The 112070-nt window shown below is 62.8% G+C and carries 116 protein-coding genes, 3 tRNA genes and 3 rRNA genes (2 of these 122 cut by a window edge); 72 read left to right on the top strand and 50 right to left on the bottom strand.

All coding sequences use genetic code 11. The features are described 5' to 3' along the window. On the top strand, positions 1–930 hold the 3' portion of the coding sequence (locus tag P0648_RS02335) for a replication factor C small subunit (RefSeq protein WP_276274647.1). Its footprint begins 48 nt before the window's first position; the window shows 930 of its 978 coding nt (coding positions 49–978); its start codon lies beyond the left edge, outside the window; the stop codon is at positions 928–930. Here P0648_RS02335 and P0648_RS02330 read toward each other — a convergent pair. After that, positions 927–1433: a TspO/MBR family protein gene (locus tag P0648_RS02330; protein WP_277505074.1), complete on the bottom strand. Its 507-nt coding sequence runs from the start codon at positions 1431–1433 to the stop codon at positions 927–929. The genes P0648_RS02335 and P0648_RS02330 overlap by 4 nt on opposite strands. 365 nt (positions 1434–1798) lie before the next feature. Between P0648_RS02330 and alaS the strand changes: the two genes are divergently transcribed. The 5 genes from alaS (at position 1799) to P0648_RS02305 (ending at position 7465) form a co-directional block, all read left to right on the top strand. After that, on the top strand, positions 1799–4585 hold the full coding sequence (alaS, locus tag P0648_RS02325; RefSeq protein ID WP_276274649.1) for an alanine--tRNA ligase: 2787 nt from the start codon (positions 1799–1801) through the stop codon (positions 4583–4585). A gap of 54 nt (positions 4586–4639) precedes the next feature. Next, the gene (locus P0648_RS02320; protein WP_276274650.1) at positions 4640–5407 is read left to right on the top strand and encodes an alpha/beta fold hydrolase; all 768 of its coding nucleotides are present in this window, start codon (positions 4640–4642) and stop codon (positions 5405–5407) included. 73 nt (positions 5408–5480) lie between these two features. Next, positions 5481–5909: a hypothetical protein gene (locus P0648_RS02315; RefSeq protein WP_276274651.1), complete on the top strand. Its 429-nt coding sequence runs from the start codon at positions 5481–5483 to the stop codon at positions 5907–5909. 72 nt (positions 5910–5981) lie between these two features. Continuing rightward, positions 5982–6686: a type 1 glutamine amidotransferase gene (locus tag P0648_RS02310; protein ID WP_276274652.1), complete on the top strand. Its 705-nt coding sequence runs from the start codon at positions 5982–5984 to the stop codon at positions 6684–6686. A 62-nt stretch (positions 6687–6748) separates the two neighbouring features. Continuing rightward, positions 6749–7465 (top strand): CPBP family intramembrane glutamic endopeptidase, encoded by a 717-nt coding sequence (locus P0648_RS02305; protein ID WP_277505069.1) that lies wholly within the window; start codon positions 6749–6751, stop codon positions 7463–7465. Between the two features lie 12 nt (positions 7466–7477). Here P0648_RS02305 and P0648_RS02300 read toward each other — a convergent pair whose 3' ends face one another. After that, positions 7478–7945 carry a cupin domain-containing protein gene (locus tag P0648_RS02300; RefSeq protein WP_276274654.1) on the bottom strand — a complete coding sequence of 156 codons (468 nt, stop codon included), beginning with the start codon at positions 7943–7945 and terminating at the stop codon, positions 7478–7480. A gap of 318 nt (positions 7946–8263) precedes the next feature. Here P0648_RS02300 and P0648_RS02295 point away from each other — a divergent pair, with 318 nt between their 5' ends. The 6 genes from P0648_RS02295 (at position 8264) to P0648_RS02270 (ending at position 13900) form a co-directional block, all read left to right on the top strand. After that, a complete protein-coding gene (locus P0648_RS02295; RefSeq protein WP_276274655.1) occupies positions 8264–9115 on the top strand; it encodes an electron transfer flavoprotein subunit beta/FixA family protein in 852 nt (283 codons plus the stop codon). A 3-nt stretch (positions 9116–9118) separates the two neighbouring features. Then, positions 9119–10627, top strand: a complete 1509-nt coding sequence (locus tag P0648_RS02290; protein WP_277505067.1) for an electron transfer flavoprotein subunit alpha/FixB family protein — start codon at positions 9119–9121, stop codon at positions 10625–10627. Continuing rightward, on the top strand, positions 10624–12288 hold the full coding sequence (locus P0648_RS02285) for an FAD-dependent monooxygenase (RefSeq protein WP_276274657.1): 1665 nt from the start codon (positions 10624–10626) through the stop codon (positions 12286–12288). The genes P0648_RS02290 and P0648_RS02285 overlap by 4 nt, the downstream gene beginning before the upstream one ends. Positions 12289–12290: 2 nt before the next feature. Next, the gene (locus P0648_RS02280; RefSeq protein WP_369685666.1) at positions 12291–12683 is read left to right on the top strand and encodes a hypothetical protein; all 393 of its coding nucleotides are present in this window, start codon (positions 12291–12293) and stop codon (positions 12681–12683) included. A gap of 25 nt (positions 12684–12708) precedes the next feature. Then, entirely contained in the window at positions 12709–13440 is a 732-nt protein-coding gene (locus P0648_RS02275) for a helix-turn-helix domain-containing GNAT family N-acetyltransferase (RefSeq protein ID WP_276245864.1), read from the top strand. 124 nt (positions 13441–13564) lie between these two features. Then, entirely contained in the window at positions 13565–13900 is a 336-nt protein-coding gene (locus P0648_RS02270) for a ferredoxin family protein (RefSeq protein ID WP_276245865.1), read from the top strand. Between the two features lie 16 nt (positions 13901–13916). Here the strand turns inward: P0648_RS02270 and P0648_RS02265 are convergent, their stop codons facing one another. Next, entirely contained in the window at positions 13917–14078 is a 162-nt protein-coding gene (locus P0648_RS02265) for a DUF6757 family protein (RefSeq protein ID WP_276245866.1), read from the bottom strand. Between the two features lie 26 nt (positions 14079–14104). Continuing rightward, entirely contained in the window at positions 14105–14896 is a 792-nt protein-coding gene (locus tag P0648_RS02260; RefSeq protein ID WP_277505062.1) for a PHP domain-containing protein, read from the bottom strand. A 131-nt stretch (positions 14897–15027) separates the two neighbouring features. On the opposite strand from P0648_RS02260, the gene P0648_RS02255 reads away from it, so the two are divergent. Continuing rightward, complete coding sequence (locus P0648_RS02255; protein WP_276245868.1) at positions 15028–15318, top strand: DUF2795 domain-containing protein; 291 nt, start codon at positions 15028–15030, stop codon at positions 15316–15318. Here the strand turns inward: P0648_RS02255 and P0648_RS02250 are convergent. Beyond that, positions 15315–16316, bottom strand: coding sequence for a DUF5784 family protein (locus P0648_RS02250; RefSeq protein ID WP_276245869.1), 1002 nt, complete (start codon positions 16314–16316; stop codon positions 15315–15317). The two genes, P0648_RS02255 and P0648_RS02250, sit on opposite strands and share 4 nt — an antisense overlap. 132 nt (positions 16317–16448) lie before the next feature. Here P0648_RS02250 and P0648_RS02245 point away from each other — a divergent pair, with 132 nt between their 5' ends. Beyond that, positions 16449–16625: a DUF5786 family protein gene (locus P0648_RS02245; RefSeq protein ID WP_276245870.1), complete on the top strand. Its 177-nt coding sequence runs from the start codon at positions 16449–16451 to the stop codon at positions 16623–16625. Here P0648_RS02245 and P0648_RS02240 read toward each other — a convergent pair. Genes P0648_RS02240 through P0648_RS02225 form a run of 4 tightly spaced genes read right to left on the bottom strand, consistent with a single transcriptional unit; the run spans position 16603 to position 21137 of the window. Then, on the bottom strand, positions 16603–17325 hold the full coding sequence (locus P0648_RS02240) for a hypothetical protein (RefSeq protein WP_276245871.1): 723 nt from the start codon (positions 17323–17325) through the stop codon (positions 16603–16605). The genes P0648_RS02245 and P0648_RS02240 overlap by 23 nt on opposite strands. Then, positions 17318–18223 (bottom strand): NAD(P)H-binding protein, encoded by a 906-nt coding sequence (locus P0648_RS02235; RefSeq protein ID WP_276245872.1) that lies wholly within the window; start codon positions 18221–18223, stop codon positions 17318–17320. The genes P0648_RS02240 and P0648_RS02235 overlap by 8 nt, the downstream gene beginning before the upstream one ends. A 25-nt stretch (positions 18224–18248) precedes the next feature. Then, positions 18249–19124, bottom strand: coding sequence for a YkgJ family cysteine cluster protein (locus tag P0648_RS02230; protein WP_276245873.1), 876 nt, complete (start codon positions 19122–19124; stop codon positions 18249–18251). A 51-nt stretch (positions 19125–19175) separates the two neighbouring features. Further along, on the bottom strand, positions 19176–21137 hold the full coding sequence (locus P0648_RS02225; protein ID WP_276245874.1) for a beta-propeller domain-containing protein: 1962 nt from the start codon (positions 21135–21137) through the stop codon (positions 19176–19178). Between the two features lie 202 nt (positions 21138–21339). Between P0648_RS02225 and P0648_RS02220 the strand changes: the two genes are divergently transcribed. Both P0648_RS02220 and P0648_RS02215 read left to right on the top strand, forming a co-directional pair. Then, the gene (locus tag P0648_RS02220; protein WP_276245875.1) at positions 21340–21537 is read left to right on the top strand and encodes a hypothetical protein; all 198 of its coding nucleotides are present in this window, start codon (positions 21340–21342) and stop codon (positions 21535–21537) included. Between the two features lie 48 nt (positions 21538–21585). Then, positions 21586–23421, top strand: coding sequence for an ATP-dependent DNA helicase (locus P0648_RS02215; protein WP_276245876.1), 1836 nt, complete (start codon positions 21586–21588; stop codon positions 23419–23421). Here P0648_RS02215 and P0648_RS02210 read toward each other — a convergent pair whose 3' ends face one another. Further along, complete coding sequence (locus P0648_RS02210) at positions 23422–24423, bottom strand: class I SAM-dependent methyltransferase family protein (protein ID WP_276245877.1); 1002 nt, start codon at positions 24421–24423, stop codon at positions 23422–23424. Continuing rightward, positions 24416–25525: a 60S ribosomal export protein NMD3 gene (locus tag P0648_RS02205; RefSeq protein WP_277505051.1), complete on the bottom strand. Its 1110-nt coding sequence runs from the start codon at positions 25523–25525 to the stop codon at positions 24416–24418. Before P0648_RS02205 ends, P0648_RS02210 begins: the two co-directional genes overlap by 8 nt. A gap of 106 nt (positions 25526–25631) precedes the next feature. On the opposite strand from P0648_RS02205, the gene htpX reads away from it, so the two are divergent. The 3 genes from htpX (at position 25632) to radA (ending at position 28273) form a co-directional block, all read left to right on the top strand. Continuing rightward, on the top strand, positions 25632–26510 hold the full coding sequence (gene htpX / locus P0648_RS02200; protein ID WP_276245879.1) for a zinc metalloprotease HtpX: 879 nt from the start codon (positions 25632–25634) through the stop codon (positions 26508–26510). Then, entirely contained in the window at positions 26511–27116 is a 606-nt protein-coding gene (locus P0648_RS02195; protein ID WP_276245880.1) for a hypothetical protein, read from the top strand. It begins immediately after the preceding gene. 122 nt (positions 27117–27238) lie between these two features. After that, positions 27239–28273, top strand: a complete 1035-nt coding sequence (gene radA, locus P0648_RS02190) for a DNA repair and recombination protein RadA (RefSeq protein WP_276245881.1) — start codon at positions 27239–27241, stop codon at positions 28271–28273. An 80-nt stretch (positions 28274–28353) separates the two neighbouring features. Here radA and P0648_RS02185 read toward each other — a convergent pair whose 3' ends face one another. From P0648_RS02185 to P0648_RS02165, 5 genes are all read right to left on the bottom strand, one after another. Beyond that, the gene (locus P0648_RS02185) at positions 28354–28773 is read right to left on the bottom strand and encodes an iron-sulfur cluster assembly scaffold protein (protein ID WP_276245882.1); all 420 of its coding nucleotides are present in this window, start codon (positions 28771–28773) and stop codon (positions 28354–28356) included. A gap of 497 nt (positions 28774–29270) precedes the next feature. Continuing rightward, on the bottom strand, positions 29271–30524 hold the full coding sequence (locus tag P0648_RS02180; RefSeq protein ID WP_276245883.1) for an aminotransferase class V-fold PLP-dependent enzyme: 1254 nt from the start codon (positions 30522–30524) through the stop codon (positions 29271–29273). Between the two features lie 75 nt (positions 30525–30599). Beyond that, positions 30600–31700 (bottom strand): mandelate racemase/muconate lactonizing enzyme family protein, encoded by a 1101-nt coding sequence (locus tag P0648_RS02175; protein WP_277505041.1) that lies wholly within the window; start codon positions 31698–31700, stop codon positions 30600–30602. Positions 31701–31742: 42 nt separating this feature from the next. Continuing rightward, positions 31743–32036: a DUF424 domain-containing protein gene (locus tag P0648_RS02170; RefSeq protein ID WP_276245885.1), complete on the bottom strand. Its 294-nt coding sequence runs from the start codon at positions 32034–32036 to the stop codon at positions 31743–31745. Continuing rightward, the gene (locus P0648_RS02165; protein ID WP_276245886.1) at positions 32033–32767 is read right to left on the bottom strand and encodes a tetratricopeptide repeat protein; all 735 of its coding nucleotides are present in this window, start codon (positions 32765–32767) and stop codon (positions 32033–32035) included. Before P0648_RS02165 ends, P0648_RS02170 begins: the two co-directional genes overlap by 4 nt. Positions 32768–32850: 83 nt before the next feature. Here P0648_RS02165 and thpR point away from each other — a divergent pair, with 83 nt between their 5' ends. From thpR to P0648_RS02090, 15 genes are all read left to right on the top strand, one after another. After that, the gene (gene thpR, locus P0648_RS02160) at positions 32851–33405 is read left to right on the top strand and encodes an RNA 2',3'-cyclic phosphodiesterase (RefSeq protein WP_276245887.1); all 555 of its coding nucleotides are present in this window, start codon (positions 32851–32853) and stop codon (positions 33403–33405) included. 61 nt (positions 33406–33466) lie between these two features. Beyond that, the gene (locus P0648_RS02155; RefSeq protein WP_276245888.1) at positions 33467–34264 is read left to right on the top strand and encodes a ZIP family metal transporter; all 798 of its coding nucleotides are present in this window, start codon (positions 33467–33469) and stop codon (positions 34262–34264) included. A 64-nt stretch (positions 34265–34328) separates the two neighbouring features. Next, complete coding sequence (locus tag P0648_RS02150; RefSeq protein ID WP_276245889.1) at positions 34329–34481, top strand: 50S ribosomal protein L39e; 153 nt, start codon at positions 34329–34331, stop codon at positions 34479–34481. A gap of 3 nt (positions 34482–34484) precedes the next feature. Continuing rightward, entirely contained in the window at positions 34485–34763 is a 279-nt protein-coding gene (locus P0648_RS02145; RefSeq protein ID WP_276245890.1) for a 50S ribosomal protein L31e, read from the top strand. A gap of 4 nt (positions 34764–34767) precedes the next feature. Continuing rightward, the gene (locus P0648_RS02140; protein ID WP_276245891.1) at positions 34768–35430 is read left to right on the top strand and encodes a translation initiation factor IF-6; all 663 of its coding nucleotides are present in this window, start codon (positions 34768–34770) and stop codon (positions 35428–35430) included. 118 nt (positions 35431–35548) lie between these two features. After that, entirely contained in the window at positions 35549–35740 is a 192-nt protein-coding gene (rpl18a, locus tag P0648_RS02135; protein ID WP_276245892.1) for a 50S ribosomal protein L18Ae, read from the top strand. Continuing rightward, positions 35737–36195, top strand: coding sequence for a prefoldin subunit alpha (gene pfdA / locus P0648_RS02130; RefSeq protein ID WP_276245893.1), 459 nt, complete (start codon positions 35737–35739; stop codon positions 36193–36195). Before rpl18a ends, pfdA begins: the two co-directional genes overlap by 4 nt. Positions 36196–36201: 6 nt before the next feature. Continuing rightward, on the top strand, positions 36202–37491 hold the full coding sequence (gene ftsY / locus P0648_RS02125; RefSeq protein WP_276245894.1) for a signal recognition particle-docking protein FtsY: 1290 nt from the start codon (positions 36202–36204) through the stop codon (positions 37489–37491). Positions 37492–37769: 278 nt separating this feature from the next. After that, positions 37770–39473: a nitrite/sulfite reductase gene (locus P0648_RS02120; RefSeq protein ID WP_276245895.1), complete on the top strand. Its 1704-nt coding sequence runs from the start codon at positions 37770–37772 to the stop codon at positions 39471–39473. Continuing rightward, positions 39463–40872 carry a Coenzyme F420 hydrogenase/dehydrogenase, beta subunit C-terminal domain gene (locus tag P0648_RS02115; protein ID WP_276245896.1) on the top strand — a complete coding sequence of 470 codons (1410 nt, stop codon included), beginning with the start codon at positions 39463–39465 and terminating at the stop codon, positions 40870–40872. Before P0648_RS02120 ends, P0648_RS02115 begins: the two co-directional genes overlap by 11 nt. A gap of 66 nt (positions 40873–40938) precedes the next feature. Beyond that, positions 40939–42327 carry a signal recognition particle protein Srp54 gene (locus P0648_RS02110; RefSeq protein ID WP_276245897.1) on the top strand — a complete coding sequence of 463 codons (1389 nt, stop codon included), beginning with the start codon at positions 40939–40941 and terminating at the stop codon, positions 42325–42327. A gap of 46 nt (positions 42328–42373) precedes the next feature. Beyond that, positions 42374–42952 carry a magnesium transporter gene (locus P0648_RS02105; protein WP_277505037.1) on the top strand — a complete coding sequence of 193 codons (579 nt, stop codon included), beginning with the start codon at positions 42374–42376 and terminating at the stop codon, positions 42950–42952. Beyond that, positions 42953–43510 carry a magnesium transporter gene (locus P0648_RS02100; RefSeq protein WP_276245899.1) on the top strand — a complete coding sequence of 186 codons (558 nt, stop codon included), beginning with the start codon at positions 42953–42955 and terminating at the stop codon, positions 43508–43510. Positions 43511–43549: 39 nt separating this feature from the next. Then, positions 43550–44521 (top strand): nucleoside recognition protein, encoded by a 972-nt coding sequence (locus tag P0648_RS02095; protein ID WP_276245900.1) that lies wholly within the window; start codon positions 43550–43552, stop codon positions 44519–44521. Positions 44522–44591: 70 nt separating this feature from the next. Continuing rightward, on the top strand, positions 44592–45416 hold the full coding sequence (locus P0648_RS02090; protein WP_277505036.1) for a DUF4399 domain-containing protein: 825 nt from the start codon (positions 44592–44594) through the stop codon (positions 45414–45416). A gap of 281 nt (positions 45417–45697) precedes the next feature. Here P0648_RS02090 and P0648_RS02085 read toward each other — a convergent pair. The 6 genes from P0648_RS02085 to P0648_RS02060 form a co-directional block, all read right to left on the bottom strand. Then, a tRNA-Cys gene (locus P0648_RS02085) sits at positions 45698–45773 on the bottom strand. 249 nt (positions 45774–46022) lie between these two features. Further along, positions 46023–46141: ribosomal RNA gene (gene rrf, locus P0648_RS02080) — 5S ribosomal RNA — on the bottom strand. Positions 46142–46273: 132 nt separating this feature from the next. Continuing rightward, positions 46274–49189, bottom strand: a 23S ribosomal RNA gene (locus P0648_RS02075). Positions 49190–49394: 205 nt separating this feature from the next. Then, positions 49395–49466, bottom strand: a tRNA-Ala gene (locus P0648_RS02070). A gap of 119 nt (positions 49467–49585) precedes the next feature. Continuing rightward, positions 49586–51058 (bottom strand): 16S ribosomal RNA (locus P0648_RS02065). The 16S, 23S and 5S rRNA genes sit together here with 2 tRNA genes alongside, the layout of an rRNA operon. 969 nt (positions 51059–52027) lie before the next feature. Next, on the bottom strand, positions 52028–52342 hold the full coding sequence (locus P0648_RS02060) for a non-histone chromosomal MC1 family protein (protein WP_276245902.1): 315 nt from the start codon (positions 52340–52342) through the stop codon (positions 52028–52030). Between the two features lie 266 nt (positions 52343–52608). Between P0648_RS02060 and P0648_RS02055 the strand changes: the two genes are divergently transcribed. Together P0648_RS02055 and P0648_RS02050 are read left to right on the top strand one after the other, a co-directional pair. Further along, positions 52609–52806, top strand: coding sequence for a hypothetical protein (locus tag P0648_RS02055; RefSeq protein WP_276245903.1), 198 nt, complete (start codon positions 52609–52611; stop codon positions 52804–52806). 109 nt (positions 52807–52915) lie between these two features. Beyond that, complete coding sequence (locus P0648_RS02050; RefSeq protein WP_277505035.1) at positions 52916–53992, top strand: molybdopterin-dependent oxidoreductase; 1077 nt, start codon at positions 52916–52918, stop codon at positions 53990–53992. Here P0648_RS02050 and P0648_RS02045 read toward each other — a convergent pair. Both P0648_RS02045 and P0648_RS02040 read right to left on the bottom strand, forming a co-directional pair. Beyond that, positions 53970–54389: an RNA-binding domain-containing protein gene (locus P0648_RS02045; RefSeq protein ID WP_277505034.1), complete on the bottom strand. Its 420-nt coding sequence runs from the start codon at positions 54387–54389 to the stop codon at positions 53970–53972. The two genes, P0648_RS02050 and P0648_RS02045, sit on opposite strands and share 23 nt — an antisense overlap. Then, positions 54386–54976, bottom strand: coding sequence for an AAA family ATPase (locus P0648_RS02040; protein ID WP_276245906.1), 591 nt, complete (start codon positions 54974–54976; stop codon positions 54386–54388). Before P0648_RS02040 ends, P0648_RS02045 begins: the two co-directional genes overlap by 4 nt. Before the next feature lie 84 nt (positions 54977–55060). Here P0648_RS02040 and P0648_RS02035 point away from each other — a divergent pair, with 84 nt between their 5' ends. From P0648_RS02035 to P0648_RS02015, 5 genes are all read left to right on the top strand, one after another. Next, the gene (locus P0648_RS02035; RefSeq protein WP_276245907.1) at positions 55061–55438 is read left to right on the top strand and encodes a YccF domain-containing protein; all 378 of its coding nucleotides are present in this window, start codon (positions 55061–55063) and stop codon (positions 55436–55438) included. Positions 55439–55485: 47 nt separating this feature from the next. Beyond that, positions 55486–55592: transfer RNA gene (locus P0648_RS02030), tRNA-Arg, on the top strand. Between the two features lie 243 nt (positions 55593–55835). After that, the gene (locus tag P0648_RS02025) at positions 55836–56267 is read left to right on the top strand and encodes a hypothetical protein (RefSeq protein WP_276245908.1); all 432 of its coding nucleotides are present in this window, start codon (positions 55836–55838) and stop codon (positions 56265–56267) included. Next, entirely contained in the window at positions 56260–56769 is a 510-nt protein-coding gene (locus P0648_RS02020; protein ID WP_276245909.1) for a hypothetical protein, read from the top strand. The genes P0648_RS02025 and P0648_RS02020 overlap by 8 nt, the downstream gene beginning before the upstream one ends. 66 nt (positions 56770–56835) lie before the next feature. Continuing rightward, positions 56836–57297, top strand: coding sequence for a DUF6069 family protein (locus P0648_RS02015; RefSeq protein ID WP_276245910.1), 462 nt, complete (start codon positions 56836–56838; stop codon positions 57295–57297). Between the two features lie 42 nt (positions 57298–57339). Here the strand turns inward: P0648_RS02015 and P0648_RS02010 are convergent, their stop codons facing one another. Continuing rightward, positions 57340–58431, bottom strand: coding sequence for an aminopeptidase (locus P0648_RS02010; RefSeq protein WP_277505031.1), 1092 nt, complete (start codon positions 58429–58431; stop codon positions 57340–57342). A 124-nt stretch (positions 58432–58555) separates the two neighbouring features. Between P0648_RS02010 and P0648_RS02005 the strand changes: the two genes are divergently transcribed. Further along, positions 58556–59425, top strand: a complete 870-nt coding sequence (locus tag P0648_RS02005) for a DUF3267 domain-containing protein (protein ID WP_276245912.1) — start codon at positions 58556–58558, stop codon at positions 59423–59425. Between the two features lie 21 nt (positions 59426–59446). After that, positions 59447–60478, top strand: coding sequence for a low specificity L-threonine aldolase (locus P0648_RS02000; RefSeq protein ID WP_369685688.1), 1032 nt, complete (start codon positions 59447–59449; stop codon positions 60476–60478). Here the strand turns inward: P0648_RS02000 and P0648_RS01995 are convergent. Then, on the bottom strand, positions 60475–60615 hold the full coding sequence (locus tag P0648_RS01995) for a hypothetical protein (RefSeq protein WP_276245914.1): 141 nt from the start codon (positions 60613–60615) through the stop codon (positions 60475–60477). The two genes, P0648_RS02000 and P0648_RS01995, sit on opposite strands and share 4 nt — an antisense overlap. Positions 60616–60704: 89 nt before the next feature. Here P0648_RS01995 and P0648_RS01990 point away from each other — a divergent pair, with 89 nt between their 5' ends. Beyond that, a complete protein-coding gene (locus P0648_RS01990) occupies positions 60705–61436 on the top strand; it encodes a winged helix-turn-helix domain-containing protein (RefSeq protein WP_276245915.1) in 732 nt (243 codons plus the stop codon). A gap of 199 nt (positions 61437–61635) precedes the next feature. Here the strand turns inward: P0648_RS01990 and P0648_RS01985 are convergent, their stop codons facing one another. After that, on the bottom strand, positions 61636–62145 hold the full coding sequence (locus tag P0648_RS01985; protein WP_276245916.1) for a metallophosphoesterase: 510 nt from the start codon (positions 62143–62145) through the stop codon (positions 61636–61638). Between the two features lie 72 nt (positions 62146–62217). Here P0648_RS01985 and P0648_RS01980 point away from each other — a divergent pair, with 72 nt between their 5' ends. Together P0648_RS01980 and P0648_RS01975 are read left to right on the top strand one after the other, a co-directional pair. Further along, positions 62218–63165 carry a cation diffusion facilitator family transporter gene (locus P0648_RS01980; RefSeq protein ID WP_276245917.1) on the top strand — a complete coding sequence of 316 codons (948 nt, stop codon included), beginning with the start codon at positions 62218–62220 and terminating at the stop codon, positions 63163–63165. A gap of 69 nt (positions 63166–63234) precedes the next feature. After that, on the top strand, positions 63235–65409 hold the full coding sequence (locus P0648_RS01975) for an ATP-dependent DNA helicase (RefSeq protein ID WP_277505026.1): 2175 nt from the start codon (positions 63235–63237) through the stop codon (positions 65407–65409). Here P0648_RS01975 and P0648_RS01970 read toward each other — a convergent pair. Both P0648_RS01970 and P0648_RS01965 read right to left on the bottom strand, forming a co-directional pair. After that, a complete protein-coding gene (locus P0648_RS01970; protein ID WP_276245918.1) occupies positions 65406–65882 on the bottom strand; it encodes a 2'-5' RNA ligase family protein in 477 nt (158 codons plus the stop codon). The genes P0648_RS01975 and P0648_RS01970 overlap by 4 nt on opposite strands. Further along, positions 65883–66068 carry a hypothetical protein gene (locus P0648_RS01965; protein WP_276245919.1) on the bottom strand — a complete coding sequence of 62 codons (186 nt, stop codon included), beginning with the start codon at positions 66066–66068 and terminating at the stop codon, positions 65883–65885. It lies immediately after the preceding gene. A 161-nt stretch (positions 66069–66229) separates the two neighbouring features. Here P0648_RS01965 and P0648_RS01960 point away from each other — a divergent pair, with 161 nt between their 5' ends. Continuing rightward, entirely contained in the window at positions 66230–66664 is a 435-nt protein-coding gene (locus P0648_RS01960) for a hypothetical protein (RefSeq protein ID WP_277505024.1), read from the top strand. Position 66665: 1 nt separating this feature from the next. On the opposite strand, the gene P0648_RS01955 is transcribed toward P0648_RS01960, so the two are convergent. Genes P0648_RS01955 through coxB form a run of 4 tightly spaced genes read right to left on the bottom strand, consistent with a single transcriptional unit; the run spans position 66666 to position 70846 of the window. Then, positions 66666–67334, bottom strand: a complete 669-nt coding sequence (locus P0648_RS01955) for a hypothetical protein (RefSeq protein ID WP_277505023.1) — start codon at positions 67332–67334, stop codon at positions 66666–66668. After that, entirely contained in the window at positions 67331–67591 is a 261-nt protein-coding gene (locus tag P0648_RS01950; RefSeq protein WP_276245922.1) for a cytochrome C oxidase subunit IV family protein, read from the bottom strand. Before P0648_RS01950 ends, P0648_RS01955 begins: the two co-directional genes overlap by 4 nt. A 10-nt stretch (positions 67592–67601) precedes the next feature. Continuing rightward, positions 67602–70091: a cbb3-type cytochrome c oxidase subunit I gene (locus P0648_RS01945; RefSeq protein ID WP_277505021.1), complete on the bottom strand. Its 2490-nt coding sequence runs from the start codon at positions 70089–70091 to the stop codon at positions 67602–67604. Further along, entirely contained in the window at positions 70088–70846 is a 759-nt protein-coding gene (gene coxB, locus P0648_RS01940) for a cytochrome c oxidase subunit II (RefSeq protein WP_276245924.1), read from the bottom strand. The genes P0648_RS01945 and coxB overlap by 4 nt, the downstream gene beginning before the upstream one ends. Positions 70847–71013: 167 nt before the next feature. On the opposite strand from coxB, the gene P0648_RS01935 reads away from it, so the two are divergent. The 12 genes from P0648_RS01935 to P0648_RS01880 all read left to right on the top strand — a co-directional run bounded on the left by P0648_RS01935 (position 71014) and on the right by P0648_RS01880 (position 81362). Continuing rightward, the gene (locus tag P0648_RS01935) at positions 71014–71535 is read left to right on the top strand and encodes a DUF6789 family protein (protein WP_277505019.1); all 522 of its coding nucleotides are present in this window, start codon (positions 71014–71016) and stop codon (positions 71533–71535) included. A 228-nt stretch (positions 71536–71763) separates the two neighbouring features. After that, positions 71764–73002: an argininosuccinate synthase gene (locus P0648_RS01930; RefSeq protein WP_276245926.1), complete on the top strand. Its 1239-nt coding sequence runs from the start codon at positions 71764–71766 to the stop codon at positions 73000–73002. 2 nt (positions 73003–73004) lie between these two features. Beyond that, the gene (argH, locus tag P0648_RS01925) at positions 73005–74459 is read left to right on the top strand and encodes an argininosuccinate lyase (RefSeq protein WP_277505018.1); all 1455 of its coding nucleotides are present in this window, start codon (positions 73005–73007) and stop codon (positions 74457–74459) included. 168 nt (positions 74460–74627) lie between these two features. Continuing rightward, positions 74628–74792, top strand: a complete 165-nt coding sequence (gene lysW / locus P0648_RS01920; protein WP_276245928.1) for a lysine biosynthesis protein LysW — start codon at positions 74628–74630, stop codon at positions 74790–74792. A gap of 48 nt (positions 74793–74840) precedes the next feature. After that, positions 74841–75701: a lysine biosynthesis protein LysX gene (gene lysX / locus P0648_RS01915; protein WP_277505015.1), complete on the top strand. Its 861-nt coding sequence runs from the start codon at positions 74841–74843 to the stop codon at positions 75699–75701. Then, the gene (gene argC, locus P0648_RS01910) at positions 75701–76744 is read left to right on the top strand and encodes an N-acetyl-gamma-glutamyl-phosphate reductase (RefSeq protein WP_277505014.1); all 1044 of its coding nucleotides are present in this window, start codon (positions 75701–75703) and stop codon (positions 76742–76744) included. Before lysX ends, argC begins: the two co-directional genes overlap by 1 nt. After that, positions 76745–77569: an acetylglutamate/acetylaminoadipate kinase gene (locus P0648_RS01905; protein WP_276245931.1), complete on the top strand. Its 825-nt coding sequence runs from the start codon at positions 76745–76747 to the stop codon at positions 77567–77569. It abuts the gene before it with no gap. After that, positions 77566–78693: an aspartate aminotransferase family protein gene (locus P0648_RS01900; protein WP_277505012.1), complete on the top strand. Its 1128-nt coding sequence runs from the start codon at positions 77566–77568 to the stop codon at positions 78691–78693. The genes P0648_RS01905 and P0648_RS01900 overlap by 4 nt, the downstream gene beginning before the upstream one ends. Next, the gene (locus tag P0648_RS01895) at positions 78690–79727 is read left to right on the top strand and encodes a [LysW]-lysine hydrolase (RefSeq protein ID WP_277505011.1); all 1038 of its coding nucleotides are present in this window, start codon (positions 78690–78692) and stop codon (positions 79725–79727) included. Before P0648_RS01900 ends, P0648_RS01895 begins: the two co-directional genes overlap by 4 nt. Then, entirely contained in the window at positions 79724–80629 is a 906-nt protein-coding gene (argF, locus tag P0648_RS01890; protein WP_276245934.1) for an ornithine carbamoyltransferase, read from the top strand. Before P0648_RS01895 ends, argF begins: the two co-directional genes overlap by 4 nt. Positions 80630–80660: 31 nt before the next feature. Continuing rightward, positions 80661–80921, top strand: a complete 261-nt coding sequence (locus tag P0648_RS01885; RefSeq protein ID WP_276245935.1) for a hypothetical protein — start codon at positions 80661–80663, stop codon at positions 80919–80921. A 48-nt stretch (positions 80922–80969) separates the two neighbouring features. Then, positions 80970–81362, top strand: a complete 393-nt coding sequence (locus P0648_RS01880; protein ID WP_277505008.1) for a helix-turn-helix domain-containing protein — start codon at positions 80970–80972, stop codon at positions 81360–81362. A gap of 20 nt (positions 81363–81382) precedes the next feature. Here the strand turns inward: P0648_RS01880 and P0648_RS01875 are convergent, their stop codons facing one another. Next, positions 81383–81832 carry a hypothetical protein gene (locus P0648_RS01875; protein WP_277505007.1) on the bottom strand — a complete coding sequence of 150 codons (450 nt, stop codon included), beginning with the start codon at positions 81830–81832 and terminating at the stop codon, positions 81383–81385. Positions 81833–82029: 197 nt separating this feature from the next. Here P0648_RS01875 and thrC point away from each other — a divergent pair, with 197 nt between their 5' ends. Further along, on the top strand, positions 82030–83289 hold the full coding sequence (gene thrC, locus P0648_RS01870; protein ID WP_277505005.1) for a threonine synthase: 1260 nt from the start codon (positions 82030–82032) through the stop codon (positions 83287–83289). A 105-nt stretch (positions 83290–83394) separates the two neighbouring features. Continuing rightward, entirely contained in the window at positions 83395–83685 is a 291-nt protein-coding gene (locus P0648_RS01865; RefSeq protein ID WP_276245938.1) for a hypothetical protein, read from the top strand. An 81-nt stretch (positions 83686–83766) separates the two neighbouring features. Here P0648_RS01865 and serA read toward each other — a convergent pair whose 3' ends face one another. Continuing rightward, positions 83767–85350, bottom strand: a complete 1584-nt coding sequence (gene serA, locus P0648_RS01860) for a phosphoglycerate dehydrogenase (RefSeq protein ID WP_277505004.1) — start codon at positions 85348–85350, stop codon at positions 83767–83769. Positions 85351–85479: 129 nt separating this feature from the next. Here serA and P0648_RS01855 point away from each other — a divergent pair, with 129 nt between their 5' ends. Next, a complete protein-coding gene (locus P0648_RS01855; RefSeq protein ID WP_277505003.1) occupies positions 85480–86154 on the top strand; it encodes a recombinase RecA in 675 nt (224 codons plus the stop codon). Between the two features lie 96 nt (positions 86155–86250). Beyond that, positions 86251–86886, top strand: a complete 636-nt coding sequence (gene serB, locus P0648_RS01850; RefSeq protein ID WP_276245941.1) for a phosphoserine phosphatase SerB — start codon at positions 86251–86253, stop codon at positions 86884–86886. Here serB and P0648_RS01845 read toward each other — a convergent pair. Next, entirely contained in the window at positions 86883–88172 is a 1290-nt protein-coding gene (locus P0648_RS01845) for an O-acetylhomoserine aminocarboxypropyltransferase/cysteine synthase family protein (protein ID WP_276245942.1), read from the bottom strand. The genes serB and P0648_RS01845 overlap by 4 nt on opposite strands. A gap of 128 nt (positions 88173–88300) precedes the next feature. Here P0648_RS01845 and P0648_RS01840 point away from each other — a divergent pair, with 128 nt between their 5' ends. Next, positions 88301–88546, top strand: a complete 246-nt coding sequence (locus tag P0648_RS01840; protein WP_276245943.1) for a hypothetical protein — start codon at positions 88301–88303, stop codon at positions 88544–88546. Here the strand turns inward: P0648_RS01840 and metX are convergent, their stop codons facing one another. Together metX and P0648_RS01830 are read right to left on the bottom strand one after the other, a co-directional pair. After that, entirely contained in the window at positions 88547–89743 is a 1197-nt protein-coding gene (gene metX, locus P0648_RS01835; protein ID WP_276245944.1) for a homoserine O-acetyltransferase, read from the bottom strand. Further along, on the bottom strand, positions 89740–91011 hold the full coding sequence (locus P0648_RS01830; protein ID WP_276245945.1) for an O-acetylhomoserine aminocarboxypropyltransferase/cysteine synthase family protein: 1272 nt from the start codon (positions 91009–91011) through the stop codon (positions 89740–89742). Before P0648_RS01830 ends, metX begins: the two co-directional genes overlap by 4 nt. A gap of 331 nt (positions 91012–91342) precedes the next feature. On the opposite strand from P0648_RS01830, the gene P0648_RS01825 reads away from it, so the two are divergent. Continuing rightward, the gene (locus P0648_RS01825; RefSeq protein WP_276245946.1) at positions 91343–92542 is read left to right on the top strand and encodes an MFS transporter; all 1200 of its coding nucleotides are present in this window, start codon (positions 91343–91345) and stop codon (positions 92540–92542) included. Here P0648_RS01825 and P0648_RS01820 read toward each other — a convergent pair. Next, positions 92539–92907 carry a hypothetical protein gene (locus P0648_RS01820; RefSeq protein WP_276245947.1) on the bottom strand — a complete coding sequence of 123 codons (369 nt, stop codon included), beginning with the start codon at positions 92905–92907 and terminating at the stop codon, positions 92539–92541. The genes P0648_RS01825 and P0648_RS01820 overlap by 4 nt on opposite strands. A 91-nt stretch (positions 92908–92998) precedes the next feature. Beyond that, positions 92999–94171, bottom strand: coding sequence for an alanine--glyoxylate aminotransferase family protein (locus P0648_RS01815; protein WP_276245948.1), 1173 nt, complete (start codon positions 94169–94171; stop codon positions 92999–93001). A 133-nt stretch (positions 94172–94304) separates the two neighbouring features. Here P0648_RS01815 and ligA point away from each other — a divergent pair, with 133 nt between their 5' ends. Further along, complete coding sequence (gene ligA / locus P0648_RS01810) at positions 94305–96368, top strand: NAD-dependent DNA ligase LigA (RefSeq protein ID WP_277504998.1); 2064 nt, start codon at positions 94305–94307, stop codon at positions 96366–96368. On the opposite strand, the gene P0648_RS01805 is transcribed toward ligA, so the two are convergent. The 4 genes from P0648_RS01805 to P0648_RS01790 are packed head-to-tail and all read right to left on the bottom strand — an operon-like array spanning position 96352 to position 98829. Further along, a complete protein-coding gene (locus P0648_RS01805) occupies positions 96352–96732 on the bottom strand; it encodes a MaoC/PaaZ C-terminal domain-containing protein (protein WP_276245950.1) in 381 nt (126 codons plus the stop codon). The two genes, ligA and P0648_RS01805, sit on opposite strands and share 17 nt — an antisense overlap. 45 nt (positions 96733–96777) lie before the next feature. Further along, positions 96778–97611 carry an ABC transporter permease subunit gene (locus P0648_RS01800; protein ID WP_276245951.1) on the bottom strand — a complete coding sequence of 278 codons (834 nt, stop codon included), beginning with the start codon at positions 97609–97611 and terminating at the stop codon, positions 96778–96780. Further along, a complete protein-coding gene (locus tag P0648_RS01795; RefSeq protein ID WP_276245952.1) occupies positions 97608–98516 on the bottom strand; it encodes an ABC transporter ATP-binding protein in 909 nt (302 codons plus the stop codon). Before P0648_RS01795 ends, P0648_RS01800 begins: the two co-directional genes overlap by 4 nt. 37 nt (positions 98517–98553) lie before the next feature. Beyond that, positions 98554–98829: a hypothetical protein gene (locus tag P0648_RS01790; protein WP_276245953.1), complete on the bottom strand. Its 276-nt coding sequence runs from the start codon at positions 98827–98829 to the stop codon at positions 98554–98556. Positions 98830–99150: 321 nt separating this feature from the next. Here P0648_RS01790 and P0648_RS01785 point away from each other — a divergent pair, with 321 nt between their 5' ends. The 5 genes from P0648_RS01785 to P0648_RS01765 all read left to right on the top strand — a co-directional run bounded on the left by P0648_RS01785 (position 99151) and on the right by P0648_RS01765 (position 103554). Then, positions 99151–99429: a hypothetical protein gene (locus tag P0648_RS01785; protein ID WP_276245954.1), complete on the top strand. Its 279-nt coding sequence runs from the start codon at positions 99151–99153 to the stop codon at positions 99427–99429. A gap of 90 nt (positions 99430–99519) precedes the next feature. Further along, positions 99520–101256: an excinuclease ABC subunit C gene (locus P0648_RS01780; RefSeq protein WP_277504994.1), complete on the top strand. Its 1737-nt coding sequence runs from the start codon at positions 99520–99522 to the stop codon at positions 101254–101256. A gap of 44 nt (positions 101257–101300) precedes the next feature. Then, positions 101301–102422, top strand: coding sequence for an SPFH domain-containing protein (locus tag P0648_RS01775; RefSeq protein WP_276245956.1), 1122 nt, complete (start codon positions 101301–101303; stop codon positions 102420–102422). Between the two features lie 62 nt (positions 102423–102484). Continuing rightward, entirely contained in the window at positions 102485–102991 is a 507-nt protein-coding gene (locus P0648_RS01770) for an acyl-CoA thioesterase (RefSeq protein WP_276245957.1), read from the top strand. An 80-nt stretch (positions 102992–103071) separates the two neighbouring features. Further along, positions 103072–103554: a GNAT family N-acetyltransferase gene (locus tag P0648_RS01765; protein WP_276245958.1), complete on the top strand. Its 483-nt coding sequence runs from the start codon at positions 103072–103074 to the stop codon at positions 103552–103554. On the opposite strand, the gene P0648_RS01760 is transcribed toward P0648_RS01765, so the two are convergent. The 6 genes from P0648_RS01760 to P0648_RS01735 form a co-directional block, all read right to left on the bottom strand. Then, positions 103555–104547, bottom strand: coding sequence for a ribonucleotide-diphosphate reductase subunit beta (locus tag P0648_RS01760; protein WP_276245959.1), 993 nt, complete (start codon positions 104545–104547; stop codon positions 103555–103557). Continuing rightward, positions 104544–106955, bottom strand: a complete 2412-nt coding sequence (locus P0648_RS01755; RefSeq protein ID WP_276245960.1) for a ribonucleoside-diphosphate reductase subunit alpha — start codon at positions 106953–106955, stop codon at positions 104544–104546. Before P0648_RS01755 ends, P0648_RS01760 begins: the two co-directional genes overlap by 4 nt. 216 nt (positions 106956–107171) lie before the next feature. Beyond that, positions 107172–109217, bottom strand: a complete 2046-nt coding sequence (gene uvrB, locus P0648_RS01750; protein ID WP_277504993.1) for an excinuclease ABC subunit UvrB — start codon at positions 109215–109217, stop codon at positions 107172–107174. Between the two features lie 46 nt (positions 109218–109263). Then, positions 109264–110574 carry an MFS transporter gene (locus P0648_RS01745; RefSeq protein ID WP_276245962.1) on the bottom strand — a complete coding sequence of 437 codons (1311 nt, stop codon included), beginning with the start codon at positions 110572–110574 and terminating at the stop codon, positions 109264–109266. A 55-nt stretch (positions 110575–110629) separates the two neighbouring features. Beyond that, the gene (locus P0648_RS01740) at positions 110630–110785 is read right to left on the bottom strand and encodes a hypothetical protein (RefSeq protein ID WP_276245963.1); all 156 of its coding nucleotides are present in this window, start codon (positions 110783–110785) and stop codon (positions 110630–110632) included. 106 nt (positions 110786–110891) lie between these two features. Next, entirely contained in the window at positions 110892–111521 is a 630-nt protein-coding gene (locus P0648_RS01735) for a rubrerythrin family protein (RefSeq protein WP_276245964.1), read from the bottom strand. A gap of 137 nt (positions 111522–111658) precedes the next feature. Here P0648_RS01735 and P0648_RS01730 point away from each other — a divergent pair, with 137 nt between their 5' ends. Further along, positions 111659–112070, top strand: the beginning of a protein-coding gene (locus tag P0648_RS01730) for an SLC13 family permease (protein WP_369685665.1). It continues 1427 nt past the right edge of the window; 412 of the gene's 1839 nt are visible here — the first part of the coding sequence; it begins with the start codon at positions 111659–111661; its stop codon lies beyond the right edge, outside the window.

Raw genomic sequence — 112070 nt, 5'->3', positions numbered from 1 at the left:
ATCGAAAAGTATCGCCCACAGCGACTGGACGAGGTCGTGGGTCACGAGAACATCGTGGGCCGCCTCAAAAGCTACGTCGCCAAAAACGACCTGCCACACCTCCTGTTCTCGGGACCAGCAGGCGTCGGCAAGACCACCTCGGCGGTGGCCATCGCCCGGGAACTCTACGGCGACGACTGGCGAGAGAACTTCCTCGAACTGAACGCCTCAGACGAGCGCGGTATCGACGTGGTGCGCGACCGCATCAAGAACTTCGCGCGGGCGAGTTTCGGCGGCTACGACTACCGCATCATCTTCTTAGACGAGGCCGACTCGCTGACCTCAGACGCCCAGTCCGCGCTGCGCCGGACGATGGAGCAGTTCTCGAACAACACCCGCTTCATCCTCTCGTGTAACTACTCCTCGCGCATCATCGACCCCATCCAGTCGCGGTGTGCGGTGTTCCGCTTCGCCCCCCTCGACGACGCGGCGGTCGCAGACCAGATTCGCCGTATCGCAGAAAACGAGGGCATTCCCGTCACCGACGAGGGGATAGAGGCACTCGTCTACGCCGCAGACGGCGACATGCGAAAGGCCATCAACGCGCTCCAGGCCGCCGCCGTCATGGGCGAGGAAGTGAACGAAGAGGCCGTCTTCACCATCACCTCGACAGCCCGCCCGGAGGAAATCAAGGAGATGGTGACGAAGGCGCTCGACGGCGATTTCACCGCCGCGCGCTCGACGCTCGACGAGTTGCTCACGGAGAAGGGCCTCGCCGGCGGCGACATTATCAACCAACTCCACCGCTCGGTGTGGGAGTTCGGACTTTCGGACAAGGAAGCCGTGCGCGTCATGGACCGCATCGGCGAAGCGGACTACCGGATTACCGCCGGCGCGAACGAGCGCGTCCAGTTAGAGGCGCTGCTCGCCTCCCTCGCACTGCCCGACTAGTTGAGCCGCCAGATGTGGTAGTTGAGCACGGCGGCGAACGTCACCCAGGCCAGATACGGCACGAGCAACAGCGCCGCGCGCCGGTCCACCCGGTCGAACAGCGCGATGGTGGCGACGATGGCCACCCAGAGGGCGATGATGACGACGAGGCCGAGCTGTGGCGATTCGAGGCCGAAGAAGGCCGCAGACCAGCCGACGTTGAGCGCGAACTGGAGGGCGAACGCCGAGAGGGCGACTCGGACGGCCGTCTGGTCGAATCCGCGCCGCCAGACGAGCCACGCGGCGGCCCCCATCAGGGCGAACAGCGTGGTCCAGACGGGGCCGAACACCCAGTTCGGCGGGTTGAACGCGGGTTTCGCGAGGGTGGTGTACCACGTGTTGATTTGCGGGCCGGTGAATACCGTCCCGAGCGCGCCGACGAGTTCCGAGAGGAGAATCGCCGCCGCGAGCGTGGCGATTGGCCGGCGGTCGGGGAGCGAGGAGCGGGCGAGGTCGGTTGCCATAGGATACTGTACGCACTCGTTGGTAGTGAAAATGAAGGGTGGCGTGCGAGGGGGGAGTCGCACGCCGCAGAAAACGGGTGAGGGGGGGATAACCCGCTGACACGGTTGCCACCCTGGAGGGGTGGAGGGAACTCCCGCGGCGACCAACACGGCACAAATGAGGCATAACGGTGGACGGCTGCGGGTAACTCCCGGTTATACGGTAACCATTAGTTACGTAAATACCCGAGGTAAGTAAAAGGTAAGCTGGTTACCCACGGGTAACTGTGGTTGTGCCGTCTGAAGCACGCTGCGGGCCGATTTATCCGATAGCGAGCGTGTATGCGGAACTGTTTTACGCGCACACAGGCCAATTGGGGACACGAATGAGCGACCTCGAAGCGGAGTATCGTCTCGAGTATTTCGAGACGGAAGACTTCCACCGACTGGAGTGCTCTGAGTGCGGGGCGCACTTCTGGACGCGAGACGGGACTCGCGAGACCTGTGGTGAGCCGCCGTGTGCGGAGTACAGCTTTATCGACAATCCGGGATTCGACGCAGAATACACGCTCGAAGAGATGCGTGAGGCGTTCCTCTCTTTCTTCGAGGAAAACGACCACACGCGCATCGACCCCTACCCCGTGGCCGCGAACCGCTGGCGCGACGACGTGCTATTGACGCAGGCGTCCATCTACGACTTCCAGCCACTCGTGACGAGCGGACAGGCACCACCGCCGGCGAACCCGCTCACGATTAGTCAGCCGTGCATCCGAATGCAGGACATCGACAACGTGGGCAAGACCGGCCGCCACACGATGGCCTTCGAGATGATGGCCCACCACGCCTTCAACGCCAAGGAGGAGGTCGGCGACAAGTACGCCTACGAGGGCGAAGTCTACTGGAAATCCGAGACCGTTGAATACTGTGATGCGTTCTTCGAGTCGATGGGCGTCGACCCCGTCGAAGTGACCTACATCGAGGACCCATGGGTCGGTGGCGGCAACGCAGGCCCCGCCTTCGAAGTCATCTTCATGGGCGTCGAACTCGCGACGCTCGTCTTCATGTCCTTAGAGCAGGACCCAGAGGGCGACTACGAGATGAAAGACGGTAACCGGTACTCCGAGATGGACACCTACATCGTGGACACCGGTTACGGCTTGGAGCGCTGGACGTGGGTCAGTCAGGGCACGCCGACGGTGTACGAAGCCGTCTACCCCGACATGATTGCCTTCCTCAAAGAGAACGCAAACATCGAACTCACCGAGGAGGAAGAGGACATCGTCCACCGGGCGGCGAAGCTCGCTGGCCACATGGATATCGACGAGGCGGAGGACATGGAGTCCGCCCGCGACAACATCGCAGAGCACATCGGCGTCTCCACGACGGAACTGACGGACCTGATGGAGCCACTGGAGGACATCTACGCCATCGCAGACCACTGCCGGACGCTCGCGTACATGCTCGGCGACGGCATCGTGCCGTCTAACGTCTCGACTGGCTACCTCACGCGCATGGTGCTTCGGCGCACCAAACGCCTCGTGGACAACGTCGGCATCGACGCCCCACTCGACGAACTCGTGGACATGCAGGCAGAGCGCCTCGGCTACGACAACCGCGACACCATCCGCGACATCGTACGGACGGAAGTCGAGAAGTACCGCGAGACGCTCGACCGCGGTGGTCGCCGCGTCCGCCAGCTCGCAGAGGACTACGCAGCGAGCGGCGAGTCGATTCCGACCCGCGAACTCATCGAGCTGTACGACTCTCACGGCATTCAACCAGACATGGTCGAGGAAATCGCCCTCGAAGTCGGCGCGGACGTGCAGGTTCCCGACGACTTCTACAGCCTCGTCGCGTCCCGCCACGGCGGCGAGCAGGCCTTCGAGGACGAAGAACAAGTGAAAACGTCTGCGGACGACCGCATCGCGGAACTCCCGAAGACCGACCGCCTGTACTACGAAGACCAGGAGCGCACCGAGTTCGAAGCCGTCGTCATCGACGTGTTCGAGCGCGAGGAGGGCTACGACGTCGTGCTCGACCAGACGATGTTCTACCCCGAAGGCGGCGGTCAACCGGCCGACCGCGGGTCGCTCTCGACCGACGACGTGAGCGTCGAAGTCACCGACGTCCAAATCGTCGACGGCGTCATCCTCCACCGCACCGACGACGACCCCGGCAAGGGCGAGTTCGTCCGCGGGCAGGTCGACACGACGCGCCGTCGCCGGCTGATGCGCCACCACACCGCGACACACGTCGTGATTCACGCCGCCCGGAGAGTGCTCGGCGACCACATCCGGCAGGCGGGTGCCCAGAAGGGACTCGCCTCCTCGCGCATCGACGTCACCCACTACAACCGCATCACCCGCGAGCAGGTGAAGGAGATAGAGCGCCTCGCCAACGAAATCGTGATGAACAACACGCCGGTCAAACAGGAGTGGCCGGACCGCCACGAGGCGGAGAGTCGCCACGGCTTCGACCTCTATCAGGGCGGCATCCCGCCGGGCGAGAACATCCGCCTCATCTACGTCGCAGACGACGTGCAGGCCTGCGGTGGCACGCACGTCTCGCGAACCGGTGACATCGGCGCAATCAAGATTCTCACCACCGAGCGAGTCCAGGACGGCGTCGAACGCCTCGTCTTCGCGGCCGGTGACGCCGCCATTGAGGCCACCCAGGAGAACGAGGATTCGCTGTACGCGGCCGCGGACATCCTCGACGTGAGTCCAGAAGAGGTTCCGACGACCGCAGAACGCTTCTTCGAGGAGTGGAAGGCCCGTGGCAAGCAGATAGAGGACTTAAAAGAACAACTCGCCGAAATTCGCGCGAGCGGTGGCGCGGGCGGCGAAGAAGTCGAACTCGAAAATGGTGCAATTGCGGTCGTCCAGCGCATCGACGCGGACATGGACGAACTTCGGGCGACCGCCAACGCGCTCGCCGAAGACGGGAAAATCGCCGTGCTCGGCAGTGGCGCGTCGGGTGCGCAGTTCGTCGTCGCCGTCCCCGACGACGTGGACGTGAACGCCGGCGAAGTCGTGGGCGAACTCGCCCGCCGCGTCGGCGGTGGCGGTGGCGGCCCGGCTGACTTCGCACAGGGCGGCGGCCCGGATGCGGAGAAACTGGACGACGCGCTCGAGGCGGCCCCCGAAGTCCTGAAGAAGGTCCTGAACGCCTGAATCGGGCCGGCCGCGGTCGTTATTCTCTTTTGAGTCGCCCACCGAGTGACGACCATGGACGTCACTACGACAGACGGAACGACGCTGTTCGCGCAGGCGGCGGGCGACGGCGAGACGGTCACGTTCGTCGGCGACGCCGGCTACGGCGCGTGGCAGTGGGGCTGGCAACACGCCGCGCTCACCGGCCCGTTCGAGACGCTCGTCTACGACCACCGGGGCGTCGGGCGCTCCGAGAAGCCACCTGGCCCGTACTCAGTCGAACAGCTGGCCGACGACCTCGAAGCCGTCCTGTCGGCCCACGGGGCGCGAAAGACACACCTCGTCGGCGCGGGCCTCGGTGGAATGGTCGCACTCGACTATGCTCGGCGCTACGCACGGGCGCGAACCCTGACGCTGCTCGGAACCGCCGCACGGGGGGCGGGCATCGACACGTCGCCGCTCGCGGCAGACCCGACAGACGAGGCGGCGATTCGCGCCTCGCTCGACCACGCGCTGTCCGCCGACTTCGTCGGAGCGTACGATGAAGTGGTAGACCAAATCGTCCAGTGGCGAGCGAGCGACGACGCGTCACTCGCTGGCTGGGCAGCCCATCAGGCCGCAGTCGAGGGGTTCGACGCTGACCCACTGTACGAGATTTCGCTGCCGACGCTCGTGGCCCACGGGACGGCCGACGAGGTGTGGCCGGCGGCGGGGGGTGAACACCTCGCCGACGGACTGCCGAACGCGACCCACTGCAACCTCGATGGGGCCGGACACCTCTGTCACGTTGAACAATCACGTATCCTGAACGACGAACTGATTGGTTTCCTCGAAGTCGCCTGAAGGAGCATTATTTCACTGAAAGACTGACACAAATATTTATTGGTTACTTCTGTGTTCAGTACTGTAGAGTGAAATGTTACGACGGGAGCTTTTGGGCGCGATGGGGGTGGTTGGGCTTGCCGGCTGTCTGTCGTCGCTGCGGTCGTCGAAGGGAGAATTGGCGGGCATCGAGGTGGTGAATCACGACGACGTCAGGCACACGGTTCACCTGCTCGTGAAACTGGGCGGCAAACTCGTCCACTGGTCCTCCCACGAGGTGGGCGGGAACGACGGGACGGCAGCCGAGGCGAACTCGACGCAACTCGACCGGGAGTGGCCGGAGAGTTCGGGGCTGTTCACCATCTACACCCGGGTGGACGACGCCGTCGAGTGGGAGAAACTCACCCTCGACACCACACGGGTGGGGTGTCACGCCGTCAAAATTCTGGTGGACGCGACGGAAGTCAAACTCTGGCGAACCGGCTGCACTGACTATCCGACAGCACAACCCACATCACCCTGAGCCGACTCAGAGAGCGGCAGAACTATCAGGAGAGCGTAACGCACTAAACGTTCGCTGTCGTCCTAGACAGCAATGACACGGCTCCGACTCGCGCTCTTGAACGCTTCACACGACGCAACCGATACGAAGCGGAACTTTCGTCGCGAAGTGGACGCGGACCTCGTCGAGTTCCACGCCACCGAGGGCCGGCTTCCGGGAACGTTCGACTTCGACGGCTTTCTCGTAACCGGGTCACGGTCGTCCGTGTACTGGGACGAGAAGTGGATTCAACCGCTCAAAGACTGGGCGAAGGAAGCGATCGACGAAGGCCTACCAGCCCTCGGCGTCTGTTACGGCCACCAGCTGCTGGCGGATGTCCTCGGCGGCACCGTCGAGGGGATGGGCGAGTACGAAATCGGCTACCGCGAAATCACCCACCACGACAACACGCCCCTGTTCTCCGGCGTCAACGAGCGATTCCTCGCGTTCACGACCCACCAAGACGCCGTCACGGAACTCCCGCCGGGCGCGACGCTCACCGCCGAGAACGACTACGGCGTCCACGGCTTCCAGAAAGACGACGTGTTCGGCGTCCAGTTCCACCCCGAATACGACATGCAGACCGCCCGCGAACTGACGATGGGCAAGGACCTGACCGACGAACACCGGCAGCAGGTGTTAGACGGCATCACCCCCGAGAACTACGCCCGCGCCCAGCAGGCGAAACTCGTCTTCGAGAACTTCTGTGACTACGTCCGCGAAGTGAAGGACATTCCGCGCGCCCCGGCCCGACAGTAATTCCGTCACCGGTCCGGATTTTCGAGCGACTAACTATAGCCGGCTCCTGCTTCTCTCCCTGTATGGCAGTCCGCTCGTTCAGCCGCCTCAGACACCTCGTCGGTGCGGTGGTCATCACCGTCGGTGCGTTCGTCCTGAGCGCGCTCCTCTCGCTTCCCGCCATCGGGATTCCCTTCGACACGCTGGTGGGCTTTACCGTCATCGTCGTCCTCTCTGAACTCGGGTTCGCGCTCGCCGCGGGCATCTTTCTGTGGCTCGCCCACCACCGCATCGACTACTTCAACATCCGCTGGCCGACCCGAATGGGGTATATCGCCATCGTGGCCGGAACCGTCGGCCTGCCCGTCTTCCGGTTCGTCTCGCTGTTCGCCGTCACCGAACTCGGCCTGCCGGTCGCCGGAAATTCCATCCTCGACCCGGCACTGGCGGGGTTCACCGAGATTCTGCTCGTGTTGATTCCCATCTCGATTCTGGTCATCGGCCCCACAGAGGAACTGCTGTTTCGCGGCGTCCTCCAGCGCTACCTCGGGGAATCCTTCCGAACGGGCACCGCCATCGCGATTTCGAGTTTCTTGTTCGCCCTCGCCCACGTCCCCACGTCGTTCGTCGCCACGCCGGACCTCGGGGCAGTCGCCGTGACGGGCGTCATCCTCTTTGGCATCTCCGTCATCCTCGGGGTCATCTACGACCGGACGCAGAACCTGGTCGTCCCGATGCTGGTCCACGGTCTCTACGACGCGGTGCTGTTCGGCGCGGCGTACGTGGTGTTGACGGGATAAGAAGACCGGAGATTAGGTGTAGCGACCGGTCTGGTCGCCACACTCCTGGCAGACCGTGACCAGTGCGTCTCTCGACTCGACCATCTCGATTTTCTGCGGGGTACGTCCGTCGCAGGACTCACAGTCTCCGTAGAGGTCGATTTCGTTCGACTCTTTGGGCGACCCGATGGCGAGGGCGACGACGCGGTCGTCGGTGTAGTTGAACCCCTGCTGGTGGTCGCCAGGGGCAAAGCGGATGGCCTCACCTTCCTCGACGACGATTTCGCCGTCCTCAGTGTCGAAGGTGGCGGCCCCCTCCTGGATGTAGAACACTTCTTCCTGGTCGTGGTGGCAGTGGTAGCCGAAGGCGAAACTCTCGCCGGGGGCGAGTTCGAAGTAGTTGAGCGCGAGACCCTCGGTTTCGAGCGCCTTCGCCACGGGGATGCGGCGGCTTGCGGGACTCATCCGTCGGTCGAGTTCGTCGATGCGAACCTTCTGCATGGTGCAAACGCGGGAGTGGAGTCACAAAAGTCCTCCCCGACGTGTCTTTTGCTTGTCCAGTCGGTGGTGGGTTTCGGTGTCTGGTCACGCGAGCACGCCATCGATTCTCGTCGGAATCGCACGGCCAGCTGAAAACTCTCGACCCTCGTACGGTCGCGTCCCGTGACCGGATTTTCGTCGGAAACCGACAGACTGCGACCGTTTCGTCCTCGAAACGACACGAAAAGTGGCACCCGCCAGTCCAATTGGCGGCCCGACATAATAATAAACCATGAGGTAGGAGTAACATGCGACCAAGAGTCACGAGGTTCGATACCAATGCACTCAATTGTTCTTACGAAAGGCGTCCCCGACTTCCGCGAGGGTCAGGTGTCCTTCAACGAGGAAGGACACCTGGAGCGGGGGAAAACGCCGACGGTGATGAATCCGAACGACAAGTTCGCCCTGGAGGCCGCGTTACAGACGAAAGTCCGACACGGCGGCCGAGTCAGCCTGATGAGCATGGGGCCGCCAGGCTACCAGAGCATTCTCGTAGAGGGGATGCGCGACGTGTACGCAGACGACCTCTACTTGCTCTCTGACCGCGAGATGGCCGCCTCAGACACCTGGGCGACGGCCATCACCCTCAGCGCCGGCATCGAAAAACTCGGCGAACCGGACCTCATCTTCGCCGGGTTCAAAACCGCAGACGGGGAGACGGGCCACACCGGCCCCCAGACGGCGTGGTGTCTCGACTGGCCGATGATTACCCACGTCATCGCCCTCGACGTAGACGAGGAAGAACGCACGGTTCGCGCAAAGCGCCTCGTCGAAGGCGACATCAAGGAGATCGAGACGGTGGAGGTGGACATGCCCGCGTTCATCGTGATGGACCCCGAGTTCGAAGCGAGTTACCGGAAGGCCGACCACCGCCTCGTGTTCAAGGACCTGCGCGCGGAGACCCAGGAGCGCGCCGAGGACGCAGAGGACCACATCACGGTGTGGGACCACGTCGCGCTCAACCTCGACCCGAACTTCATCGGCCTCGACGGGTCGCCGACCATCGTGTCCTCGGTGGACCCGATTCCGAAAGCGCCCGCAGAGCGCGAGGCCACCATGGTCGACGCGGCCGACGCGGAGGGAATGCGAGAAGTACTGGACGTGATGGACGCGTTCGCAGCGGGGGACTAACTCATGGCGCTCGACCCAGCAGACTACACGGTAAAAGAACTCGAATCGGAACTCGAAGACGTCGCAGACGAAGGCGAACTACAGGAGATTCTCGACGCAGAGAAAGACGGCAAGGGACGGACGACGGCCGTCGCGGCCATCGAGGCGCGTCTCGACGCCGTCACCGGCGCAGACGAGGGCGAAGCGGCGGACGAAGACGTCCAGGAAGAACCCGAGGGAAGCGTCGAAAAACCCGCGGCGGCCAAGCAGGCGGTGGACGTCATGGGACTCGCAGACGACCTCCCCGAGGGCTTAGAGCACCCGACGGCGGACAAGAAACACGTCCGCGCACTCGTCGGCGGCACCTACCGCGACATGTGGGTGTACTGTGAGACGCAGGCCGGCGAACTCATCGACGTCTCGAAGGAGATGCTCGGGAAGGCCCGCGAGCTAATGGACCAGTACAACGAGGACTACGACGCAGACGAGCGCGTCGTGGGCGTCGTCATCGGCGACAACACGAGCGACCTCGCAGACGACGTCATCGCCTACGGTGCGGACGTGGCGGTGTACCACGAGGACGACCGCCTCGAACGCTTCCAGCACAAACCGTACACCGAAATCGTCTCCGACATGAGCCGGGCGGACGCAGACTGGCGCGACTACGACAAGCCCCGGTACTTCCTGTTCCCGGCGACGAACAACGGTCGTGACCTCTCGGCGCAGGTGCAGGCCGAACTCGACAGCGGCCTCGCGAGCGACTGTTCTGACCTCTACATCACGGACGAACTCATCTCGAATCCCGTGAAGACGGGTGAACCCGGTGTGAAAGTCGAGTTCGAGCGCGTGTTGCACATGAAACGCCCCGACTTCAGCGGGTTCGAGTACTCGACGATTCTCTGTCTCGACAATCCGAGCCGGGAGTTCCACCCGCAAGGAGCCTCGGTCATTCCCAGGAGTTTCCCGGTCCCCGAAGCAGACGACGACCGCGTGGGCCTCATCGTGGACCACGACCTCGACCTGCCCGACGACTGGTTCAAAGTGCACGTGACTGGTCACGAAGAACTCGACGAAGGCGTAGACCTGACTGGGCGCGAGGTCATCGTCGCGGTGGGGCGGGGAATTGGCAAGGACCCGACCAAGGGGCTCGAACTCGCGCTCGACCTCGTCAAACAGTTCGACGACGCGGACCTCGGCCTCTCGCGTGGCGTGGTGACGGCCTCATACAAGGTGGGCGGCCACGTCGAACAGTACGTCGCGGAGGAACGCCAGATTGGCGAGACGGGACAGGTGGTCGCGCCGCCACTCTACATCGCGGCGGGTATCTCCGGGGCGGTCCAGCACAAGGTCGGGATGGACGAGTCGGGTACGATTATCTCCATCAACACGGACCCAGACGCCCGAATTCGGGACTTCTCGGATTACTTCATCGAGGGAGACCTGTTCGAGGTGCTCCCGCAGTTGACACAGGCGCTCGAAAGCGGCGAATTGAATCTGAAAGCACTCGCTGACGGACGCGGTGACTCACAATGACGGAGTACGAACACTATGAAGCAGTCGTGGTCGGTGCCGGCCCCGGAGGTGCGGCGGCGGCCGCGGTACTCGCACGAAACGGTATCGAAACGCTCGTCCTCGAACGCGGCGTCGAGGCGGGGTCGAAGAACGTCTCGGGTGGCCTCCTCTACGCAGAGGAATCGGCCCCCTACACCATCGACGACCTCTTCCCCGACTTCCGCGAGGAGGCCTCAGAACGCCCGATTACGCAGTATCACCTGCACAATATCGCCGGCAAGAAGGTGAAATCCTTCGACATCACGGACCTCCACGAACACGACACCGCGTGGTCTGACGCCGTGCTGCGCCGGAAGATGGACTCGTGGCTCGCCGGACAGGTTCACGAGATTACTCGTGCGACCGGCGGTGGCCTCCTGACCGGCGTCCACGTCGATGGCTTGCTGCGGGAGAAAGGCGAAATCGTCGGCGTCACCTGTGACGAACTCGACCCCATCACGGCAGACATCGTCGTCGCCGCAGACGGGGTGAACTCAGAACTCGCCCGGCAGGCGGGTCTCATGGACTGGGAGGAACCAGATGAATGGTTCCAGGGAGTCAAAGCCGTCGCGGAGATGCCCGAAGACGTCATCGCAGAACGCTTCGACGTCGAAGAAGACGAGGGCGTCGCCCACCTGTTCTCCGGCAACCTGTTCGAGAACGTCCGGGGTGGTGGCTTCCTCTACACGAACCAGGAGTCGCTGTCCATCGGGACGGTGTTCCACTTAGACTCGCTCGTCGAAGAGCGCGCAGAGCCACACCAGTTGCTCGACAACCTGCTCACCCACCCGCTGCTCGCCAACTGGCTGGGCGACGACTACACGGAACTCGAGTACTCGGCGAAACTCGTCCCCGACTCGAAGAAAGTGGCCCACACGTCGCCGCACAAGGACAACCTCGTGCTCGTGGGCGACGCGGCAGGCCAGATGCAAGCACAGGGCCCCATCATCAAGGGGATGAACCACGCCGTCACCGCCGGGGCACTCGCCGCAGAGGCGTTCGCGGAAGCGAAAGCCCGCGGCGACACGGCCTCCGCCGGGGAACGCTACACCGAGAAACTCTACGACGAAGGCGTGATGAAGAAGCTCCGGCCGCGGGGCTACCAGGTGGTCCGTCGGGTTGGCGAGAACGACGCGGCAGAGGGCATCGTCGACGGCCTGCTCAAATCCACGATTGGCCGACTCGGCGTCCGTGCCCTGGGCGGGCGGTTAGAGCGCCTCTACTCCGAGCCACGGCTGTCGATGATGGTGCCGGATACCCAGACGCCGTACGTGACGCTGCCGACGGTCATCGCAGAGGAACTGGGAACGAGAATCAGCACCGAGAGCCACGTCGAACCACCGTCGCTGGCAGACCGCATCGGGAAACTCACCTACGACACGGACGTGGGCAACCCACATATCACGCTGCTCGACAACTCGCTCGAAGCGAGCGGCGCGGCGGTCACGGCGTGTCCGGTGAGCGCCCGGAACTTCGGTGGCGGGTGCTACCGCGAGGAGACCATCGCGTCGAACGGCTCGACGGAGCGGGTGGTGAGTCTCGACACCCAGCCGTGCGTCGAGTGTGGGACCTGTGCCATCGTCGCGGACACGAAGTGGGAACACCCACGGGGTGAGAAGGGCGTCGAGTTCGAGTGGGGCTAAGCGTGACCCACTCGCCGTACTGGGAGCGGATTTCGGCGCTGGCAGAGCGAGCGCGCGCAGACCGAGAGGCATCAACGCTTGTCCGGGGCGACCCGGACACAGAGCGGGCGATGGCGTACCTGCGTGAGGGGGCGGGACAGGCCGTCCTCGTGTACATCGAAGCACGCACTGGTGACGAGCAGGTGCGCTTTTCGGAGGTGGAGTTCTCGCTGCTCGAACGGGCGTTGAACGACTGGCTCGACTGCTACGCCCACTGTTACGGCGTCGAGTTGAACGCGGATTTCACGGTTCGCGAGATGGCGGAACTACTCATCAAGACCGACAACATCCACGACACGGCCCAGTTGTTGACTGGGGTGCCGAAACGACGACCAACCGTCACGAAAAACTATTAGGGTAGAGGGCGTGGTATCGCATGCCATGAAACTCTCTGACAAGCTAGAGTTCGGCCACGAGGACCGACGACTCATCTACGAGTACATCGAGAGCCACGGGGCCGTGACGCCGAAGGAGATAGAGCGGACGCTGCGGGTGGACCCCGGTGGACTCAAACACCACATCGCGATTCTGAAGCGCGACGGGCTCATCGAAGCGGCGGACGACAAACTGCTCGTCTCCATCGACGCTGGCACGGAGGAGGAGTTCACCGACGAGGGCGTCGAGTACTCGATTCGGCCCGCTCGCCAGGATGACCTCACCGGGCTTGTCGGAGCGATTCGCCAGGTGTCCCAGGAGAAGACGTACATCGTCGGCGAATCGGTGGCCGACGTCATCGACCACGAGGAGGTGCTCCTGCGACACAACGAACTGGAGTCACGCATGTTCTTCGTCGCCTGCGTCAACGGGGACGTGGTCGGCTGGGTCCACCTGAGCGCCCCCGAACTGGAGAAACTGAGTCACACCGCCGAGTTGACCGTGGGCGTCATCGACGAATATCGCGGCCACGGCATCGGGAGCCACCTGCTCCACCGTGGGCTCGAATGGGCCAAAGAAAACGGCTTCGAGAAGATCTACAACTCGGTTCCATCGACGAACACGGACGCCATCAAGTTCTTAGAGACCCACGACTGGGAAATCGAGGCGACGCGCGCGAAACACTACAAACTCGGCGCGGAGTACATCGACGAAGTGATGATGGCGGTCAGACTCTGACCACGACGTCGGGGAGTTTTTCGCGGCGACCAGCGACCGCAAACGTGCAGAAAACCGCCGGAGAGCGGAGTTCCCCGGCAAGTATTAACATGGTTTTAAGTGGCTTGCCGACATTCGGTCTGCCATGGCAATCGACCCACAGTTCCACGAAAACCGCGAGGTAGTGGACGAACACAACGGTCACGACGTGTGGGGACCGGTCGACGAACCGGAAACGCTCGGCATCCACGGCACCCACGTCGCCGTCGATTTCGACATCTGTATCGAGGACGGCGCGTGTCTCGAAGACTGTCCCGTAGACGTGTTCGAATGGGTAGACACCCCCGGCCACCCCGAAAGCGAGCGGAAAGCAGACCCGGCAAAAGAAGCTCAGTGTATCGACTGCATGCTCTGTGTAGACGTCTGCCCCGTCGATGCAATCGACGTGGACGCCGGCCGGCAGGCCGGTGGCGGCTGGTAAGGGCGAAAAACAGCGGCTATTTCGTATCGAGGTCGAGTCCGTCCGGCAGCGCGCCGAACGCGTGTGCGTCTGCGAGTTCGCGCATCCGCTCTCGCAGATGCTGTTCACAGAGGCCGACCTTCATGTGGTCTTTCTCCACAGCGAAGGCAGCCTCACGGTCGCAGTAGTGACAGCGCATACAGTGAACTACGTTCCTTGGGGAGTTTAAGCCTCCGACGCCGTCAATCGTTGACTGAATCGCTCGTACTCCGCGCCAGAAAGCGTCACCTCGCCGAGCACGTCGATGTGGGCGTCGCTCCCGCCGGTGACGAGCAGGTCGTAGGCGGACACCGCCTCCCAGAGACTGGCGTCGTCCACTGGTCGGGCGTAGGGGTAGTACGCCTCGATAGCGTCTAACTCGGCGGCCAGTTCGATGGCCTTCTCGGGATGTGGATACCGATACGGGTGTGCGAGGCTGACCACGGGACAGGCTTCGGAGAGCAGGCGGGCACCCTCTTCGAACGAGGGGATGGCCGCCCTGCGGACGAAACACGGCCCGTCGTCGCCGATGAGCTCGTCGAACGCGTCCTGATAGGCGTAGGGCGCGTCGCTTGCTTCGATGGCGCGGGCGATGTGCGGGCGTCCGATGCCCGGTTTGTACTCGATGTCGAGGGAGACAGAGAGCGTCGATTCGACGGCCGCGACCATCTCTCGTGCCCGTTCGAGCCGGTTCTGCTGGATGCGGTCGAGGGTGGTGGCGAGGGCGTCCGTCTCCCGAACGCCGTAGCCGAGCAGGTCGATGTCGAAGCCGCCGGTATCGACGCGCAACTCGATTCCTCTGATGAGGGTGAGACCGTCGTGAGTGGTCACGGGGGCGGGCAATCCCGGGTGGATGGTGTCGTGGTCGGTGATTGCCACCGCGTCGAGATCGGCACGGGCAGCCACTTGGGGGACGTCCGCGAGCGTCATCGTCCCATCAGACGCAGTCGTGTGTGCATGGAGGTCCGCGACCGACATGGTCTAGCCCACGTACTCGGGGTGGAAACGCCTTCGGGTGGTCCATGGCAATAATATGCCCTAAAAGACCATTAACAATCCATAGTCATACATGGAAAACAGTTATAATTATTCTTCATGCACAAGCGAGTATGAGATTGAACAACGGTGCAAGCGAACTAATCGAAGCCCACAATTACCCGGCCACGTCCGGCGAATTCGTCGAGCAGTACGGAGAGGAGGAGATTAAGCTGGCAAACGGTTCTGAGACCTTTGGCGAGGTCTTTGGGCTGTACGAGTCTGACGAAACCTTCACCGATGCAGAAGATGCAAAGCTTGCAGCGTTCCAAGCAGTGAGCCACAAGGGCGTTGGCCGGCGTTTCTACTCGGACCGCGAATCGTTCGATATCGCCGAAAAGAGCCCAGAGGCCGTCTCGTTTTAGGCCCACTCGATTGCACTATCCAGGTCGAGCGGCAATCCACCCTTCTTGTAGCCACGAAACGTGCCGTCGGGTCGTGCTCTGAACACGACGGCCGGTTCGTGGTGGACGTCCGGTTTTTCACCAGCGACTGCGTTCCACTCGTCGTCACGAAACGAGGTGCAATCGACGAACAGCACCGCGCCGTGGTGTTCGCTGAGTTGGCCCTCCGTCTTGGTCGCGGCGGTGTCGCGGACGGCCGCAGTCGGCGTGTTCGCCACGCGTTTGGTCGGCGGGCGGGGGCGCGTCACCTCGACAATGACGTCCGTCTCACCTTTTATCGCCCGGAAGTCGAGCGTGTGTCCGGTGTGAACGTCGATTTCGGGGACGAGTTCGTAGCCGGCGTCGATGAGGAGTCTCGCCGCGTTGAACTCGCCCATGGTCGCGTCCATGCGCGTCTTATCGAGGCGGGCGCTCGTGCCGAGTTTCGACGCCATCGTGTAGCGATACTGGTCGAGGAGGCCAGTGTCGAGGAGGTCCTCGTAGAACTGGATGGCCTCGTCTGGGTCGGCGTCGGGGAACCCTGAAGCGTGTTCGCGGAAGAACTTTCGAGTCGTCTCGCGGCCGTCTTTCGAGAAGAACACCGGGAGGAAAAACCAGGCGACGTGGTCGTAACTCGCGAGCCAGGGGTCTGTCTCTTTCAGGTCGGCGAGGAGTTCGCGCTGTGCCCACCGGGCGACAGGATACGGAACCTCGTCGAACGAGTACTTGTCCGTCCGCCAGAGCGCGCTCGGCGTCTGCGTGTTGCCGAGCCAGTAGGCCTCGTTGTCGTTCCAGCAAAAGAGCGCGAAATCACCGTTTTCCATCGTAAATCGGCGCGCTTCGAAGCCGGTAGGCGGTTTGAACCACGACCCGGACATGGTCGCGCCCATCGCCTCGTCGAGGTCCGAAAGCAGCTCCCGGCGCACCCGCTTTTCTGACCACGACTGGGGCGAGCGTCGGAAGCGAAGCGGCCCTGCCACGGTTGAGTAAAAGGGGCGGAGGTCTATACGGGTTACGAACGACTGACTGGTCAGAAAACGTGGCTATTTCAGCGAAAAGACAGGTACCGATACATTGATAATGAAAAACACGCAAGTATGGGTGTATTTCGCATGTCAATGGGTGCCTATGACGAACAGGAACACATGCGCCGCGAAGAGAAAACGAGTCGTGTCAACGCCGACAACGATGACGACACACGCCTTCAGTACGAAGGGAAGGTAGAGTACGACTCGGGAGACTCTGCAGAGGCGCTCTTAGAACAGTTCAAGAAGATGAAACAGCAGTAACAGTTCCTTTTCTTCGCAGCAGTAGCAGCGACGACCCAGTGACGACGACCATCGCCACGACGTGCGCGGCGAGCGTCGCGAGGAGCACCGGGTGGTCGAGGACGAACGGGACGAGCAGTGACTGGAGTAAGCCGAACCCGAGGGTGTCGCGATCGGCCAGCGAGAGCGCCCGTGCCTGTTCCGGCGGGAAGTCGTAGGTCCACGACCGCCAGAGCGCCGTGACGCTCGCCCACCACCCCGTCCCGATGCGGTAACAGAGGTCCCAGCAGACGAGTAGCATGAGGTAGACGGCGAGGATGGGCGGGTCGGGGCCGACCAACCGCGTGAGCAGTGGCTCCGGCCCGGTGTCGAAGGCGAACAGGTAGGTTACGAGCGCGACGAACGCGAGGACGGTGAGGACCACCTCGACGTTCGGCCCGAACAGGAGTCTGCGGTAGGTCCGCGGCGCGTTCGCCTCGCGAATTCGGGTGGCGATGGCGCTCATGCAGAGACTGCCGATGGTCGCCACGACGATGGCCGCAGTTCCGGCGGGGACGGCCGCCCAGAGGTCGTAGATAGCGGCCACCACGAGCAGGCCACCCTCGAAGAGCACGAACTGGACGAGCGCCGAGGCCCGTTGCGAGAGGTCGACGCCAGGTAGCGCCCCGACGATGCTTTCGTACACCCAGGCGTCACCATAGCGAGAAGCGGGCTTATCCATCGGCGACCTCGACGGCATCGACGCCGAGGGCTTTTTCGACGGCTTCGTCGAACGGAGTGAGTTCAACCGAGACGAGTTCTTCGATGCGATTGTCGGTGACGACGACGGTGTTTTTCATGCCGTGAATCAGGGGGTGGGCGACGCTCGCTGGCACGTCCGTCACGAAATCGAGCCAGTAGGCCGACAGGCGTGGGGTGAGAACGGGCACGCGAATGATGGTCAGGTCGTGACCCTGGAGCGCGGCCGTGTGTTCGAGCACTTCGCGGTAGGTGAGGACGTCTGGGCCACCGATTTCGTAGGTTTCACCCGCCGTTTCGGGGACTGAGAGGGCACCGACGAGGTACGCAATCACGTCCTCGATGGCGATGGGCTGGCACTTGGTGTCCACCCATTTTGGCGTGACCATCACCGGCAGACGGTCCGCGAGTTGGCGGACCATCTCGAAACTTGTACTCCCATCGCCAATGATGATAGCGGCGCGCAACGTCGTCAGGTCGTAGTCGCCCTCGCGAAGGATGCGCTCGACCTCCCGGCGCGACTTGAGGTGTTCTGAGAGGTTGTCTCGATCCTCTCCGAGTCCCCCGAGGTAGAACACCCGAGACACGCCTGCTCTGCTCGCGGCGCGTTCGAAATTGTGGGCTGCCCGTCGGTCACGTTCTCTGAAGTCCCCACTGGACCCCATCGAGTGGACCAGATAGTACGCAGCATCGATACCGTCGAGTGCCTCGTCTGCGCCCCACGGTTCGAGCAGGTCTCCTTCGAAGACAGAAACGCCTTCGAGGGCGTCGTAACGGGCTGCATCTCGGACGAGCACGCGAACCTCGTGGCCCGCCTCGAGAAGTGCCGGAACTAAAAGCCGACCGACGAACCCAGTCGCGCCCGTGACCAGAACTCTCATACAATAGTACAGTCGCGCAGTCAGCTTAATTATCTGCTGCCCAACCAGGGGTGTCGGGTGCGCCTCTGGCCAGTTCGACCGTCCTTGCGAGTCGTGACGCCGGCGCGGAGTCGCCCGGGTCGCCCGCCCGCTCGGTCCAGTCGTCGATGGCCCGTCCGGTCCATGAATCGGCCGCGAGAACCTGTTCACGGGCTGTTTCGTACTTCCCGTCGTTCACGACGGTCGTCCCCGCACTGGACGCGGCGGCCACCGCGAGCAGTTCGGCGCGGTCTTCGTCGGTCGGTTCGCGGGCGGCCAGCCGCGAGACGACCCCTTCGAGACGGGCCGGTTCGGGGTGGACGAACACCTTCTCGCCGATGGCGTGGCGGCCGAACAGCGGTTTCGCCTCGGTTGGCGTCCGGTCTATCAGGCGCTCACCGCCGAACGTCGATTCGACGCGCTCACATTCGGTTTCTACATCGAGGGCGAGGTTGTAGCCGGGGTACACCGAACACTCCTCGGGATAGAGGTCGCTGTCGTGGATGCGACACTGCAGCGTCTCGGGGTCTAAGAATACGCACGTCGAGAGCCACGTCGCCTCGGTGTCGAACGGACCGACCGGTTTCGGCGGCTTGCGAAGGCCGACGAAAAATGCGGGGCCGCCATCGATTGCGGCGAGGTCGATGCCGTCTATCGTCACCCTAGAGTCGGCGGCGTTCGCGTCCTGAAACAGGCGCGGGACGAGCGCGTCGCCGTAGCCAGCGTCGATGAAGCGGCGGACTTCGTCGCGGCGGAGCGGGACCAGATTGTACACGTCGTCGAGCGGTTGGCGCGGGCCGCGGCGCTCGTGGTCGAGGGCGACCGGAGAGATGGCACGCCAGTCGATACAACAGCCGGCGCAGCCTTCGCAGTTCACGCGCATGGAGTGGCCCACGCTACCGTGGGGCAAAAAGGGTTGGGCGAAGCGAGGGTGTCAGCGGAGGTCGATGCGGTTCACTTCGTCCCACGTGGTCTCGTCGAGGACGACGATTTCCGACTGGCCAATGACGTAGAGGTGGTCACCGATGTAGACGGCGCGCTGTGGGGTGTCGATTTTCACCGACGTCACGATTTCGAGGCCGTCGTCGTAGGCGACGATGTGGCCCTTCTCCGCTCCGGGGAGGAAGAACACGCCGTGTTTCTCGTCGAGGAGGAAGGCGTGGTGACTCTGCTGGATGGCCGACCAGCGGTCGTCGAGTTTCAGGTCGTCTTCGATGGTCGGGTCGGTCGGGTCGGACACGTCGAACATGACCGCCTTCACCGAGCCGTTGTCCTGCCCGATGCCGAGGACGCGGTCTTCACCGATGGGGTGGAGGTACGACGAGAAGCCCGGGAGCTTCAGTTCGCCTTCGAGCGTCGGGTTCTGTGGGTCGGAGAGGTCTAACACGTGGAACGGGTCGATTTGGCGGAACGTGACGACGTAGCCGCGGTCACCGTCGAAGCGGACGCCGAAGATGCGCTCGTTCTTGCCCATGTCCTCGACCGAACCCGTGACCGAGAGCGACTCGTCTAAGACGTACACGTCGTTCACCGGTTCGGTGGAGGCTCCGAGGAACCACGGCGACCAGATGGTCGTCGCGATGCGGAGGTGGCCCTCGTGTTCGTCCATCGAGAACTGGTTGAACGGCGTGCCGGGCACTGCGCCCGTCGCCGTCACGTCGAAGCCGTCTTCGATACCGACTTTCACGATGCTCGTGGTGACGAAGTCGCGCTTGTGTTTCTCGACGTAGTTCTCGGCGCGGTCTTGAAGCCGCTCAGAGACGCGTTCGCGCTCTGCGGGCGACAGGGTGGCGTACCACTGCTGGAGGATAGCCTGCACCTCGACGGTGCGCGCCTGCTCTGAGAGATCGTACGTCTGGAGGCGCTCTAATCGCTCGACCGTGCGCTGATCGAGCAGGTCACGAGCGTCCGTGAGCAGGAAGTCGAGCATGAGGTCGCCCTGGCTCGGGTACTCGGAGTACGTGAGGTAGATGCCGGTTTCTGACATCGTGACGACGGAGGCGTACCCACCGACGAACGAGAGGCTGTCAGAGACCTCGCCGGAGTCGGGTTCGAGCGCCAGCGCGGTGTAGGTCAGCGAAGAGGGCATCGGTTCGGAGGGGTGGAGGATGTCTGTACACCGCACCGAGACGCCCGCGAGCGGTTCGATTGGGCATGGTTCACCGTAGTTGATGTTCTGCTGGACGACGAGGTACACCGTGCCGTTCATCAGGCGAGCGGTGTGAATGTAGCCGTCTACGGCTTTCTCCCAGGATTTCTCGGGGTTGTCCGGGTCGGACACGTCGTAGGCGGTGACGCGGTCGCCACCGAGGACGAGCAGCGTGTCGTTCGCGAGGAGGAGTTCGCCGGAGGCGTCAATCTTCGAGACGACGTCAGCCTTCTCGGGTGGCAGGGCGCTCACGACGCTCGTCTGTGGCTTGTAGCGAGCGTCGTCTTCGGCGCGTTCGTAATAGTAGTAGTAGTACTGGCCCTGACTGACGAAGAGGTGGGTGCCATCGGTCTTCACGAGGTCCGGTTCGTCGATGCCCTGAATCTGGACGTTGGTGCCGGAGACGCGGTCAGGTTCGCCGGATTGCCCGCCGTCGTTTCCGCCCTCACTGGTCCGGGTAGGTGCGCCGTCGGGACTCGCACCTTCCTGGACTGCGACATCCACACCGCCGTCCGCGCCGCCGAAGCCGAATCCACCGTAGCTACTCTTGGCTCTCCCGGCTTCGAGGTACTGCTGGAAGGCTTCCGCAGAGTCGAAGCGTTCGAGTGCGGTGGGTTCTGGTGTTGAGTTCGGGTCCGTGCCCGGGCGATCGTCGAGTGCTGGAAGCATCGCGCCGACGAGGACGCCCGTCGTGGTCAGTACGACGAGGGTCAACGTCACGATGCGAAATGGCGTCAGTCGAACCATGGCGGTCTCACGAGCGAAGTGCTCGATTAACAGAAGGATACAGACTCAAATAGCGATTCCCTAACATCAAATACCTGTTTGAGTTATCGGGCCGTCGGCTCGTTTTGGGGTGTAACTGTCGTCTCGTACGATGGTTCGGTCGACAGCGAGACCCAATCAGTAAGGGAGTCATTGCTATACCCCTGCGGGGAGTCATACCGGTATGGCACGACGGGCGTGTGACGCGTGTGGTCGCAAGGTAAAGATAGCCGGCGGCATCGGCGACCTTTGGTCGTTCGACTACGGTCCCTCGGACGGGATGACGCTGGAGTACGAAGACGGCCGCGAGTATTTCCTCTGTTTCGAATGTATCGAGCAACTGCCGGCGGCCGCCACTGCCGAGGACGTAGAGGCACTCTGAGGTGGTGAATCCGGTGGTATTTTGGCCGCGCGGACAGGGTTCTCTAACGTGAATACGGAGCGCATTCTCGACGAATTTCCGGCCCCCTCGTTTCGCGGTGCCCAGAAGCAGGCGCTCCTCGACATCAAGAACGCCTACGACGCCGGCAACGACGTGGTGCTCGTCCGCGCGCCGACCGGGAGTGGGAAATCGTTACTCGCCCGCGCCATCGCCGGGTGTGCGAAAAAGCCCGGGGAGGGCGACCCGACGCGGCCGATGGGCGCGTACTACACCACGCCGCAGGTGTCACAGTTAGACGACGTGGCGGACGACGAACTCCTCGAAGACCTCCAGATTATTCGCGGAAAGCGCAACTACTCCTGTATCCTGCCGGGCGAATCGACCACGCCCGTCAATCAGGCCCCCTGCGCCCGTGAGAAGGGCTTCGACTGCAACGTCAAACACAGGTGTCCGTACTTCTCCGACCGGGCCATCGCAGCCAACCGCTCGATTGCGGCGATGACTCTCGCGTACTTCATGCAGACCGCCGGAACCGAAGCGTTCGGCCAACGCGACGTGGTGGTCATCGACGAGGCGCACGGCCTCGCCGAGTGGGCAGAGATGTACGCGACCATAGACATCCAGCCACACACCGTGCCCGTCTGGGAGCAGCTGAACGTCCCCGAAATCGACGGCCTCGACCGCGCCGTCTCGTTCGCCGACGGCGTCAAGGACATCTGCACCCGGCGCAAGGACGAGCTCCTGCGGAAGGTCGAACTCTCGCCCGCGGAAGTCGCAGAGCGCGACCGCCTCCAGAAACTAATCGCTGACCTGAAGTGGTTCGTCGAGGACTACCGGAACCCGGAGAGTCCGACAACGTGGGTCGTCGACCAGCCAGACGGCGAGGGAACCGGCGTCACGGTCAAACCGATGAATCCAGAACGCTACCTGCGTCACACCGTCTGGGACCGGGGAACGAAGTTCGCGCTTCTCTCGGCGACGATTCTCAACCGCGAGGCGTTCTGTCGGCAGGTCGGTCTCGACCCGAAGAAAGTCGCCCTCGTGGACGTTCCTCACACCTTCCCCCTCGAAAATCGCCCGCTCTACGACGTGACCCAGGGAAAGATGACCTACGAGCACCGCAAGCAGACGCTTCCGAAAATCGCTCGCCTCATCGTCCAGTTGATGCAAAAGCATCCCGACGAGAAGGGAATTATCCACGCCCACTCCTACGCGATTCAGGCGGAATTAGAGCGGATGCTCGGCGAATTCGGCGTCGCCGGACGCGTGCAGGCCCACTCACGGGAGAACCGGGATGCGGACTTAGAAAGCTGGAAGGCGACCGACGACCCCGACGTGTTCCTCTCGGTCAAGATGGAGGAAGCCCTCGACCTGAAAGGCGATCTCGCCCGCTGGCAGGTCATCTGCAAAGCGCCCTACCTGAACACGTCGGACTCGCGGGTGGCCCGCCGCCTCGAAGACGGACAGTGGGCGTGGTACCACCGCGCCGCGCTGCGCACCGTGATTCAGGGCTGTGGCCGCGTCGTTCGAGCACCGGACGACTACGGCGCGACCTATCTGGCGGATTCGAGCCTCCTCGACCTGTTCGAACGGGCAGAACCCGACATGCCCCCGTGGTTCAAAGAGCAGGTGGACGCGATGACCGTCCCGGACCTGCCCGACTTCGACGGAAAGGCCGCGGCGGGCGAGAAGTTCGGCAGTCCTTCGAAAACGTCCCGGCGAGCCCCAACGCGCAACTCGACGCGCTCGTCAGGGGGTCGTTCGTCGTCAGGTTCGTCCTCGTCCTCGTCCACCGCCGCGAGCAGTGACGGCTCCCGACGCAAGGGGAATCCCAAGAATAAGTCGTTCGAGGACCATCCACTTTCCGACATCTGGAGCGAGTAGTCAGTCGATTTTCGCGTCCACGACGACGTGCCAGACGCCCTCGCTGTGGCTCTTTACCTTGCGTCTGTCGAGTATCTCGACCGCCCGGTCAGCCCGGGCTGCGGCCGCGGTAAGACGGTCGATTGGTCGGTCCCAGAGCAGGGTTTCGGGCGTCGTCTCGTGTATGTGGAGGACGCCGCCGGGTTCAAGCGCGGCGAGTGCGGCGTCAAGATACTCGTGTGCCTCGTAATAGCCCATCACGACGCGGTCTGCAGAAATCTCGACGTCCCGGCAGTCGGCGAGGATGGCGTCTACCCGGTCGGTCACGTCGTTCAATTGGGCGTTCTCCGCGAGGAATTTGAAGGACGTGGGGTTGATTTCGGTCGCCGTGACGTGTGCGCCAGCACGGGCCATCGGGAGCGTGAAGTAACCGATGCCCGCGAACATGTCGAAGACGCGCTCGTCGGGTTCGACGACCTCGCCCATGCGGACGCGCTCCGCCTGATTTCCGGGCGAGAACATCACCTGTGAGAGGTCGACGGCGTACTTCGTTCCGTGTTCGGTGTGGACGGTTTCGGTGTCGCCGCTGCCCGCGATGACGGTGCCGGTGGGTTCTCTGCGTGCGCCAGAAATCCCGCCGCGGGAGACGACGGTCTCCGCCTCGCCGTGCAGCGAGAGTAGCGCCTCGCCAACTTCTTTGGGGCGAGGGCAGTCGTCTGGGAGTTTGACGAGCACGACAGACCCGACGACGGCCCACGAGGTGGGCGCGGAGTCGAGTTCCGCTTCGGTCCAGCCCTCGGCGGCGAGCACGTCTTCGAGTGTGCGAGTGCGCCGTTGTGGGTCGGTCTGGCGAATCACGTCGAAGACGGCGGTTTCGCTGGGCGGGGCGAGAATCGGGAGTTCGACGTGTCCCTCGTCGTGGGTGACGACTTTGCGCGAATCGTCGTAGACGCCTTCTGCGGTGAGTGAGGCGATGGCAGCCTCGGCATCGGCTTTCGCGACGACGGCAGCGAGGTCACGCATCGTCGGGGAGGATGTGGAGGCCGGCGCGACTCTTCAGGACAGAAACCATCGTCGCATCGGGGTCGAGGTACGAGGGCCGCGAGATGGTCTTCGACTCGAAGGTCTCTGGGTCTAACACCTGCACCGCGTGTTCGTCTTCGACGGTGACGAGGGTGGTCTCCTCAGCGTCGTCCACCGAGCCGATTTTCTTCGCGCTCGCGGCCTCCTCGTCGCCGAACGGGGCTTCGAACGGGTCGCCCGTGGTGAGACGGATGCCCTTCAGGTTGCCCTGGACGCTCTTTACGAGGACGGGGCCGCCGTCGTCCTGGGGGTCGATGATGTCGCCGGGGGTGAACGGCGGCAGGCGGACCGCGAAGGTGACGCGGTAGACGCCGTTGCCGTCCTCGTCTTCGGTGACGAGCGTCTCCGAGTCGGAGTAACTGCCGCCGAACTCGTTTACGACGCGGCGGGCGATTTTCATCCCGATTTTGTTGGTCGAGACCTTGACGTTGAGGCCGTCCGGGCCGCGTTTGGTCTCGGTGATGAAGGCGTCGCGGTCGCCGGTATCCTGCATACTGGCGACGACTTCGTTCGCGATTTCTTCGGCGCGATTCATCTCCTCTGCGGTCGGCGTGCGGTCGCGGGCGCGAATCTGGACGGTACTCGCGTAGTAACTGCCCGCGATTTTCCCGCAGCGAGAGCACGTCTGGCGCGAGATTTTCACGGGCACCATCACTTCTTCCTCGATTGGCGTGTCGCGGATGACACCTGTGAAGTAACAGTGCATGTGGATGGTGTTCTGGTCTACCTGTTCGGGTTCGACCGCCCAGTCTACGTCCGCCACGTCCACGTGGACCTGGAGGTTGCGAGAGACTTCTTCGATGGCGATGTCGGTGTAGTCCTCTGCGCCCACGTCGACCCACCTGCTCTTGCGGTAGAGCGCGCCACAGTGGGCGCAAACGAGCACCTCGATGCGGTCGGGGGCAGAGACGAACTCGAAGTTCTCGAAGTAACAGTCGTCACAGAGCTTCGCGTCCGGGTCCACTGGCTCACCCGGGCGTGGCTCTTCGGGGAGGTCCATCGGGTCCCCACAGCGTGGACAGAAGGCGCGCGAATCGGTCATTGTACTCTGTAGGCAGTTCACGCGGTAAAAACGCCGCGTCCCGCGGCCCGAACCGTGCGAGAACGTAACAGGGAAGCTTTAGTTCGCGAATCACTTACGAGAGAGCATGAATTGGAAGCCAGACTGGGGCCTGCGCGGGCGCATGGCTCTGACCATGTTCCTGCTCTTTGCCCTCTACATCGTCTTTATCGGGGTCCTCACGCTCTACTTCGAGAGCCTCGTGATTACCGTCGCGTTCATGGGGATCTTCATGTTCGCCCAGTTCTTCTTCAGCGACAAACTCGCCCTCTATTCGATGGGCGCGAAAGTCGTAGACGAAGACGAATACCCCGAGTTGCACGCCACGATTGGCCGCCTCGCCCAGCAGGCGGACCTGCCGAAGCCGAAGGTCGCCGTCGCGAACTCCCGCGTTCCGAACGCTTTCGCGACCGGGCGCTCCCAGAAGAACTCCGCCGTGGCAGTCACCACGGGCATCATGCAGACGCTGGACCAGGACGAATTAGAGGGCGTTCTCGCACACGAACTCGCGCACATCAAGAACCGCGACGTGATGGTCATGACCATCGCCTCGTTCCTCTCGACGATTGCCTTCCTCATCGTTCGCTGGGGCTGGCTGTTCGGCGGCGGCGGGCGCAACCGCGAGGGCGGCGCACCTGTCATCGTGGCCATCTTCGTCTCGCTCATCGTCTGGGTGGTGTCGTTCCTGCTCATTCGCGCCCTCTCGCGCTATCGCGAATACTCCGCAGACCGCGGCGGGGCCATCATCACGGGCAAGCCCTCCGCGCTCGCCTCGGCGCTGATGAAGATTTCGAGCGGGATGGAGCGCGTTCCGAAAGAGGACCTGCGCGAGCAGGCCGAGATGAACGCGTTCTTCATCATCCCCATCAAGAGCGGCTTCATCGGGCGCATCGCGAGCACGCACCCACCGATGGAAAAGCGCATCCAGAAGCTCCGCGAGATGGAGCGGGAGATGGAACTCGCATAGATGGGCTTACTCGATAGTCTCAGAGAAGCCCTCGGCATGCGCGCCGAGGCGGACTCCATGCGCGATGCGGACCCAGACGACCTGTTCGGGATGAGCACCGCCTACCTGACGATGGAGGCGGACCTCGGCTTCGAACCCTCGGCTGAAGCCGCCCTCTGTTTCGCGGGCGTGGACAACACCGATTTCGCCGACACAGTGCGCGAGGTAGACGACATCCTCCACGCCGGCAAAGAAGAGACGGGCACCGAAATGTCGTTCCAGAAAGACGGTCACGGCTACGAGTGGGTCGTGCTCGAAGACGACGACCCCGAGGACCTCGTGACGAGCATCCACTTCGCCGCGGACACGTTCGTCGAACGCGGCTACGGGTCGCGCCTGCTCGCCGCGCTGTTCGGCTTTGAGAAGGACGGCCAGATGGCCTACTGGGTGTACTCGTTCCGCCGGGGGGCGTACTACCCCTTCGCCCCGAAAGGGAACAAAGAGCACAACACGAGCGTCGAGTTCAAACTCGAGAGCGTCCTAGACGGCGAACTCGAACTCGAAGCGGACAAGGCCTACTGGTACCCCCTCTGGCCGAGCAGTGCGGGCCGCCACCCCTGGGACTAGGCGCTCGTTTTCACACAAATAGGTTCGTGCCCACGTCACAAACGGCCGTTCGGCATCCCGCATTTTCACTTTCACCCTCCTGTTAACGAGGCTTTATACCCGAGGCGGAAAAAGAACGGAGTATGGCAAAAGACGTCGACCTCGAGAGTCTCCCTGGTGTCGGTCCGGCAACCGCAGACAAGCTTATCGAAGCCGGCTTCGACACGTTCCAGTCGATTGCAGTCGCCAGCCCTGGCGAACTGTCGAACACCGCAGACATCGGTGAATCCACCGCCGCAGACATCATCAACGCCGCCCGCAAAACGGCTGACATCGGCGGCTTCGAGACAGGCTCCGCAGTGCTCGAACGACGACAGAAAATCGGCAAGCTCAGCTGGCTCGTCCCGGACGTAGACGACCTGCTCGGCGGCGGCGTCGAAACCCAGTCCATCACCGAAGTGTACGGTGAGTTCGGGGCCGGGAAGTCTCAGATTACCCATCAGCTTTCGGTGAACGTCCAGCTCCCCCGCGAGTTCGGCGGGCTCGAAGGCAGCGCCATCTTCATCGACTCCGAGGACACCTTCCGGCCAGAGCGTATCGACGACATGGTCCGTGGCTTAGACGACGAGATTATTCAGGCCGCGATGGAGCGCCGCGAAATCGAGGGCAGCCCTGGCGACGACGAAGCCATGGAACTGCTCGTCCAGGACTTCTTAGACCACATCCACGTCGCGAAGGCGTTCAACTCGAACCACCAGATTCTGCTCGCCCAGAAGGCAAAGGAAATCGCAGGCGACACACAGGACACCGAGTGGCCCGTCCGCCTGCTCTGTGTGGACTCGCTGACCGCCCACTTCCGCGCCGAGTACGTGGGCCGTGGCCAACTCGCCCAGCGCCAGCAGAAACTCAACAAACATCTCCACGACCTGATGCGCGTCGGCGACCTCAACAACACCGCCGTCGTCGTCACGAACCAGGTGTCCTCGAATCCCGACTCGTTCTTCGGCGACCCGACCCAGCCAATCGGTGGGAACATCCTCGGACACACCTCGACGTTCCGGATGTACCTGCGCAAATCGAAGGGCAGCAAGCGTATCGTCCGCCTCGTGGACGCGCCGAACCTGCCGGACGGTGAGGCAGTCATGCGTGTCGAGGGCGAAGGCCTGAAGCCGGAATAAGCGGTTTCGATTCTCTCTTCATTTTCTCGTTCGCGTCGCTACACCGTGAGCGATTGGTAAAAAGCGAGAGTGACCGGGTACTATTCTTCGGTGACGGTCTTATCGAGGTCTTTCTCGCCGAAGTAGATTTCCGCGCCGTCCTGGGCGACTTTCTCTGCGAGGACGGCACACTTGATGCGCATCGGGCTGATGTCGACGCCGAGCATGTCGACCATGTCGTCGCGGTCCATCGCTTGGAGTTCCTCGATCGTCATCCCAGGAAGTTTCTGCGAGAGCAGACTGGCGCTCGCCTGGCTGATGGCACAGCCGTCGCCGGTGAAGGCGACGCGGACGATTGTCTCCTCGTCCTCGTCCAGGACGACGTCCATACTAATCTCGTCACCGCACAGCGGATTCTCGCCGACGTGTGAGAACGTCGCATTCTCCAGATGCCCGTAATTTCGCGGGTTCTTGTAGTGGTCGAGAATCTGCTGTCGGTACATATCCGAACCCAGTCCCATACTGTCCACGATATGAGAGTGCGACCTAAAAGGATTCCGCAGCCGGGATTTTCGCGAAATAGAATAGTCAGAAAAAATGAATGGAAATTTCTCAATAACCGGTAGTGTGGGAAATAAAGTCCGAAAGGCTGAATATCCATATATCAAGAATGAGTAATTAGCAGTACATTTATTATGGATGGCGTAGATTATTAAATTGATACCAGGGATTCCGAGTTCTTGGAATGAGGTATCAACTGAGGGGAAGGGTAGGGGAGAACCGCAGCAAACTGCTGAGTCGTCAGTACCGGTCGCAAAGCCGGCGCGTGGGGGCGCGACGACGACTCGGCGCAACGAGCCACGTGGCTCGTAAGGGGGTCCACAGGGGAGGGACGAACCGAGACTTCGTCGGGGGGCGAAATCTCAGCATAAACGAGTCCTTGGGGGAGGACTGAGGGGTTTATTGGGGGGAGTACCGGTGACGGATTTTTCGAATGCGTTTCACTGTCGAGCGGACGTCAGACGCTCGCGAAGATTTCGCGGGCAGCGTCGACGGCGTCGACGAGCGCATCGACCTCTTCTCGTGTGTTGTAGAGATAGAACGACGCCCGAGCGGACGCGGAGATGCCGAGGCGGTCGTGGAGCGGTTGCGTACAGTGGTCGCCCGCACGGATGGCCACGCCGTAGTCGTTGACGATGCTCGAAAGGTCGTGGGCGTGGAGGTCGTCGAGGGTGAACGAGACGAGCCCAGAGCGGTCTTCGCCCAGGCCCGGCCCGTAGGTCGTCACGTCGTCGAACTCGTTGAGGCGTTCGAGCGCGTACTGGGCGAGCTGGTGCTCGTGGGCCTGAATCTTCTCCAGACCAATCTCGTCTAGGTAGTCACACGCCTCGGCGAAGGCGATGCCTTCTGCGATGAGCGGCGTGCCGGCCTCGTACTTCCACGGCAGGTCGTTCCACGAGGAGTCCTCGTAGGTGACCTTCCGAATCATCTCGCCGCCGTAGAGGAACGGCTCCATGTTCTCGAGAATCTCCTTCCGCCCGTAGAGGCCGCCAATGCCGGTTGGTCCGCACATCTTGTGACCGGAAAAGGCGTAGAAATCCACGTCCAGAGCTTTGACGTCCACCGGTCGGTTCGGCACTGCCTGGGCCCCGTCACCGAAGATGTAGGCGTCGTGGTCGTGGGCGAGAGCAGCGAGGTCGCGAATCGGGTTGACCGTGCCGAGCGTGTTCGAGATGTGGACCGCGCTGACCATCTGCGTGTCGTCGTCGATGAGTTCCGCCGCGTGGTCCATGTCGAGTTTCCCGTCGTCCGTGATACGGATGTAGCGCACCTCCGCACCCGTCCGCTTGGCGATTTGCTGCCAGGTAACCAGCGAGGCGTGGTGTTCCATCTCCGTGAGGACGACGTTGTCGCCTTCACCGAGTTCGTTCAGGCCCCACGCGTAGGCGACGAGGTTGATGCTCTCGGTCGTGTTCTTCGTGAAAATCATCTCCTCGCGGCCGGCTGCGCCGACGAACTCGGCGACTCTGTCGTGTGCCTCTTCGTAAGCGATAGACGCCTCCTGGCTCAGATGGTGGATGCCCCGGTGGACGTTCGCGTTGTAGCCCCGATAGTAGTCCCCGAAGATGTCGATGACGCGATTTGGCGTCTGACTTGTGGCCGCATTGTCGAGGTACACCAGTGGCGTGTCGTCGCCGACGGTCCGCGAAAGGATTGGGAAATCCTCCCGGAGACGGGCGACGTCGAGTGGTGCTGACTCTTGGGTTCCCATTACTCGACGTAAGGAGATGGAGACAGAACTTTCCTTCGGTCGCCGACCGATTTGGCCGAAAACCGGAGCCTGCGCTTACGTGTCGGGCAGTACGTCGCGGTTCAGCGTGACACCGAGTCCAGGGCCCTCCGGCGGGGTGACGGTTCCCTCGTCCGCGGTGAACGTCTCCTCCAGCATGAAACTCCACGATTCGGGCGTCCACGGCGGTTCGAGCGGGAATTCGCACCACGGACTGCCCACGGCGGCCATCACGTGGAGGTTCGCGGCGAACCCGATGGCGTTCGTCCACGTGTGCGGAACGACCGAAACGCCCTGCTGGGCGGCCGATTGGGCAAGAGAAACCGTCTCCCCCATACCGAGGGCGAGCATGGAATCGGGCTGGAGGACGTCGAGCGCCTCCGCACGCAGGAACTCGCGAACGTGGTGAGGGCCGTTGTTGAACTCTCCGCCCGCGATGGGCACGTCCGTCTGCTCGCGCAGGCGAGCGTAGCCCCGGTAGTCGTGGCGCGGAAGTGGCTCTTCGAGCCACGCGATATTGCCGATATCCTCGAGTTCGCGACACACCTCACGGGCGTCGGCGAGTGACCACTGCTTTTCTTCGTCCATCACCCGGACGCTCCAACCCTTGTTCGCGTCCACCATCAGCGTCAGGTCGGGGAACGCTTCTCTGACTTCGCGGACGATTTCGAGGTCGGCTGTCGACTGGACGCGGAGTTTCACCGCCTCGAACCCCTCGGCGACGCGCTGTTCCACGTACTCGATGCGGTCTGGGGCGGACTGGACCTCGCCCGTGGAGGCGTACGCTGGAATCGCCCGGGACTCGGCCCCGAACAGTTCGTACACCGGCTTTCCCGCGTCCTTGCCGATGATGTCCCAGAGGGCAGTCTCGATGTGCCACGGGCGCGGGCCGACGAGGTCGATGCTCGCGAGTTTCCGCCGGATGCCTGCGACGTTGTGTGGGTCCTCGCCGAGCAAGAACAGCGAGAGGGCGTTCTCGTAGTCGATGCCGCCGGCGAAACTCGGACTCGCGGTGATGCCGGAGATGCCCGCGTCGGTTTCGATTTCGAAAATCTCGGCCTCGTGTGTTCCCTGCGGGTAGCCGGGAATCCACGTCGGGTAGAACGCCCCGTCCAGATGGTGTTCGACGTGATACTGGGAGACACCAGTTATCTGCATGACAGGTGGCGCGAACTGCGGCGCAAAAAGTGTTCTGCCGACTTAGCCGAGGCGCAAGACCTGTGCGTGCCGCGTCTCGCCGATGGTGAGCACCGTGCTCTCGTCGACGAATCCGTTTTCGACGGCGACCTGAATCGCCTGCGTGCCGACGATGTTCGCGACGGTCGCCCGCTGAAGGCTCGCGACGACGCCCTGTTCGTCGGTCTCGTCGCCGCCGTAGAAGCTCTCGCTCACGGAGATGGAGACGTCGCCATCGGTGAACGTCTCGCCGAGGATGTCCGAATCACAGACGGAGACGAGCAGGCCTTCGGGGGTCTGCCGTTCGTTTACGATCATTCTTCGACGAGTTTGCGCTCTGCTTCCTGGCGCAGCTCTTCTGCCTCCTCTGCGAACTGCTCTGCGAGGTCGTCCTCGCCGACTTCCTCGTGGGCGCGAGCCTTCTCCTCAAGCAGGTCGATGGTGCGGAAACCGAGGCGAAGCGCGTTGTCGAAGCAGTTGAGCGCCTCCTGTGCGAGACCGCGTTCGAGCAGGAAGAAGCCGCGATTGTACCACGCCTGCGGGAAGCGCGGGTCGATTTCGACGGCGCGCTCTGCGTGTTCGAGCGCTTGCTCCGGGCGACCGAACTGCCAGAGCGCGTAGGCGAGGTTCGTCTCCGCGCTCGCGGCGTGCTCGGAGCGGTCGTCGAGCGAGATGGCTTCCTGATACGCGCCAATCGCTTCGTCGAACTCCTCTAACTCGGCGTGGGCCGCACCTTTGTTCACCCAGGACTCCTGGGCGACGAGGTCGTCTTCTGCGAACTGCGCGGCGCGCCCGAACGCCTCCGTCGCCTGTTCGAAGCGGTTGATTTGCATGTAGCCGAGGCCGACTTCGAGGAGTTGTGGGGCGTCTACGTCGTCTTTCGCGAGCTGGCGCTCGTCGAGCAGGTCGGTGAGGACGCGAGAGTCAACCGGGTCCACCTTCGAGGGGTCGACTTTCAATTCGGGTGGGTCGAGGTCGAACTCGTCGTACGAGTCTGAGAAACCCTGTCCCTCCGAGAACCGGTGTGGGTCGCGGTCGGGGTCGGTCATTGCCGGGCGTAGGCAATCACGCACATTAAGGGCTACGCCATCGCCACCCGCAGAATAATCGTCTCGAACCGCGAAGTGTCTGTATGCGACTGTTCGTGAGCATCGACCTGGACGGGCTCGCAGCGGCGGTCGCCGCCGTCCAGGAACCCCTCGCGTCGGTAAGTGGACTCGACCTCGTGGACCCGAACCAGACCCACGTCACGCTCAAATTCCTCGGCGAAGTCGGTGAGAAGAGCGTGCCGGAAATCGAAACCGCCGTCAGCGAAGCCGTCAGAACGACGGCGATTCGCCCCTTCACGGCGACGTTCGAGGGGCTCGGCGCGTTTCCGAACAGCGACTACATTCGCGTCGTGTGGCTCGGCGTCTCGGACGGAGCATCGGAATTGACCCGGCTCTACGAGGCCATCGAACGCCGACTCATCGAGGAGGGATTCGAGCCCGAAAGCCACGAGTTCACGCCGCACGTCACCCTCGGGCGGATGCGCCACGGCGGGGGCAAGGAAAAACTCCAGCGGGCACTCGAAACGGAGGGGGTGACCGCCGGGTCGATGGAGGTACGCGAGGTGCGCCTCAAAGAGAGTCTGCTCTCCGGTGACGCCCCCGAATACGTCACCGTGTCGCGGTTCGAACTGATTTAGGTCGGCCAAAATCTTTCAGTTCAGTGATAATTCTTAAGCCCATCGCGGCGCAAGCACGGATATGGGACTGGTCGAGAATCTCATCCTGGTGTTCATCGCGGGGTTTATCACGGCGCTCGCGACCGGCCTCGGCGCGCTGCCGTTCTTTCTCGTCGAGCGCGTGAGCGACCGGTGGAACGTCGTCCTCTGGGGGCTCGCCTCCGGCATCATGGTCTCTGCGTCCCTGTTCGGCCTCATCGGCGAAGGGCTGGCGAACGGGACGCCGACGGAGCTCGCCATTGGCCTGCTCGCCGGCGTCGTCCTCGTCGTCGTCAGCCACCGCATCATCTCCGGGACCGAAGTCTCGCCGAAACGCTACGAACAGGCAGACTTTCGCAAACTCGTCTTGATTCTCGGCATCCTCACCGTCCACTCGTTTCCGGAGGGCGTGGCCATCGGCGTCTCCTTTGCGGACCTGAATCTGGACACGGGCATCGCCCTGCTCGGCTTTAGCGTCCCGCTGCTCGCCGTGTTCATGACCGTCGCCATCTCGATTCACAACATCCCGGAGGGCGTGGCCATCTCCATTCCACTCCAGTCGATGGGCGTCTCGAAGTGGCGGATGGTCTGGTGGGCCGTCTTTTCGAGTCTTCCCCAGCCGCTCGGTGCAGTCATCGCCTTCTACTTCGTCCGCATCGCGCGGGAGTTTCTGCCCTTTGGCTTTGGCTTCGCGGCGGGGGCGATGATTTACCTCGTGCTCTCTGAGTTCATCCCCGAAGCCCTCGAACTCGGCGAGGAACTGCCCGGCGGCGGGCACACGGAACTCGCCTCCGGCCTCCTGGTCGGCGTGCTCGTCATGGTTCCCCTCGCGTTCGTCTGAATCGGCCGCTAACCTGAGTCAAAGGAACAAGATTTTATGCCGTCGAAGGGTACGCCCGTGTACTATGGGCAAGAAATCGAAGGCCAAGAAAAAGCGCCTGGCCAAACTCACGCGCCAGAACACGCGCGTTCCCGCCTGGGTTATGATGAAGACGGACATGGAAGTCCGACAGAACTACAAGCGCCGCAGCTGGCGGCGAAGCGACACCGACGAGTAAGCAATGAGCGCAAGCGATTTCGAGGAGCGCATCATCACCGTGCCGCTCCGTGACGTTACGGCAGTTGCAAAGCACCAGCGAGCCAACCGCGCGATGAAGATCATCCGCGAACACCTCGCGAAGAACTTCAAAGTCGACCCAGAAGACGTGCGTCTCGACCCGTCTATCAACGAGGCCATCTGGTCTCGCGGTCAGAAGAAGCCACCGCGCAGACTCCGCGTCCGCGCAGCGCGCTTCGAAGAGGACGGCGCACGCATCGTCGAAGCCGAACCGGCAGAGTAACGCTGTGTTACGTGCGGCATTCTCCGGTTCCGCGTACGTCGGCATCTTCGCGCGGACCACTGACGACTGCGTCGTCGTTCGCCCCGATGTCGACGACTCACTCCTCGCCGACTTAGAGGAGGAACTCGATGTCCCAGCAGTGGCAACCACGGTCGGCGGGTCGGGTGCGGTCGGCGCACTCGTCACCGGCAACGAGAACGGCCTGCTCGTTTCGAGCCGCATCAGCGACTACGAACGCGAGCGCATCGCGGACGTCGTCTCCGTTCCTGTGTACGAGTTGCCCGGTCGCATCAACGCCGCCGGGAACGTCATCCTCGCGAACGATACCGGCGCGTACGTCCACCCAGACCTCTCAGATGCGGCAGTAGAGGCGGTACGTGACGGCCTCGACGTGCCCGTCGAGCGCGGCGACTTGGCCGGCGTCAGAACCGTCGGCGCTGCGGCCGTCGCCACCAACAGAGGCGTCCTCTGTCACCCGAAAGCTACGGACCAGGAACTCGACGCGCTCGAAGCCGCGCTCGGCGTTCCGGCCGACATCGGGACGGTGAACTACGGGGCTCCCCTCGTCGGCTCCGGCCTGCTCGCCAACGACGCCGGCTACGTGGCCGGCAAGGACACGACCGGGCCGGAACTCGGTCGCATCGAAGACGCCCTCGGTTTCATCTAAGCCGTCGATTCGCCACCGATTCTGCGGATTTTCCGCCGAATCGACGCCCAACTCCGACGAGCGACAGCGCAGCACAGGAAGGGAAGATACTTCCCGCTCGCTCCCGGTATTCTCTTCCATGAGTCAATTCACCGTGACTGGTCAGTTCAAGACGAGCCGTGGCTGGGAATCGTACACCAAACAAATCGACGCGCCAAACGAGAACGTCGCACAGGAGCGCATCTTCACGCAGTTCGGCTCCAAACACGGTCTCGACCGCACGAAAATCACCATCGACTCCGTTGAAGAGGCAGAGGAGGTCGCAGCATGAGCGCCCAACAGCAGATGCAGCAGCTCTCCCAGCAGCTGCAGGCACTCGACGAAGAAATCGAAGCGCTCGAAGCCGAAATCGAGCAGAAGCGCGAAGAAAAACAGTCGATGGACGAGGCAGTCGAAGCCCTCGAACTCTTAGAGAGTGGCTCGACGGTACAGGTGCCACTCGGCGGCGGCGCACACGTCCGCGCAGAAGTGCTCGACATCGACGAAGTCGTCGTCACCCTCGGCGGTGGCTACGCAGCAGAGCGCGACCAAGAAGACGCAGTCGAGACGCTCAAGAACAAGAAAGAGCTCGTCGACGAGGAAATCAGCGACCTGCAGGACGAAGTCGCCGAACTCGAAGAGCAGTCTCAGCAGATCGAACAGCAGGCCCAGCAGATGCAACAGCAGCAGATGCAACAGCAGATGCAGCAGATGCAACAGCAGCAGGGCGAAGGCGACGAGCAGTAAGGTGAGATGTTCGACGGACTAAAAGAGAAGCTTTCGAGCTTCCGAAAGGATGTCGAGGAGTCGGCGGAAGTCGAGGAAGATGTCGACGACTCGCCAGCAGCCGACACGGAATCGGCGGCCGACCCGGCCACAGCCGAGGCCGACGCCGTCGAAGCCGAACCGGAAGCCCCTGCGGAGGCGGCTCCGGACGCAGCGCCGACCGAGACCCCGGAGCCAGCACCCGAACCGGTCGCAGACGAACCCGACTCCGCAGACCCCACCGAAACCGTCCCTGCGGAGGTTCCTGAGACGACTGACGAAGTCGAACCGGAAGCCAGTGCCGAAGCGGAACCCGAGACGGACGAAGGAGACGTCCAAGAGGCAGAGGCAGCCGGGGACGAAACAGACCCCGAGAAGGCGGACAACGGCCGCAGTTTCACCGAACGAGCGAAACTGTTCGCTACCGGACGGGTCGTCATCGAGGAAGAAGACTTAGAAGACCCACTCTGGAACCTGGAGATGGCGCTCATCCAGAGCGACGTCGAGATGAACGTCGCAGAGGAGATTTTAGACCGCATCAAGGAGAAACTCGTCGGCGAAACCCGTGTCCGCGGGCAGTCCACGGGCGACATCGTCGAAGAAGCACTCCACGATGCCCTCTACGACGTCATCAGCGTCGGGCAGTTCGACTTCGACCAGCGGGTTCGCGACGCCGACAAACCCGTCGTCATCATCTTCACGGGGGTAAACGGCGTCGGGAAGACCACGTCCATCGCGAAACTCTCGAAATACTTCGAGAAGCAGGGCCTCTCGACGGTGCTTGCCAACGGTGACACCTACCGCGCCGGGGCGAACGAGCAACTCGCAGAGCATGCCCGCCGGCTCGACAAGAAAATCATCACCCACGACCAGGGCAGCGACCCGACCGCCGTCATCTACGACGCAGTCGAGTTCGCGAAAGCCAACGACGTAGACGTCGTGCTCGGCGATACGGCCGGTCGGCTCCACACCAATAACGACCTGATGGCGCAACTCGAGAAGATAGACCGCGTCGTCGGGCCGGACATGACCATCTTCGTGGACGAAGCCGTGGCCGGACAGGACGCCGTCGAACGCGCCCGCACCTTCAACAACGCAGCGGCCATCGACGGTGCCATCCTGACGAAGGCAGATGCCGATTCGAACGGTGGCGCGGCAATCTCCATCGCTCACGTCACCGGAAAGCCGATTCTCTTCCTCGGCGTCGGGCAGGGGTACGACGACTTAGAGCGCTTCGACCCCGAACAGATGCTCGAACGCCTCCTCGGTGAGGAGTGAGCGGCGGATACCAGTCTTTTTTACCGGTATCGCGGACAAAACGCAGTGGTAACCAGGGGACGGCCACGGGAAACTGTGGGAAGCAACCAATCGCACAACCAGCAGCGGTCGCGTGTGCCGGTAAAATCTACCGCATCATGGGTTGTGGGGATGTTTTCGCCGTGAGACGCGTGTTCAAGATGCTTCCATGATGAACGTCCCGTGAGGGATGTGCACATGGACCAACCAACTACTGTCGATAATGCAGTAGGCGTAGCAGAAAGAAGAGGTGGAGTGGCATGAACACCGTAGAGCAGTGGAAACAGGAACAACATCCACTCGACATAATCGACGACGTCGAGCGATTCGCCGCGGAGGGAGTTCCATTCGAGAACCTCGAAGACCGGGCTGGTCCCGGCGTCTGGGAGCGGTTGAAGTGGGCGGGGATGTACGCCCACGGCAAGCACACGGGCTACTTCATGCTCCGGACGAAGGTTCCCGGCGGGTACCTCACCCCGGAACAGGCCGCCGTCATCGGTGAGGTTGCAGACGAGTTCGCAACTGCGCCCGACGAGTTTGGCGGCGCAGAACAGAACGAATTCTGGGGGGATGCGTACCTCGACATCACGACCCGACAGGACGTCCAAATGCACTGGATTCGACTCGAAGATGTTCCCGAGATCTGGCGACGGTACGACGCAGTCGGCCTGACGACGATTCAGGGATGTGGCGACGGGGCGCGAAACGTTCTCGGCTGTCCCGCGGCCGGCCTCGACGACCACGAGTGTTTCAACGCCCAGCCCGTTGTGGATGCCGTCTCTGACTTCTTCACAGGGAATCGTGAGTACGCGAACCTCCCCCGGAAGTTCAAGCTGACAATCACCGGATGTAGCCGCGATTGTGCACAGTCACAGATAAACGATATCGGACTCACGCCCGCCCGAAAGGAGTTCGATGGTGAGTCCTACTACGGCTTCCACGCCCGCGTCGGCGGGGGACTTTCCGACGGCCCTCGAATGGCCTCAGACCTGGATGTGTTCATCCGACCCGAAGACGCAGTCGAGTTCTGCCGTGCCGTCGCCCAGGTGTTCAAGGAACTTGGTGACCGGCACAACCGTGGCGTCTGTCGGATGCGCTACCTCGTCGAACAGCTCGGCCCGGAGCGATTCGAGGAGGCGATTCGCGCCCGGTGTGAGTCCCCACTTTACTCACGAGGAACGGACCTGACAACCGGGTACACCGGCGACCACGTTGGCGTCCACGACCAGAAGCAGGACGGCCTCAGATTCGTCGGCTTCAACGTCATCGCGGGTCGGATGGGCGGCGACGAGTTCGCCGCCGCCGCCCGCGCCGCCGCGGAGTACGGCACCGACGAGGCGTCGGTTCGCCTCGCCACCGACCAGAACTTCCTCATCTCTCACATCCCCGAGGCGAACGTCGAGGCGCTCGTCGCAGAACCGTTCGCCGCCGACTATCAGCCCGACCCCGGACCCTTCTCGCGAGGAGCGGTCGGCTGTACCGGCAGCGAGTTCTGTAACTACGGCATCATCGAGACGAAAAATCGGGTGCGTCGCTGGGCGCGGGAACTCGACGAGCGGGTGGCGGTCCCCGACGGCGTCGACGTGATTCGGATGCACATGAGCGGATGTTCGGCCTCCTGTGCGCAACCCCAAATCGCCGGCATCGGCTTTCGTGGAGAGACCGTGAAAGTCGAGGACGGTACGAGTACCAACGCTGAAGGTGACGCCATCGTCGAGGGCATGGACGTGGGCCTCGGGGGAAGTCTCGGAGCGGACAACGACTTCATCGACTGGGTGGAGACCGCCGTCCCCGCCAGTTCGGTGGTACCTGCGCTCGAACAGCTCTTTTCGGCTTACTCGACGGAGCGAACCGAGGGCGAGCGCTTCTACGAGTGGTGTCGACGCGTGGATAACGACCAACTGCGAACCATCATGCAGCACGCGGACGTGAACGTCTCGGGGGGTGTCGCCCATGAGGGATGAACCGTTTCCGGGCGTTCCCGGCAGAGAGACCTCGGCGGAAGCACGGACCGATGGGGGCGCGGTGAACGTAAGCGAGGACGGCAGCCTCGGCGACCTCACATTCACCCGGCCGGCGGAGGGAAAGAGCCAGGACGTAGAGGAGTCCGACCCGACCGTGCGGTGGGGCGTCCCTGATGGCGTCGATCTGGACACGCCGGGCTACTCGATTCGGGCGTCGATGAACGACATTGAGACACCAGACGAAAAGACGTGGTTCATGGAACTCGACGAAGCGGTCATCAGAGAAGACCGGTGTATCCAGTGTGGAACCTGCGTTGCCGCCTGCCCCTCGGACTCGATTGGCATCGGTGACGACGGTCTGCCAGAACTGGTCAAAATGTGTACCGGTTGTTCGCTGTGCTGGGATTTCTGCCCCCGCGGCGGCCTCCGCTACGAACGTCAGTGGAAGATTACCGGTGGCGACGACAACGTGAAAGGCGCGGGAGATCCTCTCACCGAATTCTCGGCGAAAGTGACCGACGACTGGCGCGAGAACGCCCAAGACGGCGGTGTCGTGACGGGCATCCTCAGTCACTTGCTAGAAGCCGGTGAAATAGATGGAGCGCTCATCGCCACCGAATCCGCAGACGAACCGTGGAAAGCCGAGAGTTTCCTCGCGACCACTCACGACGAGCTGGTCGCAAACGCCGGAAGCTTCTACAATCAGACGATGGCGCTCGGTAACCTCGACCTCGAACAGTGGGCGCACAAACTCCCCAACAAGCCGGTTTCCGAGTTGAGCCTCGCCGTGGTCGGGACACCATGCGAAATCGAGGGCATCCGCGCCCTACAGGACTTTGACTGGGATTACCAGAGTCAAGAGGAGGGGGTGCGCGCCATTTCCTACACCATCGCGCTGATGTGCACGAAGAACTTCAATTACCAGCGACTCATCGGCGAGCAATTGGAAGAAAAACGCGGCGTCTCACCGGACGAAATCGGTAAACTCGATGTGCTGCACGGGAAGATGATGGCCTACGACCACGACGGCGACCTCCTGGTCGAAGAGGACGTGGCGAACTTCCACGACGCCGCCCTCAAAGGCTGTGACGAGTGTGCCGACTTCACCGGCTACTGCGCGGACCTCACCGTTGGCTCCGTTGGGAGCAGCGACGAGTTTTCGAGCGTTATCATCCGCACGGAACAGGGGATGCGAGCGTGGGAACTCACCGAACCCGACCTCGAGTACCACGACTTAGAAGACCGGAGCGCGATTGGCAAACTACAGGGCTGGGACAAGAAGAAGGCCTTCGAGTCGCTAAAGCGACCGTTCGACCCGGACGCCCCACGATTCATCGACTACACCGACCACGCCGAGTGGTACGACACGAATCTGAACCCCCACGAATCGGACCACTGAGCGGAGAATCAGGCCCACTGTCCGAGAAAAAGCCTTTATCACCTGGACCGCCTAGCCTCGCGTAACATGGTACTTGACAATCTCGGGAGCTCCCTGCGGGGCACCCTCGACAAACTCCGCGGCAAGTCTCGTCTCAGCAAGGAGGACGTCGAGGAGATCGTCAAGGAGATTCAACGCTCTCTCCTGCAGGCCGACGTCGACGTCGGCCTCGTGATGGAACTCTCCGACAACATCAAAACGCGCGCCCTGGAGGAAGAACCGCCGGGCGGCACCTCGGCGCGTGACCACGTCCTTCGCATCGTCTACGAGGAACTCGTGGACCTCGTCGGCGAGAGCACCGAACTCCCGCTCGAAAAACAGACCATCATGCTCGCGGGCCTCCAGGGGTCGGGGAAGACCACCTCCGCCGCGAAGATGGCGTGGTGGTTCTCGAAGAAGGGGCTTCGCCCCGCGGTCATCCAGACCGACACCTTCCGGCCGGGCGCCTACGACCAGGCCAAGGAGATGTGTCGCCGGGCGGAAGTCGATTTCTACGGCGACCCAGACGAGGAAGACCCGGTCAAAATCGCCCGCGAGGGCCTCGAAGCGACCAAAGACGCGGACGTGCAGATCGTGGACACCGCCGGTCGCCACGCGCTCGAAGCCAACCTCATCGACGAAATCGAGGAGATTCGCGCGGAAGTGAAACCCGACCGTTCGCTGCTCGTCTTAGACGCCGCAATCGGGCAGGGTGCAAAGGAACAGGCCCAGCAGTTCGACGAGTCGGTGGGTATCGACGGCGTCATCATCTCCAAACTCGACGGGACCGCGAAGGGTGGTGGGGCGCTCACCGCCGTCAAGGAGACGAACTCCTCTATCGCCTTCCTCGGGACGGGCGAGACCGTCCAGGACATCGAACGCTTCGAACCGAGCGGCTTCATCTCTCGCCTGCTCGGGATGGGTGACTTAAAACAGCTCACCGAGCGCGTCGAGCGCGCCATGGCGGAAACCCAGGAGGAGGACGAAGACTGGGACCCAGAGGACATGCTGAAAGGCACGTTCACCCTCCGGGACATGCGCCGGCAGATGCAGGCGATGAACAAGATGGGGCCGCTCGACCAGGTTCTCGACATGATTCCGGGCCTCGGCGGTGGGCTGAAAGACCAGCTGCCCGACGACGCGATGGACGTGACGAAAGACCGGATGCGCGTCTTCGAGTTCATCATGGACTCGATGACCGAAAACGAACTGGAGAACCCCCGGTCTATCAGTGCGAGTCAGGTGAAGCGAATCGCCCGCGGTTCTGGCACCTCCGAAGAGCAAGTGCGCGAACTGCTCCAGCAACACAAGATGATGGAGCGGACGCTCAAGCAGTTCAGCGGGATGGGCGATGGCGACATGCAACGGATGATGAAGCGCATGCAAAAACAGGGCGGTGGCGGCATGGGCGGTATGGGCGGCATGGGGCCGTTCTGAGTCGTTGTAAACTGGTTTTTTATTCCTGCGGCGGCACTGTCCTCACATGAGTGCCCGCGACATCGCAACCGAGGCGTACCGGGAAGCACTCCCGGCCCTCGGTCTGAGTGTCGTGGGCGGCCTGTTCGCCGGCGTCGTCCTCGGTGGAATGCGTGCTGAACTCCAAGACGTGCCCGGCCTCCTCGTGTTGATTCCCGCACTGCTCGCCACCCGCGGGAACGTTTACGGGTCGCTCGGTGCGCGAATTGCGACCGGACTCCACCAGGGGCTCGTCGAACCCCACGTGTTCAACGGCGACCGGAGGCTCCAGTCGGCGGTTGCAGCATCGATGGCGAATGGCATTCTCGCGAGTCTGTTCGCCGCCGCAGTCACGTTCTTCGTCCTCGGTGGTCTCTCCCGACCAGCCGCCCCCTTGCAAACGCTCCTCGCGATTGCGCTCATCGCGGGTTTGCTGTCGGGAACCGCCCTCTCCGTCGTCGTGGTGACAGTCGTGTTCGCTGGGTATCGGCGCGGCTACAACCCCGACACGCTCGTCGGTCCCGTCGTCACGACCACGGGCGACGTGTTCGGCCTCGCGTTCCTCCTGCTCGCCGTTCGAACCGTCCTCACCCTGGGGGTGGGCTGAGTGCCCACCGACTGGACGGTCCGCGCAATTACCCGCGCGCTGCTCCCCGTCTTGCTCCCGCTCACGCTGGTCGAAATCGGGAGCGGTCTCGTCCTCGGGACCTTCGAGAACACGCTGCTTCGCTATCCCTCGCTGCTCGTCCTCGTGCCCGTGACGATTGGCACCGCCGGCAACCTCGGAAGCATCCTCGCGGCTAGACTCTCGACCGCCTTCCACCTCGGACTCCTCTCCTTTGGCCGGGCCGACGAGACGCTGCTCGGGAACGCCCTCGCGACGATTGGCCTCGCCCTCACCGTCTTCCCCGTCGTCGGCGTCGGTGCGTGGCTCCTCTCGTGGCTCACCGTCGGGACCGACCTGCCGCTCAGAACCGTCTTTCTCGTCTCGCTTTCCAGCGGCGCGACACTAGCCGTCGTCGCCGTCCTCATCACCTTCGTCGCGACGTACGCGGCCTACCGGTTCGAACTCGACCCCGACGACGTGGTGATTCCCGTCGTGACCAACGCTTCTGACGTGCTCGGGGTCATCATCCTGTTTCTCGCCGTGCGCGTGTTCGTCTGAACCGACGAGCATTTGCGGGGTTCGCCCCGAGAGAGAAGTGTGCAGTCGCTCGTGGACCTCCTCTGGGTGGTCGGCCCCCGCGTCGCGAAGATTACGCTGTTCATCGCCATCGGCGTCTTCCTCGCGAATCTGGCGGTGGCGTTCGGCGCGGTGCGGAAGATTGCGGCCCTCTCACGGCCCCTCACCCACCCGGCGAACCTGCCAGAGGAGGTTGGCACCGCCATTCTGACGACAACGGCCTCGACCACCGCCGGGTACGGGATGCTCGCCGAGTTTCGCGAGTCGGGGATGCTCGACGACCGCGCCACCCTCGTCGCCGTCACCATAAACACGTTCTTCGGGTTCGCCCAGCACATCTTCACCTTCTACGCACCCGTCCTCATCCCGATTCTCGGGCTCGAAGTCGGGCTCATGTACGTCGGGACGCGGGCGCTCATCGCGCTCGCCATCACCCTCGTCGGCATCGCCGCCGGGGCGTTCTTGCTCTCTTCGCACAACGTGAACCACGAGGCCACGCCAGAAGACGTCGAAGCCCCCGGCCACGAAGCCACCTCGACGCGCGAAAAGCTGGAAGACGCAGGCCAGAACACGGCGTCGAAGATTCGCGACATCGTCCCCCGTCTGGCCATCATCTACACGCTCGTCGTGTTCCTCACCACACGCTACGATATCGCCGCAGCCACCGCGTTCGCAGACCCCCTCGTCGCCGTCGTCGGCCTCCCAATCGAAGCCGTCCCCGTCATCGCCGTCCTCACCCTCGACACGACGAACGGCGCACTCGTCCTCGCTCCACTCATCGAGAACGGGACGTTCACCCCCCGGGCCGCCGTGGCCACCATGCTCGTCGGAAGCATCGTCTCCTTCGCCGTCACCACGTTCAAACGCTCTATCCCCTTCCAGTACGGTATCTGGGGCGCGGAGTTCGGCTCGAAGGTCATCGCCGTGAACACCGGCCTGAAACTCGTGTTCATCTCTCTCGCTGTCGGTATCCTGCTCGCGCCCATCTGGTGACACCACAATACATTCACATCATATTTCTTCGAAAACAATTACCACCCCGCCGTCTGTAGCCACACGTGCTATGGACAACGAACTGTCTCGTCGCAGGTTCGTGACGCTCACTGCTGCGGCCGGCGCTGTGTCGGTCGCTGGCTGTACCTCTGGAAACGATGGTGGGGACACGACGACAACCGACGGCCAAACGACGACTGGTGACGGCAACGGAAACGGCGACCACTCGGTTCCCGACGACGCGAGCGTCGCCTTCGAGAGCCCAACGGACGGCGCGGCGCTGAAGAGCGCCGCCCAGGTCGTGATGAGCGCGGAGAACTTCGACATCGAACCTGCAGGCGAAGTCAAACAGGGCGCAGGCCACTTCCACGTCCTCATCGACACAGACCCCGTCGAGACCGGCGAAGTGATTCCAAACGACGACCAGCACCGCCACTTCGGCGACGGGTCGAAACAGACTGTCATCGACTTAGCATCCGGCGACCACACCCTGACCCTTCAAGTGGGCAACGGCGCACACGAAGCCCTCCCGCTCACCGACTCCATCGACGTCGCCGTGACTGACAACGCGACCATCAGCATCGACTCTCCCGACGACGGCGCAGAGAAAGAAAGCCCCGTCTCCGTCATCATGGGCGCAGAGAACTTCGCCATCCAGGAGGCTGGAGAAGTCAAACAGGACACCGGCCACTTCCACATCATCGTCGACGGCGAACCAGTAGAGACTGGCAAGCCAATCCCGAACGACGACACCCACCTCCACTACGGCGACGGCTCGAACGAAGTCGAAGTTGAACTCGAACCCGGCGAGCACAGGCTCACCGCACAGGCCGGCACCGGCGCTCACCTCGCCCTCCCGCTCACGGACGAGATCTCCGTGACCGTACCCGAGTAACCCCGAGGGTTCGAAGGGGGAGAAAGGGGTTGCAGGCGGTCGGTTTACGCTCTTTTTCGAGACGAAGTGATGCCTCTCTTCGAGCGCTGGCGACTCGACGAAAATGAACGTGCAATAGATTGTAAACGAGAATACGGGCCGGATGTGAACGCCGGTCGCGATCGTTTGAAAATCACGTCGTGATTTTCATAGCCCATCAGACTGCGAAGCAGTCTGCGGACGCTCCCTGGTTCACATCCTTGTCTGGTTGCTGTCGCTCACCAGATTGTTCGCGACACGAAAGCCAAGGGCCGGATTTGAACCGGCGATGGGCGGCTCTGCAGGCCGCTGCGTTTGGCCGGACTCTGCCACCTTGGCGCATCAATTGGTAGTGGGGTGAGTCGCTTAAGCGTAGCGGTCCACGACGAACCGCCAGACGCGAGCGTTGCCACTCGTCGTCTGTAAATACAAAAAGCCCAGCGCTCTCGCTACTGGGCTTGATGAATGAAGTATGAATGGAGGCGGCGAACCACTGGTTGCAGACCGTTATAACGGACTGTTCTCCAATTCCACCGGGACGAACCCTGCGTGTACTATGGATGGCAGTCCTGGGACTGTACCTTGTCACCCTTGCGGGTCAGCTCTCCCAGAGACTCTCGTACTCCAGTACTCACTGGAACGCAGGCGGGCTTATCTTCCGTGTTCGGGATGGGTACGGGAGTTGCCCCGCCGCTGTGGCCGCCTTAACGCCGATCTGTGGAATCGAACCACGGGCACCGTGTGTGGTGAACACCAGTTATCGGTGGTTATCGCTGTAATGTACGTGCAATCCAGTTTACGCCTGGACTCGTTCCGAAGTCCATCCGTAATGCGGTATGATTAAGTGGCGACCTGTTAGTGCTCGCGGGCTAAACGCCTCGTTGCCTCAGCGCGTACACCCCGAGTCTATCGAACTCGTCTTCTACGAGTGGTCTTAATAGTGCTTCTTTTTCAGGTGGGTTTCGAGCTTAGATGCATTCAGCTCTTACCCCTTGTTGCGTAGCTGCCCGGCACGTGCCCTTTCGGACAACCGGTACACCAGTGGCAACCATTCGTAGTTCCTCTCGTACTATACGAACGTTCCCGTCAAGCACCTTGCACCCCCAATAGATAGCAGCCGACCTGTCTCACGACGGTCTAAACCCAGCTCACGACCTCCTTTAATAGGCGAACAACCTCACCCTTGCCCGCTGCTGCACGGGCAGGATGGAGGGAACCGACATCGAGGTAGCAAGCCACCGGGTCGATATGTGCTCTTGCCGGTGACGACTCTGTTATCCCTAGGGTAGCTTTTCTGTCATCAATGGCCCGCATCGAGCGGGCTCATTGGTTCGCTAGACCACGCTTTCGCGTCAGCGTTCCTCGTTAGGAAGAACACTGTCAGACGACCTTATGCTCTTGCACTCTTCCTCGGGTCTCCGACCCGAGTGAGGTCATCTTAGGGCGCGCTCGATATCTTTTCAAGCGCGTACCGCCCCAGTCAAACTGCCCGGCTACCGGTGTCCTCCTCCCGGAGTGAGGGTCACAGTCACTAACGGGTAGTATTTCAGTGATGTCTCGGTGGCCCGCTAGCGCGGGTACCTGTGTAACGACTCCTACCTATCCTGCACATTAGCGACCATGTCCCAGCGACAGCCTGCAGTAAAGCTCCATAGGGTCTTCGCTTCCCCTTGGGGGTCTCCAGACTCCGCACTGGAATGTACAGTTCACCGGGCCCAACGTTGGGACAGTGGCGCTCTGGTTGATCCATTCATGCAAGCCGCTACTTAAGCGGCAAGGTACTACGCTACCTTAAGAGGGTCATAGTTACCCCCGCCGTTGACGGGTCCTTCGTCCTATTGTACTAGGTGTTCAGATACCCGCACTGGGCAGGATTCAGTGACCGTACGAGTCTTTTCAGATTTGCGGTCACCTATGTTGTTATTAGACAGTCCGAGCGCCCGAGTCACTGCGACCTGCCCCATTCCGGGGCAGGCATCCCTTATCGCGAACTTACGGGACTAATTTGCCGAATTCCCTAACGTCGGTTATTCCCGACAGGCCTTAGCTTTCTCCGCTATGGACACCTGTGTCGGTTCTCGGTACGATCATCATGATTGCCTTTTCACGGGCTCCAGGTTGGGTCGAGTTTCCCTATCCTGCCGTTCATCCGCTTCGTGCCATTACGGCTTCCACGGATTTGGACAGTTCGACCGGGCGAATGCCCGGCTCGACCGACCCCGAAGCGTCGGCTTTTAGTTCATGATGGCGCTGGAATATTAACCAGCTTCCCTTTTGTCTTACTCGAATTGCGGTAAGACTTAGGATCGGCTAACCCTCAGCTGACGAACATTGCTGAGGAACCCTTATCCATTCGGCCGTCGAGATTCTCACCCGACTATCGCTGCTACTATGGCCAGGATTTTCGTTACTATTCGGTCCACACGAGTTCTCACCCGTGCTTCCACCCAAACAGAATGCCAACCTACTGAATCACGATGTTACTCGTGCCGTCAGGTCTCGGTGGTAGACTTGAGCCCCGATCATTTTCGGCGCCTCGAACCTCGGCCGGTAAGCTGTTACGCTATTCTTAGAGGGTAGCTGCTTCTAAGCTCACCTCCCGGCTGTTTAGGGCTCGAGACCACCTTTAAATCGCACTTAGTCTACACTTGGGGACCTTAACCCGACTCTGGGTTGTCTCCCTCACGGTACACAGGCTTACCCCGCGCACCGGACTCCCAGCTTCGACAGCGTCTGTAGGTTCGGAGTTTGACAGGGGAGTCGACTCCTCTCGGAGGCGAGCTCCCCAATCGGTCGCTCTACCCCACAGACTACCTCAGCTGAGGTCATGCTTCGACATGTTTCGGTTGGAACCAGCTGTTTCCGAGTTCGATGGGCCTTTCACCCCTACACACAGATCACGGGAGGGTATTGTAGGACACCACCCCTAGCAGGCTTCCACATGGCTTTCGCCATGCTTCACCTTGCCCATGTGTAGATCACTCGGTTTCGGGTCGTGCCCGTTTGGCTCCCCGCACTTGAATACGGCGGCCCTCACGCAAAGCGCTGCGGCCATGTTGGTTTCCCTATGCCTTCCTCGATGCTCGAGTTAGACTCGCCAAACAAGCACACTCCCTGGCTCGTTTTTCAAAACGCACGACGGAACACCGGCTCTCTGAGATTCCTACTTAAGGTTCGCACCTTGTTCGTTTTTCTCAGAGCCTTTTATGCCCCGTCGCTCCATCACTGACTGATTTCAAGACCTATTGCACCTTCCTTCTCGGAGTGCTTTTCAGCGTTCGCTCACGCTACTTGTTCACTGTCGGTCTCAAGTTGTATTTAGTCTTGGCAGTAGATGCCTGCCTTATTGGCGAGGGATTTCCAACCCCCGCTACTCAGGTACTGGTGCACAGCATACTCATTTGTGTTACGGGGTTTTCACCCTGTATCACGCTCTGTTCCAAGAGACTTCACACAAAATTTCTGCTGATGAGTACCAGCCCATACACCACATTGCCCGAAGGCTTCGGTTTGGACTGTGTCGTCTTCACTCGCCGTTACTAACGACATCCCGATTTGGTTTCTTTTCCTGCTCCTACTAAGATGTTTCAATCCGGAGCGTTCCCCATTGCGCGAAGCAATTGTAAAGGGATTCCCATTAGGAAATCTGTAGTTCTTAGCCTCCGTGCGGCTCCCTACAGCTTTTCGCAGCTTGGCACGTCCTTCGTCGGCACTTGAGCCGAGCTATCCACCAGCCAGTATAGTTTCCACGATTGTTTGTTCCGGTTGTGACTCGGAACGCGTCCAGTGGACGTCTGGATTGCACGTACACACAGCGTCATCACGCACACATCGGGTAAGATGATGCGTTCAACCCTTCCCACTCGCGCTTACACGGAGTGGTGCATCGGTTCTTGCAGGGATTCAATCGTAGTGCCGTCTCCCACTTAAGGGACACGGTTCGGATTGAACCCATTTGCATGGACCCACAGGGATTCGAACCCTGGGCATCCTCCTTGCAAAGGAGGCACTCTACCACTGAGCTATGGGCCCGCCTTCCAACTGGAAGGCAGTTGTTAGCCTTGATAGTTCAAAGGTGCCCGACCGGTGAAACGCGGTCGAACGGTGAAACCAATTAAGGTGGGTCGGGCCGAAGCCCGATCCCGGTCTTTAGGAGGTGATCCAGCCGCAGATTCCCCTACGGCTACCTTGTTACGACTTAAGCCCCCTTGCGAAGCCCAGATTCGACCACCGTTTCGGTGGCCTCATCCGGACCTCACTCGGGTGCTTTGACGGGCGGTGTGTGCAAGGAGCAGGGACGTATTCACCGCACTCTTGTGAAATGCGATTACTACCGAATCCAGCTTCATGAGGGCGAGTTTCAGCCCTCAATCCGAACTACGATTGAGTTTAGGAGATTAGCGTCCTCTTTCGAGGTAGCAACCCATTGTCTCAACCATTGTAGCCCGCGTGTAGCCCAGCACATTCGGGGCATGCTGACCTACCGTTGCCCGTTCCTTCCTCCGCTTTGGCAGCGGCAGTCCACCTAATGTACCCAACCACCACAGGGGTGTTGCTGGCAATTAGGCGTGCGGGTCTCGCTCGTTGCCTGACTTAACAGGACGCCTCACGGTACGAGCTGACGGCGGCCATGCACCTCCTCTCAGTAGGTCAAGTAAGCTCATCACACTGACTTTCACTCCTACTGTCGATGCTGGTGAGATGTCCGGCGTTGAGTCCAATTAAACCGCAGGCTCCTCCGGTTGTAGTGCTCCCCCGCCAATTCCTTTAAGTTTCATCCTTGCGGACGTACTTCCCAGGCGGCTCGCTTCACGGCTTCCCTACGGCACAACACTGGCTCGTAGCCAGTGTCACACCTAGCGAGCATCGTTTACAGCTAGGACTACCCGGGTATCTAATCCGGTTCGAGACCCTAGCTTTCGTCCCTCACTGTCGGATCCGTTCTTCTGGAGTGCTTTCGCCATCGGTGGTCCGTCTAGGATTACAGGATTTCACTCCTACCCCGGACGTACCCTCCAGACCTCCCGGTCCCAAGCCGCACGGTTTCCGTTGGACGCCTGCTCGTTAAGCGAGCAGATTTCCCAACGGACCTGTGCGGCCAGCTACGGACGCTTTAGGCCCAATAATAGCGGTCATCACTTGAGCTGCCGGTATTACCGCGGCGGCTGGCACCGGTCTTGCCCAGCCCTTATTCGTGTACCACCTTACGGTACACAAAAGCGAGGACTGTATGCCCTCGCACTTGGGGTTCCCTTATCGCACTGTCGTGCAGTGTAAAGTTTTCGCGCCTGCTGCGCCCCGTAGGGCCCGGAATCTTGTCTCAGATTCCGTCTCCGAGCTCTTGCTCTCACAACTCGTACCGATTATCGGCACGGTGGGCCGTTACCCCACCGTCTACCTAATCGGCCGCAGTCACATCCTATGGCGCCGGAGCATTTCAAGGTCTAAGCATTCCAGCATAAGACCCCTATTTGACATTATCCTCAGTTTCCCGAGGTTATTTCAATCCATAGGGTAGTTTGACCACGTGTTACGGAGCTTTTCGCCACGAATCTAAATTCGTGCAACTAGCATGGCTAAATCGAACCCCAATAGCAATGACCTCCGGCAGGATCAACCGGAATGTTCCCCTGGTTAGACCAGGGGGGCGTGGCGGGAGCTGTGTAGAACACAGCTACCATATCGCTAAATCGCTATTGGTATCACAGTTCGACGACACACGATTACCGATCGGGTGTCACCGAACTATCAAGGCTAACATCAGATCCCATCTTTACGGCGGACCGCAGGGGTGGAATCCTCATTTCCTTCGGACCTGAACATACTCCGGGAAGGGTCATAAACCCTTCGAAGGGAGTTCGTCGGCCCATGAGTGGGGACGGGATTCAACCGTCGCCCAGTCACGCTTGCTTTCTGTCTGCATTCATTCGGAATGTCCTTACCCACTTAAGGGCGTCGGATTCCGATTCGAAGTTGGGTGTCGGAGGGTGGCTCCGACCTCCCGCGCTTCACATTACATCCGAATGCCCTTACACACTTAAGGACATCGGAATCAGGCGGCCGCCGGGTGTCGATTTCCCAGCGCACCGCGCTTATTAATCCCGAATGCCCTTACACACTTAAGGGCTACGGATGCAATCCGGTGCAACGAGGCCAGGTCGGGGCGTCCGACCCTCCTGCGCTGCTTCACATTATTCCGGATGGGGGGGTTACACTTAAGGCCGTCGAACGAAGGCCGCTTCGTCATGCGGTTTCATGGGTACTGCAGGCACGACCCGAGAGAGGTTACTCACATAGAGGGTCGTCGAGACTGACCCGTCAGCGGGAACGACTGCGCCGGTGCTACTCGAGCTGTGCAATGTCCCGATGAATGGTGTCGCGCGGATGGAGGCCGACCGGTCATCCCTCGCTTGTCGCGTCAGGTCTGGTCGGGTGTTGCCCGCGCATTTATCGATACGAGCAGGCACGGTAAAGGAGACTCGGTCGGGATCGACAGCAGTTGGTCACTGGTACATCCCACGTGTACGAGCCCGCACGGTACGCGAGCGTGTGGAAACAACTACTAGCGCCGAAAAAATCGGATGACTGCGAGCTTAGATTTCTTCTAAGTGCTCGATGCCCTTCTTCGAGACGTTCGCCTCGGTGATGACTTTGGGCATCCAGTTTGGCTTGTCGTCGGGTGCTTCCTCCTTCCACGCCCACCCATCGTAGATGTGGACCTTGGTTGTCCCCTTCTCACGCAGCCGGAGTTCGGTCTTCTTCGCCGCACTCTCACTTTTGGCTGGTTTCAGGCGGCGTGCCGCTTTGAGTGCTGCCTGGCGTGGGGTTCGTCCCGAGAAGACGCTCGATTCTTTACCGTTCTTTTCGCGCAGGGCGAAGTTGCGCTTGGAATCCTCACTACGTGCCATGGTTTTGGCTCCATGTCAACCGAGCACATACCGCCTAATAAAGATATCCCCAAAATCGGGGGACTCCGACACCATCTTTATATAGTGGGTTGGCGCGGAACGGACCTACGAGGGCGAAATCCACCCGAAAACAGATGGCTGCAACCCTTGCACGCACCCCCTGTTTTAAATATGAGGAGCGATTCAGCGCGCTGAGAGTTCTCAGAAGACTGCTTCACGGTAGACTTAAGTATCCACTACAGCGAACCTGCCCATAAGATACCGCGATGGTACGGAAAAAGAAGCTCAGTCCGAGCGGGGCAAAAGACGAGAATGGGGAGTACCACAACGTACACCTGAACCTCCACGAAGACGAGTTGAAGGTTGCGGGGATGGACATCGGCGACGAAGTGTTCGTTCGCGTCCGCGAGGGAAAGATCATTATCCAGAAAGCAGACCAGGACAAGGTCGAACACGAGTTCTAGGGGTTCACAACCTTCCCACAAACCGCACCGACTGAGCCACGGCGTTCCGCACGCGGGCCGCGTTAGGGACAGGAGGGCTAAATTCGTCCGCCCCCTACAGGGAGGAGAGATGGTGCGCTCCCGGTTCGAACCCTCCGCCCGAACCCTCGACTGGACGCTGTTTCTCGTCGTGGCGCTCGAAGCCGCAACCGGCCTCGTGAGCCTCGTCTCCGGACGACCATCGGACGCTATCGTCTTCACCGTTCACGGCGTCGGTGGGTTCGTCCTGACCGTCCTCGTCCTCTGGAAATTACGGCGCGTCGCCCCACGCGTGAAGTCCCAAGTCGCAGGAACGAGGACGACTGCATTCTCACTCCTTCTCACCGTCGTGACCCTCGCCGCACTCGCGACAGGCATCTTCTGGGTGTTCGGTGGAGACTTCAGATTCCTACTCTGGAACGCGCTCAACGTCCACGTCGCCCTCGGATTACTCCTCGTTCCCATCCTCCTCCTACACCTACGGAGTCACTTCCATCGTCCCCGGCAGACCGACTTTACCAGCCGACGAACCGCCCTCCAGTACGGCGCACTCCTCGTGTTCGGCGCACTCGTCTGGCGCGTCCAGCAGGCGACAAACCGGTTGCTCTCGCTTCCCGGGGCGTCCCGACGGTTCACCGGGTCACGAGAACGGGGAAGTCTCGCCGGGAACGCCTTCCCCCTGACCAGCTGGGTCGCAGACGACCCCGACCCAATCGATATCGACGCGTGGACGCTCTCGGTTACGGGCCTCGTCGGGACACCACGGACATTGGCCTACGACGAGCTCACGCTCGACGCAGAGACACGAGCTGTCCTCGATTGCACGAGCGGCTGGTACTCCGACCACGACTGGCAAGGCGTACGCGTCGGGTCGCTGCTCGACCTCGCAGAATCAGGTCAGAACGCCCGCTGGGTGTCATTTCACTCCGTGACGGGCTATCGCTGGAGCCTTCCCATCGCCGAGGCACGAGACGCGCTTCTCGCGACCCACGTAGACGGCGAACCGCTCGCCCACGGCCACGGCGCGCCGCTCAGGCTGGTCGCTCCGGGTCGGCGTGGCTTCCAGTGGGTCAAGTGGGTCACCGCAGTAGAAGTACGAGAAACGAGAGACGTGAGCGAGTGGCTCGCGATTTTCGTGAGCGGATTTACCGACGCTCCTCGGGAGTGACCGGCTTGCCGTCCTCCGTCGGAGGCGCGATGTGGTCGATGAAGGTCTCAGCATCCGGTTCACGCACGCGCACGCGAACCGACAAATCGCCCAATTCGCCGGGCTTTCCCACGGAGAAGTTGACGATGCCCTTGAACGCCGCCTGCTTCTTCAGGTCGAACGAGAACGTGTCGCCCTCGAGCGTGGCGAAGAACTCCCCACGGGCCGTGTCCAGAATCTGCTGTTTGTGCAGGCACTCCGAAAAGTGGTCCATGCTGTGGGCCTCGGCGACGAGTTCGCCAGGGTGGGTCGTCACCTCCGCCTCTGGAAAGAGCTTCGTGATGGCGTCCGCGACGCGGTCCGTTACCTCCGTCTGCTTTACTGGGGCCGTGATTTCGACGTCGACTGCGTAGATCATTCGTTGGTCTCCTTCGTGTTCGGATGGTCGTCGACTGCGTCGAGTCCGCCTTCGAGAAGGCGCCGAATCGTCTCGTGGAAGGCGTCGAGCGTCGCCGTGTTCTCGATGACCACGTCCGCACGCTCCATCGCCTCACCCATGCCGTAGCCAAGTTCTCGCTCGTCGCGTTCGCGGAGGTCTGCGCTGGCCTCCGCCGTCGGGTCGCGCCCCCGGTCTCGAATTCGAGCGAGGCGAGTCTCGAACGGCACCTCGATGCTCGCGAGGACGAACTGGTCGCCAAAAGCTTCCTCGAATCGTTCGACCTCCGCTCCACCGCGAATCCCATCGACTAGCACCACGTCACTGTCCGCCAAGTGCGCCTCGATGAGCGGGAGCGACCGGTCAGCGATGGCCGCGAGGCCGCCCTTCTCGCGAAGGTCCGTCGCCACCATCCCCATGTTGTCCTCCGTGATGTCGAGGCCGCGCTCGCGACACTCAGCCCGAATGACGTCCCCCATGGTCAACACGGGGATGTCGAGTTCGGCGGCGACGGTGGCCGCCTCGCTCTTCCCGCTTCCCGGCAATCCGACGATACCGATAACACGCATTACGTCGGCGTACTCGTGAGATGCGCATAAGCCCTCTGCTCCGGTCCAGCACACCTTTTCTCTCCGTCCCCCCTACAGGGTACGATGACTCAACGCTCCCTCCTCGTCCGCGCCCTCTGGTTCGTCGCCATCGGCTGGTGGCTCACCCCCGCCCTCATCAACATCGCCTGGGCACTCAACGCGACCATCATCCTCCTCCCACTGGGTATCAAGCTCATCAACCTCGTTCCAACCGCCCTCACGCTTAAAGAACCGCGCTCGCTCACGGTGCCGGAATCGGGCCGCGGGCAGTACTCGCTGCTATTGCGCCTCGTCTACTTCGTCCTCGTTGGCTGGTGGCTCAGTCTCGCGTGGGCCAACATTGCAGCCTTCTTCGCCATCACCATCATCGGCCTCCCGATTGCCTACTGGATGTTCAACCTGCTCCCGTTCGTCACCTCGCTGTATCGTTTCGACGGCTGAAATCACGGACCGCTACAATTTTTGGTCGTCACCGAGAACGACCGGTAGGGCACGTAGCTCAGTCCGGATAGAGCGTCGGACTTCTATCCCTGTCAGCGTCACGCTGGAAGGGGAAGACATCCGACGGTCGTGGGTTCAAATCCCATCGTGCTCGTTCGAAAATCGCTCCGCGATTTCTCACTCGCACGATGTACCTCGCAAACGCTTCGCGTTTGCTCAGTCCCATCGTGCTCGTCATCTCCGACGAACGACAGTGAGTCGTGAGTGACGACTCTCGTGGGGTTCGAATCCGGGAACAAGAGGTGAGCGAAGCGACGAAGTCACACTCGCGTCGCTCGCGTGACTCCCATCGTGCCCGCATGAACTTTTTGTTAGTCGGTTGATTAGTTACGGATGAATGGCCCTCCCTCACCTGCTGGTGCGGTCGGTTCACGTCCTCGCGATGGCGGTGGCCGTGGGCGGTGCGGTGGTCGTCTGGTGGCTGCTCAGAGCGAACGGCGGCCGAACGGAAGCCGTCCGCATCGCGACCGGCTACGAGTGGCTCTTCTGGGCGGCGATGGGCGTGTTGGTGGCGACGGGCGTGGGCAACCTCGGGGCGCTCGCTCCCGGCGTCCCCGGACCCGGAACCCAGTGGGGTGTCGTCTTCAATACGAAACTCCTCGCGGTGCTCGGCTTGCTCCTGCTCTCACTCGGTCGGACGGTCATCGTCGTCGAAATTCGGAAGCGAGTGGACACCGGAGCGAACCGCTTCCTCTCGCAGGCCTACGCCGTCACGACACTCTACTTACTCTCCCTGCTCGCGCTCGCGGAGGTGCTCGCCCATGGCTGAAGCCGACGCCGGAACCGTGACAGCTGAACGACCCCCGGACACACTACTCACCTTCGCGCTCGCCACATTCCACGTCTCGCTGCTCGGCGCTGTCGCCCTCGTCATTCTCCACTCGTCGGGCTCGGTAGGACGGTTGCTGGTCGGCCTCGATACGGCCGCCGGCCTCCTGCTGTTTCTCGCTCTCTGGGGCATCACATGGTGGACGACGCGATGGGTGCTCACCCACGCTCCGCTTGCTCCCGACGACCCGGACGGCGGAGTTGGACGAGCGCTGCTCTGGGGCTTCCTCGGCGGGGCCGTGACCGGCATCGGCTTCCTCCCGGTAGCGTTCGTCCTCTTCTTCCTCACCGCATTCGGCCTCGCCGTGTTTGCCAACCTCGCATCGTTCATCTTCCTCCTCTTTGGCATCCCCGTCGCCGCCATCGCAGGCGGACTCCTCGGCGCAACATTCGGCCTGCTCGACGCACTCGTCTACCGGGCGGCCACCGCGTTCGTCGCCTGACCGCCCGAGGGCAAGTTACCGGCCGGTAACTCCCACGTTATCCAAATTGGGGTGGTACGTATGGCCATGGCATCTACCACCGTCAGCCCGATAGCCCGTACGAATCTCACGATGGGCGACCTCGCGAGGCGGGGAGTGCTCGCCCTCGTGATTTCACTCGTCGCCGTCCTGATTGCCCGCGGAATCATCGGAGCACTGCTCACCGTCCCGACGGGGTTCGACCCCCTCAACTGGGGCGCAATCGTGTTCGTCACGACAATCTCAGCGGTGGGTGCGACAATCGTCTACGGGCTCTTAGACCGGTTCACGAAGCGGGTAACGCGGAACTTCCTCGTCGCCGCCGCAATCGCGTTCGTCGTCGAGACCATCCCGTTGTTCACGGTTGCCCCGCTGTTCCCGGGTGCTACCTCGACACTCATCGCGGTGACGTTGGGGCTGCACATCATCGTAGCCGTCGGCATCGTCGCATCGCTGCTTCGCGGCCCGGAACTGGTGAGGCGGCGACGGACAGCGACCTCTGTCGAGTGAGGGAAAAAGACAGCTCGCCCGAAAAAACGCGGTGAGAGCAGGTTACCCTTCGAACCCGTCCTCGAAAATAAACGTCCCGTTGCGCTGGACGACTTCTCCATCGACCTCGATGAAGGAGTTCTCGCTCATGTCTACGATCATGTCGACGTGGGTCGCGCTCTGGTTCGCCTCTTGGCCTTCGCCCACGCATTCGTCGTAGGCGCGGCCGACGGCCATGTGGACGGTGTCGCCCATCTTCTCGTCGAACAGCATGTTGTACGTGAATCGGTCGATATCACGGTTCATCCCGATGCCCAGTTCGCCGAGCCGCCGGGCTCCGTCGTCCGTGTTGAGGATGTTGGTGAGGACCTCCTCGTTCTTGTCCGCGGCGTGGTCTACCACTTTGCCGCCCTCGAATTTGAGCCACGCGCCGTTGACCTCGCGGCCCTGATGATAGAGCGGAAGGTCGAACAGAACCTCACCCTCGACCGAATCGGGGACGGGCGCGGTGAACACCTCGCCGCCGGGCATGTTGTGCTCGCCCCAGTCGTTAATGGTCTTCATCCCGTCCAGACGCATCGTCAAGTCGGTCGTGTCGCCGCTCACGATGCGAATCTCCGAGGCCGGGTCGAGAATCTCGACCATCTGCTCTTGGTGGGCGCGCTGGGCGTCCCAGTCTTTGTTGATGGCGTCCCAGACGAAGTTCTCGTAGCCTTCGAGGCTCATCTCCGCGAGTTGCGCGCTCCCGGTGCCCGGATACTGCGTCGCGACCCACCGCTTCGACAGGCGCTCTTCTAAGGTCGGCGACATGGCACGCGAGAACGCAGCCATGATTTCGGGACGCACGTCGCTCGTCTCAGTGGCGTTCACTTCGGTTCGAATCGAGATGTAGACGTCCATCTCTTCGTAGAGGGCCATGAGGTGGCTCGGCGTCTCGAAGTCCTCGGAATCGGAGGCGCGGAGGTACGCCCGAGAGGCGCGCGAGTCGCTCGCCATGTACACCGGGTTCGCTCCCTTGTCACCGACCAGTTCGTGGACAGCGACGGCGAGGTCCTGTGCGACGGCGGGTGCGACGATGACGACGTTGTCACCTTTTTCGACGCGCGTCGAGTGTTCGACGATGACCTGTGCGTGTTCGCGGATTCGCGGGTCCATACCGGATATTCATGCAGGTTCCGGATACCCCTTTCGGGTTTTGCCCTCTACCGGGGAGGAAGGCTGTACGCACGGGTCACGGTACGATTATCACGACAACCAGCGAACAGTATGGCAGTACAACATGGACTCCAATGCTGACTCGCCGCTCGCCACGTTCGCCGTCTCGCGGAGCGTTGCAGTCGAGTGGGCGGCACTCGGCACGGCGGGGTTCGTCGTCGCGCTGTTCGCCCTCGGCGGTCTCTACGCCACCGTCACAGGGCAGTCGGAAGCGGGCTTCTCGTTTTCCCTCTCCGACACGCACGGAGCGCTCGTGAACCTCGCGCTCGCCCTCCTGCTCAGTGGCGGGGTCATCGTCGTCCACGAACTCGTCCACGGCGTCGTGATGTCCCACTACGGCGGCCGCCCGAGCTACGGAGCGGGGGTGGCCCACTTCGTCCTGCCGTACGCCTACGCCACCAGTGACACCGCATTTTCCCGCAACCAGTTCATCGTCATCGCGCTCGCCCCCGTGGTCGTCATCACCGCCGTCGGCGTCCCGGTCATGTTCGCCCTCTCGTGGCCCGCGTTGCTGTTGCCCCTCGCGTTGAACATCGGCGGTGCGGTGGGTGATCTCTGGATGGTCACCACCCTCCGACGCTTCCCCACCAGCGTGACCGTGGTAGACGACGCGACCGGCCTCTCGGTCTACGGAGATGCGGCGGACACACCACCGGCACAGCCACGCGGTGTGGTTCGTGCCGCAGCGATGGGCTTTGGCGTGTCTGTCGGAATCCTCATCCTGCTTGCGCTCCTCGCGCCGATTCTCCTCGACGTAGCGGGCGTCACCGCGCTCAGCCTCGGCCCGCCGGAGACGCCCTGGAGCATCTTCCAATTCGAGAGCGGTCCCGACGGGTTTTCCTCCTCGCTCGGCCTCGGTGGCATTCTCGGGGTAAGCGGCGCGGTGGGCCTCGCCTACGGCCTGTTCGCCGCCGGTCGCACGCCGACCGCCTGACTGGACCACGACCTATTTCCACTGGCGCTCGAATCGTCTGATATGCTCGATTTACGAAGTGACACCGTGACGCGCCCCGACGACGCGATGCGGGAGGCGGCCGCGAACGCAGCGGTCGGCGACGACGTGTACGGCGAGGACCCGACGGTCAACGAACTCGAAGCCCGCGCCGCCGACGTCATCGGGAAGGAAGCGGCCCTGTTCGTCCCCTCCGGGACGATGGGCAACCAGATTGCAGCGAAGGTTCACACAGAGCCGGGCGACGAAGTGCTCGTCGAACGCGAGAGCCACATCTACAAGTGGGAACTCGGTGGCCTCGCCCAGCACTCCCAATTGCAGGTTCGCACCGTAGACGGCGGCGAGCGCGGCGTGCTCACGCCCGCAGCGATTCGGGAGAATTACGTCGAGGCGGACGATCACATGGCCGGCACCGGCCTCGTCTGCGTCGAAAACACCCACAACGCGAAGGGCGGTGTCGTCGTCTCACCCGACCAGATGGACGCGGCCGGGAAGGCGGCCCACAACCACGGCGTCCCGCTCCACGTGGACGGCGCACGCATCTTCAACGCCGCCGCGGCCGCCGACGTGCCCGCCAGTCGGTTAGTCGCGGAAGCCGACTCGGTCATGTTCTGCCTCTCGAAGGGCCTCGGAGCGCCCGTCGGGTCGATGCTCGCCGGCGACGAGGCGTTCATCGAAGCGGCCCGTCGCGTGCGAAAACTCATGGGCGGCGGCATGCGACAGGCGGGGATGATTGCCGCACCGGGCCTGCTGGCGCTCGAAAACCGCACGCGCCTCGCCGAGGACCACGAGAACGCGACGCGACTGGCCGCAGGGTTGCGAGGGCAGGGTTTCACCGTCCAGGAACCGGAGACGAACATCGTCCTCGTCGAGACGGGCGACCGGACGACCGACGAGTTCCTCGCAGCCTGTGAGGAAGCGGGCGTCCTCGGCGTCCCATTCGCGGCGGGCGTCGTGCGATTCTGTACGCACTGGGACGTCTCTCGTGAGGACGTAGACACAGCAATCGACGCCGTCGGGCGGGCGCTCGCCTAACGCCGGCCGCCGTCCATCCCCTCGCGGAAGGCGAGGAGCGTTCGTCGCATGAACAGATAGACAGCGAGGATGAACGAGAGGAACACCACGACGAGTCCGACGAGGACGAGCGTATTGGCGTCCATGCCAAATATCATGCAATTTCGTTCCCGCTACGCGGGGAAAGTCGTTTCGGGGGTCGATCATGTGCAAACATTGATAGCTCCTGGCTCGAAACCGAGAGACGATGCCTTTGCTGCCCTCCTCCCCCTCGTCCGAGGCCGGCGACGATGCCGTCCCTCGCGTCATCGGCGTCGACAGCGAGGACGCAGACGCACTCCTCGGGGCGCTCTCCTCGGAGACCGCCCGCCGAATCCTGACGGAACTGCACGACGAACCGGCCCACCCCTCTGCGCTCGCAGCCCGTATCGACTCGTCGCTCCAGAACGTCCAGTACCACCTGGAACGCCTCGAATCTGCGGGGGCGATTTCGGTCGTAGACACCATTTACTCGGAGAAGGGCCGTGAGATGAAGGTGTACGCTCCCGCGGACAAACCGCTGGTCATTTTCGCCGGGCGCGAACAGGAGACCGGCGGCCTGCGAAACGCCGTCGCCCGCCTGTTCTCCGGCGTCGCGATTCTCGCGGGTGCGAGTCTCGCCGTCCAGGCGTGGGCCGGTCGAAACGGCCTGGGACTGGGCGGCGGGAGCGACGAAAGCGCGACCCAGACGGCGACGACGGCCGCCCAGACGGCAACTGCCTCGGCAGACGGGGGTGGTGCCGGCGGCTTCAGCGTTGCCGAGGCAACGACGGAGGCCACGACGGAAACGGCCACACAGACCGCAGAAGCCGCGACGTACGCGACGGACGCCGCGACCACGGCGACACAGGGAGTTGGCCTTCCCCCCGGAGCCCTCTTCTTTGCCGGTGGGGCCATCGTGCTGCTCGCGTGGGCAGTAGTGACCTACAGGGATAGGTAAAATCCCTCTTTGACCTTACCGAGATTACATTTGCACAGGTTGCATACAGAGAACTGCGGCTGAAAAATGCCGGCCCGTACCCGCTGACGTCCGACCGTGTGGGGTCACGTCAGCCCTCCAAACGGACCTGCTGGCCGGTCACCCAGACGCCCTCGACATCACGGTGTCGAACGGCTCGTGGCGACCACCCAGCAGCACATCATCTCTCTATCGAAAACGTGTCGAAGGCCGCCCCGGTTGGTTCGATGAGGCGGCCTTCCACGTGGTCATCGAAAACCTCGAGCTCCGCGTGCGCCGGCCGATACCAGCGCGGGTCCGCGTGGCTGCCCGGATTCAGAAACCCGATGTCACCCCGTACTTCGTAGCCCGGCTGATGGGAGTGGCCGAATACGACGAGGTCCGCGTTCGACTGTCGTCCGAACATCGTGAGCGACGTGTCCGTGTGGCGATGGCCGTGCGTGAGGGCGATTCTGAGGCCGTCGAACTCAACGACGCGCTCTGCGGGGAGTCGCTCGCGGACGGCGCTCACGTCCGAGTTTCCGTACACCCCTTCGAGCCGCGTTGCTTCTTCCTCGAAGGCGTCGAGTGCGGCGGCGGTGTAGAAGTCGCCCGCGTGGAGTACGAGGTCGGCCTCGGCGACGGCGTCGAGCGTGCGCCCGCTGAGGCAGTGGCCCGCGTCGCCGTGGGTGTCTGAGACGACCGTAATCATGCCGGTTACTACGCATCGGTGACACATGACTCCCCCGGAACGATTTTTGCCCCGGGATGACAGGTATCGATAATGGCCGGAAGCAAATCCGTCGTCTACGCCGCTCTGTTCGCGAACGGAGCGATTTCTGTGCTCAAGTTCTTCGGCTTCCTGCTCACGGGAAGCCCCGCGATGCTCTCCGAGACGTACCACTCGATTTCCGACACCGGGAATCAAGTGTTCCTCCTCATCGGCATTCGCTACGGCGAGAAAGAAGCCAGTCGCGACCACCCCTTCGGTTACGGGAAAGCGCAGTTCTTCTACTCGTTTCTCGTGAGCGTTCTTCTGTTCGGCATCGCCGGATGGGAGAGCGCGCGCCACGGTTACGACGCCATCATGCACCCGCATGTCCCGAGCACCGGGTCTGTCACCTTGCTCGGCGCGACCGTCCCCTCCGTCTGGGTGAACTACGCAGTCCTCATCGGCGCGATTCTGTTCGAGAGTTACGCGTTCAAGAAAGCCTACGACGCGATGAAAAAGCAAATCGACCAGCACGAGTGGTCTGGCTTCCGTGAAGCGTTCAAAAAGACGAGCGACGTGACGACGCTGACGGCGCTCACCGAGGACACCATCGCGCTCGGCGGGGCCGGTATCGCCCTCGGGGGTATCTATCTCACTCGCGTGACCGGAAACCCGATTTACGACGCCACCGCCGCGCTCCTCATCGGCCTCATGCTCATGTCCTTCGCCGTCGCCCTCGCGTGGGAGAACAAGCGTCTGCTGCTCGGCGAGAGCCTCCCGATGACCGAAGAACAGGACCTGCGGGACATCGTCCGCAACTGGAAGGGCGTCGAGAAAATCGAAGACTTTCGGACGGTCTACTTCGGCCCCGAGCAGCTCATCGTGGTCGCAGACGTGGCCTTTAGAAACGGCTTCGACACCGAAGAAATCGACGATATCATCACCGAGATGGAGGACGCCCTCAAGGCCGAAGAACCGGGCGTGAAGAAGGTGTACATCGAGCCCGAAGTGCTCGAGTGAACCGGTGGCGGCCACTTCCGTTCCGGTCGGCGAAGTGTTTTAACCGATTGCGGCGAAGTTTTTGCCAACGTGGCAGACGAAGGGTACCTGCGGTTCTTCCCGTACGACGCGCCCTACGAGAACCAGCACGAGGCGATGGACCGCATCTACAACTCGCTCGCCCGCGAGCAGGACGTCCTCTTCGAGGGGGCCTGCGGGACTGGCAAGACCCTCTCTGCGCTCGTCCCTGCTCTCGAATACGCCCGCGAAACGGGCAAAACCGTCGTCATCACGACCAACGTCCACCAGCAGATGCGTCAGTTCATCGCCGAGGCGCGGGCGATTACGCGCAAAGAACCGATTCGCGCCGTCGTGTTCAAGGGCAAACGCTCGATGTGCCACATCGACGTGGGCTACGAGGAGTGTCAGGTGCTTCGGGACACCACCCGCGAGTACGTCGAAACCGAGCAGGACAGAGAGCAGTTAGAGGACCGCCAGCAGGAACTGCTCGAAGCCAGCCAGTCGGGCGAGGAAGGGGCCGCAGAAGCGAGAAGCGCCGTCATGGACGAACTCGAAACCCTCGGCGACGACCTCGCAGACCTCGAATCGAACGTCTGTGAACACTACTACAACAACCTCACCGCGGACACGAGCGAGTTCTTCTCGTGGCTGTTCGCGGACGTGCGCACCCCGGACGACGTGTACGACTACGCAGAGCAGCGAAAGCTGTGTGGCTACGAACTTCTGAAGGAGGGAATGGAGGGCGTCGACCTCGTCGTCTGTAACTACCACCACCTGCTTGACCCGATGATTCGCGAGCAGTTTTTCCGGTGGTTAGACCGCGACCCCGAGGACATCATCGTCGCCTTCGACGAGGCGCACAACATCGAGGACGCCGCCCGCAAACACGCCTCGAAGACGCTCACCCAGAACACGCTCGACCAGGCGCTCGACGAACTCGAAGACGCAGACGACCCGCGCAAGCAACCGGCGAAGAACGTCATCGGAGCGTTCCGCCGGGCGCTCGAAAACGTCCTCGACGACAACCTCAGCTACGGTGAGAAAAAGCGCATCAAAGAGAACTGGAAAGACGTCACCATCGCCAACGACGACAGGCGCGACGATCTGACGCTCGCGTTCCTCCAGCAGTATTCCGGACAGGGCATCTCACAGGACCTAGAGCAGGCACAGGCGCTCGGGGCCGCGCTGGACCAGACGTACGAGGACAACTACAAAAACGGCGACACCACCACGCGACAGGAGTGTCAGACCCTGCAGGCCGCCCGCTTCATCGCCCTCTGGATGGAAGAGGGAGCGAAGGGCGGCCAGCATCCGGTCCTCTCGGTGCGGCGCAACGAACAGACAAACGAGGTGTACGCCCGCGCCGAACTCTACACCTGCATCCCCCAGCAGGTCACCCGGACGCTGTTCGAAGAGGTTTACGCGAGCATCCTGATGAGCGCGACCCTGCGCCCGTTCGACGTGTTCGAGGACGTGGTCGGCCTCGAAGACCCGGCGACGATGGCCTACGGGCTCCAGTTCCCTGAAGCGAACCGCCGCACGTTCGCCGTGGAGACGCCCGCACTGTTTTCGAGCGAGCGCGACAACCCCGAAACGCAGGCCGAGATTGCAGACGTGCTCAGAGACGCGATTCGGATGACGCCCGGCAACACGCTCGTCTTCTTCCCGAGTTATTCGGAGGCCGAACGCTACTTCGGGATGGTGAACGGAACGGTGGACGCGAAACTGTTCCGCGACGAGCCTGGCCAGTCGGTCGAAGAGATGCGAAAGGCGTTCTCGAGTCACGACCACGCCGCCCTCTTTACCTCGCTCTGGGGAACCTTGACCGAGGGGGTGAGCTTCGACGGCAATGACGCCCGCTCTGTCGTCGTCGTCGGCGTCCCGTACCCGCACCTGAACGACCGGATGGAGGCGGTGCAGGCGGCCTACGACGCCGCCTTCTCCGACCGTGGCCGCGACGCTGGCTGGGAGTACGCCGTCGAGATTCCAACAGTCAGAAAGACCCGGCAGGCGCTCGGGCGCGTGATTCGGTCGCCCGAAGACTTCGGAGTGCGGGCGCTCGTGGATAAACGCTACACGGAGGCCGCCCGCCGCGACATGGGCAAGTACAGCGTGCGGGGGACGTTCCCGCCAGAAGAGCGCAGCGAGATGCTCGACATCGCGCCGGACAAACTCAAGTTCGCGATGCTCAACTTCTACGGAGACATGGACGCCTGGGGGCCGGACGGCCCGCCCGCACCCTAGGCCGGAAGCCGAATCCTGCTCGCGACCTCGCGGTGTTTCGCGTCGAACAGTTCCAACTGCGAGACGGTCCACGTTATCGGGTCGATGTCGACGTCGAGCGACCCGCCTCGCCCGAGCGTGATGTGGGGAGTGTAGTCGTCGCCTTCGAGGCCGGCGACCGGTTCGAAGGTCGCGGCGAGGCGCTTGTGGAGTTCGACGAGGCCGGGGCTCTCGATGGCGAGGTAGACGACCGGCCCTGGGCCGCGAGGCGGTTGCTCGAAGGAATCGATGCCCGTCACCCGCGCCTCGAAGGCGGGTGCGCCGGCGAGCGCCTGCCGAAGACGCGATTCGAGCGTGTAGAAGTCTTCGTCACCCAGCCGTTTGACGAGCAGTGTGTGGCGCTCGCGGACCCGGTCGAAGCCCACGAGCTGTGGAAAGAGGTCCGCGGCGAGGCGCGAAACCTCACCGGGAACTGGAACGTTCAGGCTGTACACTCAGATAGTGTCGAGGAACCAGAGAACGATAAGCGCGATGATGATGAGACCCATGATAGAGCTCATGAATTCGAAGGCGAAATCGAGGACACTGAGGACGATTTCGAGGACGACCCAGACCACGACGAGGCCCAGAATGAGCTTTAGCAGGTCCTCTACGTTTATCGAACGGAGTGCATCTGACATAGTCAACGTTTCTCACGATTAGATAAAAATTCTCCGGGAAATGAATGTCAGCGTGAGTGTTCACGGTGATGAGATGGCAAACGACAGTCGGGTTCCCGGGAGAAGTCAACGAAAGATTATAATGAACGATGACGTACGACTACGCGAACGGACGAGTTACCATGGTACAAGTCGAATCCCTACTCCTGCCGTTGTTGATGGGGGTGTTTCTGGCTGGCGTCGTCGCCTACCTCCTTCGCAACGGACCAGTGCGGTCCCTCTCGACGCCGGACCGCGACGTGACGACCCGTCTGACCAACTTCGCACACCATCCCGCGACGTGGGTGCTCGGCTTCCTCGTCCTCGCCGTGGGCTTTGGCGGCGGCATCATCCTCTACATCAGCGACGATATGGTGTCGTCGGAGGTCAACCAGGCCGTCGGCATCGTGCTGGCCGTCGCCGCGGTCGGCACGTTCGCAGGATTCCTCTTTTCTGGCGTGTACGGCTCTGCCCGCGCTCGCGGGTTGACCAGTGCACAGGCGACGATGGTCGGTGGCTGGGGCATCGCGCTCCTGTTTCTCGGCGCAATCGTCCTGAAACTCGTCACCGTCGGGTGATTCACGCCCGGCCGGGCCGCCAGTATAGTAGCGTCGCAGCGACGAGGAACGCCGCCGTCGAGATGTCGAGTGAGTAAATCGACGCGGAGGCGAGCAGCCCGGCCGACCCACCGACGCCCGCGACGAGCGTGGCGAGCAGGGGGAAGCTACAGGCGAGACAAGAGACGAGGCCAAACACGGCCGAGACGGCAGCGCGGGTCGCATCGAGCAACGTGACGTAGAACAGGTAGGCGAGTGCGAGGTAGCCGATGACGCGATACGGGATGAACGAGACGTGCCCCCACGGAGCGGTGTAGAAGACTCGCGGGCCGAAGCCCGGCGCCGACATCGTCAGTTGAAGGCCGCTCGGCAGGTGACTGTGACCCACCTGGAGCGCGGCGATTTCGACCAGCCCCGTGAGGAACGCGAGGACGAAGAAATAGACGCCCGCGATGCAGAGTGCGAGTATCCTGACGGGGCGAGTCGGCCGAATCGGCTTCGCGTGGACGACGGCCCAGAGACCCACGTTGATCCAGAGAAACGGGTAGACGAGGTAGCGATAGCTGCTCACGGTGGTCGTCGGCAGGGTGAGGTAGGCGAGCACCGCGAGGAGTTCGATGGCAAACAGCGCCGCCCAGAACGTCACGCCCATTGGCAAGGCGCGGCGGGCCTGTGCGACCGTCGGCGTCATGTAATCGAGTACGACGCCGCGAGCGTCAGCGCGAGCGCGGCAAGCAACCCGATGAGCACGACCACGGTCACGGCCCGCGGTTCGGTCAACAGGTGCTGGTAGTAGCCCGCGACGAACAGCGCCTTCACGAACGAGAGGACGATGATGACCGCGAACGCCGTCCAGTAGGCGAGGCCGGCGAATTCGATTAACACCTGTGCCGTCGCCATCACGAAGAGGACGACGTAAATCGCTGCGTAGAGTTTTGTTGAGGTCATGTTTGTTCACCTACAGGATGTAGAACAGCGGGAAGAGGAACAGCCAGACGATGTCCACGAAGTGCCAGTACAGCCCGAAGTACTCGATGGACCGGCCTTCACCCATGTACGCCCCCCGCCAGGTGCGTGCGAGCAGGTAGAGGATGATGACGAGGCCGACGATGACGTGGGCCGCGTGCAGTCCCGTCGTCAGGAAGAACGTCGAGGTTCGGACGTTCGTCGAGAGCCAGAGTCCCTCGTGGAACAGTTCGACCCACTCGATACCCTTGTTGATGAGGAAGCCAATACCGAGCAGGAACGTCGCTGTAAGGGCGGCGAGCAGGCCGCGGCGACTCTTCTTGTGGGCGGCCACGAGCGCGAGCACGATGCTGAAACTGCTCGTGAGCAAGAGGTAGGTGTTCACCAGCCCCGGGATAGGGTCGTGGGGAACTGGTTCCCACTCTACCCAGCCGAAGGCGACGCGGATGAACACGTACGACCCGATGAACGCGCCGAACAGGACGACGTCGGAGGCGAGGAAGATCCAGACCCCGAGTTTCGTGTTCTCGATGTTGGCGAAGGGCCAGCGCTCGCCCATCGGTTCCGCTGGGCCGTGGAACTCCTCTAAACCCATGTACACGAGCGCGGCGAGGCCGAGGACAAACCCGGTGACGCCGACGACAACGTAGAAGCCCCCGGCGAAGCCCGGTTCGAGTTCGCCCTGATGGAACCCGGAGAGACCGAGGAACGTAAAGAACGCCGCGACGCCGATAACGAACGGCCAGATGCTCGCGTGGCTCGCGTGGTGGTCGTGGGCATCGACGACGCCGCCGTCGGTCGCCTCGGGCGTCTTATCGAAGGTGAGGATGCCGGAGCCGTAACTCGGCGTGCCGGGGAAGTTGTCGAGCGGTGGCGGCGAAGAAACGGCCCATTCGGCCGTCGTCGCGTACGTCCACGGGTTGTCGTCTGCCTTCTCACCCGCCCAGAGGCTCGTCGTGAGGTTGTAGAACATCACGAGGAACGACGCTCCGAGGATGAAGCCGCCGACCGTCGCGAGCTGGTGCCAGGTGATGAGCGCGACGTTGTACTCGAAGACGCGCCGGGGGGTCTCCCACGCGATGAACATCGGGAAGTAGAGCAGGTTGAACCCGACGAAGTAGAGCACGAAGTGGACCTTTCCGAGGAACTCGTTGTACATCCGCCCACTCATCTTGGGGAACCAGTAGTAGAGGCCGCCGAACAGTGCCGTCACCCCACCGACCATCACGTAGTGGAAGTGAGCGACGACCCAGTAGGTGCCGCGGAACTCGTAGTCGAGGACGACTGCGCCGAGGAACACCCCGGTGATGCCGCCGATGATGAACAGCAACAGCGCCCCGAACGAGAACAGGAAAGGCGTCGTAAAGTGTATTCTCCCCTTTATCATCGTATAGATGAGCGCGAACACCATCAGGTCGAACGGCAGCGAGATGCCGATGGTGGTCGCCATGAACAGCGTCTTAATCTGGAGGTTAATCGAGGTGAGGAACATGTGGTGCATCCACACCATGAAGCTCTGAATCGCGACGAGCACCATCGCGGCGATGAACCAGCGTCGACCCACCAGCCGTCGGCCGGTGAACGTCTGGAACGTCTCTGCCATCACGCCGAGGGCGGGGAAGAAGACGATGTACACCTCGGGGTGACCGAAGAACCAGAACAGGTGCGCCCAGAGGACGGACCCCGCCGGGTTGTCGAAGAAGTACGTCGTCCCGAGCAGGCGGTCAGAGAGCAGGATGATGAGCGCCGCGAGCAGTGCCGCGAACGCGAACAGCATCATCCAGACGGTGAGCAGGATGGTCCAGGAGAAAAGCGGCATCCGCCGGAGGGTAAGCCCTTTCGCGCGCATCCGGTGCATCGTCGTGAGGAAGTTCACCGAGGAGACGGTGACGGAGGCGACGAACAGCATGAGCGCGAGAATCGCGGTGCTGGCCCCGACTTCGGGGGTGAACACCGGCGCGTTGAGCGGGGCGTACATCGTCCAGCCGCCCGAGAACGTCCCCTCCTGGAAGAACGAGACGCCGAGCAGGAGGCCCGAGGCGAGGTAGAGCCAGTAAGAGAGGGAGTTGAGTCGCGGGAAGGCGAGGTCTTTCGCCCCGAGTTGCAGCGGTACGACGTAGTTCGCAAAGCCGAACGCGAGCGGCGAGAGGAACCAGAACACCATGATGAGGCCGTGCAGCGAGACCGTCTGGTTGTACGCCGACGCAGAGAGGATGCTCGGGCCGGGCGTCCACAACTGCACGCGGATGAGCAGTGCGAGGATGCCCCCGAACACGAGGAAGAACAGCGCCGTGACGGTGTAGAGGATCCCGATGTCCTTGTGGTTCGTCGTGACGAGCCAGCGTTTGACCGAGGAGGTGGGCGGGAGCCCCGTCTCTGTCTCTGCGGGTTCGAGGTCGCGCTCTGTGTCCGTCGTCGGCAGGCCGCCGTCGGTTTCCACCCCGTTCGCCTCGTCAGTCGTCGGTCGGTCGTCGAATGTCATGCAATCACCTTCGCAGTCGTCGTCTGATTTGCGGGCGTCGTCTCGTTGGTCGCCGTCGTGTTCGCGTACCAGGCGTCGAACGCGGCGCGCTCCATGACGATGATGTCAGCGCTCATGGCCGAGTGACCGGTGCCACAGAGCTCGAAACACTCAGCGCGGTAGGTTCCCGGTTCCTCTGCGAGCCCCCAGGTCGTCGTCTCCTGACCGGGGATGGCGTCAGTTTTCACTCGCAAACCGGGAATGCCAAAGGCGTGGAACACGTCCTCAGATGTCACGACGAACCGGACGCGCTGGTCTTCTGGAATCCGGAGTTCGCCCGACGTCGTGTGGCCGTTTGGATACTCGAACTTCCAGCCGAACTGGAAGCCGGTGACCTTCACGACCATCTCGTCGTTCGGTTGGGCGGCTGCTGGCTGTTCGACGAACAGGAGCGTGCCGTAGGTCCAGGCGATGAGGGAGAGAACGATGACCGAACTGAGGAAGAACGAGAGGAAGAGTTTCCGACCGCCTCCACCGCCGGTGGGGAGTTCGCCGAGCATCGGCCGGTCTACGGCCTCGTCCGTGCGCCCCGGCGTGTCGCGGTACTTGTACGCGTTGTAGAGCATGTATGAGATGACGACCACGCCAACGAGCGTCCCGAGAACGAGAAACACGAGGAAGATTTGCTGGAAAACGTTGGCTCTCGTACCACCTGGAATTAGCCCACCGGGACCCCCGTTGAGGAAGATGCCGAGGACCGCTGTCACCCCATTCATTGTCACAATCGATTATTACATTGATTTTACCACACTTATTGATTTCGGGGGACAGCACCAATCTGCGGTCGTTTCCGACAGTGTTCGCCCTGTAAACTGGACGCACGTGTAGTTCAGTCGAGGCAGGCAGGCGAACACTTTTGCCAGTTGTCGTGCAATGGAACCCCATGGCTGACAATGACACTCAATATGTTCCGGAGCTATCGGACGACCTCTCGGAGACTGACTTCGACCGGTTGACCGGTGTTATTACGGACGGGTTCATCGGTGCCATCGGCGGACTGGTCGGGACTGCCGTGATGTCGGTGGTGCTGGTCGTGGCCGCGAGCCTCGGCGCGTTCGAAATCAACCAGTTCGCCTCGTTCGCTTCGCTGTTCGGCGCGGACTTCCTGCTCCCGAACAATCCGACCGCAATCGGGTACGGGGCGTTCCTCATCGGCGGGATGGTGTTCTGGCCGCTGATGCTCGCCTCGCTCGGCGCGTATCTGCCCGGCGAGAAGTACGCGACGAAGGGCCTCTCCTTTGGTTTCGTCCTCTGGACGGGCTTCGCGCCAGCGTTCTACACTGGCTTTGGCGGCCTCGCGCTCGCGCTCTACCTCCTGTTGACGCTCATTGGCCACTTCGCCTACGGATTCACGCTCGGGTCGGTGTTCGACTACTTCTCGACCCGGCCAAGCACGCTCGTCTGAACCCGCAACCTTTTTGTACGACACCCCCAAGGAATTCAACACATGCAACGGACTGCCGTCGTTGGCTCACGCGTCTCTGTGAGCACGGCGTCCGTCTCCTTCTCCGTGCGACCGCGACCGGGCCTCTAGGCCCTTAATCACATTTCTCCATCGTCCGGTTCGCATCACGTCCTCAGAACTCACAACCGCTGGTTCTGAGCGTCATCACCCATCGTACACACCACACCAATGACAACAGAATCCACCAAAGTCGCCCTCGCCTTCTCCGGCGGGCTCGACACGACCGTTTGCGTCCCACTGCTCGAAGAAGAATACGGCTACGACGAAGTCGTCGGCATCACCGTCGACGTCGGCCAGCCAGCAGAAGAGTTCGCGGAAGCCGAAGAGACCGCAGAAGCCCTCGACTTAGAACACTACGTCATCGACGCGAAAGCCGAGTTCGCGAACCTCTGTCTCGACTCCGTGAAGGCCAACGCCGACTACCAGGGCTACCCGCTCGGCACGGCGCTCGCCCGCCCGATCATCGCCGAAGCCATCCTCGAAAAGGCCCTCGACGTCGGCTGTACCGGCATCGCCCACGGCTGTACGGGCAAGGGCAACGACCAACTGCGCTTCGAGGCCGTCTGGCGCGAATCAGACCTCGAAGTCATCGCCCCCGTCCGCGAACTCGGCCTCACCCGCGAGTGGGAAATCGAGTACGCAGCGGAGAAGAACCTCCCCGTAGAGGGCGGCAACGAGGGCGCGTGGAGTATCGACACGAACCTCTGGAGTCGCTCCGTCGAGGGCGACGACTTAGAGGACCCCGCCTACATCCCACCCGAGGACATCTACGAGTGGACCACTGCGCCCACTGGCGAGACAGAACTCGTCGAAATCGAATTCGAGAACGGCTATCCCGTCGCCATCGACGACGAGGAGATGGACGCCGTCTCCGTCATCGAGTACCTGAACGAGTTCGCCGGGAAGTTCGGCATCGGCCGCACCGACATGATGGAAGACCGCATGCTCGGCCTGAAAGTGCGCGAGAATTACGAGCACCCCGCCGCGACGGTGCTGCTCAACGCCCACGAGGGCTTAGAGCAACTCGTCCTCACCAAAGAGGAACGCTCGTTCAAGCAGCAAATCGACGCCCAGTGGTCCGAGAAGGCCTACGAGGGCCTCGTGAACGCTCCGCTCGTGAAGGCGCTCGAAGGCTTCATCGACACGACCCAGGAGCGCGTCACCGGCACGGTGACGGTGAAGTTCCAGGGCGGACAGGCCCGCGTCGTCGCGCGCGAGAGCGAGTACGCGGTGTACTCTGAGTCGGCCGCCTCGTTCAACACCGAGACGGTCGACGGCATCACGCAGGCCGATGCGACGGGCGTCGCGAAGTACCACGGCTTCCAGTCGCGCCTCGCGAACTCGATTCTCGCTGAGGCTAAGCAGGAAGCGCCCACCCCGATGGCGGACGGCGGCGAGGACCAGTGAAGATGGTAGAGGAGTTCGCAGACGGTGACGTCGTTCGGCGGGAACGCTTCAGCGGCGGCCCCGCCCGCGGATTCCTCTCCTCGATGGACGCAGACGCTCGCATCTTCACCGCCGACCTCGAAGTCGACCGCGCCCACGTCCTGATGCTCGCAGAGCAGGGCATCATCGACGAGACGGAGGCGGGCCAGATTCTGCAGGCGTTGAACGTCGTCGAAGTGGAGGGCTTCGCGGCCCTGCCCGACGGCGAGGACATCCACGCCGCCATCGAGACGGCAGTCATCAACCAAATCGGTCCCGTCGGCGGGAAGATGCACACCGCACGCAGTCGCAACGACGAGGTAGCGGCGTGCATCCGCCACCGCTTCCGCGCGGACCTGCTCGATGCCGCCGAGGCGACGCTCGCGTTCCGCGAGGTGCTCGTGGAGGTGGCCGAGAAACACGCAACGACGCTCATGCCCGGATTCACGCACCTCCAGCCCGCCCAGCCGACGACGGTTGGTCACTACCTGCTCAGCTACGAGCAGGCGCTGTCACGGGATACAGCGCGTCTCATGGACGCCTACTCGCGTGTAAACCAGTCGCCCCTCGGCGGGGCGGCCTTTGCGGGCACGCCGTTCGACATCGACCGCGAGCGCACCGCGGAACTGCTCGGGTTCGACGGCGTCCTCGAAAACTCGATGGACGCCAGTTCCACGCGGGATTTCCTCGTGGAGGGCGTGAGCGCCCTCGCGAACCTCGCGACGACGCTCTCGGGACTCGCTGAAGACATCGTCGTCTTCGCGAACAAGGGGTACGTCGAACTGTCTGACGACTACTCTTCGACGTCCTCCATCATGCCCCAGAAGAAGAACCCCGACACGCTCGAACTCGTCCGCTCGACGGCGGGCAACGCGAGCGCGGGCCTGAACGGGCTGCTCACGACACTCAAGGGACTGCCCCGGGCGTACAACCGCGACTTACAGAACGCGACGCCCCACGCCTGGGCCGCCGCGGACGCCGTGCTCGAAGCGACGAACGTCGCCGCGGGCGCGGTGGCGACGGCGACGTGGCAAGAGGAAACACTTGCTGCTGAGGCGGGGGCCGGGTTCTCCACGGCGACCGGCATCGCGGACCTGCTCGCGATGTCCGGCGTCCCCTTCCGCACGGCCCACGAGGTCGTGGCGACCGCCGCGGAGGAGGGCCAGGACTACGAGACGATCGCGGCGGCCGCCGAGGACCTGCTCGGCGTGCCCCTCACGGACTACGTCTCCAAAGAAGCCGTTGAGGGGGCACTCGACCCCGCACAGAGCGTCGATAGCCGTGATTCGCAGGGTGGGCCTGCCGTGAAGGCGGTCACTTCCCAACTCGCGACGGCGACCGAGGAACTCGGCTCAGACCAGGAGTGCGTGGCGTTCCACCGCGAGAAACTCCAAGAGAGCCACGACGTACTCCACGACGAGGTGAGCCAGTATGCTTGAACGACCGCCGTCCCCTCGAGGGACGAATAACACATCTGGAATTTGATAATGCGAATTCAGAAAACGCGAATATTGCCAGTTCGTTGCGGTTAGACGGCAGTCTGTTCATTATTTTTCTTTGACAGGTTCGATGGATTTATAGGGGTTCAGGGAGGAGGAGCAACCACCATGGCAGAATGTGTCGAATGTGGAGCCGACGTGGCGCTTCACGACGACTTGGAAGTGGGAGAGATCGTCGATTGTACAACCTGCGGAGCCGAACTCGAAGTAGTGGACGTAAACCCGCCAGTCCTCGAGAAGGCCCCCGAGCTGGAAGAGGACTGGGGGGAGTAAATTGCAGGCCACGAACTCCCAGCTGACGATGGCTCAGAGGTGGCTCGCATGAACGTCGGCATCCTCTACTCGCGCATCCGCAAGGACGAGAAACTCCTGCTCACGGAACTGCGCGACCGCGGCCACGACGTGACGAAAATCGACGTCCGCAAGGTGCAGTTTGGCCTCGACGAGGCCCCCGCCATCTTCGACGACGTGGACATCGTGCTCGACCGCTGTCTCGCGACCAGCCGAAGCAAGTACGCGACCCAGTACGTCGCCGCCTACGGCATTCCGGTCGTGAACAGCCCGGAGACCGCCGAGGTCTGTGCGGACAAGGCCAAAAACAGCCTCGCACTCGCACAGGCTGGCGTGCCGACGCCCGCGACGGACGTGGCGTTCACCAAGGAGGCCGCGATGGCGTCCATCGAGCAGTTCGGTTACCCATGCGTCCTCAAACCCGTCGTCGGGTCGTGGGGCCGTCTGATGGCCAAAATCGACTCGCGGGACGCCGCCGAAGCTATCTTAGAACACAAGGCGACGCTCGGGCACTACGAGCACAAGGTGTTCTACATCCAGGAGTTCGTGGACAAACCGGGTCGCGACATCCGCGTGCTCGCGACCGATGGCGAACCCGTCGCCGCGATGGTCCGCAGTTCAGAGCACTGGCTGACCAACGCCGCGAAAGGGGCGAAGACGGAATCGTTCGAACTTGACGACGAGGCCAAAGAACTCGTGAAGAAGGCCAGCGACGCCGTCGGCGGCGGACTACTCGGTATCGACCTCATGGAAACGGGAGCCGGATACACGGTCCACGAGGTCAACCACACCGTCGAGTTCAAGGCGCTCACCGACGCCACCGACGTGGACGTGCCCGCGGCCGTCGTCGATTGGCTCGAATCCAAAGTGAAGGTCGAGGTTCCCGCCTGATGAGCGAGCACCTCTCTGCCGCCGTCGTCGGGGGCTCCGGCTTCACCGGCGGCGAACTCCTGCGCCTGCTCACCGGCCACCCCGACTTCGAAGTGGCCCAGGCCACGAGTCGCGAGTACGCGAACAAGTCCGTCGGCTCCGTCCACCCGAACCTCCGGGGGACGGACCTCCGCTTTACGCAACCTGACGACCTGGAGAGCGTGGACATCCTGTTCGCCGCGACGCCCCACGGCGTCTCGATGCAGCACATCGACGGCTTCCAGGAGGCCGCGGACACCGTCGTGGACCTGAGCGCGGACTTCCGCCTCCAGACCACGGAACAGTACGACCAGTGGTACGACGGCCACGAACGTCCCGAGTTGCTCGAAAAGTCGGTGTACGCGCTGCCGGAACTCCACCGCGCGGACCTCCCCGGCGCGGACCTGATTGCCGCTGGTGGCTGCAACGCTACGGCGACGATTATGGGGCTCTACCCGCTGTTCGAGGCGGGCATCCTCGGCGGCGACGAGCAGGTCGTCGTCGACGTGAAAGTCGGGTCCTCTGAGGGTGGTGCGAGCGGTGGGAAAGCCTCCTCGCACGCAGAACGCTCGGGCATCGTCCGCCCCTACGCGCCCATCACGCACCGCCACGAAGCCGAAATCGAGCAGGAACTCGGCCTTCGCGTCTCCTTTACCGTCCACGCCGTGGACATGATTCGCGGCGCGGCGGCCACCTGCCACGTCTTCCCGAACGAACCCGTCTCGAAGGGCGACCTCTGGAAGGCCTATCGTGGAAGCTACGAGGACGAACCGTTCGTCCGCATGGCTTCCGGCGGCGGTGGCGTCTATCGCTACCCCGAACCCAAGGCGGTGGCCGGGACGAACTTCGCCGAAGTCGGCTTCGAACTCGACGCCCGCAACAAGCGCCTCGTCGTGTTCTCGGCCATCGACAACATGATGAAAGGCTCCGCCGGGCAGGCGATTCACGCGGCCAACATCGCCCTCGGCTTAGAAGAGACCGCAGGCTTAGACTTCCTCGGCCTGCACCCCGTGGGGGCCCCGTAGATGACGACGGTCGTTAAGATAGGCGGCGCACGTGCCGTCAACCCCGAGGGCGCAGTTGCAGACATCGCGTCTCTCGTCGAGGGAGGCGAACAGGTCGTCGTCGTCCACGGCGGCTCTACGGCCGTCGACGACACCTTAGAACGCCTCGGCGAGCAACCCGAGTACGTCGAGACCCCCGGTGGCGTCGTCGGGCGCTTTACCGACGAGACCACCATCGAGGTGTTCAAGATGGTCATGCCCGGCCTGCTAAACACCGACCTCACGACGCTCTTGCAGAACGCAGGCGTCAACGCAGTCGGCCTCTCCGGCGTGGACGGGAAACTGCTTTCCGGCCCCCGGAAGTCGGCCGTCCGCGTGCTCGAAGACGGCAAGAAGAAGATTCGCCGCGGCGACCACTCGGGGAAGATTACCGACGTGAACGCCGACCTGCTCGAAACGCTGCTCGCGGGCGGCTACACGCCCGTCGCGACGGTTCCCATGCTCGCAGACGACGGGGTTCCCGTCAACGCAGACGCAGACCGGGCGGCGGCCGCCATCGCGGGCGCACTCGGTGCGACGCTCGTCGTCCTCACGGACGTGCCGGGCGTTCTCGCCGACCCGGACGACGCATCGACACTCATCTCGCGGGCGACGACGCCCGAGGAGTTCGCCACCATCGAAGACGCCGCGGAAGGGTTCATGACGAAGAAGGTCATGGCCGCGACCGAGGCGCTCTCCGGCGGGGCGGCCGAAGTCGTCGTCGCAGACGCGAACGCAGAGGCACCCCTCACCGCCGCGGTCAACGGCGGTGGGACCCACATCACTCCCGGCGCACTCCAGTCATGAGCGGCTTCGTCTTTTCAGAAAAACCGATTCGTATCGACTCCGGCAGCGGCGTCACTCTCACCGACGAGGGCGGCACCGAGTACCTCGATTTCGGTGCAAGCTACGCCTGTACCCCGCTCGGACACAGCCACCCGGCGGTCACGGAAGCCGTCTCCGCCCAGGCCGAGCAACTGACCTACGTGCAGGCGTCCTACCCGGTTTCCGCCCGCGACGACCTGTACGACCGGCTCGCGGACCTCGCTCCCGGCGACATCTCGAACGTCTGGCTCTGTAACTCCGGAACAGAGGCGAACGAGGCGGCCATCAAGTTCGCTCGCAGCGCCACCGACAGCACGAAAATCGTCGCGACGACGCGCAGTTTCCACGGCCGCACCGCCGGCGCACTGTCCGCGACGTGGAAGAAGAAGTACAAAGCGCCCTTCGAACCGCTCATGGACGGCGTGGAGTTCGTCCCCTACGGCGACGAAGCAGCGCTCGCCGAGGCGGTGGACGACGAGACGGCGGCCGTACTCCTCGAACCGATTCAGGGGGAGGGTGGCATCAATCCCGCACCCGAAGGCTACCTCCAGGCGGCCCGTGAAGTTACCGAGGAGACGGGTGCGGCGCTCGTCTTTGACGAGATTCAGACCGGCCTCGGCCGGACGGGGTCGCTCTGGGCCTGCGAGCAGGCGGGCGTCGTCCCGGACATCCTGACCAGCGCGAAGGGGCTCGCAAACGGTCTCCCCATTGGCGCGACGCTCGTCGCCGACTGGATTGCCGAGGACGCCGGACCACACGGTTCGACGTTCAGCGGCGGCCCGGTCATCTGCGCGGCGGCGAACGCCACGCTCTCGACGCTCGTCGACGAGGAGATACCAGCCCACGCCGCCGAAATGGGCGACTACCTCACGAGCCAACTGGAGGAGAAAGTCGGCGACGAGGTCCGCGACATCCGCGGCGAAGGCCTGATGGTCGGCGTCGAGGTCAAACGCGGGGCGAACCGGATGCTCCGCGACTTCGCCCTCGACCACCAGATTCTCGCGCTGCCCGCCGGACGGACCGTCGTCCGGTTCCTGCCGCCGCTCGTCATCGACGAGTCGCACGCAGACACGGTTGTAGACGCCCTCGCCGAGATACTGAAATGACCGACCCACAGACCCTCCTCGCGGACCTCGTCTCGATTCCCTCGGTGAGTGGCGACGAGGCCGCGGCCGCAGAGCGCCTGGCCGCCTACTTCGAAGAACACGACCGCGAGGTCTGGATTGACGAGGTTGGCAACGTCCGCGCGCCGGGCGACGACAGCGTCCTGCTCACCTCGCACATCGACACCGTGCCCGGCGAGATACCCGTGGAAATTGCGCCCGCAGAAGACGGCTCCGGAGACGCCCTCTGGGGCCGCGGCAGCGTGGACGCGACCGGTCCGCTCGCCGCGATGGCGGCTGCCGCCGTTTCGACCGGCGCGAGTTTCGTCGGCGTGGTGCGCGAAGAGACCGACTCCCTCGGCGCGCGCCACCTCGTCGAGACCCGCGAGTCGGTTCCCGACGCGGTGGTGAACGGCGAACCGAGCGGCTCGAACGGCATCACGCTCGGCTACCGCGGGTTCCTGCCCGGGACGTACATCGCGACGAGCGAGTCCGGGCACACCTCCCGGCCCGAGAACAACGCACTCCAGGACGCCATCGCGTGGTGGAGCGCGGTGGCCGAGGAGTTCGCCGTCCCCGAAGACACGCCCGTCTTCGAGCAAGTGACGGCGAAACCAACTGACTTCCACGGCGGGACGACCGAAGACGGCCTCGCGGTGGAAGCGACCGCCACCATCCAGTTTCGCATCCCGCCGAGTCTCACCGCGGACGACATCCGCGAGATTGCGGAGTCGCACCTCCACACGGGAACCATCACCTGGCGTCGCCACATCCCGCCCGTGATGATGAGTCCCCGGACGCCAATCGCCCGGGCGTTTCGCGTGGCGATTCGCAAAGAAAGCATGAAACCGCGCTTGCTCCGGAAGACCGGCACGAGCGACATGAACATCTTCGCCGGCGAGTGGGACTGCCCGATGGTGACCTACGGACCCGGGAACTCTGACCTGGACCACGCGCCGAACGAACACCTCCCCCTCGCGAAGTTCGACCGCGCCGTGTCGGTGCTCGAATCCGTCTGTGAGAACTTGCAATCATGACCCGTCACTTCCTCGATATCGACGACCTCTCGACCGACGAACTGTCCGACGTGCTCGACACGGCGACCGAACTGAAAGCCGCCGTCGAAGCCGGCGAGCAACACGAGTGGCTCTCGAACCAGACGCTCGGGATGCTGTTCGAGAAGCCGAGCACGCGAACGCGAATCTCTTTCGAGACGGGGATGACCCAGTTGGGCGGGCACGCCATCTTCCTCGGTCCCGACGACATCCAGTTGAGCCGCGGCGAACCGCTCAAAGACACCTCACGAGCGGTCTCGCGGTACGTCGATTTCCTCATGGCGCGCGTGTTCGACCACGCCGACCTCGTGGAACTCGCGACGTATTCGGACGTGCCCGTGGTGAACGGCCTCACCGACGACGCCCACCCCTGCCAGACGCTCGCCGACCTGCTCACCATCAAAGAGCAGTTCGGTGGCTTCGACGACGTGTCGGTCGCGTGGGTCGGCGACGGGAACAACGTCGCCCAGTCGTTCGTCCTCGGCGCGGCGATGGTCGGCCTCGACGTGACGGTGGCGACGCCCGAAGATTACGAACTCGACGAGGCCGTCGTCGGCACGGCGGCCGGCCTCGGGCAAGCCCCCGACATCACGACCGATCCGCAGGAGGCAGTTGCGGGCGCGGACGTGGTCTACACCGACGTCTGGGTCAGCATGGGCCAGGAGAACCAGCGGGCGATGAAGTTGGAGGCGTTCGACGGCTTCCAGTTGAACGAGACGCTGCTCGACGACGAGACACTCGTCATGCACTGCCTGCCCGCCCACCGCGGCGAGGAGATTACCGACGCCGTGATGGAATCCGAGCGCTCCATCGTCTGGCAGCAGGCCGAAAATCGCATGCACGCCCAGAAGGCGCTGCTCACCTTCCTCGCCGACGCCGAGTGACTGATAACGGTTGCTCGCGTCGTCTCCGCCAATGGCGTCACCCCTCGTCGTCGATGCAGGCGAACTGACCGCAGACGAGATTCTCACCGCAATCCGCGACGGCCAGCGCGTCGTGGTCAAAACGTCGATGCTCGGCACGCCGAAACAAGTCACCCTCCGGTACGACGGCGACGTCTTCTACTGCGATACGCCGACCCGACTGCACAAACACACGACCGAAGAGGAGATGCGGACCTGCATCCTCAAAAACGGCTACACCCGCGACGCGGCGGAAGCCGACGAATCGGGGTAAGCCACCGGTAACGCCGGGTTTTATTCGCATCCCGGACATATTGCGGGCATGGTATCGGCCGATCCAGACCCCCAGCGATTTCGCGATTTGATGGTCGGCGGCGAGCCGGGCTTCGAGGGCGTCATGACCTGCGTCTTCGACATCCAGACCCACGAGAGCCGCACCTATCTCATGTTGCTCGACAACCCCGGCAGCACCGTCGCCGAACTGGCAGCGCAGATGGAGCGCGACCGGAGTAACGTCAATCGCTCGCTCGCCACGCTACTGGAAAAAGGCCTCGCAAACCGCGAGCGCCGCCTGCTCGACGGTGGTGGCCACGTCTATCAGTACACGGCAACCGACCTCCCCGAAGCCCGTGAACTCATGCACGAGACACTCGATGAGTGGGCCGCCTACGTCCACAGCCGTATCGACGAGTTCGGCGAGGAGAAAGAAGCGTAGAGCTATTTTTTCGAGTCGTACTACTCTACTTCGTCTACCCGGTTAATGTCCACTTCTGAACCAGATTTGTGAATCTCGATAATTACGTCTAATGGCGGTTCTGGAGTCCATGAAAATGAGAGGGTGGTATTCCCGTCAGAGGCGGTGATATTGAGTTCTTCACTCTCATTGACGGATAGCAGTTCTTCCTCTACGGTACCTGCTTCAACCACCATACTCGTATTCAAGAGTTCCTCCCCAGCAGTATTTTTGACACTAACGGAGATATTGTGAGAGAAATCCATTCTATTTGTGAGTTTCAGTTTTGAAGGTCCACTTGGCGTAGGTAAAGCGGTAGTTGTAGTTTTATTTTCAGTGTGAGTTGTTTCAGAAACAGTCGTTTGAATGTGCTTAGTTTGTGTTGTGGGTTGATTCAATGTAGTACACCCCGCAACAGATATCGCTAACACCACGAGAACAGTTGTTTTCATCAGTTTCACAGACATGATTTTTGAAATTAACTATTTGATAGTGGCAAGTATCTTCTGGTGGTGTCCGATGAGCGAAAGGAGTAAGAAGTTACAGAACCAATCCGCTGTCGAATTATTGTCCACCTGGGCAATAGAAGCCTGTCCGATTCTTACACCAATCGCCTCCTTTTTGCATCCACACTGCTTTGGCGCGAACAATGACGAATCTCCAGCTGGAACCCGAACCCGAGGTTCCCGACGTAGCAGACGACGGCGTCTGGCTCGCGTGTATCGAGTGCGGTGAGGCCCACGCACCCTTCGACGACATCCTCTACACCTGTCCAACGTGCGACGGCCTGCTCGAAGCACGCTACGACTCCTACCCAACCTTTGACGACTTCTCGGGCCGAGGCGTCTGGCGGTACAGCGCGACCATGCCCGTCGAGATGGGCGTCACGCTCCAGGAGGGCGACACGCCGCCCTACCCCGTCCCCGAAATCGAGGACGAAGTCGGCGTTTCGTACCTCCGCATCAAGCACGAGGGCATGAACCCGACGGGCAGTTTCAAGGACCGCGGCATGACCGTCGGCGTGCAGGTCGCCCGCGTCCTCGGCGTGGACCGCCTCGCGTGTGCGAGCACGGGGAACACGTCTGCGGCCCTCGCTGCGTACGGAACCCGCGCCGGTCTCGAAACGCTCGTCTTGCTGCCAGCCGGGAAAGTGGCAGCCGGGAAAGTCGCACAGGCCAGCCTCCACGGCGCGCGCATTCTGGAAGTCGATGGCAACTTCGACACCTGCCTCGACATCGTTTCGGACCTCGCAGACCGCGGTGAAGCCTACTTGCTGAACTCGCTGAACCCGTTCCGCCTTGAGGGTCAGAAGACGATTGGCCTGGAGATTCTCGAATCCGTCCGTGATGAAACTGGGGAATTCCCCGACCGAATCGTCCTGCCCGTCGGCAACGCCGGGAACACGGCGGCGCTCTACAAGGCGTTCCGCGAACTCGTCGCGTCGGGCGAACTTGCGGAAGACGAGGTACCGAAACTGACCGGCGTGCAGGCCGAGGGTGCAGCGCCGATGGTCGAGGCCATCGAAAACGGCGCGGACGAGGTGACGCGCTGGGACGAAGTCGAGACGAAGGCGACGGCCATCCGCATCGGGAACCCGGTGAACGCGCCAAAGGCACTCCCCGGAATTCGCGCGACGGGCGGGACGGCCATCGCCGTTTCGGACGAGGAGATTACCGACGCACAGCGCTCCCTCGCAGAGGAAGGCGTGGGAGTCGAACCCGCGAGTGCGGCCTCCGTCGCGGGCCTCCGAAAGCTTCGTGAGCAGGGCGTCATTTCTGCTGATGAGCGCGTGGTCTGTCTCACGACGGGCCACCTGCTCAAGGACCCCGACGCGGCGGCGGCCGCGGGCCGCGACCCCGAGCCAGTGCCGGGCACGACCGAGGGCGTTCTCTCGCATCTCTCGGAGTAAACCGAGAGACGGCGGCGGTTCGTGAGACGTGCGTGTGCTCCGCGTCTCACGTCCGTCTGACTCACATTCATGTGGGAGTGTGACATAGTGTGTAATCCCCGAATCATGTCACAGCGAAGTCGGCTCGATAGTCCGCGTGGGGTGGACGACGACCTCTCTCCCAACAAACGCGCAATGTACCAGACGAGAATCGCCGCGCTGAAATCAGAAATCAAGAGCCTCGAAGCAGAGCTCAAGGCCGCAGAACAGCGTACTGAGGCCATCGTCGACCAGTACGAGCAGATTCTCGAAGCACGCACGAGTGCCCCTCGTGAGGCAGACACGGATGCAGACCCAGATTCCCACCAGACAGCGCAGACCGCGAAAGAACGCGTCCAACAGTTCCTGACTCGGTAGCCCCCCACTGTAAGCGACTCCCACCTCGGTTCGGGGCCGTTCTCACCCCCCTTCCTCCAATACTCGTCCGCCAGAGAGCGCTCAGTCGTCGAGCGTAATCGTCCGAATCTCGATGATGCGCTCGTCGTTCTCGATGGTTTCCTTGCTTTCGGCCGTGAGTTCGTCGTCTAAGTTGTAGACCGAAAGCGCCTCTCCGCCGATGGTTTCGCGGGCGTTGAACATCCCCGCGATGTTGATGCCGGCGTCGCCGAGGACCGTCCCGATGAACCCGATGACACCCGGCGCGTCGTAGTTGCGGGCGACGAGCATCTGGCCGTGCGGGATGGCGTCCACGCGGTAGCCGTCGATGCGGACGATGCGCGGGTCGTTACCCGCAAAGAGCGTTCCGGAAACGGCGAGTTCGTCGCCGTCTTCGTTCCCGACGGTGACCGTGATGAGACTCTGGAAGTCCTCAGACTGGTGAGACTTCGACTCGACTACGTCGATGCCGCGCTCGTCTGCGATACGCGGGGCGTTTACGGCGTTGACCTGCCATTCGAGCGGTTCGAACACACCCTTGAGCGCGCTCGCCGTCACGAGGTCGATGTCCTCTGCGGCGATGTCCCCAGCGTAGGTGACCTCGACCTTCCCGATACGGTCGCCGTAGAGCTGGGCTGCGACCTTGCCCGCCGTCTCCGCGAGGTCGATGTACGGCTTGACCCGCGGGAAGGCACTCTCGTCCATCGACGGCGCGTTGAGCGCGTTCATGACCGGTTCTTCTGCGAACGCGGCGAGAATTTGGTCTGCGATGCTCGTCGAGACGCTCTCCTGGGCGGCTTCCGTGCTCGCACCGAGATGGGGCGTGACGACGACGTTATCGACCGAGAGCAGCGGGTTGTCCGGCGAGATTGGCTCGTCCGCAAACACGTCGAGGGCCGCGCCCTTGAGCACGCCGTCGGCGCAGGCCGCTGCGAGCGCCTCCTCGTCTACGATGCCGCCGCGGGCGCAGTTGACGACGTAGCCGCCTTCTAACTGGGCGAGTTCTGCTTCGCCGATGAGGTTCGCCGTCTCGGGCGTGAGCGGCGTGTGAATCGTGAGGAAATCCGCCTTCGAAAGACAATCAGAGAGGTCCACGAGTTCCGCGCCAATCTGGGCGGCGCGGTCCTCGGAGATGTAGGGGTCGTAGGCGACGAGGTCCATGCCGAGCGCCCCGAGGCGCTTTGCGACTTCCTGGCCGACCCGCCCGAGGCCGAGGATGCCGAGGGTCTTGCCGTTGAGTTCCGTCCCGAGGTAGTCGCCCTTGGCCCACTCGCCCGCTTTCAGGCGGATGTGTGCCTGCGGGATGTTCCGGGCAGCGGCGAAGGCCATCGCGACGGTGTGCTCTGCAGCGGCTCGCACGTTCCCTTCGGGTGCGTTCGCGACGATGACGCCGTGTTCGGTGGCGGCGTCGATGTCGATGTTGTCCACGCCGATGCCGGCTCGCCCGACGATGATGAGGTCGGTTGCAGTCTCGAACACGGCGGCAGAAACGTCAGTTCCAGACCGGACGACGAGTGCGTGTGCGTCAGAAACAGCGTCGAGGAGTGCATCACCTTCGACGTCGTAAGCCGTCTCTACATCGTGGCCCGCTTCACGGAGTTGCTGAAGCCCTGCCTCAGCGATGGGGTCCGTGACGAGTACGTTCATGTCTCGGCAGAACGGGGCGTGAAGGTTAACGCTTTCTCCACTCGCTACAAATGCCGCCTTCTCCCGGTGGTAGCACGACGCTCTGTGCATCGTGACCTTTTATATGACTGACTCGAAGGACAACATGACGTGAGGGATTCTGAGCGCGGCGACGGTGCTGATTCACGCACGTCTGAGTCCCTACTCCGTGCCGACGCCGTCACCGAGAGAACGAACGTTCTCATCGCAGGCCCAGCGATGACCGAAAAGCGCCGTCTCGCGCTCTCGCTCGTCGGCGGCGCAGACGACAACGGCGCACTGTTCATCACCACGAGCAAGAACGCGACCCAAATTCGCCGCGAGTTCGAAGCGGTCACGGGCGGGTCTGGCGATGCCCTCCGCGTCGTCGACTGTGTGGGCGGCGACCAGCAGTTCGGCCGGGAGAGCGACGACAGGCGGACGAGTTACGTCTCGTCTGCGGCGGACATGACCGGCATCGGCATCGCGGCGACCGGCATGATGCAACAACTGTACCGCGACGACTCGGTAGAAGACGTGCGCGTCGGCCTGAGTTCGCTTTCGACGATTCTCATGTTCGCGGACCTGAAACGGCTGTACCAGTTCACGCACGTGCTCACCGGCCGCATCGAGAGCGTCGGCTTTCGCGGGGTGTTCACGCTCGATTCGACGGCCGCGGACGAAGAGACCCTCAACATTCTCAAGCAACTGTTCGACGTGTACGTAGAGACCAGAGACACCGACGACGGCCTCGAACTCCGCGTGCGCGGCGACGACATCGGCCCCCGTGAGTGGACGCCGTACTAATTTCGAACGAGCAATTCCTGCCCGGTTGACGAAGTCATTCTCGCTAACGTCTGCCGAAGACGGAACGCTCAAGTCCCATCGCCCGGCGGATTGCGTATGGAACTGGTCGCATTCGACTTCGACGGGACGCTCTCCGATTCGGAGATGACGGTCCTGCTCGGAGACCGCTGTGGCGTCGCCGCCGAGATGGCGGACATCACGGAACGGGCGATGAACAACGAACTCAGCTACGCTGAGAGCCTTCGCTCGCGGGCAGAACTGCTCGCCGGCCTCGCAGACGAAGAAGCGCAGACGGCCTTCGACGCGGTTCGCCTGCGTCCTGGCGCGGCCGACCTCATCCGCAAACTCCGCGAGGCGGGCGTCCACGTCGCCATCCTCACCGGCGGATTCGAACGCGGCGTCGAGGCGGCGCTCGCCCGTGAAGGCGTCTCCGTCGATACCATCGTCGCGAACCGCCTGCTCGTCGAAGACGGTGAATTGACGGGGGAAGTCGAAGGGCCGCTCATCGAGGGCACGAAAGACACGGCGCTCGAAAACCTGACCACAGACCTCGGCATCGACCTCCGAGACACCGTGGCCGTCGGCGACGGCGCGAACGACCTGCCGATGCTCAAAGTCGCGGGCCTCGCGGTTGGCTACCTGCCGAAACCGGCGGTCAGGCCGCACTGTCAAATCGTCGTCGCGCGGATGGACCGCCTCGAAAAAGTGCTTACAGAAGACGGCGTCCTCTAGTTCGAGGCTGCGTCTATCGCCTGGTCTAGGTCCGCGAGGATGTCCGCTGGGTCTTCGAGACCCACGGAGAGGCGGACGAGGTCCGGCCTGACGCCGCTCGATTCCTTTTCCTCCTCGGTGAGTTGCTGGTGGGTCGTACTCGCCGGGTGGATAATGAGCGTCTTCGCGTCGCCGACGTTCGCGAGCAGACTCGCGAGTTGCGTCGATTCGGTCATCTTCTTGGCCGTCTCGTAGCCGCCTTCGAGGCCGAAGGTGAGCATGCCGCCGTAACCGCCGTCTAAATACTTCGTCGCGTTGTCGTGGGTCTCGTGACTTTCGAGACCGGGGTAGGTCACCCACGCCACGTCCGGGTGGTCGTCTAAGTACTCGGCGACGATCTGGGCGTTCTCGCAGTGGCGCTCCATGCGCAGTGGCAGCGTCTCCAGTTTCTGGAGCGTGGTCCACGCGTCGAACGGCGACTGTGGGTTACCGAGGTCGCGTAGGCCGCGGGCGAGCGCCGTCACGGTGAACGCCGCCTCGCCGAAGCGTTCGCGGAAGTTCACGCCGTGGTAGGCGGGGTTGTCTTCGGTGATTTCTGGGTAGTCGCCGTCCTCCCACGGGAAGGTTCCCGAGTCGATGAGTGCGCCGCCAACCGTCGTCCCCGCGCCGGTAATCCACTTGGTCGTGGAGTGCCAGATGAGGTCTGCGCCGTGGTCGAACGGGTTGCACAGATACGGCGTCGCGAACGTGTTGTCCACGAACAGCGGCACGTTGTTCTCGTGCGCGATATCGGCAAGACGCTCGAAGTCCGGCGTCACGAGCGCGGGGTTGCCGATGGTCTCGACGTGGACGTAGGCGGTATCCTCGTCGATGGCTTCCGCGTAGCCCTCGTAGTCGAGTGGGTCGACGAAGCGCGTGGTGACGCCACGGCGCGGCGCGGAGTGGCTGAGGTAGGTGTGGGTGCCGCCGTAGATGGCCGACGACGACACGACGTTCTTGCCCGCCTCCGCGAGGATGAAGTTCGCGAGGTCGAACGACGCCATGCCCGAGGAGGTGGCGAGTGCGCCGACGCCGCCTTCGAGTGCGGCGAGGCGTTCCTGCAGCATCGTCACGGTCGGGTTCATCAGCCGCGAGTAGATGTTGCCCTCCTCTTCGAGCGCGAAGAGGCGTGCTGCGTGGTCTGCGTCGTCGAAGACGTACGAGGTCGTCTGGTGAATCGGTGGTGCGCGTGCGCCCGTCGCCGGGTCGGGGTCCTGTCCCGCGTGCAGGCTCTGGGTCGCAAAGCGCGGCGAATGCTCGTCTGTCATTGTTCGTGCCCCAGTTATTTCTACAAGTAATATAAAAGTATGCAATATGCCGGGCAATAATTGCCCCGGGCTACGACAGACGATCGGATTGACAAGTTATACGAACCGTCCCGCCGATGAGAATGACTATGCTTCGGGCGATTTCGCGACGACTGGTCGGGTTCGTGAGCGACTACCCACTCAAAACGACTGGTGCCGTGGCGGCCCTCGTCGCTGGCGCAGTCGCCTACCGGTCGCTTACAGCAGTCGCGACTGCCGGCGGCACGAGCACGATGGGCCTCACGCCGACCCACCTCCTCGAATTCGCGAGCACCCACCCGGCCTACGTGCTCGCCCTCGTTGTCGGTCTCGGGTTCGTCGCGCTCGCGGAGTAGTCAGTTCCCGAAGAGACTCGTGTGGACGGGCGCAAACTGGCGGTCTGATTTGTCCGTGACGGTGTCGGTCACGGCCCGCCCACCGACGCCCGCTTCGAGGAAGTCGGCGAGTGGCGGGCCGACCTTCTCGGGTTCGACAAGGAACGCGTCGTGGCCGTGGTCGGACGTGATTTTGTGGTGGGCCGTCGGCGTGTCGTTCTGTCTGAACGCGACTGCGAGGTCCTCCGCTTGCTCGGTGGTGAAGTGCCAGTCACCGGTAAACGAGAGGAGGAGCGCCTCGCCGGTGAACGCGCCGAGCGCGTCCGCATCGGACTCGTAGCCCGCAGACAGGTCGTAGTTGTCCATCGCCCGCGTCAGGTAGAGATAGCTGTTGGCGTCGAAGCGTTCGACGAACTTCTCGGCCTGATAGTCGAGGTAGGATTCGACGTCGCGGTAGGGGAAGAACGCGGCCGCCGGGTCCACTGGGAACGAGTCGCGAGCGGCGTCTCTGCCGGCCGACCGGCGACCGAACTTGCGCTCCATCGAGTGCTTCGAGAGGTACATCGTGTGCCCAATCTGACGGGCGAGCGCGAGGCCGTCTTTCGGCGCGGGGCCGTCGTAGTAGTCCCCGCCGTTCCAGTTCGCGTCGGTCGTAATCGCTCGCCGCGCGATGGCATCGAGGGCGAGACACTGGGAGTCGAGCCGGGCGGCGGTGGCGACGGCCACGACGAGGTCCACCTGGTCGGGATGGCGCTTGGCCCAGTCGAGGGCGTTCATGCCACCGACGCTCCCGCCGACGACGGCGTGCAGATTCGGGACGCCGAGGTGGTCGAGCAGTTCGCGCTGGGCACGGGTCCAGTCGCCGACGGTCACCGGCGGGAAGTCGGTCCCCCACGGGTCGCCCTCGGGACCTTCGCTCGCCGGGCCGGTCGAGCCGTAACACGACCCCGGAACGTTCGCGCAGACGACGTAATATTCGGTGGTGTCGATAGCCTTGCCGGGGCCGACGATGTCGTCCCACCACGCCGTCGCCTGGCCGCCGTGGCTCCCCCGGCGGAGGCCCGAGACGTGAGCACTCCCAGTGAGAGCGTGACAGACCAGTACCGCGTTTTCGCCCGTGAACTCGCCGTAGGTCTCGTAGGCGAGCTCGAGATTCGGAATCGACTCGCCACACTCGAATTCGAACGCGCCGAGTTCGGCGACGTCGTGGGTGTTCATGGCAGTGCCTCGGCTAAATCTGCGATGATGTCGTCCACGTCCTCGATGCCGACCGAGAGCCGAATCAGGTCCGGCAGGACGCCGCTTTCTAACTGTTCTTCCTCCGTGAGCTGGGCGTGGGTCGTGCTCGCCGGGTGGATGAGCAGCGTCTTCGCGTCGCCGACGTTCGCGAGGAAACTCGCGAGATCGGTGCGCTCACAGACGCCCTTGGCCGCGTCGTAGCCGCCTTTCGGGCCGAAGGCAATCATGCCGCCGTAGCCTCCCGAAAGGTACTTCGAGGCGTTGTCGTGGGTCTCGTGGTCGGGGAGTCCGGGATACGTCACCCACTCGACGCCGGGGTGGTCTGCGAGGAACTCGGCGACCGCCTGGGCGTTCTCGCAGTGGCGCTCCATCCGAAGGGGGAGGGTTTCGATGCCCTGGAGCGTGACCCACGCGTTAAACGGTGACTGCCCGCTTCCCGTGCTCCTGACGGCGCGGTGGCGGGCCGTCTCCACGAGTGCCCGGTCGCCAAAGCGCTCCGCGAAGTTCGTCCCGTGGAAGGCCGGATTCGGCTGGCCCACTTCAGGATAGTCGTGCCAATCGAACTCGCCGCCGGCGATGAGTGCGCCGCCAACCGTCGTTCCCGACCCGTGAAGCCACTTGGTCGTCGAGTGCCAGATGAGGTCTGCGCCGTGGTCGAACGGGTTGCACAGATACGGCGTCGCGAACGTGTTGTCGACGAAGAGCGGTGCGCCGCGTTCGTGCGCAATCTCCGCGATGCGTGCTAAATCGGGCGTCACGAGCGCCGGGTTCGAGATGCTCTCGACGTGGACGTAGGCGGTGTCCTCGTCGATTGCCTCGGCGTAGGCGTCGTAATCGAGCGTCGGAACGAACCGCGGTTCGATGCCTCGATTCCCCGCCGTGTTCGAGAAGTACGAATGAGTACCGCCGTAGATGGAAGCCGCGGAGACGATGTTGTCGCCAGGGCGGGCGAGCGTCGTGGTGGCGGCGTCGAGGGCGGCCATCCCCGCCGACGTGGCGAGTGCCGCGCTCCCGCCTTCGAGCGAGGCGAGACGGGCTTCGAGCATGGCCGTCGTGGGGTTCGAAAAGCGCGAGTAGATGTTACCGTCGTCTTCGAGCGAGAACCGGGCGGCGGCCGTCGCCGCGTCCGGGAAGACGTACGATGTCGTCTGGTAGATGGGCGGGGCACGCGCCCCTGTCGCAGGGTCCGGCTCCTGGCCCGCGTGCAGACAGCGCGTGGCAAAGCCCGGCCGCTCTGAGTCAGTCATGTGTCTGACTCATATTTCTCTACGTTTCTATAACTGCCAGTATAGGCAATACCTGCTGGGTGCGGATTCGGAGGTGTAAAAGGTGGGTCAGCGCACGAATTCGGAAGCTGCGAGCAGACGATGGTGCGCTGGGAACGCACTTCTGAAATCGGGTAGACGACTTCCTCCGCGGGGAGTTCTTCTTGCTCACTGAGTTTCGAGAGAGTTACAGAGCAACTAACGCGCCTGATAGTCACTCTATTGAGAATGTCCGGAGTGCGTCTTTTGGCGGTGAATGGCTCATTATTCGCCAAGCACAGAGGTTTAGCCCGTACAGGTGCTTCCTACTCGTATGGTCGGGTCCGACCGATTTCGCCTCGCGCTCGTGGTATTCGTCGTCCTGTTCGCCCAGGTCCTCCTGTACCCTGGCGTCCCGGACCTGCTCGCCGCGCTCGGCGCGACTACCAGCCTCGACGCTGGGATGTGGTTTCTCACCGCCGAGTTCCTCGGCTTCGTGCTGTTCGCCGGCCTCTGGGGCACGCTGAGCGACGCCACCGGCCGCAGAGCCCCCTACATCGCGCTCGGCGCACTCGGCGGAGCCGTCGGCTACGCCCTGCTCGCGTCGCTTCCGGTCGTGGGCGTCTCCGCCTTCGGCGCGGTGCTCGTCCTCCGATTCCTCCAGGGAGCCGTCACCATCGCCGCCTTCTCGCTCGCGATGACAATGCTCATGGACTTAGACGGCGGTCACGGCAAGAACATGGGTGCTGCGGGCATCGCCATCGGCCTCGGCACCGCACTCGGCGCACCGCTCGGCGGCCGGCTCACGACAATTGACCCGCTCGCGCCGCTCTATCTGGCGAGCGGCCTCCTCACCGTGGTCGCCTTCCTCACGATATTCGTCACCGACCGCGCCCCGAAGAATCACGACGGCCTCGCCGCGGCTCTCGCCGGTCTCCGCGCGAAACCCGTCCTCCTCCTGCCCTACGCCTTCGGCTTCATCGACCGCCTGACGGCGGGCTTTTTCGCCCTCGTCGGGACGTTCTACTTCCGGACGGCCTTCGGCCTCGACGCCGCCCAGACCGGTCTCATCCTCGCGCTGTTTTTCGTCCCGTTCGCCCTGCTCCAGTATCCCTTCGGCATCCTCTCTGACCGCATCGGCCGGGTCGGGCCGGTCGTCGTCGGGTCGGGCCTCTACGGCGTGGCCGTCATCGCCGTCGGCGTCGTTCCGACGCTGGACGCCGCCCGCGCTGGAATGGTCGTCGTCGGCATCCTCGGCGCGCTCATGGCCCCGGCGACGATGGCGCTCGTAAACGACCTCTCGCGGGACACCGAACGCGGCATCGCCATGGGCGGGTTCAACATCTTCGGGAGTATCGGCTTCCTCACCGGCATCGTGGTCGGCGGGGCCGTCGCGGACACCTACGGCTTCCTCGCCGCCTTCCTCGTCGCTGGTGGCCTCGAAATCGTCGTCGCACTGGTCGCGCTACCGGTGTTCGTGCGACTGAACCTGGAGAAAAAATCGCTGTTCGGCGCGGAACCCGACGCAGATTAGCCGACCGTGATGAGTTCGTAGCCCTCGGAGACGAGTTCGCCCACGTCCGGGCCGTGGTTTTCCCGTCCGCCGAGGAGTTCGACGCCCGCCTCTTCGACGTCGTCGTAGACGCCGAAGGCGTTTGCACAGTAGCCACACGCACCAGCGATGAGGCCGCGCTCTCGTGCCTCGTCGTAGTACGTGTTCACCGGGTTGTCCGGCTTTTCATCGAGGACGGCGGGCCACTCGGTCGCCGCGCCGTCGAAGTAGACTTCTGCGGTGTACCCGGCGTCGTCTAAGTCCAGCGCGTACTCAATGCCGTTCGCTGCGGGTCCGATGCTCTTTTTGTCCGCGTTCAGGAGAATCGCGAATTTCTTGTCGGCCATTTGCGTCCGGGCCTGTGGACGGTCGAGAGGTAAGTGGCAGGCGGGTGGACGACGTGTTCGCACAACCAACCCAGCTAAAAGAGCCGCGTGTTCAGCCGTCCAGTTCGGCGCGAGCCGCGTCGAGTCCGGCTTCCGTGTCGGCGTCGAATCCGGCGTCGTTCATAGCCTCGCCGACCGTCCGAATGCCTCGGAGAATCTGGTCGTCGTCTAAGTTCCCCATGTTCGAGACGCGGAAGATACGCCCGCCGAGGTGGGCCTGCCCGCCGCTGATGGAGACGTTGCGCTCTTTGACGGCGTCGAAGAAATCGCTCGGCGATTCTTTGATGCTCTCGGGTAGCGAGACGGCGGTGAGCGTGTTCGAGTAGCTCGAGTCGTCGTTGAGTGCGGCGAACAGCGAGAGACCCATCGCCTCGAATCCGGCGCGGAAGGCGGCCGACTGACGGCGGTGGCGGGCGATGCGCGTCGACATCGTCTCGTCTTCGATTTGTTCGACGGCGACCGCGAGCGCCCGAAACAGCGGGACGGCGCTCGTAAACGGCGTCTGATGGGAGTCGGCCTTGCGCAGATGCCACTCCAGGTCCTCGTAGAAGGGAGCGCTTTCGCCGTCCAGATGCTCGACGGCGCGGTCTGCGACGTACATCGCGCTCACGCCGGGCGGTGCGGCGAGCGCCTTCTGGGAGTCGGTGATGGCGATATCGACGTTCCAGTCGTCGATTTTGAACTCGTCGCCGCCGATGCTGGTGACGCCGTCCACGACGAAGCGAGCGTCCGCGGCGGCGGCGAGTTCGCCGACCTGCTCGACCGGGTTCAGAATCCCCGTCGAGGTTTCGTTGTGAACCATCGTCACCACGTCCGTCTCGTCGGTGATGACGTCGGCGACGGCGTCGAGGTCGAACGATTCACCCCAGTCGACTTCGACGGCCGAAACCTGCGCGTGGCGGTCTGCGATGCGCTTGAACCGACGACCGAACTTGCCGTTTACGAGCGCGACGACCTCGCTGTCGTCGTGGGTGAGGTTCGCGACGGCGGCTTCCATGCCCATCGTCGCCGTGCCGTTCAGAATGAGGCTCGTTCCTCCCGCGGACGTACAGGACCCGTCGAGCGTCGAACATTCGAAGATGTAGTCGAGCCCGGACTGCGCGCGGGCGTAGGTCGCTTCGAACTCGGCCGAGCGGTGAGAGACCATAGACCCATCCATGGCTCGTCGCACGGCGTCGGTTATCGGGACTGGTCCTGGGTTCAGCAGGAGGAACTCCTCCGACATATCTCCCACTTCGAGGCCCAACAGATAACCCCTGTGGGTTTGGCCAAGTCTCGCCAGTGTTCAGGCATGTTCACACGCGACTGTCGGCGCCGTGCCCCGGAGATTTTAGCACCGGGCGACCGAAGCGTCGGTAATGACCGACGGCGACGACAATCCCTATCTCGACGACCCCGAAACCGAGTTTCGCCCCCTCGCCGACCTGAGCGAGGACGAAGCAGCCGAGGAGGTCGAATTGCTTCGCGAGGCCATCCACTATCACGACCGACGGTACTACGTCGAAAACCAACCACTCATCGCAGACCGGGTCTACGACGCGCTGTTCAGCCGCCTCCAGGACTTAGAGGACGCCTTCGACCTCTGGGCGGAAGACAGTCCGACCCGCCGGGTGGGCGAGGAACCGCTCGACGAACTCGAAACCGTCGAACACGTCGCCCCGATGAAGTCCATCGACTCCTCCGGCGAGGAGACCGACGTGCGCGCTTTCGACCAGCGCGTCCGGAACGCGGTCGGTGAGGTGGCCTACTTCTGCGAACCGAAGTTCGACGGCCTCTCGGTCGAAGTCGTCTACGAGGACGGGCGCTACGTTCGGGCAGCCACCCGCGGCGACGGCGTCACGGGCGAGGACGTGACCGCGAACGTGCGAACCATTCGATCTGTCCCCCAGCGGCTCCACGGTGACCACCCCGACACCCTCGTCGTGCGCGGCGAGGTGTTCATGCCCCGAGACGCCTTCCAGGCGCACAACCGCGAGCGCATCGAGGCCGGAGACGACCCCTTCGCCAACCCCCGAAACGCGGCGGCAGGGACGCTCCGCCAACTCGACCCGCAGATTACCGCACAGCGACCCCTCGACTGTTTCTTCTTCGGCGTGCTCGAATCGAGCCGCGAGTTCGAAACCCACGAGGAGCAACACGATTTGCTTCCCGAGTGGGGCCTCAAATCATCCGCCCGGTCGAAACGCGTGCCCGACATCGACGGCGCAATCGGGTATCGAGACGACCTGCAGGCGGCCCGAGACGACCTGAACTACGAAATCGACGGGACGGTCATCAAGGTGAACGACCTCGCGGCATGTGCGGAACTTGGCTCCACGTCGCGAGCCCCGCGGTGGGCCTACGCCTACAAGTTCCCGGCGCGAACCGAGCAGACGCGCATCGCCGACATCGTCGTGCAGGTGGGCAGAACCGGCCGCCTGACGCCCGTCGCCCTGCTCGACCCGGTGGACGTGTCGGGGGTCACCGTCTCCAGAGCGACCCTCCACAACCCCGGCGAAATCGAGTCGCTGAACGTGAACGTGGGCGACGAGATCCGCGTCGAGCGCGCCGGAGACGTGATTCCGTACGTCTCGGAAGTTGTCGAGAAACACTCCGAGGGACACTTCGAGTACCCAGACACCTGCCCTGTCTGTGACAGTCCGGTCGAGCGCGAGGGGCCACTCGCGTTCTGTACCGGCGGGTTCGCCTGCCGCGCCCAACTCGAACGCGCCGTCCAGCACTACGCCAGTCGGAGCGCACTCGACATCGAGGGTCTCGGCGCAGAGAAGGTGGTTCAACTCATCGACGCCGACCTCATCGAGACCATCGCCGACCTCTACACCCTCTCGCGGGAGGACCTGGTTGAACTCGAGGGGTGGGGCGAGAAGAGCGCGGACAACCTGCTCGCGGAACTCGACGCCGCAAAACAGCCCGCCCTCGCTGACTTCCTCGTCGGACTCGGCATCCCGTCGGTCGGGCCGACCACGGCTCGGTCGCTCGCCCGAGAGTTCGGAACCCTCGACGCCGTCATGGAAGCAAGTGAAGCAGCGTTACAGGACGTGCCGGACGTCGGTCCGACGGTCGCCAGTGACATCCACGCCTTCTTCGACTCCGAGGAGAACCGCCGCGTCATCGAGCAGTTACGCGAGCGCGGTGTCGAACCCGAGACGGCAGAGACGGCCGCCGGAAACGAACTCGACGGTCTCACCTTCGTGTTCACCGGCAGTCTCTCGGAGATGACTCGCGGCGAGGCACAGGAACTCGTCCAGCAACACGGGGCGAACGCCACAGGAAGCGTCTCCGGGAACACCGACTACCTCGTCGCCGGGGAGAATCCGGGCGCGAGTAAAACGAACGATGCGGAGGAAAACGACGTGCCGATTCTCGACGAGAAAGCGTTCTGGGACCTGCTCGAAACAAAGGGCGTCACTGCTTCCAGATGAGCCCCGAGATGTCTCCCGAGAGGACGACTTCGTCCGCCTCGTTCGTACACGTCGTGGTCGCGTCGATATTGTAGCGGTCTTCTCGCTCGTCGATGGTGTCGAGAACCATCTCGCAGGTGATGGTTTCGCCGGTGAAGACGGGTCGGCGAAACCGAAACTCCATCGTGTGCGCGAGGAAGTTGATGTCGCCGCCGAGTTTGGTGGGGAGGGTAGCGGTGAGCAGGCCCTGAGCCATGAGTCTGCCCTCCTCGTCGGGTTCGGTGTGGCGGGGCTGGTCGTCACCGCTAATCTCGCCGAACTGGTGGACGTCCTCGTGCATGAAGCGACGCTGGTGCGTGTAGGTCTCGCCTTCTTCGAGCTGCATCAGTGGCGGAGGCCACGAAGGCGGGAAAGAAAGGTGTTGTGCGCCTCAGAGGTCGGCGTTCTCGAAGCGATAGTAGCCAATCGCGAGAGGGACGGCGGCCCAGACGAGCAGGACGAGCAGGCCGAACCACGGTTCCATGAATACCGACGGCACGTTTCCAGCGGACTGGATGCCCGCGTTCGCCGGAAGCACCAGGCCAATCGCGTTGCTGTAGGCCGAACTCGGACTGATGTTCGCAATGAACAGGTACCAGTCAGGCGGATTCGGGGTGAAAAACACTCCTTCAATCGCGTAGAGGAGCAGCGACGGGATGAACCCCCAGACGAACTCGAAGAGGACGAAGAAGGCGAACACGAGTGCCGTGGCCTTCGACGCAGAGCCGGTCGCGCCGGAGATGCCGACGCCGACGCTCACGAACACGACGCCGAACAGGAGCGTGAGCAGGGTGAAGCCGACGAACGCCGACGCGGAGAACGAACTGTAGAGCACGACCACGACGACGGCCGCGAGGACGAACCCGGCGAGGATGGCCGTCGCGAGGACGCCAGAACGACCGAGCAGTTTCCCGAGAACCACGTCTCGGCGGGTGTGTGGGAGCGCGAGCAGGAACTTCAGACTCCCGCTCTCGCGTTCTCCGACGATTGCCTTGTACCCGACCAGCAGCCCCGTGAGTGGGACGAGTGTGCCGACTGGCCCGAGCAGGAAGACGATGAGGCCGACGGTAGAGAGTGCTCTGTTCCCGGCGGTCGGCGCGATGTATTCGGCGAAGACGTACGCCGCACCGACGGCGAAGAGGACGAATACCGTGGCGAGCGCGATGAGGACTTTCGAACGGATGGCGTCCGCGAAGTCCTTCTTCGCGACGGTGACGGCGGTCACGCCGAAACCTCCGTGTACGAGGCGAACAGGTCTTCGAGCGACGCCTCTTTCGTCGAGAAGTCGGTCACGGTCGCGCCGTTGTCTTCGAGCGTGGTGAGGACGCGCGTCTTCGTCCCGTCCTCGCAGGCGACTGTGACCGTGTCGTCCTCGTGAGATACGTCGAGCACGCCCGGCAGCGAACGGACGGCGTCGAGCGCGCCGTCAGGAAGTGCGGCGACGGTGATGACGAGCGTCGTCCCCGCGCCGGTCTCGTCTCTGAGCGCAGAGAGCGTGTCCTCGGCGACGAGTTCGCCCTTCCGGAGAATCCCAACGCGGTCACAGATGGCTTCGACCTGTTCTAAAATATGACTGGAGAAGAACACGGTCGCGCCGCGGTCGCGTTCTTCGGTGATGATGCGACGCATCTCGCGGGCCCCGTTCGGGTCGAGGCCGGTCGATGGTTCGTCCAGGATGAGCAGTTCGGGGCTGCCAGCGATGGCCATCGCGAGTGCCAGTCGCTGGCGCATCCCCTTCGAGTACCCACCCGCTTTCCGGTCGCCCTCGCCTTCGAGGCCGACTCGTCGGAGGAGTGCGTCGGGGTCGTCGCTCGCCTCCTTCGATTCGATGGCGAACTCGACGTGCTTGCGGCCGGTCAAACGGTTGTACACCGAGAAGCCTTCGGGGAGGACGCCCGTCTGCTGGCGAACCGCGAGGCTTTCGGCCTGCGCGTCGTGGCCGAGGACGGTAACCGTCCCCGCCGTCGGGCGGATGAAGTCGAGCAGGAGGTTGATGGTGGTGGACTTTCCCGCCCCGTTCGGGCCGAGAAAGCCATAGATTTCGCCGCGCTCGACCGTCAGGTCGAGGGTTTTCAGGGCGGCCACGTCGTCGTATCGCTTGGTGACGTTGGCCAGTTCGATGGCGGCCATACGTGGCGCTTCCGCGCTTTCGGTGAAAAGTGTTGGGTCAGACTTCGTCGTCCGGGTCGTGGCGCTCGGCCATCCGCGCGGCCTCTTTCTCGTAGCGTTCGCGCGTCTCCTCGTCGGCTACGTCATACACGTTTGCCGGGTCGGCGCTGATGGCGGCGGTGGTCGGAATACGCCCGAGGGCGGCCGTCGAGCGTTCTTTCGGCAGGTACCGCGCGCCGTCTTCGGTGGCGTAGACGAGCGAGATGAGTCCCTTGTCGTCGTAGGTGCGATGGACCAGCCAGAGGCGCAGGGAATCGTCCGTGTCAGGTGACATCTACGGCCCCGTTAGGGAGTGGATACGTTTAATCTGGCGGGACCGGTCGCCGGTCGCGGACGCGCAGGATACGACGTTCGTCCGACACTTCGACCTCGGTGAGCGTCCGGTTCGCCGAGCCGTTAAATATCGCTTTCAACGCACCAGAAACGATATGCTTGTGGAAACGAATGAAACGGGCTGAAACGGTGGTAAAACGGTCGTACACCCTTATCCTGCGGTCACCAGATTGGACAGGTGCAAACCATGAACCAATCGAGGAGTGGGGAACACACGGACACAGGATCGCGCACGTGGACTAGACGCGCCGTCGTGGGCACGGTGTGTGGCACCGCGATCGCCGCGGTTGCCGGCTGTACCGGCCCCGGCGGGTCGGCGAACAACACGACGACGACCGAACAGACGACCATCGGTGAGACGACCAGCGAGGAGATGACCGAAACCACGAGCGAAGAAACGACCAGCGAGACCACTACGACGATGAACGAGACGACGACCATGGACAACGAAACTACGACGATGGGCAACGAGACGACCACGGTCAACGGGACGACAGGAACTACCGAGGAGGAGACGACAGAAACAACAGAGGAGACGTAGGGACGGCGGGGAAGCGAGGAGCGTTCGGGGGAGGGGAGTGAGGCGGAGGCCGCGCGTTACGTTCAACCGTCTCCGGGCGATACGAGGGGTATGGACGCGGCCGCCCTTCGGGAGCAGGCGACATCCCTCCCCAGCGAGCCGGGGGTCTACCAGTTCCTGGAGGGCGACACCACGCTCTACGTCGGGAAAGCGGTCGACTTACGCAGTCGGGTGCGGTCGTACGCCGACCCACGCAGTTTTCGCATCGGACAGATGGTCGAACGCGCAGAGACCGTCGACTACGCCGTCACTGACACGGAGACGCAGGCGCTGTTGCTCGAAGCGAACCTCATCAAGCGCCACCAGCCGAAGTACAACGTCCGGCTGAAAGACGACAAGTCATATCCACTCGTCCAGCTCACGGGCCACGAGTACCCGCGCATCGAAGTGACCCGCGACCCCGAGCAGGGCGCGACCGTCTTCGGCCCGTACACGAACCGTCGCCGGGTGGACGAAGTGGTGAAGGCCATCCGTGAGACCTACGGTATCCGGGGCTGTTCTGACCACAAATTCGCCGGGCGCACTCGCCCTTGCATCGACTTCAACATCGGGCTGTGTACTGCCCCCTGCACCGGCGAAATCGGGAAGGGAGCCTACGTCGCCGACGTGGATGCTGTCGTCCGCTTTTTCGAAGGCGAGAGCGGCATACTCACGGAACCGCTCGAGGCCGAGATGGAACGCGCCGCCGCCAATCAGGAGTTCGAGCGGGCGGCGAATCTGCGCGACCGCCTCGACGCGGCCCGTCGGTTTCACGGGGGCGGCGGTGACGTCGTCGCCAAATCGGGGAGCGAGATGGTCGTGGACGTGCTCGGCGTCGTCATCGAGGGCGAGACGACGACGGTGGCCCGCCTGCACAGCGAGCGCGGCCAACTCGTCGACCGCAAGCAGTACACTATGGACGCCCCCGAGGGTGGCGAGGAACGGGTCGCTGCCGTGCTCGCTGCGTTCATCCCGCAGTTTTACGCCGAGCGAGAGTTGCCCGACGCCATCTTGCTGCCAGAGCGCCACGACGACCCGGAAATCGACCGATGGCTGGAAGCCGAAGGGGTCTCCGTCCGCGTACCGGGCGCGGGCCGCGAGGCGACGCTCGTCGATTTGGCGCTCAAAAACGCCCGGCGGTCGCCGGCAACCGACGAGGGTCGGGCACTCGGCGACGCCCTTGGCATGGGTCGAATTCGTCGCATCGAGGGGTTCGACGTGAGCCACGCCCAGGGGAAGGCCGTCGTCGGGAGCAACGTGACGTTCGTGGACGGGTCGGCAGCGAAGGCCGACTACCGGCGGAAGAAGCTCACCGACACGAACGACGACTACGCGAACATGCGTGACCTGATTCGCTGGCGGGCAGAACGCGCCGTGGAGGGTCGAGACGACCGCCCGGACCCCGACCTCCTGCTCATCGACGGGGGCGAAGGGCAGTTGAATGCCGCCCGCGAGGCACTCTCGGAAGTCGGGTGGGACGTACCAGCCATCGCTCTTGCGAAGGCAGAAGAACTCGTGATTACCTCCGAGGGGACCTACGACTGGCCCTCGAAGGCACCGCAGCTGCACCTCCTCCAGCGCGTGCGCGACGAGTCCCACCGCTTTGCGGTCCAGTACCACCAGACGCTCCGCGACGAGGTGAAGACCGTCCTCGACGACATCCCCGGGGTCGGTCCGGAGCTGCGAAAGCGACTCCTGCGACGGTTCGGAAGCGTCGATGGCATCCGGGCCGCCTCGGTGAGCGAGTTGCAGTCGGTGGCCGGCGTCGGTGCGTCGCGGGCCGAGCAGATACGCCGTCGCCTCCAATAGTCAACGAGGCTAACAATTAACTCGGGGTACTGAGAAGTGACCGTATGGATAGCTTCTTCTACCAACTCGGAAAGCTCTCGAGAGGCGCAGACGGGGGCGGTCTGGGTCGTGTAGTCGCGCTCGCCGCCGCCGTGGTTCTGTTCCTGGTCCTCCTCTCGGTTCTCGACGGAATCGCGATTCTCGGCCTCCTCGCCCTCGCCGGGGCGGCCATCATCGTCGCGAAGTCCGTCGTCATCGTCCAGGCCTACGAAAAGCAGGCGCTCACCGTCTTCGGTGAGTTCCGCGACCTGCTCGGTCCCGGTATCCGATTCGTCCCGCCGTTCGTCTCCGAGACCTACGCGTTCGACATGCGGACCCAGACGATGGACGTTCCAGAGCAGGAAGCCATCACCCGCGACAACTCGCCGGTCATCGCGAACGCGGTCCTCTACCTCAGAGTGACCGATGCAAAGCGGGCGTTCCTCGAAGTGGACGACTACATGCGCGCCACTTCGAACCTCGCCCAGACGACGCTGCGCGCTGTGTTGGGTGACATGGAACTCGACGACACGCTCTCGCGGCGTCGCGAGATAAACGACCGCATCCGCCGCGAACTGGAAGGGCCCACCGACGCGTGGGGCATCCGCGTCGAGGCGGTGGAGGTCCAGAACATCACGCCGAGTCGCGACGTGGTCGCCGCGATGGAAGAACAAACCTCGGCAGAACGTCGCCGCCGCGCGATGATTCTCGAAGCGCAGGGTGAACGGCGCAGTTCCATCGAGCGCGCTCAGGGTGAGAAAGACTCCTCGGTCATCCGCGCACAGGGTGAAAAGCAGGCCCAGATGTTAGAAGCGCAGGGTGACTCCATCGCGACGACGCTCCGGGCACGCGCCGCGGAGGCGATGGGCGAGCGGGCCGTCCTCGACAAGGGACTGGAATCGCTCGAAGCCATCGGGACGAGCCCCTCCACTACCTACATCATGCCACAGGAACTGACCTCGCTGGTCGGCCGCTACGGCAAGCACCTCACCGGGAGCGACGTGAGCGCGAACGGCGAGGAACTTCTGAGTCAGGCGTTCGACGCAGAGACCCGCGAGTTGCTCGGGCTGGACGACATCGACGAGATTCTGAAGCAGGTAGAAGTGGCGGAGGCGAATACGGTGCCCGAAGAAGTCGAAGCCGAGTAGCAATTTAATTTTCAATAAGACAATTTCAGTTGTTTTATGCAGTTCCACCGGGACGTGTGCGTATGGCTTCGGACGACGCCACGACGACGGCCACGGGTACGACCACGCTCGACGCTTCGTTCACGGAGATGAGCGAGATTCTGATGCCGAACGATACGAACAATCTCGGCCGCGCCCTCGGTGGCTCTGTCCTCCACTGGATGGACATCTGCGGGGCGATTGCAGCGCGACGCTTCTGCGAGGGGCAGGTCGTCACCGCGTCGATGGACCACGTCGATTTCACGGGGGCTATCGACCTCGGAGACATCGTCACGCTCGAAGCCTACGTCTTCGACACCGGTCGGACGAGCATGGACGTGAAGGTGAACGTTTCCGCAGAACGCCCGAGCGAGGGTGAGTGCCAGCAGACGGCAACCTCGTTTTTTACCTTCGTCGCCCTCGACGAGGCCGAACAGCCGGCCACGGTTCCCGACCTCGACTGTCCGACGACGAAGCAAGAAGGGCTGCGCGACCTCGCGCTCGAACAGCGGCGGGCGCGTCGGATGGAACTCGCGGCCGCACTCGAATGACGGACGCAACTGGACTGGCGATAACTTCACATAACCCGTCTTTCTGTCCATCTCAAGCCACCCGATGACGACAGGACTGTATGGAGATACGACGCGCCACAGAAGCCGACTTCGACGCCATCAGAGACGTCGCCTACGCCGCGTGGAAGGCGACCTACGACGACATTCTGGACGAGGACACCATCACTCGGACGGTCGAAGAATGGTACGCGCCCGACGCGCTTCGAACCCTCATCGACCAACGGGAAACCGACTTTCTCGTCGCCGACGATGGCGGGGTCGTCGCGTTCTGCCACGGCGTCTCGACCGCGAACGAGGGAGACATCGTCCGCCTCTACACGCATCCCGACCGCTGGGACGAGGGTATCGGCTACCGACTCTACGAGCGATTCCGCGACGACCTGCGCGACGACGGCGTGGCCGAGATGCGAGCCATCGTCGTGGACGGCGATGAAATGGCGGAGACGCTGTTTACGCGAATGGGCTTTCGAAAGTCGGGGTCGGGCAGCGTGACGATGGCCGACCAGGAAGTGGCAGAGTCGGTGTACTCACGGGCGGTTTAGTTACCAGTCGAGCGACCCACCGCTCTGGTACTCCGTGACCTTCGTTTCGAAGAAGTTCTTCTCCTTGTTCAGGTCGACCGCCTCCGACATCCACGGGAAGGGGTTGTCAGTGTGGAACTGCTTTTCTAAGTCCAGTTGTTGCAATCGACGGTCTGCGATGTACTCGACGTATTCTGCGAACTGTTCCGCGTTCATCCCGAGAATCGCGTCCGGACAGGCCTCGCGGGCGTATATCTGTTCGAGTTCCACGGCCTCGACGATGAGGTCGGTCACCTCCGCATCGAACTCCTCGGTCCAGACGCCCGGATGCTCGCGGCGAATCTCGTTTACGAGGTCCACGCCGAAGGCGAGGTGGACCGACTCGTCGCGCATGATGTACTCGAACTGCTCGCCGATGCCGACCATCTTCCCCTGTCGCTTGAGGGCGAGCATCATCGCAAACCCAGCGTAGAAGAAGATGCCTTCCATGATGACGTAGAAGCCGACGAGGTCGCGTAAGAACGCTCGCACGTCGTCGTCCGTCTCGATGGTGAAAGTCGGGTCGTCCACCACCTGCGTGAGTTCGACCACGAATTCGTCTTTCTCAGCGATGGAGGGAATACGGTCGTACATTCCGTAGATGTACTCGGGGTCGAGGCCGAGCGAGTCACAGCAGTAGATGAACGTGTCCGTGTGGATGGCCTCCTCGTAGGCTTGCCGAAGGAGGTACTGGCGACACTCGGGGGCAGTCACGTACTCGTAGAGGGCGAGGACGATGTTGTTCGCGGTGAGCGATTCCGCCGTCGAGAAAAATCCCATGTTCCACTCGACGAGGCGGCGTTCCTCGTCGCTCAATTTCCCGTTTTGCCACTGGAACACGTCGTCCTGCATCGGAACCTCTTCTGGCGTCCAGTTGTTCGCGACGCCCGCCTTGTAGTACTCGCGGGCCCACCCGTAATCGATTGGCAGAATCTTGTTCGGGTCGTGTTCGGTGGTGGTATCGAGGAGCGTCATTGGCAGGACTCGCAGGTCGGGTCGGAGACGCGACAGAGGTCTCCCTCGTCTGTGTTCGATTGCTCGCCGCGGGTCTGGGTCTTCCCGTATTCATCTAGGTCGAGGGTGGACTTCTCGATTTGACTCGCGCCGAGCGTTCTGAGGTAATAGGTCGTCTTCAGGCCGAGTTCCCAGGCGGTGGTGTAGATGTCGTCTAAGAGTTTGCCGTCGGTGGCCGGGAAGAAGACGTTGTGGCTCTGGCTCTGGTCGATCCAGACGCCTCGCTGGGCGGTGAGGCGCAACTGGTGGCGCGGGTCGATTTCGAACGCGCCGCGGTGTTTCTCGCGAAGTTCCGCGGGGATGTCTCGAATCTCTTGAATCGAGCCGTCGTGGTACTTGATTCGGTCCACCATGCCCGCATCCCAGAGACCCGCAGCTTTCAGGTCGGCGACGAGGGACTCGTTTACGACGGTGAACTCCCCGCTCATGTTCGACTTGACGTAGAGATTCGAGTAGATTGGTTCGATGGAGGGCGTCGTCCCCGCAATCGTCGAAATCGTCGCGGTGGGAGCGACCGCCATCGTATTCGAGTTGCGCATCCCGTGGTCGGCGACGTGGTCACGGAGTTCGTTCCAGTCGAGACGTTCGGTCACGTCGAGGGGAATCTCCCGGTAGCGTTCGGCTTCGAGCAGGTCGATGGTGTCCTGTGGGAAGATTCCACGTGACCACTTCGACCCCTCGTAGGAGTCGTACGAACCGCGTTCTGCGGCGAGTTTCGACGACCCGAGAATCGCGTGGTAGGAGACGAACTCCTGGGCTTCGTCCGCGAAGACGACCGCTCGTTCGGAGGCGAACGGGATGTCCTGTTCGAGGAGAGCAGCGTGAAAGCCCATGACGCCGAGGCCGACAGGTCGATGGCGCAGGTTCGACCGCTCTGCTTCCTCGGTCGGGTAGAAGTTCAGGTCGACCACGTTGTCGAGCATTCGCATCGCTGTCTCGACGGTGTCGGCGAGTTTCTCGCGGTCGAGGCCGCCTCCGGTGACGTGTCGAGAGAGATTTACCGAGCCGAGATTGCAGACGGCCGTTTCCTCCGCGTTCGTGTTGAGCGTGATTTCGGTACACAGATTCGAGGAGTTCACCACGCCGGCGTGGTCCTGTGGCGACCGGACATTACACGGGTCTTTGAACGTAATCCAGGGGTGACCCGTCTCGAACAGCCGGGTGAGCAGTTTCCGCCAGAGGTCTTTCGCGGCGACCTGCTCGTACTGGCGAAACTCGCCCGCCTCGGCACGGCGCTCGTACTCACGGTACTTCTCTGTGAACTCCTGACCGTAGGTTTCGTGGAGGTCGGGCACCTCGTCGGGAGAAAAGAGCGTCCACTGCTCGTCGGCCTGGACGCGCTCCATGAACAGGTCTGGAATCCACGCGGCGGTGTTCATGTCGTGGGTGCGACGGCGCTCATCGCCCGTGTTCCGGCGCAAATCGACGAACGCCGGGAAGTCGAGATGCCAGCATTCGAGATAGGCGCAGGCCGCGCCGCGACGCTTTCCCGAGCGGTTGATGGCCGCCGTCACGTCGTTCGAAATCTTGAGGAACGGGACGACGCCGGTGGATTCGACGCCCGTGCTCTCGATGAGTGCTCCCGCTGCCCGGAGATTCGTCCAGTCGTTGCCGAGGCCCCCGGACCACTTCGAGAGATTCGCGTGCTGTTTGTAGGCGTCGAAGATGTCGTCCAAATCGTCGCGAACGGTGGTGAGATAACACGACGAAAGCTGTGGATGGGCAGTTCCGGCGTGGAACAGCGTCGGTGTCGAGGTGACGAAGTCGAGCGATGAGAGGACGTCGTAGAAATCGACGGCGTGGTCGATTCGTCGCTGTTCGTCCTCGTTCAACGCGAGACCCATCGCCACGCGCATCCAGAACGTCTGGGGGAGTTCGAGCGGTTGTTCGTCCGTCTCTGGGCGCAGGAAGTACCGCTGGACGAGCGTCTCCATTGCCATATAGTCCAGTCGGTCGTCGCGTGACGGGACGAGACAGTCTGCGAGTTCGTCAAGGTCGTACTCGCCCATTCGGGCGTCGAGCAGGCCGCTGTCCACGCCCTCGCGGATGCTCGCCTTGAAGTGGTCGCGATACGCCCTATCCACGTCGTCGGAGAGCGGTGTGCCGAGCAGACGTTCGTAGTACCCACGGCGAAATACGGCGGCCGCGAGGCGGTCGAACAGGGGGTCGCGCTCGATGCGAGCAGTGAGCGACTGGACGACGGCCTCAAACAGTTCTTCGCGCGACGTCCCGTCGTAGAGGGTGCGTTCGATTTCAGAGACGAGTTCGTTGCGCACGTCGGGTGCGAGCGACCCCTCGACGCTCCCCGATGCACGGTCGAGTATCGTCTGTACCGAGTCGGTCTGTGAGTTGGATTGTTGGTAACTCATGGATAGATTTCAGCCGAGCGTTGCCACTCAGAGCCGGCGCAGAGCGCCGCTCGAAACCGAGAGCGGCCTCGGCCGCGGTGTATGCAGTCGTGCTCCGCCATCGCGGTTAAACCTTTCCAATATTGGTTTCAATAAAACAAATTTAGTTGTATTAAGAGGCCGTGAGTGCAACTCGACGTGTATCCGGGCAACGGTCGTGGAAAAATCGTGCGAACCTCAGGCTTCGCCGGGGGCCGGGACTCCGTCGTCTGCGTCGAGATCGAACTCCTTTCTGAGTTTCTGGATGCGGTCCCGGATGTCGGCGGCCAGTTCGAACTCCAAGTTGTCCGCCGCCTCCTGCATCCGGTCTTCGAGTTCGTAGATGAGGTCCAACGCCTCGTCGTCCGTCTCCGGAGTCACGCGGGCGACGTTGCGCTGTTTCTTCTTGCTCCCGGGGAGACTCGTCTTCCCGACTTCCTTCTGGATAGTCTGGGGTTCGAAGCCGTGTTCCTCGTTGAACTCGGTCTGAATCTGCCGACGGCGCTGGGTCTCGTCGATGGCCGTCCGCATCGCATCGGTCGTGTCGTCGGCGTAGAGGATGACCTCGCCGTTGACGTTGCGGGCAGCGCGTCCCATCGTCTGGATGAGCGTCGTCGAAGACCGGAGGAAGCCCTGCTGGTCTGCGTCGAGGACGGCGACTAGCGAGACTTCAGGAATGTCGAGGCCCTCGCGCAGCAGATTGATGCCGACGAGCACGTCGAACTCGCCGAGGCGCAGGCCGCGAATCAACTCGTGGCGCTCCAGCGTATCCGTCTCGTCGTGCATGTACTCGACCGCCACGCCAGCCTCCTCGAAGTATTCGGTGAGGTCTTCTGCCATGCGTTTCGTGAGCGTCGTCACGAGGACGCGCTCCTCGCGCTCGACGCGCTCTGCGATTCGGTCGAGTAGGTCTTCGACCTGTCCCTCCGCCGGTGAAATCTCCACCTTCGGGTCCACGAGATGCGTCGGACGAACGATTTGTTCGACGATTTGCGCCGAGTGTTCACGCTCATAGTCTGCCGGCGTCGCACTCACGTACAGCGTCTGGTCGGTCTTCTCCTGGAACTCTTCGAAGGTGAGCGGCCGGTTGTCGTAGGCCGTCGGGAGACGGAATCCGTTGCCAACCAGCGAGTCCTTTCGCGATTTGTCACCCGCGAACTGACCCTTAATCTGTGGGAGCGTGACGTGGGATTCGTCGATGACGGTCAGGAAGTCGTCGGGGAAGTAGTCGAGCAGCGTGTACGGCGGGTCGCCCACCTGCCGGTTGTCGAGGTGGACCGAGTAGTTCTCGATGCCGGAGCAGTACCCCGTCTCGCGCATCATCTCTAAGTCGAACGTCGTGCGCTCTTCGATGCGCTGGGCGGCGATGAGGTCGCCCTTGCGCTGGAAGTAGTTGATGCGGTCTTCGAGGAGGTCCTCGATTTCCTCGATGGCCTGTTCCAGACGCTGTTCTGGAATCGAATAGTGCTCTGCGGGGTGGACGAGGACGGCCGGTTCCTCGCTTTTGACCTCACCCTCCAGGGTGTCCACCTTCAACATCCGGTCGATTTCGTCGCCCCAGAACTCGATGCGGACGGCGAACCGGCCGTACATCGGGAACACTTCGAGGGTGTCGCCGCGGACGCGGAACGTCCCGTTCGTGAAGTCGACGTCGTTGCGGTCGTAGTTCAGGTCCACGAGGCGTTTTAGCACCTCGTCGCGGTCGATTTGCTGACCCTGCTCTAAGCGCAGCGCCATCGATTCGTAGTTGCGCGGGTCACCGAGGCCGTAGATGGCGGAGACGGAGGCGACCACGATGACGTCGTCGCGGGTCAGCAGCGAGCGCGTCGCCGAGTGGCGCAGGCGATCGATTTCCTCGTTGATGGAGGCGTCCTTGTCAATGTAGGTGTCCGTCTGCTCGATGTACGCCTCTGGCTGGTAGTAGTCGTAGTACGAAACGAAATACTCGACTGCGTTGTCCGGAAAGAGGTTCTTGAACTCTTCGTACAACTGGGCGGCGAGGGTCTTGTTGTGGGCGATGACGAGCGTCGGCTTCTGTATCTCCTCTATCACCCAGCTCACCGTGTTCGTCTTCCCCGACCCCGTCACGCCGAGCAGGGTCTGGCGGTCCATTCCCTCGCGAAACCCTGCCGCGAGTTGCTCGATTGCTTCGGGCTGGTCACCCGCAGGGTCGAACGGCGCTTCCACCCGAAACGGTCGCCCCTTTCCCGGTTGGTCTGGGGACAACGGACCGGAATCACTCATTGGCCGGTGTTGGGCCCCGAGCCACTTGACCTGTGTGCCTGCCCACTCAGAGAACGCCGTCGAACGACGGGGTGAGCGCCGCCCAACCGTGCTTCCTGACGTGCAACGAGAGGGCACAGACGAGGGCGATGACGCCGGCCACCGTGGCGATGGCGAAGGCGACGCGATACCCTGCGTCGGTGTAGATGCGCGACCCGGCCACCGTCTCGCCGGTCCAGTAGGCGTCGAGGATGACACCCATCAGCGTCGGGAACAGCGCCGCGCCGATGTAGCCAAGGGTGTTCACCGTCCCCGTCGAGACGCCGCTCGCGGCGCTGTCGTGGCGCTCCTTGATGACCGTGTAGGCGATGGCGAACCCGCCCATCAGGAAGCCGATGAGGAAGAACATGGCCGCGACGAAGGCAAGCGGGGGCGTGCCAGAGAGTGCGACGCCGCCGAGGACGGCAGTGTAGACGAATCCCGCGACGACGAGAATCGCCGTCCGATTTTCGAGGCGGTCAGAAATCCACCCGAAGGTGGGCGGGCCGAGGACGAGACCGACGCTCCCGAGCAACGTGTAGGTCGACGCCTCGGTCACGGTCAGACCGTACTGCTGGACGACGAAGGGGACGCCCCACAGGCCGAGCAGCGTGATGTTGACGCCGATGATGCAAAACAACATCAGCCCCGCGAGCCACGTCTCGCGTTCTCTGAGGACGCCACCGAGGTTCGACGCGACTTCAGAGAGCGAGAGGGCGGGCGAGGACGGAACGCCGTCGATTGGGTCGAGGCCCGCTTGCTTCGGCGTGTCGCGGGCAAGGACGTAGATGGCCACCGCGAGGAAGAAGCCAAAGCTACCGAGGACGAGAATGGTATCGCGCCACCCGACACCCGCCACGACGATGGCGAGGGGCGTCGTCGCGAGGATACCGCCGAGCCCCGAAACCCCGACGGTCAGGCCGTTCAGGGTGGCGAACTCGTTCGCCCGATACCAGTTCGCGACGAATCGGAGGATGGAGATGTAGATGACCGACGCGCCCAATCCGAGCAGGGCGCGGCTCGCGAACGCCGTGACGAAACTGTTCGCAAAGGCGAACGCGACTGCCCCGATACTCATGACGAGGACGGCGACGGTCGCGGTTTTTCTGATACCAGCGCGGTCTACGAGCACGCCGGAGGGTAACTGGAGCGCGGCGTAGATGTAGAAAAACGCAGCGTGCAACGTGCCGAGACCCGCGCCGGTGGTGTCGAATGCGCGCATCAGCTCGTCCGCGAGGACGGCAGTCGAGAGCCGATAGAGACTCACGAGGATGAACGCGACGGCGAGGGCCCCCCACACCACCCACCGGCGACGGGACGGGTCGGACCAGAAGTTCACGTGCGGTGTGACAGTGAGTGTCGTAAAAAGTGTTCACGAAGCGGCAGAGTTGCCGTCAGTACTCGAATTGGAGATTTTCCGGATGTTCCGACACGACCCACCAGCGGGCTTCCTCACGCGGATGGCGACGCTTCAGGTGCGTCGTGAGCGTCGCGTGGTTCGAAAAGTCTCGGCCACAGAGGTTGCACCGGTGGTGGTTGTTGTGTGGCATACTATACCAATCGACGGCGAGAAGAATGAATTTGCGTGCTGGACGACCGACGAATCGGTGTAGAAGACGGTGGGGGGAGCTATCGAGTCACCGCCAAACGCACCGGTCAGCAGACCGGTTTCGGGTTCACTCCCATGCCTTCGAGCGTCTCCGTATACTCTCGGTAGGCCGCCTGCAGTGCCTCGCTCGCGGCGTCGAGTGCGGTTGCCCAGTCCTCCTCTGCGTCACAGAGTTCCGCGAGCGCGGCGACCGCCTGTTCTTCCTGCTCGTCCAGGTCGCTCGAAAGGTCACGGAACAGCTGGGAAGTCTTCGGGTCTGCCTTCCCGACGAAGAAACCGACGAGTTGCTTCTTCGACGCCCGGGCGACGAGAACGCGCCCGCAGAACCCGCCGAGGCGGGCGATGGGGTCTTCGAGGTCGCGGAGGTAGGTCTGAATCGCCGGGACGCGGTCGCCGAGGTCATCGTCGTCGAGTTTTGCAGCGACCTGCTCGTAGTGGTCGTACTCGTCTTCGGCGGCCGCCTCGAACACGGCGCGCGCGGTGTCGTTTTCCTCAGACTCCGCCCATGCCTCGAACGTCTCTGCGGCGGTGTGTTCTGCCGTGGCGGCGGCCTTCAGGACGGGTTTCTTGTCCAAGTCGCCGTGCGTGTCGGCGTAGAGTGCCTTCGAGGAGCCAAGTCGTGAGAGCGGTGTCTTGTTCTCCTCTCGGACGGTGTCGAGGAAGTCCTCTGGAGTCATAGCATGCGATACGACTGCTCGCCGGATTTATCCATCGGTGTCGGTTACGTCTGCTCCGCGGGCTTTGGCCGGCGAGGGACCCGCACATGTGACAACTGACCGACTATACTATGGCGTCTGCTGTCGTACGGGCTGTAATGCTCCTTCTGGCCACGCAAGTTGGGGGCGACCTCCCTCCGCTTACGGTGGATATGCTGGTCGTTTTCGGCATCGCTCTCCTTGCGTTCAGCCTGTTCGTGAGCGAGCGCGTCCCCGTCGACGTGACGGCGCTCATCATTATGTTCGTGCTCATCGTCCTCGGTTCCTGGACGAATATCACGCCCGAAGAGGGTATTTCCGGATTCTCCAACGTGGGAACCATCACCGTCCTCGCGATGTTCGTACTGAGCGCGGGCATCACCCGAACCGGGGCAGTCCAGCGCCTCGGCACACGAATGGCGGCGTACGCTGGAACGGACGAACGCAAACAACTGCTCGCCACGCTCACAGTCGCCGGAATCCCTTCAGGATTCATCAACAACACACCCATCGTCGCGATGCTCGTTCCCG

This window comes from Haladaptatus sp. DYSN1 (genome assembly GCF_029489995.1).
GTDB lineage: Archaea > Halobacteriota > Halobacteria > Halobacteriales > Halococcaceae > QDMS2.
Note: the sequence above shows the minus strand (reverse complement) of the source record. Positions and strands in the feature narration are given on the sequence as shown.

Bases quoted from the DNA above. Each gene is read 5' to 3' on its own strand.
- P0648_RS02330 (WP_277505074.1), bottom strand. From the start codon at position 1,433: ATGGCAACCGACCTCGCCCGCTCCTCGCTCCCCGACCGCCGGCCAATC.
- alaS (WP_276274649.1), top strand. From the start codon at position 1,799: ATGAGCGACCTCGAAGCGGAGTATCGTCTCGAGTATTTCGAGACGGAA.
- P0648_RS02320 (WP_276274650.1), top strand. From the start codon at position 4,640: ATGGACGTCACTACGACAGACGGAACGACGCTGTTCGCGCAGGCGGCG.
- P0648_RS02315 (WP_276274651.1), top strand. From the start codon at position 5,481: ATGTTACGACGGGAGCTTTTGGGCGCGATGGGGGTGGTTGGGCTTGCC.
- P0648_RS02310 (WP_276274652.1), top strand. From the start codon at position 5,982: ATGACACGGCTCCGACTCGCGCTCTTGAACGCTTCACACGACGCAACC.
- P0648_RS02305 (WP_277505069.1), top strand. From the start codon at position 6,749: ATGGCAGTCCGCTCGTTCAGCCGCCTCAGACACCTCGTCGGTGCGGTG.
- P0648_RS02300 (WP_276274654.1), bottom strand. From the start codon at position 7,945: ATGCAGAAGGTTCGCATCGACGAACTCGACCGACGGATGAGTCCCGCA.
- P0648_RS02295 (WP_276274655.1), top strand. From the start codon at position 8,264: ATGCACTCAATTGTTCTTACGAAAGGCGTCCCCGACTTCCGCGAGGGT.
- P0648_RS02290 (WP_277505067.1), top strand. From the start codon at position 9,119: ATGGCGCTCGACCCAGCAGACTACACGGTAAAAGAACTCGAATCGGAA.
- P0648_RS02285 (WP_276274657.1), top strand. From the start codon at position 10,624: ATGACGGAGTACGAACACTATGAAGCAGTCGTGGTCGGTGCCGGCCCC.
- P0648_RS02275 (WP_276245864.1), top strand. From the start codon at position 12,709: ATGAAACTCTCTGACAAGCTAGAGTTCGGCCACGAGGACCGACGACTC.
- P0648_RS02270 (WP_276245865.1), top strand. From the start codon at position 13,565: ATGGCAATCGACCCACAGTTCCACGAAAACCGCGAGGTAGTGGACGAA.
- P0648_RS02265 (WP_276245866.1), bottom strand. From the start codon at position 14,078: ATGCGCTGTCACTACTGCGACCGTGAGGCTGCCTTCGCTGTGGAGAAA.
- P0648_RS02260 (WP_277505062.1), bottom strand. From the start codon at position 14,896: ATGTCGGTCGCGGACCTCCATGCACACACGACTGCGTCTGATGGGACG.
- P0648_RS02255 (WP_276245868.1), top strand. From the start codon at position 15,028: ATGAGATTGAACAACGGTGCAAGCGAACTAATCGAAGCCCACAATTAC.
- P0648_RS02245 (WP_276245870.1), top strand. From the start codon at position 16,449: ATGTCAATGGGTGCCTATGACGAACAGGAACACATGCGCCGCGAAGAG.
- P0648_RS02240 (WP_276245871.1), bottom strand. From the start codon at position 17,325: ATGGATAAGCCCGCTTCTCGCTATGGTGACGCCTGGGTGTACGAAAGC.
- P0648_RS02235 (WP_276245872.1), bottom strand. From the start codon at position 18,223: ATGAGAGTTCTGGTCACGGGCGCGACTGGGTTCGTCGGTCGGCTTTTA.
- P0648_RS02230 (WP_276245873.1), bottom strand. From the start codon at position 19,124: ATGCGCGTGAACTGCGAAGGCTGCGCCGGCTGTTGTATCGACTGGCGT.
- P0648_RS02225 (WP_276245874.1), bottom strand. From the start codon at position 21,137: ATGGTTCGACTGACGCCATTTCGCATCGTGACGTTGACCCTCGTCGTA.
- P0648_RS02220 (WP_276245875.1), top strand. From the start codon at position 21,340: ATGGCACGACGGGCGTGTGACGCGTGTGGTCGCAAGGTAAAGATAGCC.
- P0648_RS02210 (WP_276245877.1), bottom strand. From the start codon at position 24,423: ATGCGTGACCTCGCTGCCGTCGTCGCGAAAGCCGATGCCGAGGCTGCC.
- P0648_RS02205 (WP_277505051.1), bottom strand. From the start codon at position 25,525: ATGACCGATTCGCGCGCCTTCTGTCCACGCTGTGGGGACCCGATGGAC.
- htpX (WP_276245879.1), top strand. From the start codon at position 25,632: ATGAATTGGAAGCCAGACTGGGGCCTGCGCGGGCGCATGGCTCTGACC.
- P0648_RS02195 (WP_276245880.1), top strand. From the start codon at position 26,511: ATGGGCTTACTCGATAGTCTCAGAGAAGCCCTCGGCATGCGCGCCGAG.
- radA (WP_276245881.1), top strand. From the start codon at position 27,239: ATGGCAAAAGACGTCGACCTCGAGAGTCTCCCTGGTGTCGGTCCGGCA.
- P0648_RS02185 (WP_276245882.1), bottom strand. From the start codon at position 28,773: ATGGGACTGGGTTCGGATATGTACCGACAGCAGATTCTCGACCACTAC.
- P0648_RS02180 (WP_276245883.1), bottom strand. From the start codon at position 30,524: ATGGGAACCCAAGAGTCAGCACCACTCGACGTCGCCCGTCTCCGGGAG.
- P0648_RS02175 (WP_277505041.1), bottom strand. From the start codon at position 31,700: ATGCAGATAACTGGTGTCTCCCAGTATCACGTCGAACACCATCTGGAC.
- P0648_RS02170 (WP_276245885.1), bottom strand. From the start codon at position 32,036: ATGATCGTAAACGAACGGCAGACCCCCGAAGGCCTGCTCGTCTCCGTC.
- P0648_RS02165 (WP_276245886.1), bottom strand. From the start codon at position 32,767: ATGACCGACCCCGACCGCGACCCACACCGGTTCTCGGAGGGACAGGGT.
- thpR (WP_276245887.1), top strand. From the start codon at position 32,851: ATGCGACTGTTCGTGAGCATCGACCTGGACGGGCTCGCAGCGGCGGTC.
- P0648_RS02155 (WP_276245888.1), top strand. From the start codon at position 33,467: ATGGGACTGGTCGAGAATCTCATCCTGGTGTTCATCGCGGGGTTTATC.
- P0648_RS02150 (WP_276245889.1), top strand. From the start codon at position 34,329: ATGGGCAAGAAATCGAAGGCCAAGAAAAAGCGCCTGGCCAAACTCACG.
- P0648_RS02145 (WP_276245890.1), top strand. From the start codon at position 34,485: ATGAGCGCAAGCGATTTCGAGGAGCGCATCATCACCGTGCCGCTCCGT.
- rpl18a (WP_276245892.1), top strand. From the start codon at position 35,549: ATGAGTCAATTCACCGTGACTGGTCAGTTCAAGACGAGCCGTGGCTGG.
- pfdA (WP_276245893.1), top strand. From the start codon at position 35,737: ATGAGCGCCCAACAGCAGATGCAGCAGCTCTCCCAGCAGCTGCAGGCA.
- ftsY (WP_276245894.1), top strand. From the start codon at position 36,202: ATGTTCGACGGACTAAAAGAGAAGCTTTCGAGCTTCCGAAAGGATGTC.
- P0648_RS02120 (WP_276245895.1), top strand. From the start codon at position 37,770: ATGAACACCGTAGAGCAGTGGAAACAGGAACAACATCCACTCGACATA.
- P0648_RS02115 (WP_276245896.1), top strand. From the start codon at position 39,463: ATGAGGGATGAACCGTTTCCGGGCGTTCCCGGCAGAGAGACCTCGGCG.
- P0648_RS02110 (WP_276245897.1), top strand. From the start codon at position 40,939: ATGGTACTTGACAATCTCGGGAGCTCCCTGCGGGGCACCCTCGACAAA.
- P0648_RS02105 (WP_277505037.1), top strand. From the start codon at position 42,374: ATGAGTGCCCGCGACATCGCAACCGAGGCGTACCGGGAAGCACTCCCG.
- P0648_RS02090 (WP_277505036.1), top strand. From the start codon at position 44,592: ATGGACAACGAACTGTCTCGTCGCAGGTTCGTGACGCTCACTGCTGCG.
- P0648_RS02060 (WP_276245902.1), bottom strand. From the start codon at position 52,342: ATGGCACGTAGTGAGGATTCCAAGCGCAACTTCGCCCTGCGCGAAAAG.
- P0648_RS02055 (WP_276245903.1), top strand. From the start codon at position 52,609: ATGGTACGGAAAAAGAAGCTCAGTCCGAGCGGGGCAAAAGACGAGAAT.
- P0648_RS02050 (WP_277505035.1), top strand. From the start codon at position 52,916: ATGGTGCGCTCCCGGTTCGAACCCTCCGCCCGAACCCTCGACTGGACG.
- P0648_RS02045 (WP_277505034.1), bottom strand. From the start codon at position 54,389: ATGATCTACGCAGTCGACGTCGAAATCACGGCCCCAGTAAAGCAGACG.
- P0648_RS02040 (WP_276245906.1), bottom strand. From the start codon at position 54,976: ATGCGTGTTATCGGTATCGTCGGATTGCCGGGAAGCGGGAAGAGCGAG.
- P0648_RS02035 (WP_276245907.1), top strand. From the start codon at position 55,061: ATGACTCAACGCTCCCTCCTCGTCCGCGCCCTCTGGTTCGTCGCCATC.
- P0648_RS02025 (WP_276245908.1), top strand. From the start codon at position 55,836: ATGGCCCTCCCTCACCTGCTGGTGCGGTCGGTTCACGTCCTCGCGATG.
- P0648_RS02020 (WP_276245909.1), top strand. From the start codon at position 56,260: ATGGCTGAAGCCGACGCCGGAACCGTGACAGCTGAACGACCCCCGGAC.
- P0648_RS02015 (WP_276245910.1), top strand. From the start codon at position 56,836: ATGGCATCTACCACCGTCAGCCCGATAGCCCGTACGAATCTCACGATG.
- P0648_RS02010 (WP_277505031.1), bottom strand. From the start codon at position 58,431: ATGGACCCGCGAATCCGCGAACACGCACAGGTCATCGTCGAACACTCG.
- P0648_RS02005 (WP_276245912.1), top strand. From the start codon at position 58,556: ATGGACTCCAATGCTGACTCGCCGCTCGCCACGTTCGCCGTCTCGCGG.
- P0648_RS01995 (WP_276245914.1), bottom strand. From the start codon at position 60,615: ATGATATTTGGCATGGACGCCAATACGCTCGTCCTCGTCGGACTCGTC.
- P0648_RS01990 (WP_276245915.1), top strand. From the start codon at position 60,705: ATGCCTTTGCTGCCCTCCTCCCCCTCGTCCGAGGCCGGCGACGATGCC.
- P0648_RS01985 (WP_276245916.1), bottom strand. From the start codon at position 62,145: ATGATTACGGTCGTCTCAGACACCCACGGCGACGCGGGCCACTGCCTC.
- P0648_RS01980 (WP_276245917.1), top strand. From the start codon at position 62,218: ATGGCCGGAAGCAAATCCGTCGTCTACGCCGCTCTGTTCGCGAACGGA.
- P0648_RS01965 (WP_276245919.1), bottom strand. From the start codon at position 66,068: ATGTCAGATGCACTCCGTTCGATAAACGTAGAGGACCTGCTAAAGCTC.
- P0648_RS01960 (WP_277505024.1), top strand. From the start codon at position 66,230: ATGGTACAAGTCGAATCCCTACTCCTGCCGTTGTTGATGGGGGTGTTT.
- P0648_RS01955 (WP_277505023.1), bottom strand. From the start codon at position 67,334: ATGACGCCGACGGTCGCACAGGCCCGCCGCGCCTTGCCAATGGGCGTG.
- P0648_RS01950 (WP_276245922.1), bottom strand. From the start codon at position 67,591: ATGACCTCAACAAAACTCTACGCAGCGATTTACGTCGTCCTCTTCGTG.
- P0648_RS01945 (WP_277505021.1), bottom strand. From the start codon at position 70,091: ATGACATTCGACGACCGACCGACGACTGACGAGGCGAACGGGGTGGAA.
- coxB (WP_276245924.1), bottom strand. From the start codon at position 70,846: ATGAATGGGGTGACAGCGGTCCTCGGCATCTTCCTCAACGGGGGTCCC.
- P0648_RS01935 (WP_277505019.1), top strand. From the start codon at position 71,014: ATGGCTGACAATGACACTCAATATGTTCCGGAGCTATCGGACGACCTC.
- P0648_RS01930 (WP_276245926.1), top strand. From the start codon at position 71,764: ATGACAACAGAATCCACCAAAGTCGCCCTCGCCTTCTCCGGCGGGCTC.
- argH (WP_277505018.1), top strand. From the start codon at position 73,005: ATGGTAGAGGAGTTCGCAGACGGTGACGTCGTTCGGCGGGAACGCTTC.
- lysW (WP_276245928.1), top strand. From the start codon at position 74,628: ATGGCAGAATGTGTCGAATGTGGAGCCGACGTGGCGCTTCACGACGAC.
- lysX (WP_277505015.1), top strand. From the start codon at position 74,841: ATGAACGTCGGCATCCTCTACTCGCGCATCCGCAAGGACGAGAAACTC.
- argC (WP_277505014.1), top strand. From the start codon at position 75,701: ATGAGCGAGCACCTCTCTGCCGCCGTCGTCGGGGGCTCCGGCTTCACC.
- P0648_RS01905 (WP_276245931.1), top strand. From the start codon at position 76,745: ATGACGACGGTCGTTAAGATAGGCGGCGCACGTGCCGTCAACCCCGAG.
- P0648_RS01900 (WP_277505012.1), top strand. From the start codon at position 77,566: ATGAGCGGCTTCGTCTTTTCAGAAAAACCGATTCGTATCGACTCCGGC.
- P0648_RS01895 (WP_277505011.1), top strand. From the start codon at position 78,690: ATGACCGACCCACAGACCCTCCTCGCGGACCTCGTCTCGATTCCCTCG.
- argF (WP_276245934.1), top strand. From the start codon at position 79,724: ATGACCCGTCACTTCCTCGATATCGACGACCTCTCGACCGACGAACTG.
- P0648_RS01885 (WP_276245935.1), top strand. From the start codon at position 80,661: ATGGCGTCACCCCTCGTCGTCGATGCAGGCGAACTGACCGCAGACGAG.
- P0648_RS01880 (WP_277505008.1), top strand. From the start codon at position 80,970: ATGGTATCGGCCGATCCAGACCCCCAGCGATTTCGCGATTTGATGGTC.
- P0648_RS01875 (WP_277505007.1), bottom strand. From the start codon at position 81,832: ATGAAAACAACTGTTCTCGTGGTGTTAGCGATATCTGTTGCGGGGTGT.
- thrC (WP_277505005.1), top strand. From the start codon at position 82,030: ATGACGAATCTCCAGCTGGAACCCGAACCCGAGGTTCCCGACGTAGCA.
- P0648_RS01865 (WP_276245938.1), top strand. From the start codon at position 83,395: ATGTCACAGCGAAGTCGGCTCGATAGTCCGCGTGGGGTGGACGACGAC.
- serA (WP_277505004.1), bottom strand. From the start codon at position 85,350: ATGAACGTACTCGTCACGGACCCCATCGCTGAGGCAGGGCTTCAGCAA.
- serB (WP_276245941.1), top strand. From the start codon at position 86,251: ATGGAACTGGTCGCATTCGACTTCGACGGGACGCTCTCCGATTCGGAG.
- P0648_RS01845 (WP_276245942.1), bottom strand. From the start codon at position 88,172: ATGACAGACGAGCATTCGCCGCGCTTTGCGACCCAGAGCCTGCACGCG.
- P0648_RS01840 (WP_276245943.1), top strand. From the start codon at position 88,301: ATGCTTCGGGCGATTTCGCGACGACTGGTCGGGTTCGTGAGCGACTAC.
- metX (WP_276245944.1), bottom strand. From the start codon at position 89,743: ATGAACACCCACGACGTCGCCGAACTCGGCGCGTTCGAATTCGAGTGT.
- P0648_RS01830 (WP_276245945.1), bottom strand. From the start codon at position 91,011: ATGACTGACTCAGAGCGGCCGGGCTTTGCCACGCGCTGTCTGCACGCG.
- P0648_RS01825 (WP_276245946.1), top strand. From the start codon at position 91,343: ATGGTCGGGTCCGACCGATTTCGCCTCGCGCTCGTGGTATTCGTCGTC.
- P0648_RS01820 (WP_276245947.1), bottom strand. From the start codon at position 92,907: ATGGCCGACAAGAAATTCGCGATTCTCCTGAACGCGGACAAAAAGAGC.
- P0648_RS01815 (WP_276245948.1), bottom strand. From the start codon at position 94,171: ATGTCGGAGGAGTTCCTCCTGCTGAACCCAGGACCAGTCCCGATAACC.
- ligA (WP_277504998.1), top strand. From the start codon at position 94,305: ATGACCGACGGCGACGACAATCCCTATCTCGACGACCCCGAAACCGAG.
- P0648_RS01805 (WP_276245950.1), bottom strand. From the start codon at position 96,732: ATGCAGCTCGAAGAAGGCGAGACCTACACGCACCAGCGTCGCTTCATG.
- P0648_RS01795 (WP_276245952.1), bottom strand. From the start codon at position 98,516: ATGGCCGCCATCGAACTGGCCAACGTCACCAAGCGATACGACGACGTG.
- P0648_RS01790 (WP_276245953.1), bottom strand. From the start codon at position 98,829: ATGTCACCTGACACGGACGATTCCCTGCGCCTCTGGCTGGTCCATCGC.
- P0648_RS01780 (WP_277504994.1), top strand. From the start codon at position 99,520: ATGGACGCGGCCGCCCTTCGGGAGCAGGCGACATCCCTCCCCAGCGAG.
- P0648_RS01775 (WP_276245956.1), top strand. From the start codon at position 101,301: ATGGATAGCTTCTTCTACCAACTCGGAAAGCTCTCGAGAGGCGCAGAC.
- P0648_RS01770 (WP_276245957.1), top strand. From the start codon at position 102,485: ATGGCTTCGGACGACGCCACGACGACGGCCACGGGTACGACCACGCTC.
- P0648_RS01765 (WP_276245958.1), top strand. From the start codon at position 103,072: ATGGAGATACGACGCGCCACAGAAGCCGACTTCGACGCCATCAGAGAC.
- P0648_RS01760 (WP_276245959.1), bottom strand. From the start codon at position 104,547: ATGACGCTCCTCGATACCACCACCGAACACGACCCGAACAAGATTCTG.
- P0648_RS01755 (WP_276245960.1), bottom strand. From the start codon at position 106,955: ATGAGTTACCAACAATCCAACTCACAGACCGACTCGGTACAGACGATA.
- uvrB (WP_277504993.1), bottom strand. From the start codon at position 109,217: ATGAGTGATTCCGGTCCGTTGTCCCCAGACCAACCGGGAAAGGGGCGA.
- P0648_RS01740 (WP_276245963.1), bottom strand. From the start codon at position 110,785: ATGCCACACAACAACCACCACCGGTGCAACCTCTGTGGCCGAGACTTT.
- P0648_RS01735 (WP_276245964.1), bottom strand. From the start codon at position 111,521: ATGACTCCAGAGGACTTCCTCGACACCGTCCGAGAGGAGAACAAGACA.